The sequence below is a fragment of the Streptomyces sp. NPDC046379 genome (genome assembly GCF_055587785.1).
Genome location: NZ_JBVJFP010000008.1, coordinates 1 through 110,588 on the forward strand (window position 1 = coordinate 1; position 110,588 = coordinate 110,588).

Here is a 110,588-nt window from a genome sequence, read left to right on the forward strand (position 1 = left end):
CGGGGCGGTGGTGGAACCACTCCGGATGCTTGTCCACCCACGGATGGTCCGGCGAGCACTGCAGCGCGAAGTCCAGCGCCACCTCCAGCCCCAGCTCCCCGGCCCGCTCCACGAACCGGTCGAAGTCCTCCAGGGTGCCCAGGTCGGGATGGACGGCGTCGTGCCCGCCCTCCGGCGACCCGATCGCCCACGGCACGCCCACGTCCTGCGGGCCGGCCGACAGGGAGTTGTTGGGCCCCTTGCGGAAGGTCGTGCCGATGGGGTGGATGGGCGGCAGGTAGACCACGTCGAAGCCCATCCCCGCGATCGCGGGCAGCCGCCGCGCGGCCGTGCGGAACGTGCCGTGCGGACGCTCGGGCGTGCCCTCGGAACGGGGGAAGAACTCGTACCACGACCCGAACAGCGCCCGCTCCCGCTCCACCAGCAGCGGCAACGGCTCCGACGCGGTCACCAACTCCCGCACCGGATACCGCGCGAGCACCGCCTGCACCTGCGGCGTCAGCGCCGCCGCGAGGCGGGTCGACACCGGCAGCGAGTCGTCCCGCAGGGTGCGCGCCGCGGTGAGCACGGCTTCACGGGCCGCCCCCCGGGGCACCCCCGCCGCCGCCCGCTCGTACAGGTCGGCGCCCTCCTCCAGGACCAGGCCGGTGTCGATGCCGGCCGGAACCTTGATGCGGGCCGTGCGGCGCCAGGTGGTCAGCGGGTCGCTCCACGCCTCCACGGTGAACGTCCAGCGCCCTTCCGCGTCCGGGGTGACCTCGGCGCCCCAGCGGTCGCTGCCGGGCGCCAGTTCGCGCATCGGCGTCCACGGGCCGGGGCGCCCCCGCGGATCGCGGAGCACGACGTTGGCGGCGACCGCGTCGTGTCCCTCGCGGAACACCGTGGCGGTGACCTGAAACGTTTCTCCAGGGACGGCCTTCGCCGGGCGCCGGCCGCCGTCCACCGCCGGACGGACATCCCGGACCGGGATGCGGCCGATGGTCTCGGTACTCCTCACGGGTCTCACCTCCGCCGTACTCGAAGCCGGGCCCTGCGGCCCGGCCGGGATCCATGCTCCGGAAGGGGGATCACCGCCCTGCCCGGGAGGGCCGTCGGCCCGCCGGAGCGCCGCGCCGTGCGACGCGCCCGCGGCAGGGGCGGCCGTTCTGCTCCTGCAGGTAGGTGGCCAGGCTGGTGCGCAGATAGCGGTCGGCCGCGTCGGCGGCCTCGCGTGCGCACCGCTTTCCCATCAGCACGCACAGGGTGTAGCCCGAGTCCTCGAAGGCGGCCCGCACCGTGCCATCGGCGGGGGCCGCGAGCATCGCGCGTTCCCAGGCCCGGTACCGCCGCAGCTGCCGGGCGACTTCGGCTCTGGCGGGTAGCAGCATGGCGCCGTTTCACCTTCCGGGCTCCCGATGGGCACGTCCCGACGGTCGGGCCGGCGCCGTGCGCACGAGCGGCACGGATCCGTTACGGCGATCGAAGCCTTCACTCATGGTGCACGTATAGCGACTCAGCGTCTTGTTAGAGCTTCAACAGTCCCGGTGATGCGCTCGTGTTGCACGAATGGGCTAGCACCCGCACTGTTGAGGTGACTCAGAAGCGATCGGTGCTCACGCTCCGTGCTCGGGAGGTCGGGTCGCCAGGCCCGGCGGAGCGGGAGCCTCGCGGTGAGGAGCCAACGACGATGAAGACCGCAGTGCCCTGCTACTACCACCTCGACGTGGAAGTCGGCCCGGAACGCGTCGGACAGGTCAGCCGCATCCTGGCGGCCCACCTCCGGTACTGGGACCTCGAACCGCTCGTCAAGCCCGTCTGCGGCAGCGCCGAACTGCTGCTGCGCACCATCGACGAGCACGCCCGGGACAAGCGCACCTCGATCGAGATGTGGTGGAACGGCCAGCACCTGATCACCGCCGTCGGGGACGACAACTGGGACCTGCGTCCCGACCAGGACCTGCGCGGCTGCCTCCAGCACATCGCCGCCATGAGCGACGGCTGGGGCTGCTGCACCACCGACACCGGCAGCAAGGTCATCTGGTTCTCGCAGCGCGCCCGCGCCGGCCGCCTGGTCCCGCTGGTGCCCAAGGCGCCCACGCCGGGCCTGCGCGAGGGGCTCCAGGTGCCCCGCGAGATCCCCGTCGCCGCCCTGGCCGCACCGCCGATCACGCCCGACGGCGCCCTGGAGGACGCACGGTGACGAAACAGCCGTACCGGAACGCAGGGGTGCCCGCCTGGAGCGGGCACCCCTACCCCTTGGGGGCCTCCTACGACGGCAGGGGCACCAACTTCGCCCTGTTCAGCGAGGTCGCCCAGCGTGTCGAACTCGTCCTCGTGGACGACGACGGGCACCACCGCACCGTGCCGCTCACCGAGGTCGACGGCTTCGTCTGGCACTGCTACCTGCCCGACGTCGGACCGGGGCAGCGCTACGGCTACCGGGTGCACGGACCCTGGCACCCGGCCGTCGGCCAGCGCTGCAACCCGGCCAAGCTGCTCCTCGACCCGTACGCCACCGCCGTGGACGGCCAGATCGACAACCACCCCTCGCTCTACGAGCGCTCGGCCGCCGGCCCCGACCCGGCCGACAGCGCCGGGCACACCATGCTCGGCGTGGTGACCGACCCGGCGTTCGACTGGGGCGACGACCGTCCGCTGCGACGGCCGTACGCGGACACCGTGATCTACGAGGCCCATGTGCGCGGGCTCACCCGCACCCACCCCGACGTGCCGCCCGAGCTGCGCGGCACCTACGCGGGGCTCGCCCACCCGGCCGTCGTCGAGCATCTGGCCCGGCTCGGGGTGACGGCGGTGGAGCTGATGCCGGTGCACCAGTTCGTGCAGGACGGCCACCTCCAGGACCGCGGGCTGTCCAACTACTGGGGCTACAACACCATCGGCTTCTTCGCGCCGCACAACGCCTACGCGGCCCGCGGCACCCGCGGGGAGCAGGTCGCCGAGTTCAAGTCGATGGTCAGGGCGCTGCACGCGGCCGGCCTCGAGGTGATCCTCGACGTCGTCTACAACCACACCGCCGAGGGCAACGAGCGGGGTCCCACCCTCTCCTTCCGCGGCATCGACAACGCCTCCTACTACCGGCTGGTCGACGGCGACTGGCGGCACTACTACGACACCACCGGCACCGGCAACAGCCTGCTCATGCGGCACCCCTACGTCCTCCAGCTGATCATGGACTCGCTGCGGTACTGGGTCACCGAGATGCACGTCGACGGCTTCCGCTTCGACCTCGCGGCGACCCTGGCCCGGCAGTTCCACGAGGTGGACCGGCTCTCGGCGTTCTTCGACCTCATCCAGCAGGACCCGGTGATCAGCCGGGTCAAGCTGATCGCCGAGCCCTGGGACGTGGGGGAGGGCGGCTACCAGGTGGGCAACTTCCCGCCGCTGTGGTCGGAGTGGAACGGCATGTACCGGGACGCCGTACGGGACTTCTGGCGCGGTGAGGAGCACACGCTCGGCGAGTTCGCGTCCCGGCTGACCGGCTCCTCCGACCTGTACCAGCACAGCAGGCGCCGGCCGCGCGCCAGCGTCAACTTCGTCACCGCGCACGACGGGTTCACGCTGCGCGACCTGGTGTCGTACAACGACAAGCACAACGAGGCCAACGGCGAGGACAACCAGGACGGGGAGAGCGACAACCGGTCCTGGAACTGCGGCGCCGAGGGCGAGACGGACGACCCCGGGGTGCTGGAGCTGCGCGGCCGCCAGCAACGCAACTTCCTCGCCACGCTGCTGCTGTCGCAGGGCATCCCGATGCTCTGCCACGGCGACGAACTCGGGCGCACCCAGCGCGGCAACAACAACGCCTACTGCCAGGACAACGAGATCTCCTGGATCGACTGGCGGCTGACCGAGGAGCAGGAAGCGCTGCGCGAGTTCACCCGCCGCCTCATCGCCCTGCGCGCCGAGCACCCGGTGCTGCGCCGCCGGCGCTTCTTCCGGGGCGAGACGCCGAGGAACGCCGAGCAGCCGCTGCCCGACCTGGTGTGGCTGCTGCCCAACGCGAGCGAGATGGGGGAACAGGACTGGCAGCGCTCCGACGCGCACACCGTCGGCGTCTTCCTCAACGGCGACGCCATCGCCGAGCGCGACGCCTACGGCCGGCCGGTCGTGGACGACTCGTTCCTGCTGCTGCTCAACGGCTACTGGGAGCCGGTCGACTTCCGCCTCCCGGACGCCGCCTACGGGGAGCGCTGGACGGCCCTGATCGACACCGCCGACCCGCAGGGCGTCCCCGACGAGCGCGAGCACAAGGCCGGCACGGTGGTGCGCGTGGAGGGGCGCGGCCTGGTCCTGCTGTCCCGGCCGTCCCGCCTGCCGGGCGGCGCACGCCGCAAGGGGGACTGAGCCGGCTCCCTGGGAGACCGGCCCGACGGGGGCCCGCGTGCGGTGCGGGCCCCCGTCGCCATGCGGGCGCGGGGCGCGGGGCGCGGGTCGCTCGCTCCGCGTCAGCGCGCGCGGCGCGCCGTCACCGTGAACCGGGCGCCGTCCGCGTCGCGGAGCACCGCCTCGTCGGCGGTCTCCCGCAGGACGCTGCCCCCGTGCGCCTCGGCGGCGCGTGCGCAGGCCGCGACGTCCGGGACGGCGAAGTGGACCTGCCAGTGCGGGCGCACGCTCGGGTCGGGGGCCTCTCCCAGGGCGCCGGACACGATGCGGGCCACCACGTCGCCCCCGCTGCGCAGGACCACTTCGTCGCCCTCGTAGCCCACCTCGCAGCAGCCCGGCTTGGACGAGGCCCAGTCGAGGACCTCGCCGTAGAAGATCGCGGCGTCGAAGGCGTCCCGCGTGTGCAGCCGGACGAAGGCCGGGGCCGCGTGCCGCCAGGTGTCCCAGTCGGTGACCAGCTCGCCCTCCCAGATGCCGAACGTGGCGCCGTCCCGGTCGGCCAGGAGAGCCGCCCGCCCCGGCGGGAAGGAGATCGGTCCGACCGCCGTGGTGCCGCCCCGCTCCTGCACCCGCGAGACCGCCTCGTCGGCGCTGGACACCGCGAAGTACGGCGTCCAGGCGACCGCCGTCTGCAGCATTCCGGCGACCGCGGCGATCCCCGCGACCGGCGATCCCTCCGACAGGGCCACCCGGAAGCGGTCGCCGAGCTTGGCGCGCCGCCACTCCCAGCCCAGCACGGCGCTGTAGAACTCCTCGGTGGCCTGGACGTCGCGGCTGGTCAGGCTCACCCAGCAGGGTGCCCCGAAGACGGCATGGGTGGACAGGACGCCGCTCGCGCGGCCGGCGGGTGTCGTGTCGTTGCTCATGGGAGTAGATCCTGGGTCGCGGCGACCGGCAGCCACCGGTTCGACACCAGTGTCCCTCCGGATCCGGTGTCGGCGCCTGCCGAGTGCCCCGGTGGCCGATGCCGGTCCCCGTGGGCAGGATGTATCCGTGGCATCAGTACCCAGCGGGCCCGACGACGGGGCCGACCGGCTGCGGGAGCTGGAGGAGCAGGTCGCCCAGCTCAAGGAGGCCGTGGCCTCGCACGCGGTGGTCGACCAGGCGATCGGGATGATGGTCGCCCTGGGCCGGCTGACGCCGGACCAGGGCTGGGCCGTGCTGAAGGACGTCTCCCAGCACACCAACGTCAAGCTGCGCCACATCGCCGAGCTGGTCCTGATCTGGGGCCGCAACGGCGAGCTGCCCCCCAGGATCCGCGCCGAGCTGGAGGACGCCCTGGACCGGCACGGGCCGGCGCAGATCCCCGGGACCCCGTCCGAGTGACACCGGACGGGCAGGGCCGTTGGGCGGCCCACCGGGGCCGGGTGGGCCGCCCAACGGGGCTCGCTCACCGTGGTCCGGCGAGCAGTTCCTCCCGCAGCCGGGCGAAGCAGGCGCTGAGCAGCCGCGAGACGTGCATCTGGGAGATGCCCAGCTGCTCGGCGATGCAGCTCTGCGTCATGCCCTGGAAGAACCGCAGGTACAGAATGGTGCGCTCGCGCTCCGGCAGGGCCTGCAGACAGGGCGCCACGGCGACCCGGTCCACCACCACGTCGTAGCGCGGATCGGGCCCGCCGATCGCGTCCGCGAGGGCGTACCCCTCGGTGCCCGGCATCTCGGCCTCCAGGGAGAGCGCCGTGAAGCACTCCAGTGCCTCCATGCCGGTGCGCACCTCGTCCTCGGTCAGTTGCGCGTGCGCGGCGATCTCGGCCACGGACGGCGGCCGCCCCGGCGTGGTCTGCGCCAGCTCCTTGGCCGCGCGGCGCACCCGGTTGCGCAGGTCCTGGACGCGGCGCGGGACGTGCAGCGTCCACATGTGGTCGCGGAAGTGCCGCTTGATCTCGCCGGTCACGGTCGGCACGGCGTACGCCTCGAAGGCGCGCCCGCGCGCGGGGTCGTAGTGGTCGACGGCCTTGACCAGGCCGAGCGCGGCCACTTGGTACAGGTCCTCCAGGGACTCGCCGCGCCCGCGGAAACGGACCGCGATCCGCTCCGCCATCGGCAGCCAGACCCGGACCAGTTCGTCCCTGAGCGCCTTGCGTTCGGGACCGTCGGACAGTTCCCGCAGCCGCTCGAAGTCCGCGGCGGTGTCGGGTGCGTCGTCGTGGGGATGTTGCTTCGTTCTGCTGGCGGTACGCATGCGCGCGCGCCTCCCTCAGCAGGTGCCGGGTGGACAGACACCGTGGGCGCGCGCTTCGACCGCTCGGACGACACCGGGATCGGCGAACCGGCTCCCACGGACGTGCCTCCTGTCCGAAGCACTGTCATGCCCTTTCCCGGAACAAAACGGGACGAAACACCCCTGGTGAAAGTGTCGACGCGCCGCGACCGGGCGACTGCGCCGCGTCGCTCCCGGCCCCGGCACGGCCGGCCGCGGACGTGATGTGCGGCACGCCCGCCGAGCGCTCCCGCGCGGGTCCGGCGGGTTCTTCCTGCGCACGGCTTGATCAGCGATCAAGGCCGGGAAACGGCCCGCCACGGCTCATTCCGCCCATTTGACAGTGCGCTGAGCCCACGGATAGGAAGCAGCGTCGAGAGGTCGAGAGGTGCACCGTGTACGAGCCGAACGTGGTCGGGGACTGGCAGGAGTACGACGAGCATGCCGGTCTGCGTCTGCGCGTCCACCGACTGGAGCGGGCGGAGCCGCCGCGGGGGCGTGACGACGCCGCCGAGGGGCTGACGTACTTCAGCGTCCGGGTGACGGTCGAGAACCGCGGTGAGCGGCGGCTCGGCATCCACCTGGAGGACGGCCAGATCGACGTGCGCGTCGGTGCCGACGGCGAGAGCGCGTTCCTGGACTGGCGCAACTCGCAGTTCGTCGAGGGCTACGATCTGTACCCGCTGCGCCGGGTCACGGCGGTGCTGTTCGCCGCGGGGCCCGAGGAGGCGCTGTCGCAGGTGGACGTCCAGATCCAGCTGAGGGTCGACGACGACTGGACCGAGCGTAGGCTGTGGGCGGGCGGCGTCGGTCTGCCCGAGGGCGCGGCCTGCGCGCACGCCGCGTCCGGCCGGGACGGTCTGGCGCACCAGGTGAGCAACTTCCTGCGCGACCAGGCCGAGGAGGGCACCGCCTGACCCGCCGCACCGCGCCCGGCCGGCGCGGGACGCCGGTCAGTGCGGGATGCCGTCGATGATCTCGCGCGCACCCTGGCGCAGCAGCGCCACGGCGACCGAGGTGCCCAGCGTGGCCGGGTCGAGCCGGCCCGCCCACTCGTGGGCGTTGAGCCGGGTCTTGCCGTCCGGGGTGAACACACAGGCCCGCAGGGACAGCTCGCCGCCGCGGTCGACGCGCGCGTAGCCGGCGATGGGGCTGTTGCAGTGCCCCTGGAGCACATGCAGGAACATCCGCTCCGCCGTCGCCTCCCGGTGCGTGTCCGGATCGCCGAGGGCGCTGACGGCGTCGATGACGTCGGTGTCGTCCTCGCGGCACTGCAGGGCGAGGATGCCCGCGCCGATGGGCGGCATCATCGTCTCGGTGGAGAGGACCTCGCTGATCACGTCGGTCCGGCCGATCCGCTCCAGGCCGGAGACGGCGAGCAGCAGCGCGTCCGCCTCGCCGGCGGCGAGCTTGTCCAGCCGCCGGTTGGCGTTGCCGCGGAACGGCACGCAGCGAAGGTGCGGATGGGTGGCCGCCAGCTGGGCGACGCGGCGCACCGACGAGGTGCCGACGCGGGTGCCGGCCGGGAGTTCGTCCAGCGTGAGGCCGCCCGGGTGCACCAGGGCGTCGCGGATGTCGTCGCGCTCGAGGAACGCCGCGAAGACCGTGCCGGCCGGGAGCGGACGGTCGGCGGGCACGTCCTTGACGCAGTGCACCGCCAGATCGGCGTCGCCGGCCAGCAGGGCGGCGTCGACCTCCTTGGTGAACGCGCCCTTGCCCTCGACCTGGGACAGATCGCCCATCCACTTGTCGCCGGTCGTCCTCACCGGCACCACCTCGGTACGCAGACCGGGCAGCAGGGCGGCCAACTCCGCTCGTACGCGCTCCACTTGGGCGAGCGCCATGGGGGAGTCACGGGAGACGACGCGGATCACTTCGGGAACCGGCATGCGGAACACGATAAACCCTCCCGCGGCGCTCGCCCGCATTCCGGGCGCGGCCGCGGCGGGCCGCCGTCCCCGCGCGAGCGCCCCGCCCGGTGGGACGACCGGGCGGGGCGGACGCGGTCAGGCGTTCGGGTCGAAGGTGATGCCCGACGGTTTGGCCGAGGCCAGGTGGCTGTTGAAGCTGCCGTCCTTCAGGCCGAAGTTGGCGCTGCCGAAGTTGTGGGCCACCAGCTTGTCGCGCACGCCCGCCGGGTAGCCGTTCCAGCCGACCAGCGGCGGGTACTGCCAGGTCCCCTTGTGGTTCTCCGGCGGCTCGTCCCCCGCGGTGGCGGCGCGGAAGCAGTGGGTGCCGATGCCGTCCTTGTGGTACACGATCTTGGCGTGGGTGCCGTCGAAGCGGATCTGCGAGGCGGCGTGCACGGTGAAGGAGCCGTGGTTGGACGTCGAGACGTACTTCACCTGGCTGTTCTGCACCCACACCACGACGTGCTCCCAGTCGTGGCGGTGACCGCCGATGCTGGTGCCGGCGAGCGCCTGGTCCTTCTCGAAGTAGAGACCGTACAGGTAGGCGCACCAGCCGTTGTTGCACTTGTAGCGCGAGTAGCTGTTGGTGTTGTCGAGGTCCGAGGCGTCCCGGCAGTTGCCGTTGAGCGCGCCGGTCGGGCTGAGGCCGCCGTTGACCGTGCCGTCCGCGCTGATCGCGGGGGTGGAGTAGCAGCCGTCCGTGTCGTAGTCGAAGGCCGGCTGGTACGTCCGCTCCGCGGCCTCCGCGTTGGCGGGCAGGGCCGGCGGCGGGGCGGCGAAGGCGGTGGCGGGGAAGGCGATGACGAGAGCGACGGCGCCGGCCAGACCGGTGCCCCATCTCCTGCGGCGAATGGACTTCTTGGACGACACTGCGTCCTCCTCCTGAACTCGGGCGCAGCCGAACGGCTGTGGGGGGAAAGGCAGTTCAGGATCCTCGAATTCCGCTTGCGCGCCAAGGCCGCCCAGGCGTCCCGCCGGTGAATCACCGCCCAATATTTGTCATGCCCCAGCGGTACGTCACACGAGGTCGTCCGGCAGGTCGGCGGCGGACTCCTCCGGCGTGAGGTCCGGCCGCAGCCGCAGCCAGGACGGCTGGCGCAGCAGCCCGGCGCGGGTACGGGTGCTGTAGCGGACCTCGCCGACCAGCCGGGGCGCCACCCAGTGCGCGCCCGGCGCCGGCGGCACGGGGTCGAAGGGACACACGTCGGTCGCGTCCGCCCGCAACAGCGCGGCCAGTTCCCGGCGTTCGGCCTCGCTCCAGCCGGTGCCGACGCTGCCGACGTAGCGCAGCCGGCCCGCGGCGCGCTGGCCGACCAGGACCGCGCCGGGCAGGCCGGCCAGCCGTCCCTTGCCGGGCAGCCAGCCGCCCACGACGACGTCCTCGCCGCGCATGTTGCGGATCTTGATCCAGGCCCGCGAGCGGACGCCCGGCTCGTACGGCGAGTCCAGCCGCTTGCAGACCAGCCCTTCCAGACCGTGCTCCAGCGTGGCGCGCAGGGCCTCGCGGCCGTGGCCGACCAGGGCGGCGGGCGTCGACCAAAACGGGCCGCTCAACCCGAGGGCGTCGAGCCGCTCGCGCCGCCGCAGGTACGGCTCCCGCAGCAGGGACGCGCCGTCCAGGTGCATGACGTCGAACAGGACCAGGTGCACGGGGACCCGGGCGGCCCGGAGCGCGGCCCGGCCGGGGGCGTGGGCGAGGCCCATCCGGGACTGGAGCAACTGGAAGTCGGCGCGCCCGTGTTCGTCCAGGGCCAGCACCTCCCCGTCCAGCACCGCGGGGGTGGAACCGAGAGCGCCGCCGAGAGGGCGCAGCTCCGGGTAGGCGGCGGTGATGTCCTCGCCGGATCGGGCGCGCAGCAGCAGGCTTCCGTCGCCGGGGAGGTACACCACCGCGCGCTGGCCGTCCTGCTTGGTCTCGTACGCCCAGCGCGCGTCCTGTGCCGGGGGCGGCAGGGCGCCGGGGGTGGCGAGCATGGGGGCGATCAGCGGCAGGGTCACGGCTCGAGACTGCCGCGGCACGGCGACGGCGGGACCCCGGCACCCCCTGAGGGGCACCGGGGTCCCGCCGTTCGGCTCAGTGAGCTGGGTCGATGCGGGTGATCAGGCCCCCCGGGCCGCCGCCGGAGTCGTCGACCGCGGGAGGCGGCGTCGTGGCCGTTGGCGGGGCCGGTCGCGGGGGCCGTGCGCGTGCTGCTCGCCATGGCCGCCCCCGGGCCGCCTCGCCGCGTCACCCTGGCTGCCCGGCCCCCACGCGCTGCCGGACGCGGATGGGCGCGTTGCCGGTCGCCCCGCCGACCTGGTCTCCGCCTTCGGCCCGGCTGCTGCGGCCCGCCGGCCCGGTCACCCAGCACGTCACGGGCCCGGCCCCGCTCCCGGCCGGCGTGACGACCGGTTCGGCCGGCGGAGCGCGCCTGGCGTGGCTGCCGCGGCCGGAGCGCGGGGGACCGGGTGCGAGCGAACGCCCGGGGCACAGGCGGCGTCCGGTCGCGCGGTGGTCGGGCCGGCAGCGGTCGAGTGGTGGCCGGGCGGGCGGCCAAGGGGCGCCGGCCGGCCGGAACTTACCCTCGCGTAGCATCGGTCGGCAGGCCACCCGAGGAGGAACCATGGCGACCCCGCGCGTCGGTGACAAGGTCGAGGACTTCGAGCTGCCGGACGAGACCGGCACGCCCCGCCGTTTGTCCGCGCTCCTCGCCGACGGACCGGTGGTGCTGTTCTTCTACCCCGCGGCCCTCACCCCCGGCTGCACCGCCGAGGCCTGCCACTTCCGGGACCTGGCCGCGGAGTTCGCCGCCGTCGGCGCCCGTCCCGTGGGCGTGAGCGGCGATCCCGTGGAACGGCAGAAGGAGTTCGCCGGACAGCACGCGCTCGGCATGCCGCTGCTGTCCGACGCCGACGGCGCCGTCCGGGAACTCTTCGGTGTGCGGCGGGGCTTCCAGCTCGCCCCGACCAAGCGCGTCACCTTCGTCGTCGCACCCGACCGCACGGTGCTGGAGGTCGTCCGCAGCGAACTGCGCATGAACGCCCACGCCGACCGGGCCCTGGCGGCCCTGCGCGCCCACCGCGGCTGAACCCGCGCCGGGCTCAGAACTCCTCGTGCGTGCGCGGATCGCCGCCGAGCCTGCGGTGGGCCCGGTCGGCGACGGCCGACATCTGCGCGGCATCCAGCGTGAAGCCGAAGACGTCCAGGTTCTGCCGCTGCCGCTCGGGGTCCGACGACTTGGGGATGGGCAGCGCGCCCAGCTGGACGTGCCAGCGCAGCACCGCCTGACCGGGCGTCACGCCGTGCGCCCGAGCGACCTCCCGCACGGCCGGGTCGTCCAGCAGGTCCGAGCCGCGGCCCAGCGGGCTCCAGCTCTCGGTCACGATGCCCTTGTCGGCGTGCAGCGCCCGCAACTCCTGCTGCGGCAACAGCGGGTGCAGCTCGATCTGGTTCACGGAGGGCAGGACGCCGGTCTCCTTCTCCAGGCGTCCGAGGTGCTCCGCGGTGAAGTTGGAGACGCCGATCGACCGGACCAGGCCCTCCTCACGGAGCTTGATCATGGCCCGCCAGGAGTCGGCGTACTTGTCGACGCGGGGCAGCGGCCAGTGGATCAGGTACAGGTCGACGTAGTCGAGGCCGAGCCGGCTGCGGGACTCCTCGAAGGAGGCGAGGGTCTCGTCGTAGCCGTGGTGCCGGCCCGGGAGCTTCGTCGTCACGAAGATCTCCTCGCGGGGCACGTCCGTGCGGGCGACGGCCCGGCCGACGCCGGTCTCGTTGCGGTAGTTGGCCGCCGTGTCGATCAGGCGGTACCCGGCGTCCAGGGCGGTCAGCACCGCCCGCTCCGCCTCCGCGTCGTCCATCGGCCAGGTGCCCAGGCCGATGCCGGGGATCGTCGTGCCGTCGTTGAGCGTGTGCGTCGGGATGCCGGCCACGGACATCACATACCTTCCCTCGACTGTGGGGTACGGCCAGTATGGGGCCGGCGATCTTCCCGCCGGCCGACGCATACGACCATCGGAGTGCTGATGACGACGGACAGGGCCGGCGCGGGGGAACGGGACGCGGGCATCGGGGTGCACCCGGTCGCCGGGCACATCGGGGCCGAGATCACCGGGGTGGATCTCGCCGCCGGGCTCGACGACGCGCAGGTCGCCGCGATCCGGGCGGCAATGCTGCGCTGGAAGGTGGTGTTCTTCCGGGGCCAGCGCCTCGACCACGCGGGCCACGTGGCCTTCGCCCGGCGGTTCGGCGAGCCCGTCGTGCTGCGGCGGCGCGGCAAGGCGTCGCCGCCCGGCGTCCCGGAGATCGAGACGACCGCCGACCGGCTGGAACTGGGCGGCCGGTTCGGCATGGAGCACGACGAATGGCTGCGGCGCCGCCGGCACACCCTGCTGCGGGGCTGGCACTGCGACCACGGGGCGCGCGTCGACCCGCCGGCCGCGACGATCCTGCGCGCCGAGACCGTCCCGCCCTACGGCGGCGACACCACCTGGTCCAACCTCGCGGCGGCGTACGCCGGACTCTCCGAGCCGGTACGGCGGTTCGTGGACGGGCTGCGGGCCGAGCACCGGCTCGGCGTCGGCTACCAGCCCCGGCCCGGCGACGACGCCTACGTCCGGCACCTGCTGGACCACCAGATCGCGACGGTGCACCCGCTCGTGCGCGTCCACCCGGAGACGGGGGAGCGGGTGCTGTACGTCAACGGCTACTACGTCGAGCAGATCGCCGGCCTCTCCCGCCAGGAGAGCGCCGCCCTGCTGGAGATGCTGCTGGAGCAGGCCGTCCGGCCGGAGTACACCGTCCGCTTCCGCTGGGAGCCCGGCAGCGTGGCCTTCTGGGACAATCGGGCCACCATCCACCTCGCCCCGAGCGACAACGCCCATCTGGACTTCCCGCGGACCATGCACCGGGTGATGCTCGCCGGGGACGTGCCGGTCGGCGTGGACGGCAGGCCGTCCGAGCCGATCACCGGCAGCGAGCCGGGACGCTGGTGAGGCGCCCCGGCTCCGTGCCGGTCAGCTGAACGGGTCGAGCGTGAGGTACGCCTGGGCCGGGTTGCCGTCGTGGACCAGGGACTCGTGGTGGCCGACGTCGTCGAAGGCGAACGCGTACGCCTTGCCGTCGGCCATCTGCGCGTGCACGGCCCTGGCGTAGTGGTTGGTCACCGCGTCCTGGTAGAAGCCCGCGGACGAGGCGTCCGGCTGGTTGGGGTTGCTGAGCAGCGTCGAGCGGTTGAAGCCCGCGCACAGCGTCCGCGAGATCGGGCCGCGCACCGCGTCGTTGGGGGCGTCCAGCAGCCGGTGGCAGCCGAAGACGCTGGAGGCGTCCGGTTTCTGGAAGCTGGTGACGACAGCGCCCGCGCTGTTGGTGAAGTGCATGACGCCGCCGGACACCCGGCCGTAGTACTTGGTCCCCGGCTGGTTCGCGAACGGGGTGACCGTGAGGGTGGACGTCGTGTACTTCTGCCAGACGCGGTTGATGTAGTCGTCCATGACGGAGGCGGGCAGCGCCCCGGTCTCCACGCCGTACAGCGGCGCCAGCGCCCGCAGCACCGTGCCGTCGGACCGGGTCTGGATCAGGCGGCCCCAATTGGGCTGCGCGCGCAGCGTGTTGAAGACCGCGTTGTAGCCGCCCGGCTTGAGCCGCCCGGTGCTCGCGACGCTGCCGTCGGCGCGCTGCACGCCGACCGAGTAGGGCGCGGAGAACATGTCGACCTGGGTGCTGTTCAGCCAGAGCCCGGCGTCGTTGAGCGTGTACTCGGACCAGTTGAAGAGGATGTCGCGGTTCGGGTCGCTCGGGTTCTGCACGGCCGGCTGCACCAGCCCGCCCGTCGTCAGCCGGAAGTCGAGCTTGCGGCCGTAGGAGAAGTAGATGCGCCCGGACAGCTTGGGGATCCGGATCGTCTTGGACTGCCCGGCGGCAGGTCCCGGGATGGACGCGTCCGGCGCCGGCGTGGGGGGATTGCCGCCGGCCGGCCACGCGTGGAAGGTGCCGGCCGCGTCGGCCCAGCCCTGCTGTCCCGTGGTCAGCGAGGTGCCGAGGGTGTAGATGTACACCGGCTCGCCGCGGCCGGAGCTGTTGGTGATCTTCAGGGGGATGGTGGCGGGCACCGCGGCGTCGGCGGGCGGTGCGGCGCCGAACGTGAGCAGGGCGCCGACCAGGCCGATCGCGGTGGCCGCGGTGAGCAGACGGTCTCTGAATCGTGCGAGCACGCTCCACCTCCGTGCGGGGTGTGGGGAATTGGTCCGTACCGGTGAGAGCGCTCTCAGATTGTCGCTTGGGCGGGTTCATGTCAATGGTGGGAGTGAGGACCGGGCCACAGGGGTGGCGGGGCGGGGCCGCGCCCCGCCACCCGTACCGGTTGGTCCGTTCCTGTGCCCGGCCGGTCCTTCCCGTACCCGGCGGTGCGGGCCACGCCCTCGTCTCGTACCCGGCCGGTGCGGTTCGTGGGCTACTCGAACCGCGAGGTGTCGCCCGCCCCGCGCCGTACGATCTCCGCCTCGCCGCCGGAGAAGTCGATCACCGTGGTCGGCTCGGTCCCGCAGTCGCCGGAGTCGACCACGCCGTCGAGCGCGTGGTCGAGCCGGTCCTTGATCTCCCAGCCCTGCGTCATCGGCTCGTCCTCGTCGGGCAGCAGCAGCGTGCTGGACAGCAGCGGCTCGCCCAGTTCGGCGAGGAGGGCCTGGGTGACGACGTGGTCGGGGATGCGCACGCCGACCGTCTTCTTCTTCGGGTGCTGGAGCATGCGCGGCACCTCCTTCGTCGCGGGCAGGATGAACGTGTAGCTGCCCGGCGTCGACGCCTTGACCGCGCGGAACACGTCGTTGTCGACGCGAACGAACTGCCCCAGCTGGGCGAAGTCCTGGCACACCAGGGTGAAGTGGTGCCGGTCGTCCAGGCGGCGGATGGAACGGATCCGCTCGATGCCGTCGCGGCTGCCCAGCCGGCAGCCGAGCGCGTAGCAGGAGTCGGTGGGGTACGCGATCAGGGCGCCGGAGCGGACGCTGTCGGCGATCTGGCCGATGGTGCGCGGCTGGGGGTTGTCGGGGTGCACGTCGTAGTACTTCGCCATCCGCCGAGCTTATGCCGTGGGCGGGGGTGCGGCGCGGAGGGTCCTGAGCCGGGTGCTCCGGTGGGCATTCTCCTGCGGTCACAGTCGTCCCGCGGTCACGGTTGTCCGGCCGCGCACTCCCCGGTCGGGGCGCCTCGGTCGCGGATTGCCGGCGGGAGCGCCCCGGCCGGCGGATCCTGAAGTGCCTCGCTTGACATACCTATGTTTCCATACTTTATTCTGGGCGCATGTCCTCCGCCCGTGGGCCCCGTAGCGACGCCGACCGCGCGGCCTTTGAACTCGCGGCGCTGCTGCCCGCGCTGCACCGGGCCCTGGACCGGCGGATCGCGCAGGACTTCCCGCACCCCAAGCCGCCGGAGGCGCAGCTCGCGCTGCTCCGGTTCGTCGGCCGGCGGGAGGGCGCGACCGTGCGCGAGGCCGCCGAGGCACTGCTGATGAAGCCCAACAACGTCAGCGCCCTGGTCACCCAGCTCACCGAGCGCGGACTGCTCGAACGCCGGCAGGACAGTGCCGACAAGCGGGTCGCCCACCTCTACCCGACCGCGACTGCCCGCGCGCACCTCGCCGAGGTGCGGCGCCTGCAGGAGAGCCACCTGCGCGGGGCCCTGGTCGCGCTCACCGACGGGGAGCTGGACGCCCTCGGCTCCGCGCTCGGCGCCCTGCAGTCCCTGACGCGCGCGCTGCACCCCGCGGCCCACTGACCGCGCTCACGCCACCCGCCCCGACGCGGTCGGCGTGAGCGTCGCCGGTGCGCGCCCGCGGGCCCACCGCCGCTCCTCTCCCGCGACGGACCGCGCGCCCGCCACCCGCCGTCCCCTCCCGGGTTCTCCCGCGTTCTCCAACGACGGACGCCGCGCCCCTGTGTCCGCCCGCGCGCCCGTCGTCGTCACCTCACACGAGACAAGGCCTTCCCTCCATGCCGTCCACCCCCGTGGATCAGCCGTCCCCCGCCACCCCCGCACCCACACCCGTCCCCGCCCCGGAGTCCGGTCGCCGGGCCAACGCCTGGCTCAGCCTGGTCGCGGTCGCCTTCGGCCTGTTCATGGTGCAGCTCGACGGTTCCGTCGTCGCCATCGCCAACCCCGAGATCGGCCGCGACCTCGACGCCTCCTCCGCCGACCTGCAGTGGGTGACCAACTCCTACCTGCTCGCCCTCGCCGCCAGCCTCATCCTGGGCGGCAAGCTCGGCGACCGCTTCGGCCGGCGCACCCTCTACCTCGCCGGCGTCGCCGGATTCGTCGTCACCTCCGTCGCCATCGGCCTGTCCGGCTCCATCGAGGGCGTCATCCTCTTCCGCGCCCTCCAGGGACTGTTCGGCGGACTGCTGGTGCCCAACACCCTCGGCATCCTGCGCACCGTCTTCCCGCCCCGGAAGTTCGGCATGGCCGTCGGCATCTGGGGCATGGTCTCCGCCGTCGCCACCGCCCTCGGCCCCATCGTCGGCGGACTGCTGGTCGAGCACGTCAACTGGGAGACCGTCTTCTACATCAATGCCCCCATCGGCGTCGCCGCCCTCGCCTTCAGCGCCTACGTGCTGCCGGCCGCCCGCAGCGCCGGGAAGCCTCAGCGGTTCGACATCCCCGGCGTCGTCCTGCTCGCCGCCGGACTGCTCGCCGTGGTCTTCGGCGTGGTCAAGGGCGAGACCTGGGGCTGGACGTCGCCGGGCACCTGGGGCGCGATCGGCGCCGGTCTGGTGATCATGGGTGTGTTCGGCCGGCACGAGACGCGGGTCGCCCATCCGCTGCTGCCGATGCGGCTGTTCCGCAGTCCCGCGCTGACCTTCGGCACGATCGTCACCGCCCTGAACTTCTTCGTGCTGCTCGGCGTGATCTTCTTCGTCATGCTCTACCTCCAGAACGTGCGCGGCTTCACCCCCGTGGAGGCGGGCGTGCGCACCCTGCCCTTGAGCCTGGCCTCCCTGGTCGCCTCCCCGCTGGGCGCGGCCGTCACCGCGCGCTTCGGCGCCCGGGTCGCCATGCCCGTCGGGTTGCTGCTCCAGGCCGCCGCCTGCTTCGGCATGCTCTCCTGGCAGACCGACTCCTCCTACGCCACCATGTGGCCGCCGTTCATCGCCCTCGGCCTCGGCGTCGGCATGGTGCTGTCGGCCGCATCGGACGCGATCGTCGGCAACGCCCCCGTGCGTGACGGCGGCGTCGCCGGCGGGCTGCAGGCCACCGCCCTCCAGGTCGGCGGCGCCCTCGGCACCTCCGTACTGATCTCCGTGATCAGCGGCAACGCCGGCTCGTCGCTGACCCGGGAACTCACCGGCGCCGGAGTACCCCCGGCCGTGGCGCAGGGTCTCGCCGAGGCCAAGGACGCCGTCGCCATGGGCATTGCGCCCGTCTCCGCCGACATGCCCGCCGCGCTGCGCGCCGCCGTCGTCGAGGGCAGCGGCCAGGCCTTCGTGAACGGCATGCACGCGGCCGCCGTGCTCACCGGCGTCCTGTGTCTGCTGGGCGCGGTGCTCGCCGCCGTCGGCGTACGGCGGACGGCCGACGCGCACGACTGAGGCGCCGGCGTGCGGGGGAGGGGCGGCGCGGACGCCTGAGTGGCCGATATGCGGGGGAGGCCCGGCGAGCGCGACCGAGCCGCCCGCGTACGGCGTACGGCGAAGTTCGGCATGCGCCACCGCGCCGCCGCCACACCGTGCCGGGTCCGCCCGCCGGCCTCTCCTCGGGGCGGCGGGCGGCGCCCGTCCCGCCGCCCGGGTCCGGGATGCCGTACGACGTCCAGGCTGCCGGAAGCCACCGGGGGCATCCCGCACGATTGGGGTAACGTCCCCGAACCGGCGCGCCCGCGACGGCGGGCGCCGCGAGACGAGGGAGGCTGGGCCGACGTGGCCGGCACACAGGACGAGGGCCGTCGCGCGGACGAGGCGGACGGCGCGGACCCGGCGTGGGCACGGGAACTGCTCGACCATCTCAGGCCGTCCGGGCGGGACGTCGGCAGACTCGTCGACTGGCTCGCCTCCGCCGCCGGCGCCGAGGTGTCGCTGCGGGACGGCGCCGGCGCCGTCCTCGCCGGCGGCGCGCTGCCCCTCGACGACGATCTGGTCGCCGACCTGCGCACCGGCCGGATCGCCTCCGCCGCGCTCCAGGACGGCGGACGCCATGTGCGGCTGGTCCGCGTCGACGTGCCCCGGTCCACGTCGGCCGGCGTGCTGGCCGTCGCCCGCCCCGCACCCTTCGACCGGCGCACGTCCGACATGGTCGCCCACACCGCCGCAGTCGCAGAACTGCTGCTGCGCGCCCGTGAGTCCACCGCGGCCGGACACCGGCTGCGCCGGGCGACGGCCGACCTGCGCCTGGCGATCCTGCAACTGCTCATGGTCGAGGACACCGTCGCCGCCCGCCGCGTCGCCGCCGGACTGTGGCCAGGACTGCTCGACACCGACACCGCCTGCGTCTACGTCGCCGAGAGCAGCCCCGAGGAACGCGACCGGCTCGCCGAGGAGTGCCTGACCGCCACCGCAGAGCAGGCCCTGGTCGTGCGCTGCCCGGCCGTCGACGGCCACGTCATCGTGGTCGCCCCCGGCGAGGCCGCCGCCTCCCGGCTGCGGACCCTGGTCGGAGGACGCCCCGGCGTCTTCCTCGGCGGCAGCGCCCCGCACAGCCTTGCCCGCACCGCCACCGCCTACGGGCAGGCCGTCAGCGCCCTGGCCGTGGCCCACTTCCGCCCCGACAAGGCCGCGGTCTACGCCGAACGCACCCACCCCGAACTGCTCATCGACCCGGCCGCACTGCACGCCTGGACCCTCGGCGTGCTGCGGCCCCTCGACACCCTGCCGCACCACACCCGTGCCGAACTCCTCGCCACCACCCGGCTCGGCCTGGAGTTCACCGCCGTCAACGCGGCCAAGATCCTCGGCGTCAGCCGCAACACCGTCCGCGCCCGGACGGAACGCGTCGAGACCCTGCTGGGCGCCGACCTGACCGACCTCACCGCCCGGGCCGCCGTTCACCTGGCCCTCAACACCCAGGCCGCCCTCGCCGAACTCCCCGCCCGCCACGCCGCCGCGCCCCCGCTCACCGACCTGCTCGCCGGACCCGCCCTGCGCGCCTGGGCCGGCGAACTGCTCGGCCGCCTCGACACCGACGGCCGCGACCTGCGGCGCACCCTGCGCACCTGGATCGCCGCCGGCGCCAATGCCGAACGCGCCGCCCAGCTCCTCGGCGTCCACGCCCAGACCGTACGGGAGCACGTACGCAGCGCCGAACCCGTCCTCGAACACCAGCTCCTGGCCGGCGGCAGCGACCTGTACGAGATCGTCCTCGCCCACCTCGCCCTCGGCGACCTCGACCCACCCGCCCTGCACGGGGCGAATCCGGACCATCCGGACTCACCTGTGCACGGATGAGTCCCCAGTCCGCCGCGACGGGCACGGACGCGATTCACAACCGATCCGGCCTGCACGTAGGTTCGAGCCAGCCGCGAGGGCGCGACCGGCACGGGGGACCGGTCGGCGCCTCGCGGCTTTCCCGTTTCCGCACGTCAGCGCGTACGTCACGGTGTACGTGTGCCGTACGGGCGGACGGGTACCCGTGCGCCAGGACATATCGGAACGAGGCCGACGCACGGAGGAGGCCCGCATGACCAGCAGCACGGAGACCGGCGGCGTTACCGGCACCCAGGACAAGGACTACAACCTCATCTGGTACGTCGAGGCGTGCCTGAGCAACGCGCTCCGCCTGGAGAGCTACATCCAGGACGCCGAACGCCAGAAGGACACCGAGGTGGCGGACCTGTTCCGCAAGGCCCAGGCGGACAGCCGCAAGGGCGCCGAACTGGGCAAGGAACTGCTGCGCTCCCGGCTCAGCGGCGGCTGACCAGGCCTTGTCGAAGGCGCGGCCCGGATTCGGCGTGACGACGCCGAATCCGGGCCGTTGCCCGTCCCGCCCGGGTCCGTCGGCCGTCCCTTCCCTGTCCGCGGCACGTCGCGGCGGCGGGTGCTGCTGTCCGTGGTCCGTCACGGCAGGGGCTGCTCCGCCCAGATGACCTTGCCGCCCGGCAGATAGCGCGTCCCCCAGCGTTCGGCCAACTGGGCGACGAGGAACAGGCCCCGCCCGCCCTCGTCGGTCATCGCCGCGTACCGCAGATGCGGCGCGGTGCTGCTGCTGTCGAACACCTCGCAGATCAGGCTCCGGCCGCGCAGCAGCCGCACCCGGATCGGCGCGCCCCCGTACCGGATCGCGTTGGTGACCAGCTCGCTCAGGATCAGCTCCGTCCCGAACGTCTGCTCCTGCAGGCCCCACTCGGTCAGCCGCCGTGTGACCGACGCCCGCACCCGGGCCACGGCCGCCGGGTCGGACGGTACGTCCCAGTCGGCGACCCGCTCGGGGCCCAGCGTCCGGGTGCGCGCGACGATCAGCGCCACGTCGTCGCTCGGCCGGGCCGGCAGCCGGGAGTCGAGCACCGCCCGGCAGGTCTCCTCCGGTGAGGGCCCCGCATGCTCCAGCGCGGCCCGCAGCAGCTCGAGACCCTCGTCGATGTCCCGTGCCCGGTCCTCGACCAGCCCGTCGGTGTACAGCACGATCCGGCTGCCCTCCGGCACCTCCACGTCGGCCGTCTCGAACGGCAGCCCGCCCAGCCCCAGCGGGGGACCGGCGGGCACGTCCAAGAACTCCACACTGCCGTCCGGCCGCACCAGCGCCGGCGGCGGATGCCCCGCGCGGGCCAGCGTGCAGCGCCCGGTCACCGGGTCGTACACGGCGAACAGACAGGTCGCGCCCGTCACCGGCGCCCGGGCGCCCTCCGCCGCCTCGTCCTGGTCGATGCGCGCGACCAGTTCGTCCAGGAGCCCGAGCAGTTCGTCGGGCGCCGGGTCCAGGCCGGAGAAGTTGTGCACCGCAGTGCGCAGCCGGCCCATCGTGGCCGCCGCGTGCAGCCCGTGCCCGACCACGTCGCCCACCACCAGCGCCACCCGGGCCCCGGACAGCGGCAGTACGTCGAACCAGTCGCCGCCCACCCCGGCCTGCGCGGGCAGATACCGGTAGGCGATCTCCAGCGCATCCTGCTCGGGCAGCCGCCGCGGCAGCAGACTGCGCTGGAGGGTGACGGCCATGGTGTGCTCGCGGGTGTAGCGGCGGGCGTTGTCGATGGACACCGCCGCGCGGGTGACCAGCTCCTCCGCCAGGGTCAGGTCGTCCGCGTCGAAGGGGTCCGGGTTGTCGGAGCGCCAGAAGTTGACCAGGCCGAGGATGAGCGAGCCGGCCCGCAGCGGGGCGGTGATCAGTGAGTGGATGCCGTACTCCAGCACCGCCGCCGTCCGCTCCAGGTCCTGCGCCTGCCAGCCCGGCGCGTCCGCGAGCCGGGTCTCCACCGTCGCCCGGCCGTCCTCCAGGCTGCGGGCCTGCGGCGACGACGCCACGAAGTCGATCCGCCGGCCCAGCGGGTACAGCGGCGGATCGTCCCGCACCCCCGCGAAGGCCGTCCGGCGCAGCTCCGTCCCCGCCTGCGGCTGCTCACCGCCGAGCACCGCGTCGAACAGGTCCACGGTCACGAAGTCCGCGAGCCGGGGCACGGCCAGCTCCGCCAGCTCCTGCGCCGTCCGGGTCACGTCCAGGCTGGTGCCGATACCGATCCCGGCGGCGTACAGCATGTCCAGCCGCTCCCGCGCCACCTCGGCCCGCCCGGACAGCGCCCGCAGCTCGGTGGAGTCGCGCAGGGTGGCGACGCTGCCGCGCGGGCCGCCGCGCAGATGCGTCGGCCGCTGATTGACCGCCAGCAGGCGGTCCTTGACCCGGTGCACCTCGTCCGTGGCCACCCGGCCCGACGCCAGCAGCTCCGCCGTGCCCGGCTCCAGGCCCAGGTCGCGCACATGGCGGCCCTCGGCGTCGCCGGGCAGCCCGAGCAGCCGGCGCGCCTCGTCGTTGGCGAGCAACAGAACGCCGTCGCCGTCGAGGATCAGCACGCCTTCCCGGACGGCGTGCAGCACCGCGTCGTGGTGCTCGTACATCCGGGTCATCTCGCGCGGACCGAGGCCGCGGGTCTGCCGCAGGAGCCGTCGGCTCACCAGGGCGGTGCCCCCGGTGGCCAGGGCCAGTGCGCCGGCCGCGGTGATCAGCACCAGCGGCAGCTGCCGGTTCGCCGCCCCGCCGACGTGCTCGGTGGTGATGCCGGCCGAGACCAGGCCCACCACCGACCCGTTGGTGGCCCTGATCGGCACCGTCGCCTGCACCAGCGGTCCGATGGTCCCGGTGATCTGCTCGACGACCGGACGGCCGGCCAGCGGGTCCTCCAGGGTGCCGACGAAGCGTTTGCCGATGCGGTCGGTGATCGGATGTGTGTAGCGGATGCCGTCGGTGTTCATCACGACGATGAAGTCCACCTTCGCCGCCTTGCGTGCGGCCTCCGCCCGGGGCTGGAGCAGGGCCGTCGGATCCGGCTCCCGCAACGCCTCCCGGATGCCGGGCCCGTTGGCGAAGGTCTCGGCGACGGCGAGGGAGCGGTTGCGGGCCTCCCGCTCGCTGTCGCTGCGGCCCTGGAGCACGAGCGCGGCGACGGCCACGACGACCAGCAGGAGCACGATGACGACCTGGAGGACGAAGACCTGCCCGGCGATGTTCCGCCCGCTGAGGACCGACCGCACCGACTCGGCGGGACTCCACCGCCCGCCGTCCCCGGCCTGCCGTTCGCGCGCACCGAGCGGACGGGCCGGCGCCCGTTCGGCGCGCGCTGCCTCGTCGGGACGGAGGGACCGAGTCCGGGATCGAGCCCATTGCCGGACCATGTGCCCTGTTTACACTCCCCGGGCCCGACGGGCGAGGCGAGGCGAGCCGCCGCCCTCGGCGAGGGGCGGACGGGCGGTCGGAGCACCGCTCTCCACCTGGCACAAGGCTCTCTGCCCGGAGCATCGCTCTCCGTCTGGAGCGTGGCTCTCCGTGGAGCACCGCTCTGCTCCGTGAACGCCGCTCTGCTCCATGAACGCCGCTCTGCTCCATGAACGCCGCTCTGCGCCGTGAACGCCGCTCTGCGCGGCGAGTACCGCTCTGCGCCGCGAACATCGCTCTGCCCCAGAGCCCCGCTCCGCGCGCCCGTCACCGCCACGACGGCCGAACTGGCCGAGCCCCGCGGCAGGACCACGCGCGTCCGTCAGAGGGCCCGCAGCGTGCGCTTGGCCAGTTCGAAGGCCGGGAGCATCGCCTCGTGCTCCTCGTCGTCCATCCCGCCGAGGTGCAGGACCACCGGGCCGTCCGGGGTCGTCACCGCGAGGGCTCTTTCCTTCTTGGGCTCGTCCGAGAACTCGTGCGCGTAGAGGTACGACACCTCCGCGCCGACGAGGCCGTCCGCATCGAGGGCGCGGTACTTCTCCCGGCTCGCGCCCTTCCCGGCCTCGACGAACGCCTCCAGCACCGCGCGGGCGTCGTCGTCACCCGGCTTGCCGGTCCACACGCGCAGGAAGCCGATGTGCCCGGCGGGCTTGGCGTTCACCTCACAGGCGGCCGTGACGGGTCCCTGCCGCAGGACGGCGTCCACGACCTCCGGGTCGGCCTCCTCCCACGCCGAGGTGTCGACGGGCGACGCCTCCCACTTGGCGGCGATGTCGAAGGTGACCGGCAGCTCGCAGGCAGAACCCGCCACCCCGATCGCGCCGCCGCTCTCGGCGGCCCCGTCCGGGCCGTTCCCGGCCGCCGAATCACTGGCCGAGGCACTCGCCGAAGCACTCGGCGACGCGCTCGCCGCGGCCCCGGCGCCCTCGCCCGCCCCCTCGGCGCAGCCCGTCAGCAGCCCCGCGGCCAATGCCGCGCCGGCCAGCCCTCGCCCCGTCTTCCCCGCCCCGACCAGCACTTCGGTGTCTCCTCCCGGTTGTGGCCGGAACTGTATCCGACGCCGTCGGCGGCGCTCACAGCGCCAGGCAGGCCCGGGCCGCCGCCACGGCCTGCACCGCGTACGAACGCCCGAACAGCGCCGCGTGCACCAGCAGCGGGAAGAGCTGATGCAGTGGGATGCGGTCCCGCCGGCCGGGCGCGAGCGGGGCCGTGTCCTCGTAGCCGTCGAGCACCGCGTCGAGGTGGGGGCAGCCGAAGAGGGCGAGCATCGCCAGGTCGGTCTCCCGGTGTCCGCCGTGCGCCGCCGGGTCGATGACCCGGACGTGCCCGTCGGAGCCCCAGAGCACGTTGCCGTTCCACAGGTCACCGTGCAGCCGTGCGGGCGGCTCGGCGGGACCGGCCAGACCGGGCAGCCGTACGCACACATCCTCGACGAGCCGTGCCTCGGCCGGGCTCAGGGTGCCCGCGTCGACGGCGTCGCGCACGTACGGGAGCACCCGGTGCTCGGCGTACCACGCGGGCCATTCCGTGCCGGCGGCGTTGCGCATCGGGGCCACTCCTATGAAGGCTTCCCGGGGGCCGCCCGGCGGTGGTGCGCCGAACGCCGGCGCCCCGGCGGCGTGCAGGGCGGCCAGGTCCCGCCCGAACCGGAACGCGGCTCCCGCGTCGGGCGGGCCCACCGGGACCAGGCCGGTCACCAGCCACCGTTCGTCGTGCCCGTGCACCCGGGGCACCCGCACCGCCCCCGCCTCGCCCAGCCAGCGCAGCCCCGCGGCCTCCGCGCGCACCGCCTCCGGGGCGTCGTGCTCCTTCACCATCACCGCCGGCCCGCCGTCGAGGACGACTTCGGCGAGCGCCCCGGACCGCGGCCGCACCTCGCGCGCCGCCCGTCCGGTGATCCGGGCCGCCACCGCCCCGGGCCCCTGGTCATTCGTCCGCACGGCGTTCACCGTACGGCAGCCGGGACGGGCGTGGCACGGGCGCACGGGAGCACCGCTTGCCGTATCGGCAAAGACGGTTGTCGTCCGGGCGGCTTCCGGCGGAGGCTCGGACGCAGAGCGGCGAACGACGCAGCCACGACACCGCAGCCACGACACCACAGCCCATGAACGACGCAGCCAACGACACCGCACCGCCCGTCACCCGAGGAGCCGTCATGCCCGCACACCCCCTGCCCACCCCGCCCGCCGACTTCTGGGAGGCCCGCTACCGCGACTCCGACCGCGTCTGGAGCGGACGCCCCAACGAACTCCTCGTGCGCGAGGTGGCCCACCTCGCCCCGGGCGCCGCCCTCGACCTGGGCTGCGGAGAGGGCGCCGACGCGGTCTGGCTGGCGTCCCGCGGCTGGCGCGTCACCGGTGTCGACATCTCGCCCACCGCCCTCGAACGCGCCGCCCGGCACGCCGCCGAGGCCGGTGTCGCCGACCGCACCGCCTGGGAACGGCACGAACTGGGCGAGTCCTTCCCCGAGGGCGTCTTCGACCTGGTGAACGTCCAGTACCTGCAGTCCCCGGTGCCCCTGGACCAGCGGGCCGTCCTGCGCAGCGCCGCCGGCGCCGTCGCCGAGCACGGCACCCTGCTCGTCGTCATGCACGCCGGCTGGCCGTCCTGGCAGACCGAGCCGCCCTTCGACGCCGACTTCCCGACCCTGGACTCGCTCCTGGCGGAGCTGGCGCTGCCCGAGGACGCCTGGATCGTGGAGACCCGGGAGACGGTGCGCCGCCCGAGCCTGTCCCCGGACGGCGAGCAGGGACACCGGGACGACCACGTCTGGCGCGTTCGCCGCGCCTGACGCGTGTCCACGGCGGCCCTGCCCGGGTCGGTGCGTGCCTGATCCGCGTTCCGCTCTGTCACGTCCCTCACCGTCCAGCGCCGGTTGGCCCCCGAGTGGGCGGCCAGGTGGTGTCGTTCACCGTGACCAGCCGGTCGCCGGCTTGACGAACTCCCGGGTGACGAAGTTGCCGATGGAGGCCGGCACGAGGTCGGGGGAGAGGGAGCTGGGCAGCGACAGACCGGGCCTCTCGTCGAGGTCGCCGACGAGGCCGAAGCGGGTGCTGTGCATGAAGCCCCACATCAGGCTGGCGACGACGGCGGGCACCGCATGGGGCAGGAGGATCGAGATGAGGGAGAAGCGCGTGCCGTGGAGGCGGCAGCTGTCCAGGGCGGGCGCCACCGGCAGGGCGATGCCCAGCATTGATCGGCACCCGGACGCACAGGAACAGGGAAGGCCGGCCGAGCGCCGCCCAGAAGTTCTCGTCAGTTCTCGTCCTCCAGCGCCTGCCGGTGGTTGTCGGGCAAGATGCGCCAGGAGGGCGCCGAACGCGGCACGACCCTCGTGCCGACGCGCCTGGTGGAGCGGGCGAGCACCGCCCCGCCGCCCCGCTCGCGGCCGGGCAGCGGCTGACCGAGAGGCGCCCGGGGCCGCCCCGGCCGGCTCGCCCACCCGGGCGTCCCCCGGTGTGATCCCCGCCGGCCGCGGGAACTCGGCGGCCATGAAAGAGCAGGCAGACACCCACGGGTCGTACTGGCTCGACACCGTTCCGCCCGGCGACCCGGCCCCCGCGCCGGACGGCGACGTCGAGGCCGACGTCGCCGTCGTCGGCGCCGGCATCGCCGGGCTGAGCACCGCCTGGGAGCTGACCCGGCGCGGGCACGGCGTCGTCGTGCTGGAGGCCGACCGGATCGCCGCCGGGGTCACCGGCCACACCACCGCCAAGCTCAGCGCACAGCACACCCTGATCTACGACCGGCTGCGCCGCACCCGGGGACCCGAGGGGGCACGGCTGTACGCCCGCTCCCAGACGGAGGCCGTCCGGCACGTCGCCCGTACCGCCGAGGAACTCGGCATCGACTGCGACTGGGAGGACGCGGCGTCCTACACCTACGCGCAGGGCCGCCGCCGGATCCCGGAGCTGATGGCCGAGGCGGAGGCGGCGCGGGAGGCGGGGCTGCCCGCCGAGTTCGTCACCGAGACCGACCTGCCCTTCCCGGTGGCCGGCGCGGTCCGGGTGGCCGACCAGGCGCAGTTCCACCCGCGCAAGTACCTCATGGGCCTGGCCGACGCGATCCGGCAGGCGGGCGGGCGGTTCCACGAGGGCACCCGCGTCGTGGGGCTCAGCGAGGGCGAGCCGTGCGTGCTGACCACCGAGAGCGGCGTACGGGTGCGCGCCCGGAAGGTCGTGGTGGCGACGCACTACCCGGTCTTCGACCGCGCGCTGCTCTTCGCCCGGCTCTCGCCCCGCCGCGAACTGGTCGTCGCCGCCCCCGTCGAGGCGGCCCGGGCGCCGGAGGGCATGTACATCACGCCCGAGCACCGCACCCGCTCGGTGCGCACCGCGCCGTACGGCGACGGCCGGCGGCTGCTCATCGTCACCGGCGAGCACCTCACGCCCGGTGCCGGCGAGGACGTCGAGGAGCGGTTCGCCACCCTCACCGGCTGGGCCCGGCGCAACTTCGGCGAGCTGGACGTCACCCACCGGTGGGCCACCCAGGACAACGACTCCACCGACACCGTCCCGCTGGTGGGCCCGATGCCGCCGACGAGCCGGCACGTGTACGTCGCCACCGGGTTCGGCGGCTGGGGCATGAGCGGCGGCGTCATGGCGGGTCTGCTGCTCGGCGAGCTGATCGACGGCGGGAAGCCGCCGTGGAGCGACCTGTACGACCCGCGCCGGATCACACCCGTCCTGCGCCAGGGCGGGCAGTTCCTCCAGCACCAGGCGAAGGTCGCCCGGCACTTCGTCGGCGACCGGCTGCCCGCGCTGCACAAGCCGTCCCTCGACGACATCGCCCCGGGCGACGGAGCGGTCCTGCAGGTCAACGGCCGGCGCTGCGCGGTCCACCGGGACGAGGACGGGACGCTGCGGGCGCTGTCCGCGCGCTGCACGCACATGGGCTGCATCGTGTCGTTCAACCGGGCGGAGCAGGCGTGGGAGTGCCCGTGCCACGGGTCCCGCTTCGCCCCGGACGGCAGCGTCGTCCAGGGCCCGGCGGTGCGGCCGCTGGAGCAGCGCGACCTGTGAGCGCGCCGACGGCGAGCGGGTGTCCCGCTCGCCGTCGCCGTCGTGCGGTGGATCAGATGCCGCAGCTGGGAGCCGACCAGTACTGGCTGCTGCGGTGGTCGACGTGGGTGTGGTCGTTGTGGCCGGGGTAGCCCGGGCCGAGGATGCCCCGGAAGCCGTGGTTGCGCGCCTGCTTGGCCAGGGTGCACAGGGAGTGCGGGCCGGCCCCGAGGTCGACGCCGTCGCCGTAGAGGTGACGGCTGTCGCTCGCGCCGCCGACCGCGCTGTTGCAGGAGTAGGACCGGAAGCCGCTGGTGACGGTGATCGGCTGGTCGCCCAGCGCGTGCCGCAGGGCCTCCAGCTTCCACATGGCGCGCAGCGCGTTCGCCTTGGCGGCCGAGGCGCTGACCGCTCCGCCCGACCAGGTCGAGTTGCAGCGGTTCAGCTCGCTGTAGGAGAAGTGGATCGGGGTGCAGTCGTCGTCCTGCAGCGCGTACAGCTTGTTGTAGGTGTTGGTGCCGGCGACGCCGTCGGCGACCAGCCCGTACGCCGACTGGAAGCGCTTGAGGGCCGCCGCGGTGGCCGGCCCGAACTCGCCGTCGACGGCGAGGACGGACCCGTAGCCCGGGTAGCCGCCGAGCCGGATCTGGAGCTGGGTGACGTCGGCGCCCGAGGAACCCTGCGACAGGGTGCGGGTCCAGGTGTAGCAGCCGTCCGCGTACGCGGAGCCCGCGGTGGCGAGACCGCCCAGCCACAAACCGGACGTGAGCATGACAATAGAGAGAATGAGGCGGACCGTGCGTTTCAACATAGGACCTCCATGCTGGGGGAGACGGCGCGGTGCTGCCGAGCGCGAAGGGTGTGTGACGCGCGTCAACCATGGGCTATGCGCCCGCGGGGGCGCAAGGGCGCGTGCTCCGGGACGGGTCGAACTTCCGGTGAACGGACGTGTCCCCCGTCCCGGGGCCGGGACGGGGGACCGCCTGACTGACCGGCCGCACGGGCCGGTCAGTCCCGCGCGACCAGCGACGGCGTGTCCGGCGTCAGCACCTCGCCGCGGAAGAAGGCGGGGCTGCGCCGCCGCATCACCAGCATGATCACCAGGCCGAGCGCCAGCAGGCCCACACCGATGACGAACACCGAGCCCACGCCGAGCACGGACGAACCGCTGCCGTAGGCCGGGTCCCACATGTCGACCAGCGTCTTGGCGAAGACGGCCGTCAGCAGCGCCCCGCCGAGGAGCGGGAAGACCCCCTTGAACAGCAGGTCCCGTCCCGAGCGCAGCAGCTCGCGGCGGAAGTACCAGGCGCAGGCGAAGGCCGTCAGGGCGTAGTAGAAGCAGATCATCAGGCCGAGCGCGTAGATCGTGTCGACCAGGACGTGCTCGCTGACCAGCGTCATCACCGTGTAGAACACGCCGGTCGCGACGCCCGCCACGACCGTCGCCCGGCCCGGCGTGCGAAAGCGCGGGTGCACGCGGGCGTACGACGCGGGCAGCGCCTCGTACGCCGACATCGCCAGGACGGTGCGGGCGACCGGGATAAACGTGGTCTGGAGGCTGGCCGCGGCCGACGCGAGGACGGCGACGAACAGCAGGATGCCGAGGCCGGGGCCCATCACCGGGCCGGCCAGCGCGGCGAAGACGTTGTCGGAGGTCTCCGGGTTGGCGAGGCCGAGCCCTTGGTCGCCGGCGCCCACGACCATCTGCGCGGCGACGCCGGTGGCCAGGTAGGAGCCGACCAGCACGACCATGGCGACCAGCGCGGCCCGGCCGGGGGTGCGGGTGCTGCCGCTGGTCTCCTCGTTGGCGGTCAGACAGGCGTCCCAGCCCCAGTACATGAAGATCGACAGCGACAGCCCCGCGGTGAACGCGGCGAACGACTGCACGGCGAACGGATTCAGCCACGACCAGGAGAACTCCGCCGACGTCGGGAAGTCCGCGCTTCCCGCCTTGCCGAACGCCATCGCCACGAAGACGGCCAGCACCAGCAGCTGCAGGCCCACCAGCGCGTACTGCACGCCCTTCGTCGCGGTCATGCCTCGATAGCTGATCACCGTGGCGATCGCGATCAGCGCGAGACAGGTGACGATGTGGACGGCCTTGTTCCCGTCCAGCGCGGCGACCGACGCGCTGCCGGTGATCTCACCGGCCAGAAGCCAGAAGTAGGACGTCGCGACCCCCGCCAGATTCGACAGCACGATGATCGTGGCGATCACCAGACCCCAGCCGCACATCCAGCCGAGCCGCGGGCCGAACGCCTTGACGGTCCAGGTGAAGGAGGTGCCGCAGTCCGGCATCACCCGGTTCAGCTCGCGGTAGGCGAAGGCGACCAGCAGCATCGGCAGGAAGCCCGCCAGGAACACGGCGGGCATCCGCACGCCGACCTCGCCCGCCGTGGAGCCCAGCGTGGAGGTGAGGCAGTACACCGGGGCCACGGTGGAGACGCCGATGACCGCGCTGCCCAGCAGGCCCACGGAGTTCCCGCTCAGGCCCTTGGCGCGCATGCCATCGGAGGGTGCGGCGTCACCTGCTTCTTCGGCCCCGGGCCGTGCGTCGAGCTGAGTCATGAACAGGACGTTAAGTCCTGCGGTTTCCGTGCCGACGAGGCTTCACCTTCACGCCCTCTGGAAGCCGCCGGTCGGTCATTCCATGGTTGGTCGACGATTCGGCCCTGCGATTCGAAGGGCATTGGGCGGTCGTGTGGGTGCCTTCCATGACTCATCGTGCGGCGTCCGATATTCGGTAATCGCAGCAGGGGTCGTTTTCGGCCAGTGGGAATCTGTCCTGTGATCCCCGTCACATTATCCGGTGCACCAGCTGCGTGGTCAGCTCGTAGCGGGCGCCGACGATCGCCAGCGCGCCCGTGGAGACGCGCGCGGCCAGATCCGGCTCCGCCGCCAACCGGGCCCGGATCGAACGGACGTTGGCGTCGATGGTGGCGTCGATCCGGGCGTCGCCCTCCACGGTGCGGTCGATGGCCGGGGCGATCTGCTCGGCCAGGTACTCGATGTGCGCCGGCAGCGACGCGCCGGTCTCGTCCGCCTCGACCGCGGCGCGCACCGCGCCGCACGACTGGTGTCCGAGCACGACGATCAGCGGTATCGCCAGCTCGAGGACTCCGTAGGCGACGCTGCCGAGCACGGCCTCGTCCAGCACCTCGCCGGCGGTGCGCACGGTGAGCAGATCGCCGAGCCCCTGGTCGAAGACCAGCTCGGGCGGGACCCGCGAGTCGACGCAGCCGAGCACGACGGCGAACGGATGCTGGCCGGAGGTGAGCGCCTGCCGCACGGCCGGCGTCTCGTCGGGGTGCTTCTCGTGGAAGGTGCGCCAGCGCAGATTGCCCCGCGCCAGCTCGCGCAGCGCCTCCTCGGGGGTGCCGGGCCGCGGGCGGGCGGCCGGGCCTGCGGAGGCGGGGGAGACGTCGAGGGACAGGGCGGCGCCGAGGGCCGCCGTGCCGGTGAGCGCGGCGCGCAGCAGAGTGCGGCGGGCGGCGGGGGCGGGGACGCGCGAGATGTGGTCGGGGGTCACGCGGTCGAAGGTATGACCGTGATCGTGCTCATGTGTTCGAGCTACCGAATCATGGTGCGGCATGGCCCTTTCATGGACCCCCGTTGAACCGCCCTTGACGCCCCCCAGCCCATTTCTTGGCCCGCCCCCGATCGCGGAGGTGACGGCCCGCGCACATGCGGAGGTGACGGCCCGCGCACACGCGGAGGTGACGGCACGCGCACATGCGGAGGTGACGGCCCGCGCACACGCGGAGGTGACGGCACGCGCATATGTGGCACCTGGCCGCAATGCGATGGATACGAGGACCACTGGAGGCGGCGCGCCGGGCGTGGGCCGTGCCGGGCCGGGAGCGGGACCTGGCCGTGCAGGCGCTGAAGGCCGCGTTCGCCGCCTGGCTGGCCTGGGCGGTGGCGGGCTGGTGGCTGGAGGCGCCGATGGCGTTCGTGGCGCCCTGGGTCGCGATCGTCCTGGTGGAGTCGACGGTGTACCGCTCCGTCGCGCACGGGCTCCAGCAGCTGGCCGCCATCGCCTTCGGCACCGCCGCGGCCACCGCGGGCGCGCTCGTCCTGGGCGGCGCCATGGCCGCCATGGCCCTGGTGCTCCCGGCGACCGTGCTGCTGGGCAACTGGCGGCAGCTGGGCAGCCAGGGCATCTACGCGGCCACGGGGGCGCTGTTCGTCCTCACCGGCGGCACCGTGAGCGTGATGACCTCGGCCGCCCGGATCGCCGAGGCCGCGTTCGGGGCGGCCGTCGGCATCGCGGTCAACGCGCTGATCCGGCCGCCGGTGTATCTGCGCAGCGCCGACGCCGCTCTCCAGGACGTGGCCGGCGAGGCCCACGGCATCCTGGAGTGCGTCGCTGACGGGCTGCGTGCGGGCGCCTGGGACGCCGAGCGGGCCAACCAGTGGCACGACCGGGCGCTCAGGCTCGGCCGGCTCGTCGACCAGGCCCGCTCCGCGATCGGCTGGAGTCGCGAGAGCCTGCGCGCCAACCCCCTGCGCCGCCGTTCCGCCCGCCCGCCCGGCCCGGGGTACGACGATGCCGTGCTCGTCCTCGACCACGTGGCCGTGCACACCGCCGGGGTCACCCGCACCGTCCGTGACGCCGCGGCCGAGGACCGGCCCGCCGCCCGGCCCGAGCCGGGCACCGTCGACCGGTACGCGGACTTCCTGCACCGGACCGCCGAGGCCATCCGCTGCTACGGCAGGACCCGCTTCGAGGCGGCGCCGGAGGCGGAGCTGAAGGACGCGGTCGCCGGGCTGGAGGACACGCTGGACGCTCTGCGCGCGCATCTGCCGGGCGCGGTCGGCGACGACCCCGAGGCCCTGGCCACCCACGGCGCGCTGCTGGCCCAGGCGCGCCGACTGGCCGAACAGTTCGTCAGAAGCGTGTGAATTAAATTGAATGGTTGATGGATTCGATTGAAGTGTTGATATTACGCAAATCAATCAAAGGAATTTCGGGTGTTTTGTAATTGATTGGAGGGATGTGGCTACGCGGTTGGCTGGAAGTGATGACACACATCAAAGGAGATGGTGACATGTCAGCCACCGAGAGGATCACGGACGACGTGATCCGCGTCCAGGACACGGACGTGGAGGCGATCCTCGACCCGGCAGAGGCCGACGGCGTCTTCCGCGACAGCCGCGAGTGCCTCGCGCTCGCCGTGGCGGGCGGCAAGGGCTTCGTCCTGGCGTCCCCGCCGACCCCCCGCCCGAAGAAGGGCTGACCGGATCGACAGGAGCAGCAAGATGGAGCAGTCAGGCGCCTCCGCCCTCATCGAGGGCGCGGTGCAGGACCTCGCTTCCGGTGTGGTCTCCGCCCTTCGGGGCGGAGACCCTCCACGAGTGTCCGGCACCATCGCTGCGGACGGCCCCGAGCGCGGCCTCGCGCTCGCCGCGGTCCGCGTTCTCGGAGCGGACGCGCTCCTCGCCCCCGTACTGCGGCGCATCCCGCCGGACCCCGGCGAACTCGCCCTCTTCCGCGAGGCGGTGACGGCCTTCCCGCCGCGGGCAGGCGCCGCCCCGACCGTCGTATGGAGCCACTGGGCCATGACCCGGACGCTCCGGCGGCTGGAGCCCTCCGGGGCCCCCTCCGCCCCCGCACCGGCGGAACCCGAAGTCCGCTGGCTCGACGTGGCGAGCTGGCAGCTGCTCACCCATCAGCTTGCCGTGCTGGCCCCGCTGGCCCGCCGCGGTGAGGACACCGCCGTCCTGCGCGCCGCCCGGCGCCGGCCGGTGGACGTCGCCCGCGGATTCGTCCGCGCGGTGCGCCGCAGGGACTGGCGGCAGGCGGCCGGCGCCGGACGCTGGCTCACGCTGCTGGACGGCGTGCCCGGCACCCTCGGCCTGGAGACCGGCCTCGACTTCGTGGACCTGATGGGCGGCGCCGACCCGCGCGTCGCACTCCAGGTGGAGGCGGCCCGGCTGATGCGCACCGGAACGCTCGTATGACCGGGCCGGACATCGAAGCCGTGCGGGACGTGCGGCGGACGGCGTTCGACTGGGTCCTCGCCCACCGGGACGGGTTCACCCTCGGCGACGAGGCGCTGGCGCCCGACGGACAGGTCGACGACACCTGGAAGCGGCTCGGCGAGCTGGCGCAGGTCTGCGCCACCACCGTCCGGCACACCGCCCCCGGCGACCCCGTGCACGCCGACGCCCGCGACCTGCTCGACTTCGCCTGGGAACAGACCGGCCGCGGCGCGCTGTTCCTGGAGATGCAGCGGCTGGAACCCTTCGCCACCTACCCGCTCGAGGTCTACGGGGCCCTGGCGTCGGCCGGTCTGCGGCACCCGGGCTACGAGGAGGCGGCGGCCGTCGTGGCCCGCACCCGCGGCTGGCGGCTCACCGAACAGACCCCGACCCGGCGCCTCGGAGTCCGCTGCGCCGAACGGCTCACCGGCATGGGCGCGTACGCACCGGGGTCACCGGCCTGGGACCACACCTGGCTCGGCGGACGCCCCGAGCCGTGGACCTTCGAGCGCGACTCCGGCTACGCCCTCACCCACGTCGTCTTCCACCTCACCGACTGGGGGCGCGCCGGAGCCGGCCCGCCCCCCGCGCTCGCGACCTACCTCGCACACTGGCTGCCGGCCTGGCTCGACACCTGCCTGGAGGCCGGAATGTGGGACTTGAGCTGCGAGTTGCTGGCCGTCGCCGCCACCGTGTCACCGCCGGCCGGCCTCCCCGACGCACAGGACGCGTGGGGACGGATCACGGCGGCGCGGCACGACACGGGCGCCCTCCCCGAGGAACGCCACCTGCCGCGGACGCACGACGCCGCGGCGGACTTCGCCCGCTGCTACCACTCCACCCTGATGGCCGCCTTCGCCGCGGCCCTGACCCTGCGGCACACGCGAGACCCCGGGGCCGTCCCCCACCGGCACGCCCGACAAGGAGTGCTCCGATGACCGAGACCCGTCTGATGCACCAGGTCGGAGTCGGCGCCCTCGAATGGCTGTGGGCCCACCGCGACGGCTTCCGGCTCGAGCCCGACGTCGATCCGGAAGTGGGCTTCCTGGAGCGGTTCAAACCGATCGGCGAACTCGCCGTGATCTGCGGGGTGCTGTTCCGCGAGGGCGTGGCCGGATCCCAGCAGGCCCGCCTGGCCCGCCAGTTGCTCGACCATGTCTGGCGGGAGACCCTCGACGGCGGCCGCATGCTGGTGCGCGGGCAGCGCATCGAGCCGATCTCGCCCATCCCGTCCGAGGTCTACCTGCCCTTCCGGGAACTGGGCCACAGCGTGCCCGAGGTGGAGCGGGCGGCCGCCCTCAACCACCGCCTCGAAAGCTGGTCGGCGCTGGAGACGAACCCCACGCGGCGGCTCGGCCTGTCTGCGTTCCAGCGCCGCTTCGGATGCGCTCCCCGGCCGCCCGAGGCCGAGGCGCTGCGCGCCACCTGGCTGGCCCGCACGCCGGAGCCGTGGACGGTGGAGGGCCACATCGCCTACGGCATCACCCACGCCGTCTTCCACCTCACCGACTGGGGCGGGCGACCGGAAGGGCTGCCGCCTCGCCTCGCCGACTACCTCGCCACCTGGCTGCCCGCCTGGCTCGACGACTGGACGGACCTGCAGAACTGGGACCTGCTCGGCGAACTGCTCGTCGTCGACGCCTGTCTGCCCGAGCCGACCCTCGACGCCCAGGCGTGGCGGGCCTTCGCCGCCGCCCAGCAGCCCGACGGCGCCATGCCCCCGGCGCGGACGATGCCGGAGGGCAGCACGCAGGACGTGTTCGACGTCGTCTACCACTCCACGCTGGTCGCCGCGTTCGCCTCCGCGCTCGCCACCTCGCGGGCCCTGACCGAACTGGCCCACGCCTCATGAGCCGCCCGACGACCGCCGGCGCCACCCCGGCCCGCACGGCGTCCTCGTCCGAGGAGGACCTGCGGCGGCGGCTCGATGACGCGGTCGCCGCCGCCGACGCGCCCGACGCCGTCTTCGCCCTCTCCCGCCACGGCCTGCGCACCGTCCGCACCGGCGGCACCGGCCCGCCCCCGCCCGTGCCCCGGCAGGAGTTGCGCTACGAGATCGGGTCCGCCACCAAGACCTTCACCGGACTGCTGCTCGCGCACCTCGTCCACGACGGCCCGCTGACCGGCGGCGAACCGGCCGCCGCGCTCCTCGCTCCCGGGCGGCAGACCCGCGTGACCGACGTGACGCTCACCCACCTGATGACCCACACCTCCGGGCTGCCGACCCTGCCCGCCGACTTCTACGTCCGCGCCCTGCCGGTCTGGCGCACCAACCCGTACGCCCCCTATTCACGCGAGCGCGTGATCGACGCCTTCCTGCGGGCCCGGCCGCGGCACCGGCCGGGCGCCCGCTGGCACTACTCCAACTTCGCCGTCTCCGTGCTCGGCCACGCCCTCGCCGCGGCCTTCGGCGAGCCCTGGGAGGACCTGCTCGCCCGGCGCGTGCTCGCACCGCTGGGCCTGTACGGCATCGCCTCCCGCCCGCGCGGCCCCGCCGTCGACGCCACCGGACACGGCAAGGACGGCCGCACGCCCGTGCCGCCCTTCGACCCCGGCGGCTTTACGGCGGCAGCCGCCCTCCGTGCCGCCCCGCACGACCTGCTGACGTACCTGGAGGCCCACCTCGACCCGCCGCCGGGCGTCCCCCTGGCCGGCGCGCTCGACGCCGTACGGACCCCCGTGCTGCGGCGCGGGCTCGACCACCGGCACGTCCACACCCTCGCCTGGTTCCGCCACCCCCTCGGCGAGGGCCGGGCGATGTACTTCCACGGCGGCGCCACCTTCGGCCAGCAGGCGTTCCTCGGCTTCCGGCCGGACACCGGCACCGCCCTGGCCGCGCTGTGCACCCGGCGCTTCCGCCTGCGGGACCCGTTCGTCGCCACCGCGTACGCCCTGCTGGCCGAGGACTGATGTCGCCATGGTGCGTCAGGCCGTCTCCCACAGCGCCGGAGTGGCCGCCGGCGGCCAGGCGGTCTGGGCCTGGTGCGTGCCCAGGCACCGGTAGCGGATGCCGTCGTGGGTGACCGTGGCCCCGGCCGCGTAGACCCGGCCGGCGGACCAGACGTCGGCGGTGCCGTCCTGCGGCGGCGGCACCGGATCGGGGTTCGGCGCGGGCGCCGGGGCCGTGGCCGCCGCGGTCGTCCGCAAGGTCAGGCCGTACTCGGCGAGGATGACGTTGACCGGTTGATAGAACGTCGTGCCGCCCGACTCGCAGTCGCCCGAGCCGCCCGAGGTGACGCCCTGCGCCTGCGCGCCCGCGACGAACGGGCCGCCGGAGTCGCCCGGCTCGGCGCACGCCGTCGTACGGGTCAGGCCGTCGACCGCGCCCCGCGCGTACCGCACACTGGCGTCGTGCTGCTGGATGATCCCGCAGCGCCAGCCGGTGGTGGCGCCCGACCGGCACACCGACGCCCCCACCAGGGCCTCGACCGATCCGGCCACCCCCATCCTGCGCCCGCCCTCCGCCCGGACGTCGGCGGTCGTGGTCCAGTCGTCGTTGACGCCCACCCAGGCCATGTCCCGGCCGGGGAACGTCGACGCCCGGAAGACGCCCTGGGCCGTCCTGTCGTGGCCGGTCGTCGTCTCTCCCGCCTCGCCGCAGTGCCCGGCGGTGACGAAGCCCGGCTCCCGTTCCCTGGTGACCGAGAACCCGACCGAGCACAGAGCCCTGTCCTCGATGTGGAAGGCGTCGCCGCCGACGACGTCCGCCAGCGGGCTGGGCCGGCCCGCCGACACCCGGACGGCCACGCCCGAGACGCCGGCGGCCTCGATGAACGCCCGGGCGTCGGAGCGGGCCGGCGCCTCCACCACGACCCGGTTCGCCGGCACGTCCACGTACCAGACCGGCGCCTTCAGGGCCTCGGCCCCGGCGGCGGCAGCGTCCAGCCGGTGCTTCACGGCCGTCAGATCGGCCAGCGACCTCTTCACCACCGCGGCCATCGCACCCTGCGCCCGGATGGCGGAGACGTCGTCGGCGGCCGTCGTCGCCACGGTCAGCACCGCCGACGTCGCCCCGGACACCCACGCGCCGGCGAATCGCTCGCCCAGCGCGTTGCGCAGCCGACCGGCCCGGGCGCCCGCCTCCGCCTCGTTGACCAGCCGGGCCGCCGCCTGCTCCGGGGTGAGGCCGAGATCGCGGCCCAGCGCGGCGACGAGCTGCGCCGGCGGCCGGTCCGCGCCGAGGGTGTGCGCCGCGCCGGGCAGCGACCCGCCCGCGGGCGGCGGATCGGCCGCCGCCACCGGGCACAGGCCCGTGAGCATCAGGGCGCCCGCCGCGATCAGGGCCGTGCGGCCTTTCGCCGGGACAACTCCGTGGACCATGCGCAGTTCTCCTTCCAGCCCGGCGTCGGGGAGTCGCCGGGAAGCCATAGGGCTTGCCTGGAAGAAGAGCGGAAATGCCGCGCGCGGCATGGTTTCGCACGATGGAGACGCGTGGCCGCGCCAAGTGCAGTAGGGCGCCGGCTCAGCCCGCGGTCACCCGGTCGGGCGCCTGGAGGTGGTAGACGTGGAAGGCGCGGCCGATGACCGGCTGGGCGACGTTGCGCACCCGCACCCCGCCGCTCGTCAGGCCGTGCTCGGTGCCGGCGTGCGCGTGCCCGTGCACCGCGAGGTCGGCGCCCGCGGTGTCGATCGCCTCGGCCAGCAGATAGCTGCCGAGGAACGGGTAGATCTCCAGCGGCTCGCCGGCCAGCGTGTCGGCCACGGGGGAGAAGTGGGTGAGGGCGATCCGCGCGTCGCAGTCGCGGATCTCCTCCAGCGCGGCACGCAGACCGTCGGCGCAGTCCCGCGAGTGCCGGACGAACTCCTTCATCACCGGCTCCCCGAACTCCCCGGCGCTGCGCCCGACGAACCCCCCGCCGAACCCCTTGGTGCCGGCCACGCCGATGCGCCTGTCCCCGGCGGCGATCACCGTGGAGCTTCCTTCCAGCACCCGGACGTCCGCGTCCTCCAGCACGGCGGTGACCTCCTCGGGCCGGTCGTCGTGATGGTCGTGGTTGCCGAGCACGGCGACCACCGGCACCGGGAGGCCGGTCACCTCGCGGGCCACGACCCGGGCCTCCTCGGGGGTGCCGTGCCGGGTGAGGTCACCGGCCAGCAGCAGGACGTCCGCGCACTCGGACAGGGTGTCGAACGCGGGACGCAGCAGGCCCTGGCTGTCGGGACCCATGTGGATGTCGCCGACGGCTGCGATCCGGATCATGCGAGTTCCTCCGCGTGGTCGGGTGAGGCGGCCGAGGTGACGGCGATGTCGCAGTGCACCGAGAACCCGGCCAGTTCCTCCTCGACGAGGCGCCGGACGTCGTCACGGCACTCGGCGGTCGGCACCGTGCCGGTGACCAGCACGGACGCGCCGTGCACCTCCACGCGCACGCCCAGCTCGCCCAGGTCGCCCGCGGCCAGGCGGTCGCGCACACGGGCGATGCGGTAGTCGGCGTTCTCCTGGTTCTCCTGTGCGCCGGGCACGGGCCCGGCACCGGTGTCGGTCATGTCTGCTCCTCGTCCGCGGTGATCACGCCGAGCCGCTCCAGCAGGAACAGGAAGGCGGCGGCCATCGGTTCGTCCGCCCGGTCGCGCCGGATGCGCGCCCAGTCGACCTTCTCGCGCAGTGCGCGGGCGATCGGCAGCACCGCGCCGAAGTCGCAGTGGTGCTCCGAGAAGGCGGCGAGCAGGCTGGACACCAGATCGGTCGGCGCCAGCACCGGCATGCGCACCGAGTCCACCGGGATCTCCACGGCGCGGTCCAGCATGTCCGTGGTGACGGGCCGGTGCGCCAGCTCGAAGATGATGTCGATGTCCTGCCCGAAGCAGGTCGCCTTGATCAGCCAGTCCTCCGGCGGCGTGTACACCTCCAGCCCCGCGTCCCGCAGGGTGGCCGCCACCGGCTCGGCGTCCTCGGGCCGCACGCAGAAGTCGGCGTCGTGCTGCAGATTGCCCGCGTGCCCGTGGGCGTACGCGGCCACGCTGCCCGCCAGGGCGAAGCGGTGACCGCCTCGCTTCAGCAGGGCGCCCACCTGCTTGGCGGCCTCCAGGATCGCCTGATTGCGATCGAGCGGCAGCTCCGGCTCGGCGTCCTCGCCCGGCCGCTCCGGGGCCTGCGTCGCCCCCCGGAGATCCGGGACCGCGGTCTGCGGGCCGAGCGTCGCCTCGTCACCGTTCCACGTCATGACCACTCCTTCACCGGGCCCTCCCGGCATCGCGGTTGCGCCAGTCCTGGGTACCCGGTGTGCGCCGTTCGACACGGGCCGCATCCCGCCCGGAGTTGCTCCCGCGCGGCCCGTCCGGGGCGCTCGTGTCCCGCCCGCGCCTCGTCGCGTTGCTCAAGGCGTGGACTACGACATGGATCCCCACGCCTACGGCTACGACCTCGGCGCCCACCGCAGACCCGTGACCACCGTCTCCCCGGCCGCGCAGCTGTGGTTCGACCGCGGGCTGGTCTGGACGTACGCCTTCCACCACGAGGAGGCCGTCGCCTGCTTCGAGGCGGCCGCCGCCGCGGACCCCGGCTGCGCCATGGCCCACTGGGGCGTCGCCTACGCGCTCGGCCCCAACTACAACAAACCCTGGGAGGCCTTCGACCCCGCCGAACTGGACCGCACCGTCGACCGCACGCACGCCGCCGTGGAACGCGCCCACCGGGCCTCCGCCGGCGCCACCCCCGTCGAACGCGCCCTGATCGAGGCGCTGCGCGCCCGCTACCCGCAGCCGCGGGCCGCCGAGGACTGCTCGGTGTGGAACGAGCCCTACGCCGACCGCATGCGCGCCGTGTACGAGCTGGCCCCCGACGACCTCGACGTCGCCGCCCTGTACGCCGACGCGCTGATGAACCTCACCCCCTGGCAGCTGTGGGACATCCGCACCGGCGAACCCGCGCCGGGCGCCCGCACCACGCAGGCCAGGGCGGTCCTCGACCGCGCCGTCGCCACCGACGCCGGGGCCCGGCACCCCGGCGTCCTGCACCTGTACATCCACCTGATGGAGATGTCCCCGGTCCCCGAGACGGCGCTGCCACTCGCCGACCGGCTGCGGGGCCTGGTGCCCGACGCCGGGCACCTGGAGCACATGCCCACGCACCTGGACGTGCTGTGCGGCGACTACCGGCGCGTGGTGTCCGGCAACAGCGCCGCGATCGCCGCCGACGAGAAGTACCGCGCGCGGGCCGGGGCGATGAACTTCTACACCCTGTACCGGGCGCACAACCATCACTTCAAGATCTACGGCGCGATGTTCCTCGGCCAGTACCGGACCGCGCTGGAGACCGCCGCCGAACTGGAGGCGTCGATCTCCGAGGAACTGCTGCGCGTGCAGAGCCCGCCCATGGCGGACTGGCTGGAGGGCTTCCTCGCGATGCGGGTCCACGTGCTGATCCGCTTCGGCCGCTGGGCGGAGATCCTTGACCTGCCGAAGCCCGCGGACCCGGTGCTGTACTGCGTGACGACGGCGATGCTGCACTACGCCCGCGGCGTGGCCCTCGCCGCGACCGGCCGGATCGCCGACGCCGAGACCGAGCGCCTGCTGTTCCGCGACGCGCTCACCCGGGTCCCGGCGTCGCGCACGCTGTTCAACAACACCTGCGCCGACATCCTCGCCGTCGCCTCGGCGATGCTCGACGGCGAACTGGAGTACCGCAAGGGCGCCCACGACACCGCCTTCGCCGCGCTGGAGCGGGCCGTCGACCTCGCCGACGGCCTGCCCTACGACGAGCCCTGGGGCTGGATGCAGCCGGTCCGCCACGCCTACGGCGCGCTGCTCCTGGAGCAGGGCCGCGTCGCCGAGGCCGAGGCGGTCTACCGCGCCGACCTGGGCCTCGACGACGCCCTGCCCCGTCCCCTCCAGCATCCCGGCAACGTCTGGGCGCTGCACGGCTTCCACGAGTGCCTGGTCCGCCGCGGCCGGACGGGCGAGGCCCGGATCGTCGCCCAGCAGCTGAAGCTGGCCGCCGCGCTGGCGGACGTACCGGTGGAGGCGTCCTGCTACTGCCGCCTCACGACGGCGGGCTGCTGCGCCGGCTGAGCGGCGCAGCCTCCCGTCAGCGGGCGCCGGTCCAGTTGTGGGCGACGTCCACCACGACCCGGTCGGCCAGGACGGTCACCCGGAAGGGCAGCCGCGCCCGCAGGCCGAGGCCGAACTGGGTCTCGCCCTCGAAGCTGCCGCCGAACCGGGCGTCCCGGAAGGTGCGGTAACCGGTGAGGTCGACGCCGGGCAGCCGGGCGCCCGGCCGTGCCGGGTAGGTGGGCGCGCCGGTGTCGACGTCGTAGGCGGGGGCGGCCACCCGGATCTCCAGGACGGCGCCGCCGCCGACGGTGATCGGGTCACCGGAGCCGTCCTGGTGGAGGCGGCTCACGTACCGCACCGAGTAGCCGAGGCCCTTGGTCCCCGCGCCCGGCACGTCGACGACGAACCGGTCGAAGCAGGCCTGCCGGCCGGTCCGGGCGTTGGTCACCGACTGCGTCGTGGCGGCGAGCCGGGTCTCCTGCCCACTGCCCCAGCCCGTCGGACACGCGGTGACCCGTGCGGCGGCCGCCGGAGCGGCCTGGACCTGGGCCGGGGCGAGTGCCACGGCCGATGTGACGCCCACCAGTGCGAGCGTCATCCACGTTTTCCTCATGCGTGCCATTGCGTCCCCCAAGGAGTGCATGTTGCTGATTACTGACTAGGACAGCGTGGATGGCCGAAAGGTTGCACTTTTTCATAAGATTCCAGCCATGCCCGGCCTGTCGGGCGATACGTCTCGGACGGCAGGTGCCGCCTCCACCGCGAGGTCGTTGTCGACCGTGTAGTAGGGGCGTACCACGACGTCCCCGGCGGGCGCCGAGGGGAGGACGAAGACGTTCTTGCGGTCCGCGACGTCGTCCAGCAGCCGGCCGACCCGGACGGGCGGCGTCCCGGCGGCGGGCTCGACGAACACGTCCCACACGCAGCCGCCGTCCGACGCCCCGGCCGTCGGCCCCGTGAAGGCGGCGGTGAAGGAGAAGCCGCGCCGGTCCTCCTCGATCCGCGGCTCCACCACCCGGTCCGGTCCGCCGCCGCGCCGCCGCAGCCGTACGGCCGCGCCCTGGCCGAACACCGCCCCGTGCAGCCGGGCCGTGACGGTCATCGCCCCGTCGCCCATGTGAACGCCGGCGGCTTCCGCGTGAGCCTCGCGCGCCCAGGCCCGGATCGCCAGGAACCCGTCCAGGGTGACGTACGGGATCCGGACCCGCACCGGCGACCGGCGGTCCCGCGTCTGCCCGTCGACCAGGGCCCGCAGGTCCCGCAGTCCGGGGCGCAGCCGCTGCCGGGAGCCGTCGGCGTCCCGCACGAGGTACACGTCCCATCGGCCCTCGTCGAGCGCCGGGCGGTCGCCGAGGACGGCCGCGAGGCGGTCGCCCCCGGCCGGTTCCAGGGGGAGACGGTGCAGGGTCTTCTCCGGTTGGCCCTTCCTGGGCCGCAGACGCAGCAGCAGGTGCGCGGGCCCGTCCGCCGGCGGCGGGCGCAGTCCGAAGGAGATCTCGCCGTCCGCGTCCACCGTGCAGTCGACGCGGGGCCGCGTGCCGTGGTCGGTGCTCATCGCCGTCCCATCCGTACGAGGCGCAGCGCACTGCTGCCGGTGGCGTGGACGGCGTCACGGGCGGCGAAGCCGTGGCCGGTGAGGACCCGGCGCAGCGGTTCGCGGTCGGGGACCAGGGGCCGCCCGGCCCTCCGCGCGGCGATCGCGTCCTCGAAGAGCCGCTCCGCCTGGTTGACGACGGGAGCCGGCGCGAACCGCTCGGCGTTGCGCGCGGCGGTCCTGCCCATCCGGCGCCGGCGGTCGTCGTCGCGGACCAGCTCCAGCAGGGCGGCGGCCAGCGCCTCCCGGTCGCCCACCGGGACCAGCCGGCCGTCGACCCCGTCCTGGATGATCTCGCCCGGGCCGTAGGGGCAGTCGGTGCTCACCACCGGAAGTCCGCACCGCATCGCCTCGACGATGGTCATGCCGAACGGCTCGAAACTGGACGCGGCGGCGCCGATCGAGCCCTTGACCCACTCCGCCTCCATGGGGGCCGCCGCGCCCATGAGGAAGACGTTCCCGTGCAGCCCCAGGCCGTCGATCAGCCGGCGCAGCCGGTCGTGCTCCTCGCCCTTGCCGTAGATCCGCAGCTGCCAGTCGGGACGCTCGGCCGCGACCGCGGCGAACGCCTCGACGAGCAGGTCGTAACGTTTCACCGGGACGAGCCTGCCCGCCGCGACGACCACCTTCGACCTGCCGTCGGCAAGGGGCAGAACCGGATCGGGAACGCTGTTGGGCAGTGCCTCCACCCGCACCCCGGGCAGCACCATCTTGCGCCGGTAGGCCGCGGCATCGGCCTGTGTGACCGTCGTGAGCGCGTCCAGTCCCCGATAGGCGGAGCGCAGCGCGCGGCGCAGCCGGGCCGGATGGTTGTCCAGCGTGAGGTGTTCCTGGCCGACGCGCGCGACCAGCGGCGGCGCCTGGAGCGCGAGATGCACGTTCAGACCGGGGCGCGTGCCGACGACCACGTCCGCGTCGATCGACTCCAGGCACGCGCCGATGCGCTCGTCGGTGAGCGCGCTGTACTGCCCGTGGCGGTACTCGGCGGAGGGGAACACCCGCGCCGGTCTGCGGTGCTTCGGGTGGTCCTTCTCGTGTCTCAGGTCCACCAGCGGGCGCAGCGAAACCCTGGGGTCCAGGGCGAGGTCGGGCTGCTCCCGGTGCCGCAGCACGGACACGATCTCCACGGTGTGCCGCTCCGCCAGCGCCTGGGCGAGGTTGAAGGTCGTGGTGATCGTCCCTCCGATGCCGTAGGCGTTGTGGATAAGGAATGAGATCTTCACAGGAGACTAGACAGCCGCAAGTCTCCCAAGGTTGTGCTCCGTTATCGGTTCGTTCACCGCAAAGCCGCCGCCCGGTCCGCCAGGCGTGCGTAGAGGCGCGGCAGCTCCTCCTGTGCCGCGCGGGCCCGCTCGCGCTCCTGGCCGTGCAGCAGCCCCCAGGTGAAGCCGGGCTCTCCCGAGACCTGCGCCGCCACCGCCAGGTCCCGCAGGGCGTCGCGGGCCACCACGCCGTCCTGGTGCGCGCCGAGCCGCTTCTGCAGGGCCTTCGCCCCCTTGCCGAGCCGCCCCGCCGGCCTGCCGAGCGCGGGGCCGGCGACGTCGGCGGCGTACCGGACCTTCTTGGCGGACTTGCGCGCCTGGTGCAGGGCGGCGTCGCGGTCGCGGCCCGGCGGCAGCTCCAGCGCCCGCTCGACGCGGCCGGCCAGACGGTCGTACTCCTTCAGGACCGCCCGGCCCAGCACCTTCCGGGTCCCGCGGCCGGCCTTGCGGCGCAGCGGCGGATTCTCGGTGAGGTCGGCCAGCGCGTCCAGCAGCCGCAGGTACCGGGGCGAGGACAGCGCCTCCAGGGTCCTCGCCCGCGTCCCGGCGCCGCGCGCCACCTCCCACGCCTTCAGTCGCGCGGCCACCGGCCCGAGGACGAGTTCGTCGGGCAGCGCGGCCAGATCGGCGCGGATCCGCTCGCCCAGCACCTCCTGGTCGCGCTGCGCGCCCAGCTCGCCAGCCAGCCACCGCAGTTCGGCGCGGACCGGGTCGGTGACGCGGCGGTCGAGCACGGAGCGGTAGGAGCGCAGACAGCTGCGCAGCCGCCGGCAGGCGACGCGCAGTGAGTGCACCGAGTCGGGCAGATCGCGCCGGACGGCCGGGTCGGCGGCCACCAGGGCGGTCGTGTGCTCCCTCAGATAGGCGACGACGTGCCCGCCGGGGGAGTCGCCGGCCGCCGGGTGCTTTCCGGACGCCCGGTCCGCGACGCGCAGGGCCCGGGCGAGCTTGGACGGTCCGGCCGCGCGGGCGACGCCGCTCTTGCGCAGCTTCTTGTCCACGGCGTCCAGCAACGCCGGGTCCGCCCCCTCGGCCAGCTCCACCTCCAGCTCGGCCCACTCCATGGGCTCGTCCTCGCCCGGCAGGGCGTGCGCCCGCACCCGGTCCAGGCTCAGCTCGGCCAGCGGGCCGCCGTCCCGGTCCAGGAGCCGCCGCACCGCGCGGGACGAGCGGATCCGCGCCACCGGCCGCAGCCCGGCCCCCCGGGTGCGGGACAGGACCAGCTCGCGCAGCGCGTCCGGAACCGCGTCCGAGAGGGGCGCGCCGACCTCCTCACGGCTGTCGCCGCCGAGCGGCAGCTTGAGGTGCCAGCCGGCGTCGGACCCGCCCGTCCGGCGGCGCAGGGTGACCGAGGCGCGCGCCAGCCGCAGGTCGTCGGTGTCGTAGTAGACGGCGTCCAGTTCCTCGGTGCGGGGGTCGGACACCGAGTGGACCGGCCCGGCTCCGGCCAGGTCGGGCAGCCAGGCGGCGCCGTCCGGTGCGGGGATGTCGTACTTTCGCTCTGTCTCGCGTTTCGACGTCATGACAAGCCCCTGATCCCGATGGGCCGGATCAAACCCCGAACGCCGGGAACAGCCCGTTTCGTCACATGGTGGAGTACGGCGGCAGCTCGCGGCGCGCCGGAGCGAGCGCCCAGCGGATGCCCGCGGTGAGGGCGCTGCCGAGCGGGCGTACGCACAGGCCCTCGGCCGGCGGTATCCGGGGCAGCCGCAGCTCCCGCGACGCCCATACGGGCAGCAGCGACACCGCGTTGGCGGCGATCACCCCGTACGGGAGCCGGGCGGCCAGCGGAACCGGCGGGTTCAGCAGCAGGAAGCGTGCGGCGCTCAGCGCCTGGCCGGTGGCGCGCAGCTCGGGGCGGTAGGCGGCCAGCCGCTCCCGGAGACCCGCGAGGTCCCTCGGCGGGTCCTCGACGCCCAACTCCTCGGCCACGCGCGCCATGTCGGCCACGTAACCGTCGCAGCCCTCCGCGTCCAGCGGGCGCTCGCCGTAGCGCTGGTGGGCGCGCAGAAAGCTGTCGACCTCCGCGATGTGCACCCAGCACAGCAGGTGCGGGTCCGCCGCGCGGTACTCCTGCCCGTCGGGCGTCGTGCCGCGCACCTTCTCGTGCACCGCCCGCACCCGCGCGCAGATCTCCTCGGCGCTCTCGGCCGTTCCGTAGGTGGTGGTCGCCAGGAAGGTGCTGGTCCGCTGGAGCCGGCCCCACGGGTCGCCGCGGAAGCCGGAGTGCGCGCTCACGGCCGCCATGGCCAGCGGGTGCAGCGACTGCAGCAGCAGGGCCGACAGGCCGCCGATGAACATCGAGGCGTCGCCGTGCACCCGGCGCACGGGCCGCTCGGGGCCGAACCAGCGCGGTCCCGGCGTGCCGTGGATGCGGGCCCGATTCGCCGGGCCGTCGGGACCGGCGACGCGGGTGAAGATCCCCGCGCCGAGCCGCTCCCGCAGGGCGAGCGTGGACAGCTGTGCCATGGGAGGTTCCTCCCGCGTCGAGGGCCTGAAGGCGACAGTACGCCGTCGGACGCGCCCGGCCAATGGGCCCCGGCGGACCGTCCCGCGCCTGCCTGGCCGCGGGCCCAGGGGGTACACGCGCCGTACGCGCGTCGTACCCGAGGGGCGCCGGGAAGGGAGCATCGTGGAGGACTCGTCGCTGCGCGCAGTGGGCTGGGCGCGCTCGCTGCCGCTGAACAGCGAGGTGAAGGCCGCCCGTGACTGGGCGCGCCGTCACCTGGACCAGCTGGGCTGGACCACCCGGGCCCCGGAGACGGCGGACGCGGTGCTGCTGACCGTCTCCGAGCTGGTCACCAACGCCCACGCCCACGCCCACAGCACCGCTCAGCTGGTGATGACCTGGGACAACCCCTGTCTGCACATCTCGGTGCACGACAGGTCCAAGGAGATCCCGGCACCCCGTCCGCCGAGCACCGAGGGGCTGGGCGGACGGGGCATGTTCCTCGTCGACGCGCTGGCCGACAGCTGGGAGGCGCGCCCCTGCCCGCACGGCAAGACGGTCACGGCCTGCTTCCGGCTGCCCGACGGGAGTTGACACCCTGTCGGGACACGGCACAGGGCGGTGAACCGAGGTCCCACTCGGTTCACCGCCCTGTGCCGTACCGGGTCTCCGCCGGAGCGGAAACCATGCCCGGCGGCGCGGAAGTGACCAATCGTCAGATCCGGCCGCCGGTGAGGCGGGTCAGGGGGCCGTGGCTGTGCCGTCCCGCCCGGCGGCCCACCGCGTACGACGCCGCGCTCAGCGCCGTCAGTCCCGCGCCGACGCCGGCCGCGACCAGTCGGCGGTTGGCGATGACCGTCCAGGCCGTCCTCGCCGTCGCGGCGACCTGTCCGGACGCCGTGACCACCGCCTTGCGCCCGGCCTCGACGCCCTTCGCCGCCGTCTGCACGGCGGCCGAGGCGGTGTCGGCGGAGCGCTCCGCGCCGGACTTCGCCGCCGACGCGGCGTCGTCCGCCTTGGCGGTGGCGGTCTTCGCCGCCTTCGCGGCGGGTGCGGTCGCCTTCTCCGCGGTGCGTCGGGCGCCGGAACCGCCTGCCGGCTTGGCCCCGGCCTTCTGATGCGTACCTTCGTTCGGTTCACTCATGGACAACGCCTTGCCGCGCGCCGCGACGCCAAACGCGTCGCGGCGGGCGGCTTCCGTCGGCCGTCCGGCTCCCGGGGCACGGGAACGGGACGAGTTTCTGCGAACGTTCGGAAGGGGGCCGTTCGCGGTCTGGCGGACGCGCGTAGATTTCGGGCACCATGCTTCCTGCACCATCTCTGACATGTACCTGACGCAGGAAGGGTCACTATGCACACCCTCAACGCGCTCAAGAACTCCAAGCGATTGCGGATCCGGTCGATCCTCACCGCTCTCGCCCTCGTCGTCGCCCCCGGGGCCATGGTCGTCGGTGGCGCCGGCGAGGCGTTCGCCGTCACCAAGATCAGCCACGCCACCGCCACCTCGATGTTCCGTGAGGTCGGCATCACCTGGTCGTCCTCGGGCGGATGCTCCGACCGCAACAACCCCACCTGCACGTCGTTCGAGCAGCTCAACCTCGCCAGCGCCCAGGGCGCCCAGACCCTCAAGCGGGCCAGCGGCTGCGCGCTGAACATCACCGGCGGCACCGAGACGGGGCACGCCTCCGGCACGTACTCGCACTGGAACGGCTACAAGCTCGACTACAGCAAGTACACCTGCATCGGGAACTACATCAAGAACACCTTCACCTACATCGGCGTGCGCGGCGACGGCGCCCCGCAGTGGCGCTCCGGCTCCGGCAACATCTACGCGGACGAGGGCAACCACTGGGACGTCCTGTACTACAACTGCGGCGGCTGCTGAGGTCGCCCCGGCCCGTGGACGCCGGCCGCCCCGGTGTCCACGGGCGCGTGCGCCGACGGGACTGCTCAGGTGCGTGTTCCCGTCCGGTCCCGGCGGGACAGCAGGCGCTGTGCCGCCGACAGGCCGGGCGGCCGATGGCGGCGCAGGGCGGCGCGGGCCGCGTTGGCGCCGGGGGCGCCGTGCACGCCGCCGCCCGGATGCGCCCCGGCGGAGGCGAGGAACAGGCCGCGCACCGGGGTCTCGGGGCGGCCGGTGCCGGGGACCGGGCGGAAGAACAGCTGCTGGTGCATCGCGGTGGTGCCGCCGTTGATCGCGCCGCCCTTGAGGTTGCGGTCGAGGGCCTCCAGGGCCGGCGGGGCGAGGATGCGGCGGGCCCGGACGCGGGAACGGAAGCCGGGGGCGAAGCGCTCGACCTGGCGCTCCACGCGGTCGGCCATCCGCTCCTGCTCGGCGGCGTCCCACGCCCCGGTCAGCCCCTCCTCCCCGGCGTCCCCGGTGACCTCGTGCGGGACATGGGTGTAGGCCCACGCGGACTCGGTGCCCTGCGGTGAACGGGTGGCGTCCGCGGTCGTCATCTGGCCGAACAGGGCGAACGGCCGGTCGGGCACCTCACCCGTCGCGAGCTGGGCCGCGAACCGGGTCAACTCGGCGACTCCGTCCGCGAGGTGGACCGTCCCGGCGCCCGCCGCCCGCTCGGCGCGCCACGGCACCGGCCCGTCCAGCGCCCAGTCGACCTTGAACGTGGCGAAGTCCCACTGGAAGCGCCGCAGGTCGTCCGGCAACTGGGGCGGAAGTTCCGACGGCGCGAGGAGTTCGCCGTACAGTGCGGGCACCGCCACGTCGGCGAGCACGGCGCGCCGGGCGGCGACCGTCTCCCCGCCGGCCGTGCGCACACCCACCGCCCGGCCCTGGCGCACGACGATCCGGTCGACGCGCTCCCCGCAGCGCAGGGAGCCGCCACGGGAGCGCAGCCGGCGCACGAGCGCCTCGGTGAGCGCACCGGCGCCCCCGGCCGGGGCGGGGAAGCCGTAGGTCTGTCCCAGCATCGACATCAGCCAGCCGTAGCCGCCGCTGCCCGCGGCCTCCGGGGCGAGATCCGCGTGCAGGGCGTTTCCCGCGAGCAGGAGCCTCCCGCCCTCGCCCCGGAACTCCTCCTCCCCGAGCCTGCGCACCGGCAGCACCATGGTGCGGGCCATCCGCAGCCCGCCCGCGCCGCGCAGCCGGGCCGCCAGCCGGAGCCCCGAGCGCACCGGCGGGAACGGGGTGAACAGGGCCTCCAGCAGATCCGGCCGCAGCCGTTCCCACACCGCGTGCAGCCGGCGCCAGGCGTCCCCGTCGCCGGGCGCGAAGGCGTCCAGCGAGGCGGCGGTGACGTCCAGCGTCCGGTCGAGCACCGCGCAACTACCGTCGGTCAGCGGGTGGGCCAGCACGTGCGGGGCGTGGCTCCACCGCAGGCCGTGCTCCTCCAGGCGCAGGCCCGCCACGACCGGCGAAGCGGCGGCGAGGGGGTAGAAGGCGCTGCACAGGTCGCTGACGAAGGCGGGGTCGACGCCCCGGTCGTGCCGGACCGCGCCGCCGGGTTCGGGCTGTTCCTCCAGGACCTCCACGCTCCAGCCGGCGTCGACCAGCAGGTTCGCGGCGACCAGCCCGTTGGGCCCGGCGCCGACGACGACGGCGTCAGGCATGCGCGCCCCCCGGCTGCCCGGAGACCGCCGCGTCCTCCTCCCGTTCCTCCTCCTCGCACACCGCGGCGAGCCGGGCGAGCATGGCGCGGTGCCGCAGCTGGATCAGCGCCTCGACTCCCACGTTGTGCAGGGTGCCGCCCACTCCCTGGAGGGGATGCTCGTCCACCACGACCAGGCAGTGCCGGCCCCAGGGCCGCAGTTCGATGGCGATCCGCGCGGTCCCCAGGATCCCGGCCCGTGCCTCCAGCTCCAGCACGGACCCGGGCTCGCAGTGCCGCACCACGGTCTCGTTGGCGACCTGGACGGGACCGAGCCGCACCGTGTAGCCGATGGCGGAGTCCACCTCCGGCCACCGGCCGCGCCGCGGCCGGGTCTCCGACGTGCCGACCACCCATTCCGCGTAACGGTCGCCGTCCGCGAGGACGTTCCACACCGTCCGCGGGTCGGCCTTGATGAGTCGATGACGAACAGCCACCCGGTCCTCCCGAAGCACACCCGAGGTCTCGTGCCACGCCGAGTGCCCCCCGCACGGCGATGCCAACCGGAGCACGCCGCACGGGCCGGCGTCACCGTCGGTGCGAGACCGCCAGTTCGACCAGGTGACGCCGGGTCACCCGGCCGCCGTGTCGCCCGTCGATCAGGCCCGCGACACAGGCGAGCAGCCCTTCGCGGGCGGCGTGGGGAAGGGCCCGGTGGCCGGAGTAGGTGCGCAGCAGGTCCAGATAGGCGGAGGTGCCGTAGGTGAGGTCCTGCTCGTAGCGGCGCAGGACCGTCGGCCCGAACCTGCCGCTGCGGGCCACCTCCGCCGTGTGGTCCGAGGCGTCGACGTCGGCGGCGTCCGGCGGCCTGAGCCCGGGCGGTGTGGCGGGGTCGAAGCGCTCGTAGCAGCGCTGGACCTCCACGAAGAACGCCTCGGTTCCGCCCCGCACATGCTGGGTCCGCACCACGGCGAGCGCCCCGCCGGGACGCAGCGCGTCGGCGGCCCTGGCCACCCGCACCGCCGGGTCGATCCAGTGGAACGCGGTCGCCGAGACGACCGCGTCGAACGGCTCCCGGGGCAGCGGCCAGCTCTCGAACCGAGCGGTCACCACCTCCGCCGTCCCCGCCCCGGCCCCGGCCAGATTGCGCCGGGCGACCGCGGCGAGGTTCGCGCCCGCCTCGACGGCCGTGATCCGGTACCCCCGCTCGGCCAGCGGCACCGTCGCCTGCCCGGTCCCGCACCCGATCTCCAGCACCCGGCTGCCGGGGCGGACGCCCGCGAGTTCGGCGAGGTCGTCGTACAGCTGCGGCGGGTATCCGGGCCGCGCCCGGTCGTACAGCTCCGCGTCCTGGTCGAAGGTCCGGCCGAGCAGCGCCCGCCGGTCCTCGGCGGGCCGGTCGTCACGTCGCGGGCGGGGGGTACCGTCGGCCATACGGGGGAGCCTACCGACGGCCCTCGCCGTCCGCCCGCCCTCCGGCGCCGAGCCGCCCCGTCGGCCGCAGGGCCCCGCGCTCCTCGACGCGTGGCAGCTCATGGCGCGCGACCCGCAGCACCACCGGCGGCAGCGCGCCCCGAGCCGTCTGGGCCAGACGCAGCCACGAGGGCACGTAGACGGCGGTACGGCGGCGTTCGACGGCGCGCGCCAGCCGGGCGGCGACCGGCTCCACGGGGAGCACCCGGCGCAGCGGCGGCGGCATGTGGCCCCGCAGCTCCCGCATCACCGGCCGGCGGTCGGCGTCGCGGATCATGTCGGTGTCGGTCCAGTTGAGGTAGGCGATCCCGACGGCCACCCCTTGGTGCGCCACTTCGGCCCGCAAGGCGTGCGCGAAGGCCTCGACGCCCGCCTTCGAGGCGCAGTACGCACTCATCATGGGGACCGCGCCGATCGACGCGAGGCTCGCGACCTGGAGGAAGTAGCCGGAGCCGGCCACCAGGTCCGGCAGGAACGCGTGGGCGGTGAACGCGCTCCCGGTCAGGTTCACGTCGATCACCCGCCGCCAGGCGGCCGGGTCGCTCTGCCCGAACGGTCCGCCCTGCGCGATCCCGGCGTTGGCCACGACGGCCGACGGCGGCCCCAGCAGCTCCCGCACCTCGCCCGCCGCCCGCTCCAGGGCCGCCACGTCGGTGACGTCGACGGCCACGCACACCGAGGCCGTGGGCAACGAGGCCGCCACCGCCTCCAGCCCCCGCCGCTCAGGTCCGAGCAACGCCACCCGGGCCCCTCGCCCCGCCACCTCCCGCGCCAGCGCGGCCCCGATTCCCCGGGCCGCCCCCGTCACCACGACGGTGCGGTCCCGCAGGGGACTGTTCGGCTGGTTGGCCACGAAGTTCCCGGTAGCCACGGATCGGGAGGTCAAACGGCGGCGCGGGTGCGTACCTCCGACCGGAGTACGCCCCGACGTCACTACGTGCAACGGTTCGTGACGTCGTGTAACAGTCTGCGTATGATCACATGGCGAAACGACAAGCGGTCATGGCGACATGACAGGCAGACGGTGCGCGACAAGCAGGCCGTGCGCGCCGCGGTGGTGACGCTCGCGGCGGCGGCCGTGCTCGGCGTGCCGCTGAGCGCGCAGGCCGCGCCGGCCGGGGCCGACTGGGACGCCATCGCGCGGTGCGAGTCCAGCGGGAACTGGCGGGCCAACACCGGCAACGGGTACTACGGCGGGCTGCAGTTCGCGCAGTCCAGCTGGATCGCGGCCGGCGGGCTGCGGTACGCGCCCCGTGCGGATCTCGCCACGCGCGCCGAGCAGATCGCCGTGGCGGAGCGGCTGGCCAGGCTGCAGGGGATGTCGGCCTGGGGATGCGCCTGAGCGCGTCGCAGGGGTGAGCGAGCGGCCGGGGGCCCGGGTCGGGGCGGTCCCGGCCGCTCGCTCGTTCCAGGGGTGGCGAGAGGCGCTTGCGGCCGTGCGTCCGGTCCCGTGCGGCACGGGCCGCGGCCGCCGTCGGCGAAGCGTGGCCGGGCGAGGGCCGGCGAGCCGGGGTGAACGCCGGCGAACGTGCGTGAACGACGGTGAACGGGCGGATGCCGCCCCGGCGTCGAACGGAACGCAATAGTCCACACACGGCACGGCATAGTCCACGCCCGGCGTCCTACGCTCACAGCGAGCCTCAGCAAGAGCCGACCGCGCGGCCCCGGTGGTGCACCCCCCCCACAGCACGTCACCTCTCCGGAAACCCCACGGATGGAGATCCACATGCGCAGGACGAGCGCACGGTTCACCCTGGCCGGAACCGCCCTGGCGACCGCCGTCGCCATGAGCGTCATCGGTTCCGGCACCGCCACCGGTGTCACCCCCGCGGAACCGGTGACGGCCGCTGCCGCCGGTCCCATCGGCTTCGGAGCCGCCACCACCGGTGGCGCCGGCGGCAGCACGGTCACCGTCTCCACCGCCTCCGCCTTCACGGCCGCGGTGCAGAGCAGCACCAAGCAGATCGTCCAGGTCAACGGCACGATCTCGCTGTCGTCGATGACGAAGGTCGCCTCCAACAAGACCATCGTCGGCGTCGGCACCGCCGGCCGGATCACCGGGAGCGGGCTCAACCTGTCCCGGGTCAACAACGTGATCATCCAGAACCTGACGTTCACGGGGTCCAACGACGACGCCATCAACGTCGAGTACTCGACCAACGTCTGGATCGACCACAACACCATCTCGGGCGCCTACGACGGGGCCGTCGACATCAAGCGCGCCTCCAACAACATCACCGTGTCCTGGAACCGCACACACAACCAGAACAAGAACATGCTGCTCGGCCACTCCGACAGCAACGGCTCCGAGGACACCGGCAAGCTGAAGGTGACCTACGTCAACAACTGGTTCGACGGCACCAACCAGCGCAACCCGCGCGTCCGTTTCGGCAACCCGGTGCACGTCCTGAACAACTACTTCAGCGACATCGGCGACTACGGCGTGGCGTCCACCGAGAACGCGGGCGTCCTGGTGGAGGGCAACTACTTCGAGAACACCGACGACCCGTACCACCTCGGCGAGGGCGACTCCGGCCCGGGCTCTCTCGTGGCGCGGAACAACCACTTCGTCAACTCCGGGTCCGGGCAGGCCGGCGGCAGCGTCGCCGCCATCCCGTACAGCTACACCGCCCAGTCGGCGTCCACCGTCAAGGCCACGGTGACCGCCGGGGCCGGCGCCGGCAAGATCTGAGCCGCTCCAAAGGCGGGACCGGCGGCGCGACGGCCGCCGGTCCCGCCGTATGCCTTGCCGCATCCGACCGCCTCGTCTAGGTTTCCCCACCCGGCCCGCCGGCGCCGTCGCCGGCGACTGCCTGGCCGAGGCCGACCGAGGGAGCGCCGATGCCTGCCGAACCGCACGGGGCGGCCGGCGGACCACGGCGGTCGCTGACGATCGGGCTGCTCACCGCGAACATCCACCTCGGCGTCGGCGCCACCTTGTGGTCCGGCGTCCGCGCCGCGGCCGAACGCGGCGACGTCAACCTCGTCTGCTTCCCCGGCGGCGACCTGCGCCGGGGCGACCTGCCGCGCAGCGCCCTGTACGACCTCGTCGGCCCCGCCCGTCTCGACGGCGTGGTCTGTTGGAGCTCGACCATCGGTCTGCCGTCCTCGGGGGCGCGGGCGCGCGCACTGATGCGGCGGCTCGCGCACATGCCGGTGATCAGCCTCAACCAGCCGCTGAGCGAACAGGCGGACGTGCTGTCCATCGACTCGCACGCCGGGATGCGCAAACTGGTCGGCCATCTCGTCGCCCGCCACGGATGCCGCCGCCCCGCCTGCATCCGCGGCCCGCTCGCCAACCCGGTCTCCGAGGAGCGCTACCGCGCCTACGCCGACGCCCTGCGCCACCACGGCATCGAGCGGGAGGCCACGCACGTCGTCGCCGCCGTCGACTTCGCCGCGCCGGGCGGCGCCTCGGCGATGCGGGTGCTGCTGGACGCCCGAGGGCTCAAGCCCGGGGTGGACTTCGACGCGGTGGTCGCGTGCAGCGACGTCCTCGCCGCCGACGCGCTGCGGCTGCTGACCGAACGCGGGGTGCGGGTGCCCGAGGACGTGGCGGTCGTCGGATTCAACGACTCGCCCGAGGCCCGGCTCTGCGACCCTCCGCTCACCTCGGTGGCGCTGCCGTTCGCCGAACTGGGCGCCCTGGCCGTCGACACCCTGGTGGCCCGGCTGCGCGGCACCCGACCGCCGGACCGCACGACCATCCCGGCCACCCTCGTGCCGCGCCGGTCCTGCGGCTGCCGCTACCCGCCCGGCCCACACGTCGCCGCACCGCTCGACCGGTCCGACCGCAACGACCGGCCCGACCGCAACGACCTGACCGCCCGTCCGGCGCTCGGCTGGGCCGCGCTGGACGCCGTACTGCCCTCGGCCGGGTCCCGGCTCGCCGCGGCCTTCCACGCCGACCTCGCACCGGTCCCCGGTCCCGGCGCCGGCGGGGGAGCGGCGGCCGAACCGGACGACTCCACGGGCGACTTCCTGCCCCTGATCGAACGGTTGCTGCGCGGCCGGGCCCGCACCCAGGCCGAGGTCGACCGCTGGCACCAGGCGCTGGAACGCGCCCGCCTCGGCGTCGTCGACGCCCTGCCCACCGGGCAACGCCGCGACGCAGAGGCCCTGTTCGGGCGAGCGCGGCTCATCGCCGCCGAGCGCTCGCGCGCCCTGCTCGAGTACGAGCGCTGGACACAGGCCCAGCGCGCCCGCCGATTAAGGGAGTTCGGCACGGCCCTGACGACGGTGGTGGACCTCGACCAGCTCTCCGGCGTCCTGGAGCGGCACCTCGCCCAGCCGGGCGTCCCGCACTGCCGGATCGTCCTGCACGAGCAGGCCGCGCCCGGCTCGGCGCCGCCGGTGCGCGGCATGGCCCGGCCCCTGCTGACCCGCGCCGAAGGGCAGGTGCTCGGACACTCCGGGGTGCTCGACAGCCCGCCCTTCTCCGCCGCCCTGCTCCTGCCCGACGATCTGCTGCCGACCGGCCGGCGGTTCCGGCTGGTCCTCGAACCCCTCCACATCGGCGAGGAACAGCTCGGCCTCGCCGTCTTCGACGCCACCTCCAGCGAGGCCGCCGACCACGACGGCGCCCTGTACCGGGAGCTGGGCGACCAGATCAGCGCGGCGCTCAAGGGCATCGGCCTGTTCGACGAGGTGCGCCGGGCCCGTGACGCGGCCGAGCAGGCCAGCCGGTTCCAGACCCGGCTCCTCGCCCATGTCACCGGGGAACTGCGGGAGCCGGTGGAGGCCATGCTCGCGCGCGACGGCGACGACCCGCGGACCGTCCTCGCGGCCGTACGCCGGGACGCCGCCCGGCTGCTGCACCTCACCGACAACCTTCTCGACCTCGCCCGCTCGGAGGCCGGCGACCTCGTGCTGGCCCGCCGGCTCCTGGACCCGCTGCCGGTGCTGGAGCGGGCCTGCGCCGAGGCGGCCGGCTCCCTGCCGCCTTCCGCCGCGTGGTCGGCCGCTTTGCCCGCCCGGCTGCCGTCGGTCCCGGCCGACCCGGTGCGGCTGCGGCAGATCCTCGTGAACATGCTGACGGCCGCGGCGGACCGCGCGTCCCCGGCGGGCGTGGAGGTGTCGGCCGACTGGTCGCCGTCCGGCGTACGGGTCACGGTCGCCGTACCGGGCGCGGGGGCCGCGCCGGGCGCCGGACACCGGTTCGACGTCGGCCTGGGCGCCGCCCGCCGGCTGGCGATGCTGCACGGCGGCTCCCTGACCGGCGCCGGCTCGCCGGACCGCGCCGAGTACGTGCTGGAACTGCCCCTGCCCTCGCCGGACGGGCACGCCCACCCGTCCGCCACGGGGGACGGGCCCCTGCTGGTCGTCTCCCCGGACGAACCCGCCCCCGGCGACGGCGAGCGGGCCGCGGCGGAGCGGCTGGAGGACGCCCGCGATCCCGTGTCCCTGGTGGAGCACCGGCCGCCCGCCGCCGTCGTGTGGCAGGCGCGGCCCGGCCGGCCGCGGGAGTGGCGCACCGTGCAGCGCCTGCACGACCATCCGGCGCTGCGGCACACGCCGTTCGCGCTGTTCGGCGCGGCCGGCGCGGATCTGCGGGACGCCCTGCGGGCGCTGCGGCCCGACGGTCTGGCCGAGCCGGTCGTGGTCGCCGGCCGGTCGCGGGAGTCCCGGGAGGCGCTGCGCCGGCTCGCCGAGGCCGCGCTGCCCGGTCACCCGGCCCGCGTGGTGGCCGACGCGGCGACCGTGCTGGCGCTGGTCGCCGAGGAAACGCCCCGACTGGTGCTGCTGGAGCCCTCGCTGCCCGACATGCACGCGCTGGACGTGGTGGACCGGCTGCACGACGGCGCGGGGCGGGCGCTGTGTCCCGCGGTCGTCGCCGGCCACGAGGGGATCACGGCCGCCGACGCGCGACGGGCCCGGCCCCATCCGGCGCTGCTCCTGCTGGACCTGGACGTGTTCGCGCCGCACGAGGCGGCGGCCCTGGTACGGAATCTGGCGGGCCGGGACGGCAGCCGGCCGGCGCGGGTGCGGGCGGTCGTGGACGACGCCCTGGTGTATCTGTACGAGCACTACCGCCGGCGGATCTCCCGCTGGCAGGTGGCCCAGGCCGCCGGTGTCAGCCCCGATCATCTGGGCCGGCTGTTCCACCAGCGCTACGGCCTGACGGTGTGGGAGTACCTCACCCGGCTGCGGGTCCGCCGCGCGGCGGAGCGGCTGCGCTCCAGCGAGGACAGCGTGCAGAGCGTGGCCCGCTCGGTGGGCTTCGGCGACCGCGCCTATTTCAGCCGGGTGTTCCGCCGGATAACCGGGGTCGCCCCGCACTTCTACCGCGAGGACCGCGCCTCGGGGCCGACGGCGGCGGGCCGCTGAACCGGGACGTCCCGGCTCAGCGGCCCGCGCGGACCGGCGGATCTCAGCCGTGGTAGTTGATGTACCCGTTGCGGTCCGGGTCGTCGGCGGTCCGGGTGTAGGAGTGCACGTCGGCGCGTGCCCCGGACGGCTTGTAAAAGTAGATGGTGTCCTTGTCGTTGTTCCACATGAAGTTGCAGTTCTGGCGGTAGACGACGTTGTCCGCGTCGGAGTTGGTGCCGCGTCCGCCGCGCAGCTTGACGTAGTCGCCGGGCTGGAGCTTGTGGCTCGAGGAGAACGTGTACCGGTTGCCTGCGGCGTCCTTGACGACGTAGCCCTTGAGGTCGACGGTCGTCCTCGACGAGTAGTTCTTGATCGTCAGGTACTCGGCCCTGGTGTTGCCGGTGGTGCAGCTGTTGGAGTCCGAGCCCGGGGCGTCGTACTGGATGCCCTTGATCTTCAGGGACGACGAGTACTCGGCGGCCTGCGCCGGGGCGGCGGTGACGCCCGCGACGGCGCAGGCCGCGGCGGCGACGGCCAGGGCATGACGTATGCGCATGAGGAAATCCCCCTCAGTGGTGCGGATGAAGCGCCTGGAGCATACCGAAAATGTGATCGGCCGATGACGGTGTGGTGTGAAAATCGTGAAGATCATGCTCCGGAGGTTTGGCCGGACTCGTGCCCCCTGTCTGCTGTCCGACCTCTGCCGACCCGCCCGGCCGGCCGCCGCCCCGGTCGCGGCGGTGGAGAACGGCGCGACCGTCCTGGGAAGGATCGGATGCGCCGGACCGTACCGGAAGTAACCCGGGGGCGGGACGCGGGCCGGCGGTACACGCCGCCGGCCCGTAAACATGCCCGCATTGTCAGTGCCGTGGGGAAGAATGACCGATAGTCAGATCAACATCGGCTGGGACCGGGTAGGCGGTCTCTCACCCGCTTCTCGGAAAGGCCACCGCTGATGCCGCCCACCGCACTGTCCAGGACCGGTTCCCAGGCACCGGTGAGCCGGGCCGGCGCCGACGTCCTGCGCATCGTCTCCGACCCGGCCACCCCCGTGTTCGTCACCGTGCACGTCGGCGGACGCCGCAGATACAGCTACTGGCAGCCGCTCGACCCCGCCACGGGGCGGGGGAGCTGCTACGTGGCGCTGCCCACCGCCGTCTGCGACGAGCTGCACGCCGCCGGCCGGATCACGCTCGGGGAGCCCGTCGTCGATCCGACCAGGACCGTCTACCGGGTCCGCGCCGTGCGGGTCCCGGCCGCGCCGTCCGTGCGCGCCGTGGCGCCGCCGCGGCGCCGCGCGGCCTGACCGGGGGCCGGCCCCGCGGCGTCAGTTCTGGTAGGGCTGCTGCTGCGGCTGCCCGTAGGACTGGCCGGGGCCGCCCGCGGCCTGTGTCTGGAGCTGCTCCGCCTGCTCCTGGGTGATCCGCTGCTCCGCGCCGCAGAACGTGCACTGCGTCGCGTACTTCGTGGAGAACGGGAACAGCGGCACGAAGAACAGGGTGAACTTCGAGACGTGCTTCCTGAGCGCGTGGGCGGAGGGATTGCCGCACCGCCCGCAGACCAGGGTCACCATGGCGAGCTGGTAGAGGTACCCCTTGGTGCCAAATATGATCATGCTGTCGGTCCTTTCCGGGACAGGGCGAGCGGGCTCATGGCAACAGTCTCACGCCTGCCCTCCGGGGCGTCGCGTCACCCGCGCTCCGGGACGCGGCGGAACGCCCAGTCCATCCGCGGTTCCATCGCGAAACGGAAGACCCGGCGGACCGGCGCGGTGCACAGGGCGGTCACGAGCACGGCGGCCACGACGCTGACGGCGATCGAACCGAGCGGGCTGTGCGGCCAGGCCCGGTCGGACCAGTGCCAGTGGTTGGCGGCCTGGAGGAAGAAGCCGTGCAGCAGATAGCCGTACAGGGTGCCCGCGCCCAGCGCGGTGAACCAGGTGTGCCGGCCGGGGACCAGGGCGAGGAAGCAGGCGGCCAGGACCGCCGAGCAGGCGAAGAGGGCCAGGGTCATCAGCGGCCCGTACCAGGACGGCACGCCGAAGGCCTCGGCGCTGGAGCGGTGGAAGAACCAGGCGTAGTCCATGCGCGGGACCGCCCAGTAGGCCACGACGAGCCCGCACAGCAGGACCGGCGCGGCGGCCAGCCGCACTTCGCGGCGGCGCAGCAGCCGAAAGTGCTCGGGCTTCAGGCACAGGCCCAGTACGAAGTAGGGCAGGAACTGCAGGGCGCGCTGCAGATCGAGGTCCTTGCCGATGGACGGCGACAGCGTCGCCAGCGCCGCGACGGCCAGCGCGACCGGCAGCGGATACCGGATCGCCTTCCACACGGGGGTGGTCAGCCGCCAGATGAACAGCGCCGCCAGGAACCACGTCAGATACAGCGGGTCCAGCAGCGTGACGGAGCGGTCCGGCTCGCCGTCGGCCCACCTGGTGAACAGGGTGTACGCCGTCTCGAAGACGACGTAGGGCACGACGAGCCCGGTGACCAGGCGCTTGATCCTGCCCGGGCTCGCGTCGAAGCCGCGCGAGAAGTAGCCGGATATGACGATGAACGCCGGCATGTGGAAGGCGTACACGAACATGTAGACGGCGGTGACGGTACGGCTCTCGGACCGCAGCGGCTCCCAGGCGTGCCCCATCGCCACCAGCACGATCGCCAGGTACTTCGCGTTGTCGAAGAACGCGTCGCGCTGCCGCCCGGGCCGGTCGCCCCGCGCGGGCGCGGCCTTGTCCCCGGTCGTGCCGTCGGCCGTGCTGGCCATGGTCCTGTCGCCCTCGGGCGTGGCGCCGCGGGGCGTCGGTACCGCCGCGAGTTCGTCGTTCGCGGCCTTCGTTGTGTCGCTCATCACTTCCCCTGCCCAACACCGGTGGAACTCGCGCAGAACAATACGCGTCTTGCAGAGGTCCAAAACGAGGCGTGGAAGTGAGGCATCCCAGGCTCCTGACCACTTCGCGTCGGCTCAAACCAGGTATTCACCGAGTCGTACTTGACCGATCGTTCCAGATCGTCCTAGGGTCACGGCATGGCAAGGACCAAGGAGTTCGACCCCGACGCCGTGCTGCAGTCCGCCCTGGAGCTGTTCTGGCGGCGCGGCTACGAGGCGACGTCCATGGCGGACCTCGTCGAGCACCTCGGCATCGGCCGCGCCAGCATCTACGCGACCTACGGCAACAAGCGGGAGCTGTATCTCAAGGCGCTCGACCGGTACGCCGAGTCGCGCGACCCCGACCTGCTGGACCTGTTGTCCCAGCCGGGGCCGGCGCTGCCCGCCGTGCGCGCGGTGGTGCGGCGGTTCGCCGCCGAGGCCGCCGACGACGCCCGGCGCCGCGCGGGCTGCTTCGTCACCAACACGGCCGCCGAACTCGCCCCGCACGACCCGGCGGCGGCCCGCCGGGTGGCGCTGAGCTGGGAGCACCTCGAAACCCTGCTGCACTCGGCCCTCGTGCGCGCCCGGGCCCGGGGCGAACTCCCCGGCGACCGCGATCCCCGGGCGCTGGCCCGCATGCTGCTGGTCCTCATGCAGGGACTGCGCGTGGTCGGCAAGGCCTCCGACGACCCCGCCCGCGTCCGCGACGCCGCCGAGCAGGCGCTCGTGCTGCTGGACTGAGCCCGGCCGCCCGGCCGGCCTCCGAAACGCTCCACAGGGCCTCCGCTTTTCACCCATGTCCTTATTCTGAACCGAACGGTCAAAAATTGGGGGAGATGTGACCGCGACCCGCCCGGCCGAGGAACCGCCGCTCGCCCGTCCCGGGCGGGCGACGCGCCTGCCGTTCGCCCTCCTGGGCGCGATCCAGGTCACGCTCGTGTTCACGCTCGCCTCGATCGCCGTGCCGCTGCCCGCGATCGGCCGCCGGTTCGGGCTCGACCGCGAGGAACTGGTACTGCTCAGCGCCGCCTACGGGCTCGCCTTCGCCGGACTGCTGCTGCTCGGGGGACGCCTCGCCGACCGCTACGGCGGCCGGCGCGCGCTGATCGCCGGGCTCGCCCTCTTCGGCGCCGCCTCCGCCCTGGCGCCGTTCGCCCCGGGGCACGGCCCGCTGCTCGCGGCCCGGTTCGCCCAGGGCGCGGGTGCGGCCGTCGTGGCGCCCGCCGCGATGGCGGTGCTCCGGGTCCTCTTCGCCGAGCGGTCCGCGTACCGGCGTGCGACGGCCACCTGGGGCGGCCTGTCGATGCTCGGCGCCACGGCGGGCAACCTGCTGGCGGGGATCGTCTCGGCGCTGCTGTCCTGGCGCTGGGCGCTCGCCGCACCGCTGCCCGTGACCGCCGCCGCCCTCGCCCTCGCGCCCCGCGTCCTGCCGCCCGCGCCCGCCGGGACCGGCCGGCCCGCCGGTCTGGACGTGCCGGGCGCCGTGCTCGCCACCGCGGGCATCGCGGCCACCAGCTACGGCCTGGTCCTGACCGACGCCCGGCCATGGGCCTCGGCCCCGGTCCTCGTCCCGACGGCCGCCGGCGCCGTACTGCTCGTCCTCTTCGTCCGGGCCGAACGCCGGGCGCGCGACCCTCTGCTGCCGCCCGGGTTCCTGCGTGACGGACGGCGGGCGCTCGGGCTGACCGCCACCGGGCTGACCGCGGCCGGGACCAGCACCGTGTTCGTGCTGTTCTCACTGCACCTGCAGAACGGGCGCGGCTGGTCGGCACTGGAGACCTCGGCGGCCTTCCTGCCGTTCGCCGCCGCGCTGCTCGTCGGCGCGAGCGGCGCCGGGCGGCTCGTCGCACGCCACGGCCCGGCGGCCGTCACCGCCGCCGGACTGGCCGCCGGCGCCGCGGGGCTCGCGCTGCTCGCAAGCCGGGGCCTCGATCCGGACGTCCCCTACGCCCACGGCATCCTGCCCGGCTTCCTCCTGCTGCCCGCCGGGGCCGCCGCCTCCTTCGCGGGAGCCGCCGTCCTCGCCACCGACCGCGTGCCCGCCGCACGCACGGGGCTCGCCGGGGGACTGCACAACACCGCGATGGAGGCCGGACCCACCGTCGGCTTCGCCGTACTGCTCGCCGTGGGCTCGGACGCGGCGAGCCTCGCCGCGGCGGCCCTGCTGTTCGCGGCGACGGCCCCGGCGGTGCGCCGCGCCGGCCGCTGACCCGACCCCACCGGCGTACCGCGCGCCGGACCCCGATCCGCTCGCTCGCACACTCCGGAACCGGACCGCCCACACCAACCCGCCCACACCATGAGGAGCCCCATGTCCCACAACCGCTTCACCGACCGCACCGTCCTCGTCACCGGCGCCGGATCCGGCATCGGCCGGGCCGTCGCCCTCGCCTTCGCGGCCGAGGGAGCCCGCGTCGTGGCGGCCGGACGGACCGGGGCCGCGCTCGACGAGACCGTCTCCCTGGCGCAGCGGGCCGGCGGCACCGCGCTCGCCCGCCGGGCCGACGTGACGCGCGCCGCAGACCTGGAGGCGCTGGTGCGCGAGACCGCCGAACACTTCGGTTCGCTGGACGTCGCCGTGAACAACGCGGGCGTCTTCCGCGGCGGGCCGCTCGCGGACCTCGGCGAGGACGACTGGCAGGCCCTGCTCGACACCAACGTCACCGGCGTCTTCCACGCGATGCGCGCCGAGATCCGGCAGATGCGCACCCAGCCCCGCGGCGGAGCGATCGTCAACGTCGCCTCCAACCTGGGGGCGCACAAGCTGGTGCCCGGCACCACCGCCTACGCCGCGTCCAAGGCGGCCGTCGCCGCGCTGGCGCGCGGGGCGGCCCTGGAGTGCGTCGGCGACGGGGTGCGGATCAACGCCGTCAGCCCCGGCGCCACCGACACCGCCATGTCGCTGCACCCCGGCGAGACCGAGGCCGAGCGCGCCGTCCGTATGAAGGCCCAGTCACCGCTGGGCCGGGTCTCCACCACCGACGAGGTGGCCGCGGCCGTGCTCTACCTGGCCTCGGACGCGGCGGCCTCGGTGGTGGGCGCCGACCTGGTGATCGACGGGGGCGCCGGGCTGTGACCCCGTAAAACGGTATGGCCGCGTGCGGTCGGCGCACTACGATCCGAGCCGCCGACCGATCAAGTGGGGGACCGTGGAACACGACTGGCAGCTCCGTGTCGACCGAGCCATCGACTGGGCGCGGGGGTGGCTCGGCTCGACCGAATACACCACGCGCTGCCTGGCCTTCGTGGAGGACGCCTACGAACGCTCGGGCGACGTCGAGGTCTTCGGCGGCGACTTCGCGCACGAGTCCGCCGAACTGTACGGGGCCCGGCACCGCACCGGCACGCCGCCGGCCGGCGCGTTCGTCTTCTACGACACGACCGGCGAACTGGCGGGCATCCGGCAGAACTGGGGCCATGTGGGGCTGTGCGTCGGCGACGGCCGGGTCGTCCACGCCTGGGACCGGGTCAGGATCGACCACCACCTGGAGATCCCCGGACTGTCGTCGCCTCCGGGGTGGGACGCCCCGGCCCGCGCCGGATGGGCCCCGGTCGAGCGGGTCTTCCAGGGGGCTCGGGCCAAGGACTGGACGGCGGAGGGCGAGCCGGCCGAGGCCGCACGGCGCATGATGGCCGCCCGATGGTCTTGCAAGCCGCCATCAGGCGCGTGAACTGCAGTTTTTCGTTGACGGGCAAACGATGTCTGAAAATACCTTCATCAGTTTGCGCAAGAGTCGTCACCGGCGCAGGATGACGCCGCCACAACACGTCGCGCCGCAACGGAGCGGACCCGGCGACAGCCGACACTTCCGTCCGACTTCGGAGAACCGCCATGCCCAGCCTTCAGCTCCGCGCCGCACTCGCCACCACCGCCGTGGCCGGCCTCCTGACCGCCCTGTCCGCCGGCCACGCCATGGCCGACGGCGACTCCACGGTCCCGGAGTGCGTCCACCACCACAGCGACTGGCGCTACACCTCCGTCGTCAACGACTGCGCCGTCACCGTCGACGTCACGGTCGAGTACACCGACGGCCAGACGGTGCCCTGCCGCACCGTCGCCCCCGGCGCCTGGGCGACCTTCCCCGGCTACGGCACCACGTCCAACTACGTCACCGGGTTGCGCGCCTGCACCCCGGCCTCCTGAACGGCCGTACTCGTCATCGGCGAACCGGCCCCCGCACGCTGCGGGGGCCGGTTCGCCCGTTGTCGCCCTGTCCCGCCGGCCCGTTCAGCGCGGCAGCCGGCGCAGGGCGGCCAGGAGCCGGTCCACGTCCTCGTCCGAGGTGTACGGCGCCATCCCCACCCGTACGCCGCCCGCGTCCCCGAGCCCCAGGTGGCGTGAGGCCTCCAGGGCGTAGAAGTGGCCCGCCGGGGCGGCGACGCCGTGCTCCGCGAGATGCCGGGAGACCTCCGCCGGCGCCAGGCCCGCCACGGTGAACAGCAGGGTCGGGGTGCGGCGCGCCGCCCGCGAGTACACCGTGACGCCGTCCAGTTCCCGCAGCCCCTGCTCGACCCGCTCGCGCAGCCGTACCTCGTGCGCCTCCAGCGCCTCGAACGACGACAGCAGACGGGAACGGCGGTCCCCGTCCGCGCCCGGCGCCAGGCCGGCGAGGAAGTCGACCGCCGCCCGAGCCCCGGCCAGCAGTTCGTACGGCAGCGTGCCCAGCTCGAACCGCTCGGGGACCGCGTCCGTGGACGGCAGCAGCTTGTCCGGCCGCAGCGTCTCCAGGAACTCGGGGCGGGCCGCCAGCACGCCCAGATGCGGGCCGAGGAACTTGTACGGCGAGCAGACCAGCGTGTCCGCGCCCAGCGCGGCCAGGTCGACGGGCAGGTGCGCGGCGAAGTGGACGGCGTCGACGTGGAACAGGGCCCCGGCCCGGTGCGCCACGTCCGCGACGGCGCGCACGTCCGGGCATGTGCCGGTCAGGTTGGACGCCGCGGTGACCGCGACCAGCCGGGTCCGCGACGACAGGGCGTCCTCCACGTGGTGGGGACGCAGCTCGCCCGTCGACGGGTCGAAGTCCGCCCGGCGGACGGAGGCGCCGACCGCCTCCGCCGCCTGGACCCAGGGCCGGATGTTCGCGTCGTGGTCGAGCCGCGACACCACCACCTCGTCCCCGGGCCCCCACTCCTTGGCGAGCGTGCGCGCCAGGTCGTACCCGAGCTGGGTGGCGCTGCGCCCGAAGACGATGCCCCGAACCTGCGCGCCCAGCAGATCGGCCAGGGCGCCGCGGGCCTCCTGGACGATGGCCTCCGCGTTGCGCTCGCCGTCGGTGCCCTGCCCGCGGTTGGCCAGCGGGCGGGTCAGCGCCTCCGTGATGGCGTCGACCACCGGCTGCGGGGTCTGTGTCCCGCCCGGTCCGTCGAACCGGGCCGTGCCGGACTTCAGGGCGGGGATCCGCGCACGGATCGCGTCGACGTCGAGGACCATGGGAACTCCAGTGCCGGAGGAACGCGCTGCCCGCCCATGATCGCAGGCGGAGGCGGAAAGGGGGTTGTGGGAACGATTCCAACTCTGCACGATGCTGGCGTGACCTCCTCTGCCTTCATCCGCCCGTATGCGCCCGGGGACCGGCCGGCCCTCGACGACATCTGCGTGCGCACCGCCCACAACGGCCAGGACAGCCGGCCCTTCTACACGGACCCGAGCGTCTTCTCCGCCACTTTCGCCCTGCCCTATGCCGAGTTGGAGCCCGAACTGACGTTCGTGGTGGACGACGGGCGGGGGCAGGCGGTCGGCTACATCGTCGGCACCGCGGACACCGCCCGCTTCGTCGAGGCATTCCGCGACCGGTGGCTGCCCCTGGTGGCGGACCGCTATCCGGAACCCAGCGGCCCGCCCGCGACGCCCGACGAGCGGATCGTCGTCCTCCTGCATCACCCCGAGCGGATGATCGTGCCCGAACTCGCCCGTCATCCCGCCCACTTGCACATCGACCTGCTGCCCGACTGGCAGGGCCGCGGCCTGGGCCGGAAGCTGATGCGGACGTTGCTGAAGGCCCTGCACGACCGGGACGTACCGGCCGTCCACCTGGGCATGTCGCCGGCCAACACCGGCGCCCGTGCCTTCTACGACCGGCTCGGCTTCGAGGAGATAGCCGTCGCGGACGCCGTGGACGTCACGTACCTCGGTCGCCCGACGAGCGGCTTCGACCGGCTGTGACGAGCGGCTTCGACCGGCTGCGACCGGGGTGAACCCGGCGCGGGGTCCCCCTGCGCGGGGTCCCCTGCGCCGGACGCCGCCGTGCCCTGTGACCGGCCTGGACGCGCCGGAGGAGGGTTCCCCCGTGTCCACGGCGGAACCCTCCCGGCCCGGCAGCCCGGTCAGGCGGTGTGCAGCCTCAGCCCGTACCGGTTGAGGATCTCGTTGACCGGCTGGAACCAGGTCTCACCGCCGCCGGAGCAGTTGCCCCAGCCACCGGAGGTGACGCCCTGAGCCTGGTCGCCGCTGATGAACGAGCCGCCCGAGTCGCCGGGTTCGGCGCAGACGCTGGTCTTGGTCATCTGGTGCACCGCGCCCTGGCTGTAGTTGACCGTCTCGTTCTTGGCCAGGACCCTGCCGCAGTGCCAGCGCGTCGTGGAGCCGGAGCGGCAGATCGAGGCGCCGATCGGGGCCTCGGCCGAGCCGCGCACGAGTTGGTCGGGGACCGTGCCCCAGCCGAGCACCACCGGCACCGTCCACCAGCCGCTGCCCACGCTGACCCACGCGTAGTCGTTGTCGGGGAACGAAGAGCCCTGGAAGGTGCCGATGTACGAGCGGTCCCAGCCGCTCACCCCGGCGCCGACCCCGCCGCAGTGCCCGGCGGTGACGAAGCCGCCGTGCACCGAGAAGCCGATCGAGCAGCGGGCGTTGCCGGTGTAGTACGGGTCGCCGCCGACCGTTCCGGCCGCGAAGGTCCGCGGGGCCGCCGGAACCGTCCGCACGGTGACGGGTCCGGCCTCGCGGGCGCGGGCGACGAAGCGCTCGACGTCGTCGGCGGTGCGCTCGCCCTCGACCACGTTCACCACGACCGAGTTGGCGGCCGGGTCGACGTGCCAGCTGCTGACGCCCTCGGGCGCGGACAGGCGGTCGATGCGGGACTTCGCCGCATCCAGCCGGCGTTCGCTGTGCTCGACGGTGCGCACGGTGGCGCCGGTCGAGCGGACGGCCCGCACGGCCGACGCGCCGGCGTCCGCCGTGACGGCGACGGTGAGCCTGCCGCTGTCTGCGTCGAACCACGCGCCGCCGTAGGCGGCCCCGGCGGCCTTGCGGGCCTTGGGGACGAGGCCGGTGGCGGCGCGCTCGGCGGCGAGCCGGTCCTCGGCCTCGGCGCGCGACAGGCCGAGGTCCCGCTGCATGGCCGTCAGCAGCCCGGCCGAGGCCGGCGCCGAGGCGGTCTCCGCCGCGGCGGGGGAGTCGTCGGCCGAGGCGGGAAGAGTGCCCGCGGCGGCCCAGCCGCCGACCATGAGGAGGGCGGCGAGGCAGGCCTGCGTGACTCTGGTGCGTCTCATGGGGGAGTTGCCCTTCGTCGTTCCGGCAAAGGTGGGGGAGGAACAACCGTGTCTGAGAGCGCTCTCAACGGAGTGGAGCAGAGCATAGCGGCCTGTATCTGTCAGGTCTATGCCAATGCGGGAATGCGGGGGATGCACGGAAGGGCGGAGGCGATCGGAGGGAAGCACGCGGGGATGCCGCCGGCGGTGGTGCGACCGGGGAGAGAGCGACCCGGAAGCGACAGGGGGACAGCGGGCGCCCGCCCCGCGTCAGGCCCGCGCGGCCCCGCGCAGCCCGGCCCGCACGCGGTCCGGCGTCAACGGCAGCTCCCGGAAGCGGACACCCGTGGCGTGGTGGACCGCGTTGGCCACGGCCGCCGCCGAGCCCACGATGCCGATCTCGCCGATGCCCTTGCTGCCCATCGGATTGACGTGCGGATCGTCCTCGTCGATCCAGTGCGCCTCGATCGCCGGCACGTCGGCGTGGGCGGGCACGTGGTAGGCGGCCAGGTCGCACTCCGCGAAGTCACCGAACGCCGGGTCCACCGTGCTGCCCTCGGTCAGCGCCATGCCCAGCCCCATCGTCATGCCGCCGATGAACTGCGACCGTGCCGTGCGGGAGTTGAGGATCCGCCCGGCGGCGTACACGCCCAGCATCCTGCGCAGCCGCGTCTCCCCGCTCACGGCGTCCACGGCGACCTCGGCGAAGTGCGCCCCGAACGTGTGCCGCGCGTAAGGGCTTTCGGCGTCGGCCCGGCCGGCGGTGTCGGCGCGCTCGCTCAGGCCCTCGGCGGGCAGCGGCCCCGCGTGCCCGGCCAGCCGCTCGGCCAGCCGCGTGCACGCCTCGTGCACCGCCCACCCCCAGGAGGAACTGCCCGACGAGCCGCCGGCCAGCGGCGCGGCGGGCAGTTCGGTGCTGCCGACCTCGGTCCGCACCCGGTCCAGCGGCACGCCGAGGGCGTCGGCGGCGATCTGGGCGAGGACGGTGCGGGCGCCCGTGCCGATGTCCGTCGCGTTGATCCGCACGACGAAACCGCCGCCGGGCAGGGCGTGCGCGCTCGCCGTGGACGGCACGAGCAGGACGGGATAAGTGGCGGCGGCCACCCCCGTGCCGACCAGCAACGGCCCCTCGGCGCGGGAGCGGGCGCGCGGGTCGCGCCCGGACCAGCCGAAGCGGCGGGCGCCCTCGCGCAGGCACTCCACCAGGTGCCGGCTGCTGAAGGGCTTGCCGCTGTCGGGCTCGGCGTCCGGCTCGTTGAGGATCCGCAGCTCGACCGGGTCCATGCCCAGGGCGCACGCCAGTTCGTCCATGGCGGACTCCAGCGCGTACATGCCGGGCGCCTCGCCGGGGGCTCGCATCCACGACGGGGTGGGCACGTCCAGCCGTACCACCCGGTGCGCGGTGAGGCTGTTCGGCGCGGCGTACATCACGCGGGCGGGCACGGCGGCCTGCTCCACGAACTCCTTGATCCGCGACGAGTGCGTGGTCGCCTCGTGCAGGACTGCGGTCAGCCGGCCGCCGGCGTCGGCTCCGAGGCGGACGCGGTGCAGCGTGGGCGCCCGGTGGCCGACCGCCGACGGCAGCGTCCGGCGGTGCAGGGCGAGGGTGACGGCGCGTCCGGTGCGGCGGGCGGCCATCGCCGCGAGGACGACGTCGGGGCGGGGCGTGCCCTTGGATCCGAAGCCGCCGCCCACGTGCTCGGCGGTGACGGTGACATGGTCCTCGGGCAGCCCGAACAGCGCGGCGAGCGTGGCCCGTACGGCGCCGGTGCCCTGGCTGGAAGTGTGCGCCAGCAGCCGGTCGCCGTCCCAGCGTGCCGTGGAGGCGTGCGGCTCCATCGGGTGGTTGTGCAGCGGCGGCACCCGGTAGGCGCAGTCGATGCGGACGGGGGACGCGGTGAACGCCCCTGCCGCGTCGCCCCGTTCGCGGCGGGCGGGGTGGCCGCCGTTGGCCTCCTCGGGCTCGTAGCCGCCGGGGTGCCCGGCGGTGAGCGTGACGTCGTGCTCCTCGGCCGCGTACGTCACCCGGACCGCGGCGGCGCCGGCCCGGGCCGCCTCCGGGGTGTCGCCGACGACGAGGGCGACGAACCAGCCGTGGTGCGGCACGCGGTCGTCCTGGAGCACGCGCAGGACGGGATCGCCGGACTCGTCCAGCCGGGGCGCGTTCTCATGGGTGAGGACGGCGATCACCCCGGGCAGGGCGAGCGCCGCGGAGGCGTCGAGGGCACGGATTCGGCCACGGGCGACGGACGCGGTCACGGGCCAGGCGTGGGCGCGGTCCGGGAAGGCGTGCTCGGCGGCGTAACGGGCCCGGCCGGTGACCTTCGCCGGGCCGTCCCGGCGCTCGGCGGGAGCGCCCACGGCCGCTCCGGGGGGCGCGGTGACGGTGGCGGTGGGCGTGGATGCCATGCGGGAGCCTCCTGCGTCAGACCCGGGCCGGGGTGCGCGGCGCCAGACGGGTCAGGACGTCCACGGCGATGTCGCGGGTGAGGGAGATCTTGTAGGCGTTGTCGCGCAGCGGTTCGGCGGCGTCCAGTTCCAGTCCGACGGCGTGCTCGAAGGCGGCGCGGGTCGGCGCGGCTCCCAGCAGGGCCTCCTCGGCCCGCAGCGCCCGCCACGGCCGGTGCGCCACCCCGCCGAACGCGATCCCCGCATGGCGGACCACGCCGTGCGACACGTCCAGCACGGCCGCCACCGAGGCGAGTGCGAAGGCGTACGACGCCCGGTCGCGGACCTTGCGGTAGGCCGAGGGCAGCCCGCCCGTGGCCGCCGGCAGGACCACGGCGGTGACCAGTTCGCCGGGCAGGATCTCGGTGTCCCGCTCCGGACGGTCGCCGGGCAGGCGGTGGAATCCGGCCACGGGCAGGCTCCGGGGGCCGTCCGGTCCGTACAGCTCGACCCGGGCGTCCAGCGCGGCGAGGGCGACCGCCATGTCCGAGGGATGCGTGGCGATGCAGTGCGTGGAGTGCCCGAGGACGGCGTGGTCGCGGTGGACGCCGTCGCGGGCGCCGCACCCGCTGCCCGGCGCCCGCTTGTTGCACGGCTTGGAGACGTCCTGGAAGTAGGAGCAGCGGGTGCGCTGCAGCAGGTTGCCACCGGTCGTGGCGGCGTTGCGCAGCTGACCGGACGCCCCCGACAGCAGCGCCTGCGACAGCGCCGGGAATCGGTCGCGGACGACGGGATGCGCCGCGAGGTCGCTGTTGCGGACGGTGGCGCCGATCCGCAGCGAACCGTCGGGGAGTTCCTCCACGGCGTCCAGCGGCAGCCGCCGGACGTCCACCAGGGCGTCGGGCCGCTCCACGCCGAGCTTCATCAGGTCGACCAGGTTGGTGCCGCCGGCGAGGTAGCGGGCGCCGGGCCGGGCGGCGCAGGCCCGCGCCGCCTCCTCGACGCCGGCGGCGCGGACGTAGACGAAGGGCTTCACGACGCGACGTCCTCCACGGCCTCGACGATGTGCGGGTAGGCGCCGCACCGGCACAGGTTGCCGCTGAGCCGTTCCCGGATCTCCTCCCGCGTCAGCGGCACCGGCCGCCCCGGCGGTGCGCCGGGGCCGGTGACGTGCGAGGGGTGGCCCGCGGCGGCCTCGGCGATCGCGCCGACGGCGGAGCACAGCTGGCCCGGAGTGCAGTACCCGCACTGGAAGGCGTCCCGGTCGAGGAAGGCCCGCTGGAGCGGATGGAGGCGGTCGCCGTCGGCGAGCCCCTCGACGGTGGTGACCGAGCAGCCGTCCAGGGCGACCGCGGGCAGCAGACAGCTGTTGACCCGCCGCCCGTCGACGAGCACCGTGCAGGCGCCGCACTGCCCCTGGTCGCAGCCCTTCTTCGAGCCGGTCAGGCCGAGGTCCTCGCGCAGCAGGTCCAGCAGGACGCGGCGGTTGTCGACCGTGAGGGTGTGCGGGGCGCCGTTGACCTCGAGGGTCGTGACGGACCGGTGGACGTCGTCGCGGTGGTCTGCGTCGTGGTGCGGGCCGTCCATGGCGTCCTGGCCTTTCGTGCGCGAACGGGCGGGGCGGGCGCCGCGCCCGCCGGAAGTCGCGTCCCCAGGCTGCGCCGTCCCACACCCTCCGGCACGCCGAAGCGGGCCGCCCGGGTGTTCCTACGCCCCGCTCCAGTACGGACCCTCGGTCGCCTTCCGCCGCTGCATGGCCGTCAGCCGGATCGCGAAGAACGCGGCGGCGCCCGCCGCGGCCACGTACAGCAGGTCGAGCGCCGCGTACTGCAGCACGGCGTCGCGAATCTGCCCGGGACCCTCCGCCGCGTCGAGCCGTGCCGCGGTGACCCGTCCGAGGAGCGTCGTCGCGACGAACAGCGCCCACCACAGGTTCACCGGCCACATCGGCGTACGGCGCCGGTCGTCCCCGTCGGGCAGCGGGGCGCAGGCTCCCCACATGCCGACGGCGACGCGGTACGGGATCCAGAGGTTGGCCACCGGGATGAGCCAGCCCCATATGGCCCAGCCGGGCCCCCTTCGGAACGCGTCCGGCGCCAGCAGTCCGGTGCTGCGGCGCATCAGGAAGAACCAGACCACGAAGACGATCGCGCACGGCAGCACCGCCATGACCTGCAGCCGCCCGGCGTTCTCGTACAGCGCGTACGCGTCGTGGAACTCCCGCTCGGAGGCGAAGGCGAAGCCGGCGTCCCCGTCGACGAGCGCGTAGACGCGGCTCCCGGCGAACACGGCGAACAGGTCCGTGGTGGCGCTCACGACGAGCAGGGCCAGCACGGCGGCGAGCAGCGCCCGCGACGCCAGGGGGACCGTGCCGGGCAACGGCGGACGCGGATGCAGCTCACTGGATGCGGACATGGACGACCCCCCACGGGCGAGGAAAAGGAAACGGCCCCGCGAAGTTTCAAGATCGCGGCTCCCGCACGATAGGCGGTGCGTCCGCGCCGCGTCCACGGCGTTCCGGCCGAGGCGGGACGGGCCCGGCCGAGCCGCGTCCGGATCCGCGCGCGTGCGGTTCCTGATCGGGCGGGCCGCAGCGCGAGCGGCGGCAGCCGCCCCGGCGGGGTCCGCGGAAATCCGGTTGGCCGCGGGCTGTGCGGTTACTCCGTCCCTCATGGACGACAAGCGGCCGCTGGCCCTGGTGACCGGGGCCTCCAGCGGAATCGGACGGGAACTGGCCAGGGAGTTCGCTGAGCACGGGTACGACCTGCTGATCAACGCCGAGGACGACCGGCTCGAACACGCGGCCCGGCAGTTGCGCGAGACCGGCGCCGACGTGCGGGCCGTACGGGCAGACCTGCGGGACCCGGCGGGCGTGGACGAACTGATCGCGGCCACCACCGGGCTCACGGTGGACGTGGCCGTCCTCAACGCCGGCGTCGGACAGGGCGGCGCGTTCGTCGACGGAGACCCGGAGGACGACCGGTCCGTGATCGACCTGAACGTCGCCTCCACGGTGCGGCTCGCGAAGCCGCTGCTGCGCCGGATGGTGGAGCGCGACGCGGGCCGCCTGGTCTTCACCTCGTCGGTCGCCGCCATGATGCCGGGCTCCTACCAGGCGGTCTACAACGCCTCCAAGTCCTTCGTCCAGTCCTTCGCCGAGGCACTGCGGGAGGAGCTGAAGGACACCGGCGTCACGGTCGTCTCCTTCATGCCCGGCCCCACCGACACGGACTTCTTCCGCCGGGCCGGAATGGCCGACGACACCCGGGTCGGAACCATGGAGAAGGACGATCCGGCCGAGGTGGCCCGGCAGGCGTACGAGGCGGTGGCGAAGGGCCGCGAGAAGGTCGTCACCGGTTCCCTGAGAACGAAGGCGCAGGGCGTGGCCGGCCGGGTGCTGCCCGACGCGGTCAAGGCCAGGATGCACCGCGGGCTCGCCGAGCCGGGGACGGCGGAGCGCGGCGGGAACGGCGGCGGCTGACCCGTCCGCCGCTCGCCGCATGCGCCGCGCGCCCGGCCGTTGGAGGGTGTGGAGAGCTGTGTCCGTGCGGACGGCTCGATCACACGACGCCCGTGCGCGGGCCCGCCGGTGGCGGCCCGCACGGGATGGAGGCAGTTGACGCAGACCTGTCCGCGGCCCGGCCGACGGGGCGCGGAGGAAGGACATCCATGAGCGAGACCAATCCCGTCAAGCGGGTGGTCCAGAAGATCAGCGACACCGTCGAGAGCGCCCTCGGCGGCCCGGAGGAGGGCATCCCGGGCAAGCCCGGGTCCCGGTCCCCGTCCGTCGCCGAGCCCACCGAGCCACGCGAGCCGCTGCCCCCGAAGCCCGACCAGAGCGGCCCGGCCACCGTGTCGCCGACCGGGCAGCCGACCGGCGCCGACCAGGCCCGGATGGCCCAGTCGGGCGCTTACCTGACCACCGCGCAGGGCGCGCGGCTGTACGACACCGACCACTCGCTCAAGGCGGGGCCCCGGGGTCCCGTCCTCCTCCAGGACCACCAGCTGCGCGAGAAGGTCATGCACTTCGACCACGAGCGCATCCCGGAGCGGGTGGTGCACGCCCGGGGCGCGGCGGCCCACGGCGTGTTCCGGAGCTACGGCACGGCCGCGTCGGTGACCAGGGCCGCGTTCCTCGCCGCCGACGTGGAGACGCCGGTGTTCGTGCGCTTCTCCACCGTGCTGGGCTCGCGGGGCTCCGCCGACACGGTGCGCGACACCCGCGGTTTCGCCACGAAGTTCTACACCAGCGAGGGCGTCTTCGACCTGGTGGGCAACAACATCCCCGTCTTCTTCATCCAGGACGCGATCAAGTTCCCCGACGTCATCCACGCGGGCAAGCCCCACCCCGACCGGGAGATCCCGCAGGCGCAGAGCGCCCACGACACGTTCTGGGACTTCGTCACCCTGCACACCGAGGCCACCCACCACACCCTGTGGAACATGTCCGACCGGGGCATCCCGCGCTCCTACCGGATGATGGAGGGCTTCGGCGTCCACACCTTCCGGCTGGTCGCCGAGGACGGTTCCACCACCCTGGTCAAGTTCCACTGGAAGCCGAAGCTGGGCGTGCACTCCCTGGTGTGGGAGGAGGCGCAGATCGCGGGCGGCGTCGACCCCGACTTCCACCGGCGGGACCTCGCCGACGCCATCGAGGCGGGCGCGTACCCGCAGTGGGAACTCGGCATCCAGACCTTCCCCGACACCCCCGAGCAGACCTTCGAGGGCATCGACCTGCTGGACCCGACGAACATCGTCCCCGAGGAACTCGCCCCCGTGCAGCCGGTCGGGCTGCTCACGCTCGACCGGAACCCGTCGAACTTCTTCGCCGAGACCGAGCAGGTCGCCTTCCACGTCGGCCACCTCGTCCCGGGCATCGACATCACCGACGACCCGCTGCTCGCCGGACGGCTGTTCTCCTACCTGGACACCCAGATCACCCGCCTCGGCGGTCCCAACTTCCCCCAGCTGCCCGTCAACCGGCCCCAGACCCCGGTCAACGACATGCTGCGCGACGGCATGCACCAGACGGCCGTCCACCGCGGCGTCGCCCCCTACCGGCCCAACTCCCTCGACGGAGGCTGCCCGTTCACCGCCACGGCGGACACCGGGGCCTACGTCGAGACCCCGGTACGCGTGCCGGAGGCGGCCAAGGTGCGCGAGGCGCCCGAGTCGTTCGCCGACCACTTCAGCCAGCCCCGGCGGTTCTGGCTCAGCATGAGCCCGGTGGAGCGCGAGCACATCATCGGCGCCTACACCTTCGAACTCGGCAAGTGCTACGAACAAGCCGTCAAGGAAAGGGCGTTGCAGGTCCTCGCCAACATCGACCCGGAGCTGTGCGCGGGCGTCGCCGAGGGTCTCGGCCTGCCGGCGCCCGGCCCCACCGTGCCGCTCGCCGACGTCGCACCGAGCCCGGCGCTGTCCCAGGTCGGGCGGGCCTGGCCGACGGACGGCCGGATCGTCGGCATCGTGGCCGGCGCGAACGGCGACCCGGGTGACCTGCGCGGCGTGCGCGAGGCGGTCCTCGCCGCCGGCATGGTGCCCCTCGTCGTCGCCCCGACCGGCGGCGTCCTGGGCGGCGAGGCGGGCGTGACCGTGCAGCGCACCTACGCCACCGCCCGGTCCGTCGAGTTCGACGCGGTGCTGGTGGCGGGGGCGCCGGGTGCGGGCAGCGACGCGTACGGCGCCCGTGACGCCAAGGGCCTGCCCTCGCCCGCGCGGCCCGCTCCCGTCGACCCCCGGATCGCCCTGCTGCTGTCCGAGGCCTATCGGCACGGCAAGGCCCTCGGCGCCTGGGCCGGCGGCGCCTCGGCGCTGGAGGCGGCCGGGGTGCCCGTCGACGCTCCCGGAGTGGTCGCCGGGGACAGCGGGACCGGCACGCTGGAGGAGGTCGCCCGGCTGCTGGGCGGCCACCGCTGCTGGGAGCGGTTCACGGCCGTCGGCTGACCGGCGCGCCCACCGGTCGCATCCCGCTCCGCCCGGCCCGCGGCCCGCTTCGGGTGAACGACGGGTGTACTGCGTACAACCATCCTGTTGCGTCGGGGGTCTTCGTGGGGGTGCGGGCCGTACGTCGGCCCGCACCCGAACGCAGACTCTGAGCAGGAGGAACCGGGTGCCCCAGCGCGCACTTCGTTTGTCGGTCGCCGTCGCGGTGGCCATGGCCGCCACCGCCGTGGCCGTGCCCGCCGCACAGGCCGCGCCGGCCGCCCCCGTCGCCGCGGGGGACGACTTCAACGGCGACGGCGTCGCCGACGTGGCCGTGGCCGCGCCCCGGGCGACGGTGAGCGGGAAGCGGGAGGCCGGGTACGTCTCAGTGAACTACGGCATCCGCGGCGTCGACCCGCAGACGGCGGTGCACGGCAAGGTCTACCACCAGAACACCCCCGGCATCCCCGGCAGCGCGGAGGCGGGCGACCTGTTCGGCTCCGCCCTGACGTCCGGCGACCTCGACGGCGACGGCTACGACGACCTCGTCGTCGGCTCGTCGAACGAGGCCTCCGGAACGCTGTGGGGCAACGGCAGCCTCACGGTGCTGTGGGGCGGGCCCCACGGCCTCTCCGGCGCCACCGTCGTCAAGGGCGCCCGGTCCGGTCAGCGGCTCGGTGAGGCCCTGACCGCGGGCGACTTCGACGGCGACGGACGGCCGGACCTGGCCACCGGCACGACGGTCGCCCACGGTCCCTTCGACCGGACCTCCGGCGCGGCCCGCACCGAGGCCATGGACGTGGAGGTCGGCGGCTCGGCGGAGGAGCTGTGGAACCCTCCCGCGCTCGCCTCCGGCGACATCGACGGCGACGGCATCGACGACGTGGTGGCCGTCGTCTCGCACGGCTCCGGCGAGCTGCCGTACCACGGTCCCCGGCTCGTGCAGTACCTGGCGGGCGGCGAGGAGGGGCTCACGCCGGCCCGGACGCTGACCGACGCCGGCACGGGCGAGGCCCTGGACGGCGGGCGCTCGGTGGCCGTGGGCGACCTCGACCGCGACGGGTACGCCGACATCGTCCTCGGGCGCGCGAGCGAGGCGGACATGGACGGCACCGAGGAGGTCAACGCCCTCGGCGGCGCGATCGAGGTCGTGCCGGGCGGCGCCGGGGGACCGGACACCGCGGGCCCGCGGCCGTTCCTGCACCAGGACAGCCCCGGGGTGCCGGGCAGCGCCGAGTCCATGGACGGCTTCGGCGAGAGCGTCTCCCTGGGCGACGTCAACCGCGACGGCCACCTCGACCTCGCCGTCGGCGCCGGCGGCGAGGACGTCGGCACGCGCGCCGACGCGGGCTCGGTGACGGTGCTGCTGGGCACCGCCTCGGGCCTCACCGGCACGGGCGCGAAGTCGTTCACCCAGAACACCGCGTCGGTGCCCGGCACCGCAGAGCGCGGCGACCGGTTCGGCCACGCGGTCCGGCTCGCCGACACCGACGGCGACGGCCGGGCCGACCTGTTCGCCGGCGCCCCCGGCGAGAACGAGTACGCCGGCTGCGTCTGGGTGCTGCAGGCAGGCGTCACGCAGATCCAGGGCGCGGGCTCGATCTCGTTCGGCGCCCGCTCGCTGGGCACCGTCGCCGCGCAGGCCCAGCTGGGCAGCGGTTTCGACGACTGACGCGGACGCTCCGGGTCGGCGAAGGCGAGGGCCACCTTCCCCCGGGGCCGGTCTCCTTCCCCGGAGACCGGCCCCGGGGCCGACTGTCAGTGGCCGCTTCTAGGGTTCTCTCACTGGAATCCGCGGCACCGGCCGCGGGATCACGGCCCGGGGGAGAGGTCTGTCATGTCGACGACGTATCTGGAGCTGTCGCAGGACGGTGGCGGCGCCCACAAGTTCTATGAAGTGACGGTCCAGGGACGGCAGGTGTCGGTGCGGTACGGACGCATCGGCGCCGCCGGGCAGTCCCAGACGTCGACGTTCCCCACCCTGGAGAAGGCCGAGGCCGCCGCCGCGCGGAAGATAGCCGAGAAGGTGCGCAAGGGATACGCGCCCGCCGTGCAGGGCGGGCGCGCGCCCCGCGCGGTGACCCGTCGTCAGGTCGCCTCCGCGCCGTCCACGGCCCGCGCGGTCGCCCCGGTGCTGTGGCGCTTTGGCACCGGCTCCTCGGCCTTCGGCATCCACATCGACGACGAGCGCTGCTGGGTCGGCAACCAGGCCGGCGACGTCTACACCCTGGCCCACGGCGGCGAGGTCCTCGCCCGCTACCAGCTGCCGGACGGCGTCAAGTGCCTGGTCGCCGACGACTTCTGGATCTACGCCGGCTGCGACGACGGCCGGGTCTACGACCTGTCGTCCAAGCTGCCCTTCGCGGCCTACGACATCGCCGCCGAGGTCGACATCTTCTGGCTCGACATCCACGAGGGCGTGCTCAACGTCGCCGACCGCGCCGGCCGGCTCACCGTCATCGACCACGAGGACGAGCACCAGTGGGCGCGCGGCGGGCGCGGCGAGCACGCCTGGATGGTCCGCGCCGACGACCGGGGCGTCTACCACGGCCACACCCGCGGAGTGACGGCCCACACCCCCGACGGCGGCGCCGAACTGTGGCACACGCGCACCCGGGGCAGCGTGCTCTTCGGCTGGCAGGAGGCCGACGCGGTGTACGCGGGGACGGCCCACCGGGTCGTGCAGCGGCTGTCGAAGGCGACCGGCGCGATCGAGGCGACGTACCACTGCGACAGCCCGGTGTACTCGTGCGCCACCTCGCCCGGCGGCCGGTTCGTCTTCGCCGGGGACTCCGCCTCCTCCGTGTACTGCTTCGACCGCGACGGCGCCCTGCTGTGGAAGCTCGCCACCGGCGGCGGCTCCGCCCTGTCGATGCAGTACCGCGACGAGCGGCTCTACCTGGTCACCACGGACGGCTCCCTGGTGTGCGTGGACGCGAGCGAGGCCGCGATCACGGCCGCCCGGCGCGGCTCGGTGCCGGTCCCCCGCGACGTCAAACTCGCCGCCGCGACGCCCACGTACGCGGCGGCCACCGCGGCCGAGTCCGTCGCGACCGTCACCGCGGCGCCCGCGGGATCGGTGGTGGTGCAGTGCGTGCAGGAGGCCGGCCGGACCCGGATCCACGTGGTGTCGGAGGGATACGACCGGTCCTGGAACGTGCAGTTCCCGCGCGCGATGCGGGAACCGGGCGCACGGTACGTCGTCGACGCGGTGCACGCCGCGTCGGGCGGCTTCTACCGGGTCCGCGGCGACATCAGGAGGCTGGTGTGACCGAGGCGGCCCGCCGAGGGGAACCGGCCGCCGGGGAACCGGCGGTCAGGCGATGGACGCGGAGACGATGGCCGACACGGCGAGATTGCAGGACGCCGTCACCCACACCGCGGGGTGCGGCTCCGGGTCGACCAGCGTCGCGCCCAGGCGGCCCGGCGTGATCAGGTCCACGATCCAGAACGCCACGGCCATCATCACCAGCCCCAGCACGCCGAACGCCGCGGTCGACACCAGGCCCTTGCCGAAGTCGTCGTAGGTGGTCCAGATGGAGGTGAACACGATGCCGCCGATGCCGAGCAGCGCCGAGCTGAGCAGCAGGGCGGCGTTGCGGTTGCGGTGCTCCCAGATCTGCCGGCCGAGCTTTCCCGGCGTCAGCACGTCGACCAGGACGATGCCGAGGACGAGCAGGACCAGCCCAAGCCCGCCGTAGGCGGTGGCCCGACCGAGTCCGTTGACGATGTCGCTCATGTGTGTGCCGGCTCCGTAGCGTGAGGGATCTGAATGATCGCGTTCGAGGAGAGGCAAAATCTAGCGCACCAGTTCGGCCTGGGACGGGCAGGTCCGGCAACCCCGGGCCTCTCGCGTGGCCCCGCCGGGAACGGGTACGCGGACTCGGCAGGTGCCGACCATCCCGACCACCGAGGTGCAGTGATGTCCGAGCAGCAGGACCAGCCGGAGACGCTCGACGCCGGGGCCGCCGACGGCGGCGAACGCGATCTGCTGGAGGGCCTGACCGTCGACGAGCGCAGACCCGAGCGTCCGCTGCTGCTCGACGCCGACGGCAGCCCCGTCGACACCTGGCGGGAGAACTACCCCTACGACCACAAGGTGCGGCGCTCCGAGTACGAGCGCACCAAGCGCATCCTCCAGATCGAACTGCTGAAGCTGCAGCGCTGGGTGAAGGACACCGGGCAGCGGCTCGTCGTCATCTGCGAGGGCCGGGACGCGGCCGGCAAGGGCGGCACCATCCAGCGCTTCACCGAGCGCCTCAACCCGCGCGGCGCGCGCGTCGTCGCCCTGGAGAAGCCGACCGAGCGGGAGGCGGGGCAGTGGTACTTCCAGCGCTACGTCCCGCATCTGCCGGCCCGCGGGGAGATCGTCTTCTTCGACCGCTCCTGGTACAACCGGGCCGGCGTCGAACGCGTCATGGGCTTCTGCACCGAGGACCAGTGCCGCTCCTTCCTGGAACAGACGCCCCTGTTCGAACGGCTGCTGACCGACGACGGCGTCCTGCTGGTGAAGTTCTGGTTCTCCGTCTCCCGCTCGGAGCAGCGCACCCGCTTCGCCATCCGCCAGGTCGACCCGGTGCGCCGCTGGAAGCTCTCTCCCACGGACCTCGCCTCGCTGGACCGCTGGGACGACTACACGGCCGCCAAGGTGGACATGTTCCGCGCCACCGACACCCCCCACGCCCCGTGGACGGTGGTCAAGAGCAACGACAAGCGCCGCGGCCGGCTGGAGGCGATGCGCAGCCTGCTGAACCGCTGGGAATACACGGCGAAGGACCACGAGGCCGTCGGCAAGCCCGACCCGCTGATCGTGGGCCCCGCCGACACCCTGCTGGAGCCGGGCGAGGAGTACGCCGACCTGTCGCCCACCCCGCTCGCGGGCCCCGGTCACGGTCCGGGCCTGCACCCGGACCGGGAGGACGAGCAGAACGAATAACCGGTTGCGCGCGACGACGGTCACGGCATGCACTGTCCGGATGATCACGCAGCCGCGTCCGCAGATCGGCGTCCTCGTTCCCCTGTCCCGGCCCGGCTGGACCGAGGCGGGCCGCCATCTGCTCGCCGGGCTGGAACTGGCGGCCGACGAGGTCAACGACGCCGGCGGGATCGGCGGCGCGCCCCTCGAACTGATCGTCCGGGACACCGCCGCCGATCCGCTGCGGGCCGCTGCGGCCGTGGACGAACTGGCCGGCCTCGGGGTGGCCGCCCTCGCGGGGGAGTACCACAGCGTCGGCGCGCGCGCCGCGGCCGCCCGCGCCGACGCCCTCGGCGTACCGTTCCTGTGCTCGTCGGCGGTGCTCGACGCCCTCACCGAACAGCCGACCCAGTGGGTCGCGCGTCTCGCCCCGCCCCAGTCCCGCGGCTGGCGGGTCTACGCGGACTTCCTCCTCGCCGCGGGCCACAGCCGTATCGCCGTGGCGGCCCAGCCGAGCCTCTACTGGGCGTCGGGGACCCGCATCCTGCGGGAGCGCCTCGCGCTCCGCGGCGGCACGGTCGCCGAACTCGACGTGGACGCGCTCACCCCCGAGGGCGTGTGCGACGACCTCGTCCGCCTGGGCGTCACGGCCCTGCTGCTCCTGGCCGGTCACCCGGAGCCGGCCGTGTCCGTCGTCAGGTCCGTCCGCGGCGACCGGCGCCTGGCCGGGCTCCTGATCGGCGCTCCGGCCGGGCAGCCCGAGTTCGGGGCATGGGCGGACCTCCTCGGCGCCGACGGCGCCGGGGTCCCGTTCCTGCGCTACCTGCCCGAGCGGCTCGGCGCCCTCGGCTCCCGCGTCGGGGCGGCCCTGCGCGAACGGCTGGGCGAGCCGCCCTCCTTCGTCGCCTTCGAGGGCCACGACACGATCGCCGTCCTCGCCGACGTCCTGCGCTCCCACGGCACGGACCGGGCCGGCATCGCCGAGGCCTGGCCGCACGTCGCCGTCGAGGGCACCCGCGGCACCGTCCGGTTCTCCCGCACGCCGGGCACCGGCGTTTGGCAGTGGGCCCGGCCGCCCGTCCAGGTCGCCGACCACGATCCGGCCGACCCGGGCCGCTTCCGGATCCTCCACACCGGCTGAGCCGAGGGAACCCGCGCCCGGCGCCGCGCGCCTCACCGCGCCCCGGCGGCGGCCGGCGCACGCACCCCCGAGACGACGAACCCGCTGCGCGGCCGGGTCGGGATACGGCGCAACGGGATCGTCAGATCCTGCTCGGGAACCTCGTACTCCAGCCGGGCCAGCCGCACGGCCAGCGCCTCCAGCAGGCCGATGGTCAGGTGCTCGCCCGGGCACCGGTGGCCCGCGTCCGGGGTTCCGCCGCCCTGGGGGATCAGCATGTCCCGTTCCACCGGCCGGTCCAGGAACCGCCGCGGCCGGAACGCGTACGGGTCACCCCACAGCCGCTCGTCGTGGTGCTGCCCGTACACGTCCAGCAGGACCGTGCAGCCGGCCGGAATGTGCTCCCCGCGCCAGGTCAGGTCCGTGACGGCCCGGCCGCCGAGGAACGGCGCGAACGGGTAGAACCGCCGCACCTCGTGCGCGAACGCGGCGGCGTGGGCGATGTCGCCGGACGCCAGCGGCTCCCGGTTGCCGGGCCACCGGTGCAGGGCGTGCGCGGAGAAGGCGACGAACCAGGCGACGGCGGCCGTGGGACGGACGACGTTCAGCAGTTCCACCGCGGCCGTCCTCGCGTCCAGCGGCTCGCCCGAGGCGTCCGTGTGCCGCGCCACCCGCCCCAGAACGCTGTCGTCGGACGCCGGCACGTTCCCGGCGCGCACCTCCCGCACCAGCCGGGCCATCCGCTCCTCCTGGCGTCCGCGGGCGCGCCGGGCGCGCACATGGCGGGGCCCGAGGCCGGCGAAACCGTCGACCATGGCCAGCAGGTCGCGGGCGAGCGGCGCGGCCTCGTCACGGCGCAGCGGAACCCCGGCCCAGTCGCAGACTCCGCGGGTCAGCACCGTGCCGGCCTCCTCGAACAGCACCACTCGGGACCGCCCGGACCAGGTCGCCACGGCCTCGTCCCACGCCCGGCCGACCTCCTCCACCAGCCCCGCCACGCTGTCGACGTGCAGCAGCGGCAGGAACAGCGACTTGCGCGCGCGGTGCGCCGGACCGTCGAGCGTGTGCACCGCCCCGTGCCCGAAGAGCGTGCCCAGCACCGGCTCCGGAACGGCCCCGTGCCGGCAGACGTGCCGTTCGTCGTAGAAGAACCGCACGGCGTCCGGCCCGCGCAGCGCCACCGCGGGCCGCCCCAGCAGGCGCGACCGCACCACGTCCGAGGAACTTTCGCGCACACGGTTCGGCAGCCAGGCGTAACCCTCGGCGGCGACGGACAGGGTGCGGTCGATCAGGGGGTGGCGGAAGGTGCTCATGGGGCACGAGTGCCCCCGTCGACGGGCCGATCACGCGGCAGGCGGGTGAGGAGCGGGGAACGGCCGGTCAGTGCGGTTCCTCGACGAGCCGGCCCAGCCGGTCCAGGCTGTCGTGCAGCGCGCCCTCCACGTACTCGCGCGGCGGAGCCTCCTCGGGCGAGAAGAACGACAGATGCACGATGACCTGGCTCGGTCCCTCGTCCGTGCCCTCCACCTGCAGCCAGCCGCTGTACTTGCCGGACTCGCGGGTCCCCCACTCGATCCGCATCTGCTCCTCGTCGACCCGCACGAGCGCCTGCTCGCCGCGGTGCTCCGGCGGCTCCTCCACGACCGTGGCCGGCGGATCCTCGGTGCGGAAGCGGAACGAGGGCGACATCCACTCCTCGCTGCTGTCCAGGTCTCCCGCCTGCGCGAAGACCGACTCGGGCGGCGCGGCCACCGTCTTCGACATCTCGTACTCGGTCACTGACGACTCCCGGGATCGGGCAGGCCCGCTCCCGACGCGGGCTCGCCGGGACCGCCGAGTTCCCCGCCGGGCGCACCCCGACACACCCGGGGCCGCGCCGGCCGGTGTGCCCGGGTGCGCCGTGGCTCAGACGTCGTGCCCCTGGCTCGCCAGCCACCGGTGCACGGCGTCCTTGTCGGCCGGCGTGATCCGGACGGGCCCCCGCACATCGGGTCCCTCGTCCTCGTTGAAGCCGGTGTCCGTGACCCGGGCGGTGACCCAGGTCGCGAGGTCCTGGCCCACGTCCGGTGGCAGCGTGCCCCGCTCCCAGGCCTCCCGCGCCCGGCGTCCGGCCGCGTCGTCGTCGTGTTCCGTCTCCGCCAGCCAGGCCGGCGCCAGCCGCTCGACGACCCGCCGGTCGTCGGGGGAGGCCGGCGCGGGCCGGCGGTCGTGTCCGTACGTGCTCATGCGGCCCGGGTTTCCCCCTGTGCGCCGCTGATGCGCCCGCACGGCTCCGGCATGCCGCACCGCCCGCCCCGGGTATGCCTTGCATGTGCACGCCGAACAGGCGCACAGGGGGGAGCCGGTCGCGGTGACGGACGGTCGGCGTCATGGGGCCCGGCGGCGGGAGTCCGGGCGGGCCCGGCGCAGGCGAACGGTGCGCCTGCTGCGCGCCCAGGGACGGTACGGCCCCCGCTTCCGCGAGGTCCTGCCCGCACTCACCGGCCTCGCCCTCGCCGTCTGCGGTACGGTCGCCGCCGTCACGGTGGCCCACCGCACCCTCGGCCCCGCCGCTCTCGCGGTCCCGGCGCTGTTGTGCGCCCTCGCCGTGCCGTTGCTGCTCCAACGGCGCCGCCCGGCCGCCCGCCGACGCCGGGGTCGTTACACGGAGCGGGAGATCGCCGACCTCGACACGAAGGGCCTCGCGCTCGCCGTCGCCCGCATGCTCCGCCGCGACGGCTGGACCGTGCGATTACCGCCCGGCGACCACGTCCGGCCGCGCGTCCGGGCCCGCCACCCCCGAGGACACCGACTGGAGGTGGCGTTCCGTCCCGTCGCCGAGCCGCTGCCCGACGAGGAGCCCCGCCCCGTGCCGCGCACCGGGGCACGGGCGCCCGTCCGGCTGATCGTCCACCGCGGCGACTTCGGTCCCCGGGACCGGCGCTGGGCGAGCGGCAGGGCGAACATCCGCCTGCTGGACGGCACACTGCTGCGGCGCTGGGCGGACGGAGCACCGCTCGACGAACTGATCGACCTCGACGCCGCCGGCGAAGCGGACTGACCGTCAGAAGAGCTCGCCCTGCCGTCCTGCTTCGGCCCGGCGCCGGGTGCGGCGGCCGGCGGGACGGGCCGGGGCCTGCTCACCGAACAGCGGGACCGTGCCGTACTCGTCCGGCTCGGCCGGAACGGCCATCGGCCCGGTGCCCACGTTCAGCCGCAGCGGGGCGTCACGGTCGAAGTCCCCCGGCGTCATCTCCGCCCAGTCGCAGCCCTCGTGCTCACTCACGCCCAAGCCCCCGTACGCCGCCTCCGTCCGCCACATGTCCGCGGTACCCGGGGCGGGCACGCCTCACTCGCCCTTCGGCCCCGCCTGCTGCACGACCTCGAAGGACCACAGCGTGGACTGGCTCGCCGCCGGCTTCGGGCGCTCGCCGTCCCCCGGGCCGCCCTGCTGGTGCGCCGCCTTCATGGGGCCCTCCATCCACGCCTGGAAGGACGCCTCGTCGCGCCAGCGGGTGTACACGAGGTAGGTGTCGGTGCCCTCGACGGGACGGAGCAGCTCGAACCACTCGAAGCCGTCGGAACTCTCCACGGCGTGGGCCCGGGAGGCGAAGCGCTTCTCCAGCGTCTCCCGCTGCTCGGCGGGCACGGTCAGCACGTTGATCTTGACTACGCTCATGCCCTCATCCTGCCGCACGGGGCGACCGCGCGCCGATCCGCCCCCGATCGTCCGCGCCCGCTTCGCCGAGGTCTCGACCACGCGTCCGTACCGGCGCCTTGACGATTCGCCGCCGGTACTCGCCCGACGGCGAGGCTCCGACCCGGCGGGGTCCCCGGCCGACGGGCGCGGGCGGCCGGAAGCGCCGGGCAGCCCGAACCGCCGGACGGGCGCGCCGTCGGGGAAGGCGGTGCCCGCCCGGCCGCGCGCACCGCCGACCACCGACCGCCGGCTGCCGACCGCCGTGCGCGGGGCGCGCGGCGCGGACGCCACCGGTGCCTGCGTGACCCCTTCGCGGGCCGGTCTCAGCCCGCCGCCAGATGTGCCAGCACCGACTCCAGCGTGCGCCGCACCGCCTCGCGGGACTCCTCGGTGTGGTCGAGGGTCTCGAAGCCGTGCTGTCCGTTCGGTACGTCGACCACCTCCACGTTCGCGCCGCACTCCTCGGCCGCCGTCAGGAACTCCTCGACGGTGGCGGCGATCTCGGGCATCTCGCGGCCCACCCGGACCAGGACGAGAGGCAGTTCGCCGGCGTCGGCCACCGCGCGGGCCGGAGCGAACCTGCTGCCGGTCAGACCCCAGCTCGGCAGTGGAGCGAGGACCGGGTAGACGGCCGCCACACAGCGCAGCCACTCCGGGGGTGCGGCCAGCCAGTCCGCGCTGAGGGGGCCGCCGCCGGAGAAGAACCACAGCGCGATCCGGTCCGCGTCCACCCGCGCGTCGGCGCGCACCAGGTCCACGGCCGCCCGCACGTCGGCCGCGGCGCGCTCGTAGTCCGTCACGGCGTGCAGCCGGTGGTCGAGGGTCACGCCCACCACGCCGCCGAGGGCCGCGCACCGGGCGTATCCCGTCAGTGTCGGCCAGTCCCGCGGTGTCGGACGGGCCTCGGCCGGGACCGGGCCGCCGTGCACGAACACGACCGCCGGCCGCGGGCCCCCGGTGCCGGGCGGCAGATGCAGGTCCACGTTTCCGGTGCGCTCGCGGGGGAGTTCGGGCACGTCCAGCAGGAACGGCCGCAGGTGCGGCGGCGGTTCGGCGGCGCCGGTCGGCTTCAGCCGGCGCCCCTCGCCCGCCGCCGCCCTCAGCAGGGCGTCCGCCAGTTCGGCGGGGCGGGAGAGCATCGGCCAGTGCCCGGTGCCCAGTTCGAAGAAGGACACCCGGGGATCGGTGAGCGCCTGCAGGGCGGGGTCGCCGAAGCCCACCAGGGTCTGGAGCATGTCGATGCTCGTGCCGCTCCCGGTGCACAGCACCCCCGTCGTGGGCACCGCCGCCACCGCGCCCGTCAGCCGGAGCGGCTGGAGCAGGGTGCCGAGCGGCTGCGGTGCGGCGAGGGGTCCAGCGCCGCGTCGGACAGACCCGCGGTACTGCCCCACCGCTGCCACTCGTCCCGTCCGGGCGGCGGCACATCCGCGCCGCCCCCGTCTTCGGCCAGCCGTTCCCGCAGCGACTGGTCCGGCACCGCGGCCAGCGCCGGGACGCCGTTCTGGGGCATCCCCGCGTCCAGGTACACGATCCGGGCGACGCGCTCCGCCCGCTGGTCGGCCGCGCCGAGCACCGGATGGATGCCGTAGTCGTGGCCGACGAGGACGACCTCCCGTCCGTCCGCCGCGTCGATCGCCGCGACCACGTCCGCGATGTGCGTCTCCAGATCCACCGGCTCCCCGCCGGGCCCCGTCCCGCCGCCGGATCCGTCGAGGCCCGAGAGCGCCACCGGAAGCGCCCCCGCACCCGCCGCGGTCAGTCCCCGAGCGGTCTCCGCCCACACCCACGAACCCGTGAAAACGCCCCCCACCAGGACGAACACCGTCATGACGCGCTCCTTCGCACACCGTCGTCGGCGAACCGGGACGATCACCCGGCCGCGCTCGCCGGTACGGTAGAAACTCCCCCAGAGGGAGGTTCAAGTGTTCACGTCGCCCGACGGGCTGTGCGGCATCGGGGAACTCGCCGAGCGCGCCGGCGTCACCGTCAAGACCGTTCGCTTCTACTCCGACCGCGGCCTGCTGCCCGAAGCCTCCCGCACCACCGGCGGGCACCGCCGTTACGGCCCCGACGCGCTGGACCGGCTGCGTCTGATCCGCTCCCTGCGCGCCCTCGACCTGCCCCTGCCCGAGGTGCGCCGCATCCTCGACGAGGAGGACGCGGCGCAGGCGGCGGGCAGTGCGCTGGAGGACGCCGTCGCCGGTCAGTTGCGCTCCCTCGGATCCCGGCTCACGGCGCTGCGCTGGCGCGAGGCGGCCCTGCGCCTGGTCCAGGAGAGCCCGCCCGCGCAGCGCGCCGAACGCCTGCGGCTGCTCGGCGCCCTGACCACCCCGCCGAGCACCGCCCCCCTCGCCCGCTTCTGGCGCGCCTGGCTTCCGGCCCGTATGCCTGCCCGGTCCACCGCCGCCTTCCTCGACGTCGCCGTCCCGCACCCGCCCGACGACCCCCGTCCCGCCCAGGTCCTCGCCTTCGCCCGGCTGACCGCCGTCACGTCGGCCCCCTGCCAGGGCGCCCGGCAGCCCCAGCCCGAGGCCCACCGCGCCGTGGGCGCGCGCGGGGCGGCCGTACTGTACGAGGGGCTCGCCGAGGCGTACGAACTGGCGGCCGTGCAGATGCGCCGGGACCGCGCGCCGTACGCCGGTGACGCGCTGGACGGGTTCGTCGCCGCGTACGCCCGCGCGTACGGCGTGCGCGACGGCCCGGACTTCCGCCGCGGGCTCGCCGTCCGACTCGCCGGCGATCCGCGGCTGGACGGCTACTGGGAGCTGGTGTCCGAGGTGACCACCCCACCGGGCCGCCGCCCCGAGCCGACCCCCGGCTCGGCGCACGACTGGCTGCTCGCCGCGCTCGACGCGCAGACGGCGCGGGACCCGGCGTGAACCCCGCACGAGGCGCACCCGTCGACGACGAGGAGGGGGCCTGCGCGGCCCCGACCGCCCGCCCCTGCCCGAGCGCCGCCGGCCGCGAGGTCCTGCGCGAACGCCGACCCGGTCCTGCGGGCGGCCGAGGACACCGACGGCCGGTCCCGGTACGCCGCCGCGTGTCAGTCGCCCGCCGCCCGAGCGAGGTCACCGTCCCGCCGGTGTGACGGCAGGCGGCCACGACGTGCCCGACGCGCGGACGCAACGGACACGCCCCACGAGGGCCGCGCCCTCCGCGTCGAACCGCCCGCCCACGGCGTGGCCCTGACCGCCACGCCCCGTGAACCGCCCCCGTGATCCGTCAGCCGCCCGGGGCCTCGCCCGAGCCGTCCACGGCCTCGCCCGCGTCCGGGTAGCAGGGGACCAGCGTGTCCACGCCCACCAGCCGCATCACCCGCAGCACCGACTCCTGCGCCCCTGCCACGCGCAGCCACCCGCCCGCGTCCCGGGCGGCGTGGTGGGCGGCGATGAGCACGTTGATCCCGCTGGAGTCCATGAACGTCACGCCGCCGAAGTCGGCCACGGTCCGCGGCCCAGCCGTGCCCGGCGGCGGAAGCAGCGCATGCCGGAAGCGGTCGCGCACGGTGTGGTCGATCTCGCCGCGCAGGACGACGACCCGCACCCCGTCGACGGCCCGGGTGTCGACCGACAACCGGTCGGGCCGCGCTGCCCCCTGAATCTCTCTCACAGCATCCTCGACTGTTCGCCGTAGCGGACTCGAATCGGAACGTGCGTAGCCAGCCTGCCCCGATCGTACGGCGGGATGCCTCCCGCAGGTCCTCAACCGCGGCGCGGGCGGATTGTGAGGCGGGGTACCGGGTATACGCAGGCCCGTGAACGGGGGAACGAAGATGGAACCGGCGGAAACAGGACCTGACGACGACGGCGCCCCGCGAGGGGCCGCACCGATGGAGGACGTCGTCGCCCTCGACGGCGACAGCAGCTGCATCGCCCGTGCCAGACGGTGCGCCACGGCCTTCCTCGCCCGCATCCGGGCGACCCACGGCCTTCCGGTCTCCGACCGGGCGATGGACCTGACCCAGCTGGTGGTCAGCGAACTGGTCACCAACGCCCGCAAGTACGCGCCGGGTCCCGTGCTCATGGAGCTGCGCGTCAACGGCGCCGTCGTGGAGATCACCGTCTGGGACAGCGATCCCGCCCTGCCGGTGGCCCGCGCCGCCGATCCCGGCCGGGTGGGCCAGCACGGCCTGGAGATCGTGATGGCGGTCGCCCAGGGCTTCGAGGCCCAGCGCGAGCCGGTCGGCAAACGCATCACGGCCCGCATCGCCCTCCAGGACGGGACGGAGGCCGAGCGCGTCGGTGGGTAGGACCCCGTTCGCCGACGTCGTGGGCCCGGGTGCACGGGCCCACGACGTCGGCGAACGGCGGAGCCGGCCGCACGCGCGGCCCGGTAACCGCCGCGCGGCGGCTTTCCGCGGGCGTTCGGGTGCGGGGTCCGCCGGGCCCGCGCGGGCCGTGCGCCGCGGCCGTCAAGGCTTGCCCACCGCCCGGCGTCACGCCCCCGTGCGCTCCCTCTGCCCGGTCCGCCCCGCCCGCACCACACCGGCGAAGTTGGCCGCCAGCCGGCGTGCCGCCCGCTCCGCCGCCGGTTCCGCCGTCGCCGCGGCGGCGTGCAGCGACCGCGTCTCCCGCTGCCCGGCGCCGGCCAGTGCCGCCTCGTCCCACCCCGTGAGGCGGTCCGCGTCGGCCTCGGGGTGGAACTGGACGCCCCAGGCCCGCTCGCCCACCCGGAAGGCCTGCACCGGACAGGCCGGATTCTCCGCCAGATGGACGGCGCCGGGCGGCAGGGCGGTGACCTGGTCGCGGTGGTTCTGGAGCGCGGGGAACGCCTGGGGGAGCCCGGTGAAGAGCGGGTCGCCCGCTGCTTCTCGGCGCAGCCGGATCGTGCACGCGCCACGCTCGGGCGGGCCGTGGTCGGCCCGCACCGCGCCGCCCGACGCCAGGGCCAGGACCTGCGCGCCCAGACAGATCCCGAGCAGTGGCACGCCGCCGGCCACACACCGCCGTACGAGGGCCCGTTGAGCGGGCAGCCAGGGGGCGACGTCGTCGGCGTCCGGCATGAAGCCGCCGCCGAGCAGCACCACGGCGTCGAAGCCGGCCGGTGCCAAGGGCGCCGAGGCTCCCGGCGTCTCGTGCACGTCCAGCCCTTCGGCCGCCAGCCAGGGCACCAGCCGGCCCGGACCGCTGCCCGCCGAGTTCCGCACCATCAGCACGCGGCCCCGCGCCCCGTCGCCCGTGGGACCCCGCGCCGTACTGCCTGTGGGACCCCGCGTCGTATCGCCCATGGGGCCACCCCACCAAAAGGGCCGGACGAGGGCAACCTCCGCGAGCGTTCCCGAGCGCTTGCTTAAGCGCGGTTTAAAAGGCCCTTAAGCAACCGTGGGCCCACCGTGCGACAGGAAATCGCCGCAGGTCAGGGGCGCTTGAGGGCGCAAGTCGGACAGTTGGCCCGGTCGTGCTTCGTGCGTAGCATCGGGGCCCTTCGGCGGGTGCCGCCGCAGGCGAGAGAGCGCTCTCAGAAGAGCCTCGGGGGGAGTCGTCTGCTGGTCCCGTCGAGGTGATGCCCCAGAACTCCCCACAGACAAGGTGTGTTCAGCCCATGGCTGCTCATCGCGCACGCCGGTGGCCGATCGGCGGACTGGTCTTCCTGGTCGCCGCCGCCCTCGTCACCGCCGTACTGCTCACCACCTCCGGACCGGGCGCCTCCCGCGCGGACGCCGCCCAGACCGTCCAGACCTGGTCGGACGAGTTCTACGGACCCGCGGGCAGCGCTCCCGACCCCGCCAAGTGGACCGTGGAAACCGGCGGTTCGGGCAACGGCAACCATGAACTGCAGTACTACACGGACCGCGCCGACAACGTTGCCCACGACGGTGACGGACATTTGGTGATCACCGCCCGCGAGAACGCCGACCCGGCGCTCAAGTGCTGGTACGGCGACTGCCGGTACACCTCGGCCCGCCTCAACACCGCCCGCGCCTTCACCCAGGCGTACGGCCACTTCGAGGCCCGTATCAAGGTGCCGCGCGGACAGGGCGTGTGGCCCGCGTTCTGGATGCTCGGCGACGATCTCGGCACCGTCGGATGGCCCGACAGCGGCGAGATCGACATCATGGAGAACGTCGGCAAGGAACCCGGCACGGTGCACGGCACCCTGCACGGCCCCGGCCACTCCGGCGCCGGCGGCATCGGTTCGCCCCACACCCTTCCCGACGGCAGGGCGTTCGCCGACGACTTCCACGTCTTCGCGGTCGACTGGAGCCCTTCCGAGATCACGTGGTCGGTCGACGGCACGGCCTACCAGACCCGGACCCCCGCGGACCTCCAGGGCCACGAGTGGGTCTACGACCATCCCTTCTTCCTGATCCTCAACCTCGCGGTCGGCGGCGACTGGCCCGGCAGCCCCGACGGCTCCACGGCCTTCCCCCAGACGATGACCGTCGACTACGTCCGCGTCTCGGCGTCCGACACCGCCGGAGGCGCCGCCGGCGAAACGGGCGGCAAGCCGGCGACGACCGCCGCCGTCAGGGGCGTCGGCGGCATGTGCGTGGACGTGGCGAACGCCTCGACGGCCGACGGCACCCCCATCCAGTTGCACGACTGCACCGGCGTGGACGCCCAGAAGTGGACGTTCCGCGAGGACGGCACCGTACGGGCGCTCGGCAAGTGCCTGGACGTCACGGACGGTTCGACGCGGGACGGCGCGCCCGTCGTGCTCAGGACGTGCGACGGCGCCGCCTCCCAGCGCTGGACGCGCACCGAGGCCCGTGACCTGACCAACGTCAGGGCGGACAAGTGCCTGGACGCCAAGGACGGCTCCTCGGCCGACGGCACCCGGCTGCAGATCCGGACCTGCACCGGCGCCGCCCACCAGAAGTGGACCGCCGGCTGACCCCCACCGGCAGGCGGCCCCGCAGCCCCATCGACAGCAACGAGTTCGAAGCAGCATCCGGCAACTCCCCGAGGAGAACCCCCACATGAGCCCCCGTCACCAGCGCGACCTCACCCGCCGCAAGGTCCTCACCGCCCTCGGCGGCGCCGCCGTGGCCGTCCCCGCCATCGCCGTCGTCGCCCCGCACGCCCTGGCCGGATCCGAGCAGGGCGGCGACTCGTCCGGGGCCCGGGCCGCCGCGGGCACGCTCCCGCTGACCGTCGTCAACAGGACGGGCTCGTTCGGCAACGACTCGATCCACGTCTACATCGTCGGCAACCAGGACGGAAAGCAGGTCCGCGTCACGCCCGACGGCTCCCTGGCCCCGATCTCCCTCTCCGACAACGGCGCCGACGGATTCACCGACTACGCGATCCCGCTGACCGGTACCGAGACCACGCTGACCCTGCCCCACATGTCGGGCCGCATCTACGTGGCGCTCGGCGGCAAGCTGAAGTTCAAGGCGGTCGCGGACGGCAACGGCAACGCCGCCCTCCAGTACCCGGCCGGCTGGGTCACCTCCGACCCCAACTACCGGGTTCTGCACGACTGCGCCGAGTTCACCTTCAACTCCTCGGGCATGTTCTGCAACACGACCATGGTCGACATGTTCAGCGTGCCCATGAACATCCGGCTGACCGGCGCCAGGGACCAGACCACCGGCACCCTGCGCGAGGGCGGCCGGGCCGCCGCGTTCGCCGCCGTCAAGACCGTCGAGGAGTTCGCGCCCCTGGTCGTCGACGATCTGCGCATCATCGCCCCCGGCCACGGGCTGGACGCCGGCATCTTCGCCAAGGACTACTTCGCCCCGTACATCGACGAGGTGTGGAGCACCTACACCGGCCGGGACCTCACCGTCGCCACCAACGCCGGCGCCTTCACCGGCCGGGTCCGCGGCGACCGGCTCACCTTCGACGGCCCGGCCCCCGTCTCCTTCGCCAGGCCGACCACCCGGGACGTCCTCTTCTGCGACGGCAACCTCGCCGCCCCCAACGACGGCACCACCGGGCCCGTCGCCGCCGTCCTCGGCGCCGGCTTCAACCGCTCCACGCTGATCGGCCACCCGGCCCAGCCGACCACGAACCCGGCCGACTTCTACCGGACCGATCTGACCAACCACTACTCCAAGGCCATCCACGCGGCCACGGAGGACGGCAAGGCGTACGGCTTCGCCTTCGACGACGTCGCCGACTTCGCCTCGTACATCCAGGACACCGCCCCCACCGGCATCACGTTGACACTGTCGGCCTTCTAGCGCGTGCGATCGCAAGGCGCCGGAGCGCCCTCGTAGCGGAGCTACCAGGGCGGTTCGGCAAAGCGGCTGGGGGTGCCCCCTCCGGGGGAGCGCGTGCCAGGAGCCGCCACGCCGCGGGCATTCGTCAGACACCCCCTGGCGGCACGGGGCGCCGCGGGCCCGCCCGCGGCGCCCGGCCGTCGGGCGGTGACCGCCCGGTCGACGGTTCGGCCGCGCCCGGCCGGTCCGAGCACGGCCGGGTCACCCCATCGGCCGTCGTCGCCATGCGCCGCGGTCGCCCCGTGGGTAACGTCGTTCTCGACGGAGCCGCCGCGATCGCGGGCGTCCGTGCCGTGCGTTGGTGGTCCAAGGCAAGACGCCCCGCTTCCCGCGGGGGAGATGCAGGTGCGAGGCCTGTCCAACGCTCGAACGAAGGTCCCGGCCCCTGCACGGACGCAGGGACCGGGACCTCGCGTGTGCGACAGGGGAGCGTCGTCACCCTTCCCCGGCGCCCCCGGACTCCCAGCGCAGGAGATCGCCGGGCTGGCACTCCAGCACCTCGCACAGCGCCGCGAGAGTGGTGAAGCGCACCGCCTTGGCGCGGCCGTTCTTCAGGACCGCCAGGTTGGCGGGCGTGATCCCGACCCGCTCCGCCAGCTCGCCCACGGACATCTTCCGCTTGGCCAGCAGGACGTCGATGTCGACGGCGATCGGCATCAGATCACCTCGGCCAGTTCGGCCTGCAGCTGTGCCGCCTCGACGTCGCGCGCGACGGCCTGCGCGAGCAGCATCCGCAGCACGAGCACGATCAGCGCGACGCCCAGGACCGCCATGACGCCCCCGCCGATCAGCAGCACGATTCCCGGTGCGACGGCCTCGCCGGGCGCCAGCAGCACCCCGAGTGCGAACAGCAGCAGCGCGGCGGCGACGAACGCGCCGATCACGATGTCGACGTACCGGAAGGCGGCGTGCGAGAACACGGTCCCGCGCCGCACCATCGTCACCAGCCGCCACACGCAGACGGCGACGACCTGCGCCGACGCGATGCCCAGCACGAGAGTCGTGATGAACGCGGCCGGGGGATAGGCCAGTTCCGTGTCCACCCCCTCCAGGTCCTTGGCGAGCAGCGGCATCAGCACCACCTGCACGCCCACCGAACCCGCGAGCAGCACCCCCAGCACCATCCTCAGCGCGAGCACCGTCAGCTTCCCCATCGCCTCTCCCTCCCTCGGACCCGTGCGAGCCCCTGCGAGCCCGTGCGAGCGAGCACAGGCGGACCCCCAACGGGTCCAATCGATCCACGATGGAAATCTATCGAGAAACGATAGGTGTGGCAAGTGGCGAGTCCGGCCTCACCGCCGCAGCGCCCCCGAGACCTCCGCGCGCGTGCGGACGTCGAGCTTGGCGAGGATGCGCTCGACGTGGGTGTCCACCGTCCGCTTGGAGATGAACAGGAGCTCGGCGATCTCCCGGTTGGACAGCCCTTCCGCGACGAGTCGGGCGACTTCCCGCTCCCGCGAGGTGAGGTCTCCGGCCGCCGCCCGGCCGCTTCGCGCCGGCGGGACGCCCCCGCCCGGCACGTCGGCGTCCGCGCGGACGGCCTCCAGCACCTCGGCGCCCGACATCCGCGCGCCCAGCCCGTGCCAGCCCTCGTACGCCCCGTCGCCGAGCTCCGCCCGCACCGCGGCCTTGACCGCGTCCTGCTCCTGGAGCAGCGAGGGCAGCATGGCGACGGGATCCCCGCTGAGCCGGCGCGCGCTCTCGGCGTACCCGAGCAGCCAGGCCGCCCTGGGGAACCGTTTCTGCCTGGCGGCGTCCCAGGCCAGCCCCAGACAGCACAGGGCCGCGACCAGTACGTCGCCGATCTCGCTCGCGGCCTCCAGTGCCCTGCGCAGCAGCGGTGCGCTGCGCGCGCCGCGGTCGGCGAGCCACAGGATGATGCCGTGCGCCATCAGGGTGGAGGCGTACAGCTGGCGCTCCCCGGTGCCCTCCAGGGCGGCGAGGCCGGCCTCGCACCATTCCAGGGCGCCGTCGGTGTCGCCGAGCACGGCCCGCAGCAGCGCGCCCTCGTAGTGGACGACGGCGAGGCCGCTACGGGATCATCGTGGGATGCGCCTCGGCGGACAGCGCCCGCAGGAGTCCGGTGAGCGGCATCGGCTGCGGCGGGCGCGGCCGGTCCCCGATGCCGGTCTCGATGCCGTCGGCCAGGGCGCGCAGCGCCTGCGCCGCGCCGGGCTCGGGGAGCGTGGGGTCGAGCCCCGCCAGCGCGCGCCGGGCGCGGCGCCAGGCACGGCCGCTGTGACCGCTGTGGTGGTCAGCCAGCGCCTGGGCGTAGCGGGCGGCCAGCATGGCCCAGTCGTCGTCGGTGATGCTCCGCTGGGCCAGCGCACGCCGGGCGGTGCGGCGCGCGGCGGCGGGCGCGAAGGCGGCCTCGGCCACGGCCTGTGCCGCCAGGGACACGGCCGGCGGGGGACCGGACAGCGGCCGGTCCGGGACGGTGCGGGCCGCCTCCCGGAAGTGCTCCGCCGCGGCCCGCGGTTCGCCCTCGTGGAGCGAGATGAGGCCTTGCACGTGGGCGAGTTGGCCGACCGTGACGTCGTCCCCGCTCAGGACCGCCTCCGGCCAGGCCCGGCCCGCCAGTGTCCGGGCGGCCCGCGGATCGCGGCTCGCGCTGAGCCAGGCCGCCAGCCACCGCCCGCGCCTCCCCGCCGGACTGTCCGCGGGGCACCGCGGCAGCAGCCGCAGCAGATGACCGCGCCCCTCGTCGGCCCTGTCGTACACGGCCCACCAGAACCACAGGCCGAGAACCGTCTCCAGCGCGGCCTCGGCATGGTCGGGACGGTTCACGGCCTGCCGGAGTATGGCGGACAGTTCCTCCCGCTCCTCGTGCACCAGCCCCACGGCCTGCGCCTGGCAGCCCGCCGCCCACAGCCCCTCCGCGACCGAGGCGACCTGCCGGCAGTGTGCCGCCCGGCGCTCCAGCGCCACCTCCGTCTCGCCCGCCTCGCGCAGCCGTTCGGCGCCGAACTCCCGCGCGGCCCGCGTCATCCGGTACCGCGGCTGCCGCAACCCGCCCGGGGGCCGTACGGTCTCCAGCGCGCCGACCGCCGCCAGCCGCACCAGCAGCGACGGCACGCGCTCCGACGCCACCGCGCCCCCGGTGCACAGGAACACGGCCGCGGACTCGTTGAACGCCCCCGCGAACGCGCTCGCCCGGCCCCACACGATCCGCGCCTCGCGGTCGCACAGCGCGTAGCACGCCCCGATGGCGTCCCGCAGCGAGCGGTGCCGCCGCAGCGCGGGCCGTTCGCTGTGCAGCCGGCACTGACCGCGCTCGACCGACTCCACCAGGTCGTGGAGCGACTGGCGCCCCAATGCCAGCTGGTCGGCGGCCAGTTCGATCGCCAGCGGCACTCCTTCCAGTCGCCGGCAGACGCCCTCCACCGCCCGCAGGTCGGCGGCGTCGAACCCGCGCGCGGCGCCCCGCGCCCGGTCGAGGAACAGCTCCACCGCGGGGGCGGGTCCCCGGCCGCCGGCCCCCTCGGTGTCCAACGGCGTCAGCGGCAGCACCGCCTCCTCGCCCAGGCCCAGGGCCTGGCGGGCCGTCACCAGCACGCGCAGCCCGGGCACGGCGACGAGCAGGCGCTGTACCAGGCCCACGCACTCCTCGTGGACGGGGTCGACGTCGTCGAGGAACAGCAGGACGCCGGCGGCGGGCAGATGCGCTGCGAGGTCCGGGACGCCCGCGTCCCCGCGCCGGGGCCGGCGGCCGGTGAGCGCCCGGTACACGTCGGCGGCCAGTGCCCCCGGTTCGCCGGGCGCGTTGCCCCGCCGGCGGACGCGCACCGTGCGCCGCCACGGTCCCCGGGTTCCGGGGGCGATGCCGTGGACCGTCTCGGCGGCCAGCCGGCTCTTGCCGACTCCGGTCCGGCCGGTCACCGACACCAGGTGGTGCTCCGCCAGCAGTCCCCGCAGGGTCGCCGACTCCCGTTCCCGGCCGATCAGGGCGCCGGCCTCCTCGGGATCGTCCGCCGGGGGCGCCGCAGGGTTGCCGACACACTTCCACACGTTCATGGCCTTCCGCACTCTCAGGGTTCCAGCAGGCGGTGACACCGCGGCCGGGGGTCGGCCGCCCCGGCGCAGAACCGTCACTTCTGCGGCGCCACGGCAACCCCAACGCGCCCGTCGGGCCCAAGGTGGCGTCGAGCGGCGGGGGATCACACGGACGGCGACGGCGCGAACGCCCGTGCGGTGCCGGCATCCGGCCCCGACGGGCGTGATGATCACCACACGGCCGGGGCCGGGGGTGAGCATCCGTACTGGTGTGCGGCATGGTTCGGGTGGGCAGGCATGCGCCTGCGGGGATGGAAGTCGTCGGTCCGGTGAGGGGTATCCGTGCGTGTGTGTGTGATCGGTGCAGGCCTGTCCGGGCTGGCGGCGGCCCGGGCCCTGCGCAAACGGGGCGTCGACGTGGTCTGCCTGGAGGCGACCGCGGGGGTGGGCGGCATCTGGCGGCGGCCCCAGGCCGGTGAGCCGGGGCCGGGCTATCTGTCCCTGCACCTGAACACGGCCAAGGACCTGACGGCGTACTCCGACTTCCCGATGCCGGCGTCCTACCCGCTCTACCCTCGCCACAGCGACGTCGCCGTCTACCTGAACTCCTTCGCCGCCTGGGCGGGGGTGCTGGACTGCGTCGAGCTGGAGACCGAGGCGGTCTCGGTGCGCCAGGACGCGGACGGCGCCTGGACGGTCGTCAGCCGCGACGCCGAAGGCGCCTCGCGCACGCGCCGCTTCGAGCACGTGGTCGTCGCCTCGGGCCACAACTCGCAGCCCAACTGGCCCGATCCGCTGCCGCCGGGCGCCGACGCGTTCTCCGGCCGGCTGCTGCACTCCCTCGACTACCGGGACGGCAGCGACTTCGCGGGCCGGCGGGTCGTCGTGGTGGGGCTCGGGGCGTCGGCGGTGGACATCGCCGCCGACCTGTCCCGGCACGCCGCCCGCACCGTGCTCTCCGTGCGGCGGGGCCTGCACATCCTGCCCAAGCAGTTGTTCGGGATGTCGCTGGACGAGATCGCCGAGGCCGCCTGGTGGAAGAGCATGACCTTCGACGCGCAGCGGCGCTTCGTGGAGCAGGCCCTGCACGTCGCCCGGGGCCGGCTCGGGGACTACGGCCTGCCCGAGCCGGACCATCCGATCTTCTCCTCGGCGGTGACCATCTCCGACGAGATCCTCAGCCGCATCCGGCACGGCGCGGTGGAACCCCGGCCCGCGATCGAGTCCTTCGACGGCAGCCGGGTGGTGTTCGCCGACGGGACGTCCACCGAGGCCGACGCCGTCGTGTACTGCACCGGCTTCCGGATGTCCTTCCCGTTCCTGCCCGAGGGCTGCCCCGCGGGGCCGGACGGCGCGGTGGAACTGTACAAGCGGGTCGTCGCCCCCGGCCTGCCCGGCCTGTACTTCGTCGGCCTGGTCCGCCCGCTGGGCGCGATCACCCGGCTGGTGGAGGCCCAGTCCGACTGGATCGCCCGGCTCGTCGCCGGCGAGGCGAAGCTGCCCGAGGCCGCGGTGATGCGGGAGGAGATCGCCGGCTACCTCGACGGCATCGCCAAGCGCTACGGGCGGATGGAGGGTTCCTCCATCCAGGTCGACGTCGGCCCCTACCTCGCGGACCTGCGGGAGTCGCTGTACGCGTGACGCGCGTAGTCGCAGGCAGGACGGCTCCCGGAACGAGTGCCGCAGGGAGCCGTCCGCGTCCGCTCAGATCAGCGCTTCTCGCCGATGCAGCGCCCGGGGCGGCCGGATCGCGTAGGCCTCGCAGGAGATGTACGCCGTCACCCGCGGCGGCCGCCCGTGCTGGTGGGCCAGCGCCAGGTAGGCGATCAGCCCCAGGCCCTCCTCGGGCCGGCGCCGGGTGACCGCGGCCAGGGCGGCCGTCAGCGGGGCGGGGTCCATGCCGCGAGCGCGCAGCACGTCCTCCGCGCGCGTCAGCGCCTCCCCGTCGTCGCGGGCGTAGTCCCGCACCGGGATGTGCAGCGTGAACCCGGTCGGCCGCGGCTCGCCGGCGTCGGTGAACGCATGACAGGTCAGGCCGGGCCGTCCGGCGAGGACGGTGTCCCCGCCGTCGTCGGCGGCGCCGGCGACGGTGTGGAAGAACTCCTCGATGCCCGCCGGGGCGGGGCCGGGAACCATGCGCGACAGCCGTCCGGCGCGGGCGGCCGTGAGGTTGTCGTGGCGCAGGTACACCTTCGCCCGGGGCGCGTCCCAGTCGCCCATGTCCAGGGCGAAGAACGGGTGCCCGTCGGCCTCCGGCAGCGCGTCGAAGCCGTCCCCGTGGCCGAGCCGGCGCAACGCCTCGCGCACCGTCCCGGCGGAACGTTTCACCCCGGAAGCCGCCGGATTGAGATACACCTTCAGCCCGGGCACGCCGCCCGGCCTGAGCTCCAGGGCGCACCACAGGGCGAGCGGCCCCTTGGGGGCGTCCGGCAGGAAGAGGTCGCCCAGCGCGTCGAAGGCCTCCGTGGAGAAGTTCCACCGCTCGGCCAGGGTACGGACGAAGGCCGCGCCCGCACGGCCGTTGCGAGCCAGGCTGCCTGCGCCGCAGCCCGGTTCCACCAGCACGCGCAGGGCGGGGCCGGCACCCGGGCGGAAGGAGAGGGAGAACTCCACCGGGGTGTGGTCGTCGGACAGGAACGTCCGGGTGGGAGGCGGGAGATCCAGTGGCCGCTCGGCTGCCTGTCCCAACGAGAAGGTCAGCAGGTTCGCATATGCCTCCACCTCGGAACCCGACAGGCCGGCGACCACGCCGAGTCTTCGCAGCTGACCGCTCGTGAACTCGCCGAGCGTCGGTATTCGGGGGCTCGTGCGCCCACCGGCCGGCGAACGGGTCACCGGGCGCCTCCGGCCGGGCCGGGACGGACAAGAAGATACCCGCCCGGCGGGGCGGGTATCCGCAGTGGATGCGGCAGACAAGCGGCGTCCATGGAAGGGAGATCCATGACACCTCCTTCACCTCGTGAACAACTCCAATACCGCGTTGCTCACTACCCCTGCCGCTGATCGATCATGCGGACGCCGAAGGCGTGATGGTGTTGCCTCCATCACGCCTTCCTCACCATTGCGTCACTTGGTGAGCCAGGTGAGGAACTGGCTCCACATTCCCCCGCGTTCGGGCTTGCGCGCCGCTGCCGGGGCGCCCCCGGAAGCGGCCGTGGCGGCGGGACCGGCGGCGGTCTCGGACCGCCTGGCCGGCTGGACGGGGGTGAAGCGGGCCGGAAGGGTGGCCAGCGCCCGGTTGAACGGGCCCGGCCGCCAGGTCAGGCTGTCCTCGGGGACGGCCAGCTCCACGTCCGGCAGCCGGTTGAGCAGGCTCTCGATGGCCGTCACCGTGATTTGCCGGGCGGGCTCCTTGGACGGGCAGGCGTGCGGGCCCGCGCTCCACGCCAGGTGGGCCCGGTTGCTGCCGGCCTGCCGCGAGGCCTTCAGCGCGGGGCCGGTGTTGGCGGCGGCGAAGCTGACCAGCATCAGGTCGCCCGCGCGCACCTGCCGGCCCGCGAACTCCATGTCGGTGGCCGGGTAGTGCGGCGCGTAGTTCGACATCGGCGGGTTGTCCCACAGCGTGTCGTCGATGGCCTCGTCGATCAGACCGCCCTCGTGGGCGTACCGGTCGTCGGTGAGCAGACGGTGCAGGGTGTTGCCGATGAGGTTGCGCAGCGGCTCGGCGCCCGCGCCCAGCAGCAGGGCCAGCTGGTGAACCATCTCCTCGTCGGTCAGCTTGGCCTGATGCTGCATCAGCCAGCTGGTGACGTCGTCGCCGGGCTTCCTGCGCTTGAGCGCGACCAGCTCGCCCGCCGCGTCGAAGAGCACCTCGGTGGCCTTCTCGGCATTGACGCCGTCGAACATCCCGGAGATGCCGAACAGCACCCGGTCGCCGATGTCGGCGGGGCAGCCGAACAGCTCGTTGAAGACGAACAGCGGCAGCTGCTTGGCGTAGTCGCCGAGCAGATCGGCCGAACCCCGGGCGCCGAACTGGGAGACGAGGTAGTCGGACACCTGGCCCGTGCTGCGGCTGAGCCGGCGGTCGTCGACGCGCGCCATGCTGTCGGTCACCGCCTGCCGCAGCCGCAGATGCTCGGCGCCGTCGGCGAACATGCAGTTCGGCCGGTACGCCAGCAGCGGCGCGACCGGGTTGTCCGGGGCGATCCTGCCCTCGTTGAATTCCCGCCAGCGACGGGCGTCCTTGCGGAACGAGGCGGAGTCCTGCAGCAGCTGGAGCGCCGCCGTGTAGTCCGTGACGAGGGTGGCCTCCACGCCCGGGGCGAGTTCGACGGGCGCGGTCGGCCCGAAGTGGCGCAGGTACGCGTAGTAGGCCTGCGGGTCGGCCGCGAACTCCGGCCCGTGCAGCGGCACCGCGCCGCCGGCGGTGTGGGCCGGGCACCCCGGCGGGGGGACCGGGGTGGTGTCGTGAGCGTTCATGTCTTGCTCTCAGTTTCTAGTGGGCACGGGCCAGCAAGTAGCGGACGAGGGTGGTCAGCGCGGCGGCCGAGGAGCTTTCGTCCCGGGCGTCGCAGGTGACGACGGGGGTGTCGTCGAGCAGGTCCAGGGCGTCCCGCAGGGCGCCCTCGTCGCGCAGCGGCGCGCCGTCGAAGTGGTTGACGGCGATCGCGTAGTCCAGGCCGTACTGCTCGATCAGGTCGATCACGGGGAAGGAGTCCGCGAGCCGCTCCGGATCGACCAGGACCAGGGCGCCCAGGGCGCCGCGGGCCATGTCCTCCCACATCTGCACGAACCGCTGCTGGCCGGGTGTTCCGAACAGATACAGCACGACGCGGTCGCTGATGGTCAGACGGCCGAAGTCCATGGCGACCGTGGTGGTGGTCTTGCCGTGGACGCCCTTGAGGTCGTCGACCGACTCCGCGGCCCGCGTCATCGTCTCCTCGGTCGACAGGGGCTCGATCTCGGAGATGGCGTTGATGAAGGTGGTCTTGCCCACCGCGAAGTGCCCGACGACCAGGATCTTGACGGCCGTCTGCGTTGCCCCGCCACGGACGTAGGCGCTTTCACCCAAACTTGGCGCGGAGACCATCGAGCACCTCCTGGAGGATCTCTCTGTCGGCCAGGGCGGCACGGGCCACCGGAGGCCGGGTGATGAGGTAGCCGCCCTCGGTGAGGGAGGCCAGCAGGATCCTCACGACGCCGAGGGGCAGACGCGTGTGGCCCGCGATCTCGGCGACCGAGAGGTAACCGGCCGAGCACAGGTCCAGCAGACCCTGCTCCTCGGGAGACAGCCGGGTCGGCCGCTGCCGGTGTTCGGGCGACGCCGTGACGAGGGTGATGAGCGAGAGCTGCTCCTCGTCGGGCAGGTCCCGCCCCTTGGTGATGACGTACGGACGCACTAACGGGGCGGCGTCCGGCTCCCAGGCGTCGTGGTCGGTCATGACCGGGCGCCGAGGTTCTCGCGCGGCGGCGTCGTCAGCTCCTTGCCGAGCTGGGCGACGAGCTGCTGCATACGGAAGGTGATGTCCGCCATGTCGACGTCGGGCGAGGCGGACACGCCGAGGTAGGCGCCCTCGCCGGCGGAGATCAGGAAGACCCAGCCGCCCTCGAACTCGACCAGGGTCTGCCGCCACTGCCGGGTGGCGTCCTCACAGAAGAACGCGAGGGAGCGGCTGAGGGACTGCACGCCGCTCATCGCGGCGGCCACGCGGTCCGCGTTGTCCTTGTCGAAGTCCTTCGTCCGGGCCATCAGCAGACCGTCGGCGGAGATCAGGACCGCGTGCAGGGCCCCGGGGATCTCCAGCGCGCTGTCCAGCATCCATGACAAATCGTTCACGAGACCTCATGTCCTCCGGTGCTTGCACCACGTGTGCTGCTCGTCTGGTCCGCGGTGTCGGGCCGCGCCTCGCGACCGGACTGCGTGCCGCGCTGGAAGGCGCCCATGATGGCCGCCGTCTCGGCGTCGGAACGAGCGGCCGGGCGTGCGGCCTGGGCGCTGCCGGGCACGATGGCCATGGGCCGCTTGCGCCGCCGCTTGGGCAGGCCGTCGGCCGTCGCGGACACCGCGGACGCGGGCTCGGGACCGCCCTCGAGGACCGGACCGGTGGCCGCGGCCGCGGCGGGGGCGGGGGCTTTCTTCTCCGGCATGGGAGTGAGCAGATCGTGCGGCAGCAGGACGACCGCGCGCACGCCTCCGTAGGGGGAGCTGGAGTCCACCGACACCTCGAATCCGAACCGTTCGCAGAGCACGCCGATGACCGCGAAGCCGAACTGCGGCGGGTTGCCGAGCCCCGAGACGCCGGAGACCCGCTCGTTGGAGAGCAGCTTCTCGGCGCGGGCGCGCTCCTCGTCGCTCATGCCGACACCCGCGTCGTCCACGACGATGCAGATGCCCTTGGGCACGGTCCGGATGTTGATCTCGACGATCGTGTCGGGGCTGGAGTAGCTGGTGGCGTTGTCCAGCAGCTCGGCCAGGGCCAGGGCGACCGGCTCGACCGCGCGGGCGGTGAGACCGAAGTCGACCTGGGAGAGGATCTCCACCCGGTGGTAGTGCCGGATCCGGCCCTGCGCGGAGCGGACCACGTCGTACACCGAGGCGATGTCCCGCTGGCGCCCCAGCCAGCCGTCGCACAGCACGGCGATGGACTGGGCGCGCCGGCCGAACTGCGAGTTGGTGTGGTCGATCTCGAGCAGGTCCTGAAGAATGACCGAATCGCCGTGCTTGTTCTGCAGCCGGGACACGACCAGCTGCTGCTCGGCGGCGAGACCCTGAAGCGTCCGCATGGCGGACTTCAGCACGGTCTTCGTCGCCTCCTCGGCCTGTTCCTGGGCCGCCTTCACGGACTGGGCGTAATCGTTCTCCAGCTGGGTGTAGTGGGTCTTCAACCCCTGGATCTCCTGCCGGAGAGCCCGGGCCGCCCTGCGTTGGTGGACAACGAGGGCGACCGCGGCGACCAGGGCGATGAGAAGAACCCAGACGAGCGGGTTCTCTATGTATTCCGTCATAAGACTCTCTTCAAGCGACTGACGGCGGGCTGCTGAAACTCCGTCAATGCGGTTGGACCGGCGGACCGCCCGCGGCGAGTTCCGCCCGGGCCGTCCCTGGAGTCGGAGATGCCGTTCACGCCTATCCGCCCGCTCCGCAGATCGCGGTGATCGTATCACCGGCCGAACAGGTGACCGGACGCCAAACCTCCGCACCCGCACGGCAGTTGCCGAGGCCCGGGGAGGGGCGAAAATCGGCCATCCCCGGTGCGGGCGGCGGTCGCCGGGGATTCTCCCGGACTTCACCCGCGCGTCAGCGCGGTGCGGGCGTGCGCAGGGCGAGGATGGCCACGTCGTCGCCGTTGCCGGACGGCCGGGTCCGCGTCAGCAGTTCGTCGACGTACGCCTCCAGCGGCCGCTCGATCAGGGCGGCGGCGTAGCGTCGCAGCCGTTCCAGCCCCACGTCGATGGACTGACCCGGCTGCTCCACGAGGCCGTCGGTGTAGAGCACCAGGGTCGCGCCCGGCGGCAGCAACCGGGTGGCGTCGGGGCGCGGGGCCGGGACACCGGTGCCGAGCAGCATGCCGTGCCCGTCCGTCAGGTACTGGGCCCGGCCGCCCGCGGTGACGAGCAGGGGCGGGGGGTGGCCCGCGTTGGTCCAGGACAGCTCCCAGCCCATCGTCCCGATGTCCGTCATCCGCCCGAGGACGAGGGTGGCCATGTCGGTGTCGGCCAGCCGCATGGCTGCGTGGTCCAGCCACTCGACGATCTTGCTCGGGGGCTCCTGCTGGGAGTGCGCGTAGGCGCGCAGCATGTTCCGCAGCTGCGCCATGTCCGCCGCGGCCTCCAGATCGTGCCCGACGACGTCCCCGACGACCAGCACCAGGGCGCCGTCCGGCAGCACGAACGCGTCGTACCAGTCGCCGCCGACCTGGGAGGCGTCGGGCGCGGGCAGGTAGCGGGCGGTCATCTCGACGTGCGGCAGCCGGGGCAGCTGGGGCAGCAGATGCCGCTGCATGGTCTCCGAGACCTTGCGCTGACGCTGGTAGAGGCGCGCGTTGTCCAGCGCGAGACCGGCCCGGCGGGTGATGTCCTCCAGCAGCGGCAGGTCGGCGGCGGTGAACGGGGCCGGCCGTTCGGAGCGGCCCAGGGTCAGGGCCCCGAGCACGGTGCGCAGGCCCCGGATCGGGGCGATGACCGCGGAGTGCATCCCGGTCGTGGCGAACAGCCGGGCCTGCTCGACCGCGATGCCCGAGTCCGGCTCGCCCTGGTAGGTCTCCGGGCCCGCCAGCGTGGAGGCCGCCCCGCGCAGCGCCCGTGACAGGGGCATTGGCGACTCGCCGGGGATCGGCGGCATGGGCCCGACCAGGTCGTCCCGGTAGCGCACGGTCCCGCCCTCGAAGTGGGCGACCGCGGAGCGCCACACCTCGTGCTGCTCGCTGATCAGGTCGATGACCGCCCAGTCCGCGAGGCGCGGCACCACCAGGGCGACCAGCCGGTGCAGGGCCTGCCCGGTGTCCAGGGTGGAGGTGAGCTGCGTCGTCAGCTCGGCGAGCAGCGCCAGCCGCTCCAGCTCGCCGATCTCGTCCTCGGCGGCCTCGCCGCCCGGGCCCGACTCGTCCTCCTCGGCCTGATGGAACAGCACCACGGCGCCCACCAGGCCGTCGGAGACGTACGGCGTCACCAGCCACCGCATGGGCACGAGCACGCCGTCGCCGCGCTCCACCCACAGGCCCGTGCGCTGGGTCGTGTGCCCGGCGAGGGTGGCCTGCCGTACCTCGCACCGGGTGCGGGCCACGGTCTCCCCGTAGCGGGTGCGGTGCAGCAGGTCGTGCGCGTCCTTGCCGACCAGCCGGTCGGCGGGCCGACCCAGGAGCCGCTCCGCCTCCGCGTTCACGGCCAGGATCAGGCCGTGGTCGTCCGAGACGTAGGCGGCGGCGCCGAGCGCGTCGAGGACGCGCGCGAGCCCGGCCAGCGCCTCTTCCCGCAGGCGCCGGTCGCCGTCGTCCGCGGTCCTGGAACCAGCCACGACACCACCTTCCCAGCAGCGCGGCGCATCCGCACGACAGTCACGGTGACCCTGCGTGACCGGCCTGCGGCGCGGATTCAGCGCTCGCCGGCGGCCTCGTCGCCCGAGACCAGGGCCGACCTCGGCGGGCCGTCGCCCTCCACGACCTTGGGCGTCAGCGTGACCCTGACCGTCTGGGTCTGCGCGTGGGAGTACTTCCCGTCGGCCCCCGCGTCCACGACCCACAGCCGCACCCTGGCGTTCGCCCCCGCCTCCCGGCCGACCGCGACCGTCGCCTCGATCTCCACGGGCCCCACCTCGAACCTGACGGCCTCCCCGGCGCCGTCCGCCAGCGAGGCGGCCAGCTGGCTGCGCAACTCACGGATCATGTCGGACAGTTCGATCATTCGTCCCCCTCGTCCCCCTCGTCCCCCTCGTCCCGCTCGTCCCCCTCGCGCCCTTACGCGCGCGTCGTTCCGTGACGCCGGGATGCTACCCGCGCGGGGCGGCCCGGAACGCGTCAGTCGCCATGGCCGCCGCGCCGCAGGTGCAGGGCGCGCAGGGCCGCCTCGATGGCGAAGCGGTGGTCAGGGTCGGCGAGGCGGGGGCCCAGGTGGGCGTCCAGGCCGCGCAGCCGGTAGCGGACGGTCTGGGCGTGCACGCCCAGGATCTCCCCGACCTGCTCGGCGGGCGCGCGGGTGGAGACGTGCACGCGCAGGGTCTCCAGCAGGCGGTCGCGGCGGCCGGCGGGCAGGCCGTCCAGCGGGGCCAGCTCGCGGGCGGCGAGGCGGGAGACGAGGGGCGGGTCGGACAGCAGCCAGAGGGTGACCAGATGGTCCTCGCAGCGCACCAGGGGCGCGTCGGGCACCACGCCCTCGTCGACGAGCCGGAGCACGCGGCGCGCCCAGCGCAGGGAGTCGGCCGCCTGCGAGGGCGGCACGGTCAGGCCCACCACGGCGTGCGTGCCGGCCAGGGCCGCGTCGAGCATGGTCAGCCGCTCCGCGGTGAGTTCCCCGGGGATCAGCAGATGCGGCTGAGGGCCGTCCAGATCGGCGAGGACGTCGTCCGGGAGTCCCGCCGCCAGGTGCTCGGGCAGGGACGGGCGCAGGGCGACCAGGGTGACGTCGTCGGGCAGGGGCCAGGCCGCCGCCTCGCACAGGCCGGGCAGGGCCTGGGGCAGCGGAGGGGCGGCGAGGATCAGGTGCAGCAGTCTCCTTCGCTGGGCCGGCACCTCGGAGGAGGCCCGCGCCTGCACCTCGACGTAGCCCTCGCGGGAGATCGCCTCCAACTCCTCGACGTAGGCGAACAGGGCGTCCGCGAAGGCGAGGATGACGGTGGGGGAGAGCCGGTACTGCCGGCCCACGGCCTTGGCGCGGCGCAGCGCGATGCGGGCGCCGAGGCGGTAGGCCCCCTGGAGGGTGTCCAGTTCGCGGCCCTCGTAGGCCTCGACCCGACCGAACCTGCGCAGCAGTTCGTCACGGAGCGCCGCGTTCTTGCCGGGATCGTCGACACGGTCCACGAAGGCGGACAGCGCCTGCTCGACGCCCTGGCGGATGGCGTCCGCGTTGGGGCCGTTGAGGAGACGGCCGTAGACGGGATAGGCGCGGGTGACCTCGATGCGGATCTCCTTCAGGAGACCGGGTAACTCCGGTCGCATGAAGGCCGCGAATTCCTTGGGGAGGGGTTCGAGCGGTTCACCGACCTCCGGCGGCTGCGTGGTGGAAGGCATGCGTAGTCGTCCCCTTGCTCTCCGATGCGCCCGGTGGGGGGTGCGGCCGGGTGCCGTCCACCCCGCGGGGGACGGGCGGCGCCCGGCCGGACGTCGGGTGCTGTCGCTGTCCGGTGCTTACGTCGTCCGGATGCTGAAGCTAAATCAAGTTCCTTGTGACGTACACCACTTGGACGGACTCCGGTGCGGCCGGACGCCGCGGGGCGGCAGGGACGGCCGAGAATCGTCGCTGAGCGGCCATTACCCGACGGTCGGGTAACGTCTAGTCGACCGCGGAGTGCCAGTTCCGCGCGAGGACCTGGCCCGCGTCGGGCGCGACGGTGCCCGGCGCCGTCAGGCCGGCCAGGTGGGTCTGGGCGTTGTTGAGGGTGAGGCTGTTGTTGCCGGCGGGCGAGGGCAGGCCGGTCTTGAGGTTGACCGCCGCGTCGATCAGGCCGAGCAGCCCGAGGCCGCAGCCGCTCGCCCCCGGAACCGCG

At 74.1% G+C, this 110,588-nt stretch carries 104 protein-coding genes, 1 tRNA gene and 2 pseudogenes (1 of these 107 running past the window's edge); 44 read left to right on the plus strand and 63 right to left on the minus strand.

Annotation, left to right across the window (positions count from 1 at the left end):
• A partial coding sequence (locus tag ACZ6KF_RS15715; RefSeq protein ID WP_469238745.1) for a maltotransferase domain-containing protein occupies positions 1-997 on the minus strand: 997 nt, incomplete at its 3' end.
• 70 nt (positions 998-1,067) lie between these two features.
• Positions 1,068-1,367 (minus strand): DUF5133 domain-containing protein, encoded by a 300-nt coding sequence (locus ACZ6KF_RS15720; RefSeq protein WP_469159332.1) that lies wholly within the window; start codon positions 1,365-1,367, stop codon positions 1,068-1,070.
• 299 nt (positions 1,368-1,666) lie between these two features.
• Between ACZ6KF_RS15720 and ACZ6KF_RS15725 the strand changes: the two genes are divergently transcribed.
• Both ACZ6KF_RS15725 and glgX read left to right on the plus strand, forming a co-directional pair.
• Entirely contained in the window at positions 1,667-2,179 is a 513-nt protein-coding gene (locus ACZ6KF_RS15725) for a pep a2 (RefSeq protein ID WP_356633990.1), read from the plus strand.
• A 26-nt stretch (positions 2,180-2,205) separates the two neighbouring features.
• The gene (glgX, locus tag ACZ6KF_RS15730; RefSeq protein ID WP_469239070.1) at positions 2,206-4,344 is read left to right on the plus strand and encodes a glycogen debranching protein GlgX; all 2,139 of its coding nucleotides are present in this window, start codon (positions 2,206-2,208) and stop codon (positions 4,342-4,344) included.
• Between the two features lie 101 nt (positions 4,345-4,445).
• Here glgX and ACZ6KF_RS15735 read toward each other — a convergent pair whose 3' ends face one another.
• Entirely contained in the window at positions 4,446-5,249 is an 804-nt protein-coding gene (locus tag ACZ6KF_RS15735; protein ID WP_469159331.1) for a VOC family protein, read from the minus strand.
• 127 nt (positions 5,250-5,376) lie between these two features.
• Here ACZ6KF_RS15735 and ACZ6KF_RS15740 point away from each other — a divergent pair, with 127 nt between their 5' ends.
• Positions 5,377-5,709, plus strand: coding sequence for an ANTAR domain-containing protein (locus tag ACZ6KF_RS15740; RefSeq protein ID WP_356633984.1), 333 nt, complete (start codon positions 5,377-5,379; stop codon positions 5,707-5,709).
• 64 nt (positions 5,710-5,773) lie between these two features.
• Here the strand turns inward: ACZ6KF_RS15740 and ACZ6KF_RS15745 are convergent, their stop codons facing one another.
• Positions 5,774-6,565 (minus strand): SigB/SigF/SigG family RNA polymerase sigma factor, encoded by a 792-nt coding sequence (locus ACZ6KF_RS15745; RefSeq protein WP_356633982.1) that lies wholly within the window; start codon positions 6,563-6,565, stop codon positions 5,774-5,776.
• A 413-nt stretch (positions 6,566-6,978) separates the two neighbouring features.
• Here ACZ6KF_RS15745 and ACZ6KF_RS15750 point away from each other — a divergent pair, with 413 nt between their 5' ends.
• Positions 6,979-7,500 carry a hypothetical protein gene (locus ACZ6KF_RS15750; protein WP_356633980.1) on the plus strand — a complete coding sequence of 174 codons (522 nt, stop codon included), beginning with the start codon at positions 6,979-6,981 and terminating at the stop codon, positions 7,498-7,500.
• A gap of 36 nt (positions 7,501-7,536) precedes the next feature.
• Here the strand turns inward: ACZ6KF_RS15750 and hemC are convergent, their stop codons facing one another.
• From hemC to ACZ6KF_RS15765, 3 genes are all read right to left on the minus strand, one after another.
• The gene (gene hemC, locus ACZ6KF_RS15755) at positions 7,537-8,472 is read right to left on the minus strand and encodes a hydroxymethylbilane synthase (protein ID WP_356633978.1); all 936 of its coding nucleotides are present in this window, start codon (positions 8,470-8,472) and stop codon (positions 7,537-7,539) included.
• A gap of 117 nt (positions 8,473-8,589) precedes the next feature.
• Positions 8,590-9,363 carry an NPP1 family protein gene (locus tag ACZ6KF_RS15760; protein ID WP_356633976.1) on the minus strand — a complete coding sequence of 258 codons (774 nt, stop codon included), beginning with the start codon at positions 9,361-9,363 and terminating at the stop codon, positions 8,590-8,592.
• Positions 9,364-9,510: 147 nt separating this feature from the next.
• Positions 9,511-10,491, minus strand: coding sequence for an ATP-dependent DNA ligase (locus ACZ6KF_RS15765; protein WP_469238747.1), 981 nt, complete (start codon positions 10,489-10,491; stop codon positions 9,511-9,513).
• A 605-nt stretch (positions 10,492-11,096) separates the two neighbouring features.
• On the opposite strand from ACZ6KF_RS15765, the gene ACZ6KF_RS15770 reads away from it, so the two are divergent.
• Positions 11,097-11,561 (plus strand): peroxiredoxin, encoded by a 465-nt coding sequence (locus ACZ6KF_RS15770; RefSeq protein WP_469159328.1) that lies wholly within the window; start codon positions 11,097-11,099, stop codon positions 11,559-11,561.
• A 13-nt stretch (positions 11,562-11,574) separates the two neighbouring features.
• Here ACZ6KF_RS15770 and ACZ6KF_RS15775 read toward each other — a convergent pair whose 3' ends face one another.
• Positions 11,575-12,405, minus strand: coding sequence for an aldo/keto reductase (locus ACZ6KF_RS15775; RefSeq protein WP_469159341.1), 831 nt, complete (start codon positions 12,403-12,405; stop codon positions 11,575-11,577).
• 93 nt (positions 12,406-12,498) lie between these two features.
• On the opposite strand from ACZ6KF_RS15775, the gene ACZ6KF_RS15780 reads away from it, so the two are divergent.
• On the plus strand, positions 12,499-13,467 hold the full coding sequence (locus ACZ6KF_RS15780) for a TauD/TfdA dioxygenase family protein (protein ID WP_356633970.1): 969 nt from the start codon (positions 12,499-12,501) through the stop codon (positions 13,465-13,467).
• 21 nt (positions 13,468-13,488) lie between these two features.
• Here the strand turns inward: ACZ6KF_RS15780 and ACZ6KF_RS15785 are convergent, their stop codons facing one another.
• Both ACZ6KF_RS15785 and ACZ6KF_RS15790 read right to left on the minus strand, forming a co-directional pair.
• Positions 13,489-14,685 (minus strand): glycoside hydrolase family 64 protein, encoded by a 1,197-nt coding sequence (locus ACZ6KF_RS15785; protein WP_356633968.1) that lies wholly within the window; start codon positions 14,683-14,685, stop codon positions 13,489-13,491.
• A gap of 239 nt (positions 14,686-14,924) precedes the next feature.
• The gene (locus ACZ6KF_RS15790; RefSeq protein WP_356633966.1) at positions 14,925-15,545 is read right to left on the minus strand and encodes an L-threonylcarbamoyladenylate synthase; all 621 of its coding nucleotides are present in this window, start codon (positions 15,543-15,545) and stop codon (positions 14,925-14,927) included.
• Positions 15,546-15,772: 227 nt separating this feature from the next.
• Between ACZ6KF_RS15790 and ACZ6KF_RS15795 the strand changes: the two genes are divergently transcribed.
• The 4 genes from ACZ6KF_RS15795 (at position 15,773) to ACZ6KF_RS15810 (ending at position 20,371) form a co-directional block, all read left to right on the plus strand.
• The gene (locus tag ACZ6KF_RS15795; protein WP_469238749.1) at positions 15,773-16,246 is read left to right on the plus strand and encodes a MarR family winged helix-turn-helix transcriptional regulator; all 474 of its coding nucleotides are present in this window, start codon (positions 15,773-15,775) and stop codon (positions 16,244-16,246) included.
• A 215-nt stretch (positions 16,247-16,461) separates the two neighbouring features.
• Complete coding sequence (locus tag ACZ6KF_RS15800) at positions 16,462-18,054, plus strand: DHA2 family efflux MFS transporter permease subunit (RefSeq protein ID WP_469159327.1); 1,593 nt, start codon at positions 16,462-16,464, stop codon at positions 18,052-18,054.
• Positions 18,055-18,381: 327 nt separating this feature from the next.
• Positions 18,382-19,902 carry a helix-turn-helix domain-containing protein gene (locus ACZ6KF_RS15805; RefSeq protein ID WP_356633960.1) on the plus strand — a complete coding sequence of 507 codons (1,521 nt, stop codon included), beginning with the start codon at positions 18,382-18,384 and terminating at the stop codon, positions 19,900-19,902.
• Between the two features lie 232 nt (positions 19,903-20,134).
• Positions 20,135-20,371, plus strand: coding sequence for a hypothetical protein (locus tag ACZ6KF_RS15810; RefSeq protein WP_356633958.1), 237 nt, complete (start codon positions 20,135-20,137; stop codon positions 20,369-20,371).
• Positions 20,372-20,511: 140 nt separating this feature from the next.
• On the opposite strand, the gene ACZ6KF_RS15815 is transcribed toward ACZ6KF_RS15810, so the two are convergent.
• The 3 genes from ACZ6KF_RS15815 to ACZ6KF_RS15825 form a co-directional block, all read right to left on the minus strand.
• Positions 20,512-23,274, minus strand: a complete 2,763-nt coding sequence (locus ACZ6KF_RS15815) for a SpoIIE family protein phosphatase (RefSeq protein WP_469238751.1) — start codon at positions 23,272-23,274, stop codon at positions 20,512-20,514.
• A gap of 362 nt (positions 23,275-23,636) precedes the next feature.
• A complete protein-coding gene (locus tag ACZ6KF_RS15820; RefSeq protein ID WP_469159325.1) occupies positions 23,637-24,332 on the minus strand; it encodes a lipoprotein in 696 nt (231 codons plus the stop codon).
• A gap of 55 nt (positions 24,333-24,387) precedes the next feature.
• Complete coding sequence (locus tag ACZ6KF_RS15825; protein WP_469238753.1) at positions 24,388-25,254, minus strand: fructosamine kinase family protein; 867 nt, start codon at positions 25,252-25,254, stop codon at positions 24,388-24,390.
• A 215-nt stretch (positions 25,255-25,469) separates the two neighbouring features.
• Here ACZ6KF_RS15825 and ACZ6KF_RS15830 point away from each other — a divergent pair, with 215 nt between their 5' ends.
• On the plus strand, positions 25,470-26,105 hold the full coding sequence (locus ACZ6KF_RS15830; RefSeq protein ID WP_356633950.1) for a class I SAM-dependent methyltransferase: 636 nt from the start codon (positions 25,470-25,472) through the stop codon (positions 26,103-26,105).
• Between the two features lie 144 nt (positions 26,106-26,249).
• On the opposite strand, the pseudogene ACZ6KF_RS15835 reads toward ACZ6KF_RS15830, so the two are convergent.
• Positions 26,250-26,571: pseudogene (locus ACZ6KF_RS15835) on the minus strand (sugar ABC transporter permease); the annotation flags it as partial.
• A 234-nt stretch (positions 26,572-26,805) separates the two neighbouring features.
• Between ACZ6KF_RS15835 and ACZ6KF_RS15840 the strand changes: the two are divergent.
• The gene (locus tag ACZ6KF_RS15840) at positions 26,806-28,335 is read left to right on the plus strand and encodes an FAD-dependent oxidoreductase (protein WP_469238755.1); all 1,530 of its coding nucleotides are present in this window, start codon (positions 26,806-26,808) and stop codon (positions 28,333-28,335) included.
• 52 nt (positions 28,336-28,387) lie between these two features.
• On the opposite strand, the gene ACZ6KF_RS15845 is transcribed toward ACZ6KF_RS15840, so the two are convergent.
• The 3 genes from ACZ6KF_RS15845 to ACZ6KF_RS15855 form a co-directional block, all read right to left on the minus strand.
• Positions 28,388-29,125, minus strand: coding sequence for a D-Ala-D-Ala carboxypeptidase family metallohydrolase (locus ACZ6KF_RS15845; RefSeq protein ID WP_469238757.1), 738 nt, complete (start codon positions 29,123-29,125; stop codon positions 28,388-28,390).
• 197 nt (positions 29,126-29,322) lie between these two features.
• The gene (locus ACZ6KF_RS15850; protein ID WP_469159321.1) at positions 29,323-30,882 is read right to left on the minus strand and encodes an APC family permease; all 1,560 of its coding nucleotides are present in this window, start codon (positions 30,880-30,882) and stop codon (positions 29,323-29,325) included.
• 229 nt (positions 30,883-31,111) lie between these two features.
• Positions 31,112-31,843, minus strand: a complete 732-nt coding sequence (locus ACZ6KF_RS15855; protein WP_356633942.1) for a carbonic anhydrase — start codon at positions 31,841-31,843, stop codon at positions 31,112-31,114.
• Positions 31,844-32,112: 269 nt separating this feature from the next.
• Between ACZ6KF_RS15855 and ACZ6KF_RS15860 the strand changes: the two genes are divergently transcribed.
• From ACZ6KF_RS15860 to ACZ6KF_RS15885, 6 genes are all read left to right on the plus strand, one after another.
• On the plus strand, positions 32,113-33,219 hold the full coding sequence (locus ACZ6KF_RS15860) for an FUSC family protein (protein WP_469238759.1): 1,107 nt from the start codon (positions 32,113-32,115) through the stop codon (positions 33,217-33,219).
• A 146-nt stretch (positions 33,220-33,365) separates the two neighbouring features.
• Positions 33,366-33,554, plus strand: coding sequence for a hypothetical protein (locus ACZ6KF_RS15865; RefSeq protein ID WP_356633938.1), 189 nt, complete (start codon positions 33,366-33,368; stop codon positions 33,552-33,554).
• A gap of 22 nt (positions 33,555-33,576) precedes the next feature.
• Entirely contained in the window at positions 33,577-34,278 is a 702-nt protein-coding gene (locus ACZ6KF_RS15870) for a hypothetical protein (RefSeq protein WP_469238760.1), read from the plus strand.
• Positions 34,275-35,237 (plus strand): DUF6895 family protein, encoded by a 963-nt coding sequence (locus tag ACZ6KF_RS15875; RefSeq protein ID WP_469238761.1) that lies wholly within the window; start codon positions 34,275-34,277, stop codon positions 35,235-35,237. The genes ACZ6KF_RS15870 and ACZ6KF_RS15875 overlap by 4 nt, the downstream gene beginning before the upstream one ends.
• Entirely contained in the window at positions 35,234-36,151 is a 918-nt protein-coding gene (locus tag ACZ6KF_RS15880; protein ID WP_469176837.1) for a DUF6895 family protein, read from the plus strand. Before ACZ6KF_RS15875 ends, ACZ6KF_RS15880 begins: the two co-directional genes overlap by 4 nt.
• Entirely contained in the window at positions 36,148-37,209 is a 1,062-nt protein-coding gene (locus tag ACZ6KF_RS15885) for a serine hydrolase domain-containing protein (RefSeq protein WP_469238762.1), read from the plus strand. The genes ACZ6KF_RS15880 and ACZ6KF_RS15885 overlap by 4 nt, the downstream gene beginning before the upstream one ends.
• 15 nt (positions 37,210-37,224) lie before the next feature.
• Here the strand turns inward: ACZ6KF_RS15885 and ACZ6KF_RS15890 are convergent, their stop codons facing one another.
• From ACZ6KF_RS15890 to ACZ6KF_RS15905, 4 genes are all read right to left on the minus strand, one after another.
• Positions 37,225-38,619 (minus strand): alpha-lytic protease prodomain-containing protein, encoded by a 1,395-nt coding sequence (locus tag ACZ6KF_RS15890; RefSeq protein ID WP_469159314.1) that lies wholly within the window; start codon positions 38,617-38,619, stop codon positions 37,225-37,227.
• Positions 38,620-38,761: 142 nt separating this feature from the next.
• Positions 38,762-39,499, minus strand: a complete 738-nt coding sequence (locus ACZ6KF_RS15895; RefSeq protein WP_469238764.1) for a metallophosphoesterase family protein — start codon at positions 39,497-39,499, stop codon at positions 38,762-38,764.
• Positions 39,496-39,786: a BON domain-containing protein gene (locus ACZ6KF_RS15900; protein ID WP_356633924.1), complete on the minus strand. Its 291-nt coding sequence runs from the start codon at positions 39,784-39,786 to the stop codon at positions 39,496-39,498. The genes ACZ6KF_RS15895 and ACZ6KF_RS15900 overlap by 4 nt, the downstream gene beginning before the upstream one ends.
• Entirely contained in the window at positions 39,783-40,463 is a 681-nt protein-coding gene (locus ACZ6KF_RS15905) for a nucleotidyltransferase family protein (RefSeq protein WP_356633922.1), read from the minus strand. The genes ACZ6KF_RS15900 and ACZ6KF_RS15905 overlap by 4 nt, the downstream gene beginning before the upstream one ends.
• 172 nt (positions 40,464-40,635) lie before the next feature.
• On the opposite strand from ACZ6KF_RS15905, the gene ACZ6KF_RS15910 reads away from it, so the two are divergent.
• On the plus strand, positions 40,636-42,309 hold the full coding sequence (locus tag ACZ6KF_RS15910; RefSeq protein ID WP_356634000.1) for a hypothetical protein: 1,674 nt from the start codon (positions 40,636-40,638) through the stop codon (positions 42,307-42,309).
• A 16-nt stretch (positions 42,310-42,325) separates the two neighbouring features.
• Here the strand turns inward: ACZ6KF_RS15910 and ACZ6KF_RS15915 are convergent, their stop codons facing one another.
• The 5 genes from ACZ6KF_RS15915 to ACZ6KF_RS15935 form a co-directional block, all read right to left on the minus strand.
• Positions 42,326-42,913: an AMIN-like domain-containing (lipo)protein gene (locus ACZ6KF_RS15915; RefSeq protein ID WP_469159313.1), complete on the minus strand. Its 588-nt coding sequence runs from the start codon at positions 42,911-42,913 to the stop codon at positions 42,326-42,328.
• 72 nt (positions 42,914-42,985) lie between these two features.
• Positions 42,986-43,846, minus strand: a complete 861-nt coding sequence (locus tag ACZ6KF_RS15920; protein WP_469238766.1) for a transferase — start codon at positions 43,844-43,846, stop codon at positions 42,986-42,988.
• Entirely contained in the window at positions 43,843-45,108 is a 1,266-nt protein-coding gene (locus ACZ6KF_RS15925; RefSeq protein WP_469238768.1) for a glycosyltransferase, read from the minus strand. Before ACZ6KF_RS15925 ends, ACZ6KF_RS15920 begins: the two co-directional genes overlap by 4 nt.
• Before the next feature lie 53 nt (positions 45,109-45,161).
• Entirely contained in the window at positions 45,162-46,670 is a 1,509-nt protein-coding gene (locus ACZ6KF_RS15930; protein WP_469238770.1) for a CYTH and CHAD domain-containing protein, read from the minus strand.
• A gap of 61 nt (positions 46,671-46,731) precedes the next feature.
• Entirely contained in the window at positions 46,732-47,616 is an 885-nt protein-coding gene (locus ACZ6KF_RS15935; RefSeq protein ID WP_356633912.1) for an oxygenase MpaB family protein, read from the minus strand.
• A gap of 163 nt (positions 47,617-47,779) precedes the next feature.
• Here ACZ6KF_RS15935 and ACZ6KF_RS15940 point away from each other — a divergent pair, with 163 nt between their 5' ends.
• Entirely contained in the window at positions 47,780-48,190 is a 411-nt protein-coding gene (locus ACZ6KF_RS15940) for an ATP-binding protein (RefSeq protein WP_356633910.1), read from the plus strand.
• Positions 48,191-48,311: 121 nt separating this feature from the next.
• Here the strand turns inward: ACZ6KF_RS15940 and ACZ6KF_RS15945 are convergent, their stop codons facing one another.
• Positions 48,312-48,740, minus strand: a complete 429-nt coding sequence (locus ACZ6KF_RS15945) for a hypothetical protein (protein WP_469238773.1) — start codon at positions 48,738-48,740, stop codon at positions 48,312-48,314.
• A 207-nt stretch (positions 48,741-48,947) separates the two neighbouring features.
• On the opposite strand from ACZ6KF_RS15945, the gene ACZ6KF_RS15950 reads away from it, so the two are divergent.
• Entirely contained in the window at positions 48,948-49,481 is a 534-nt protein-coding gene (locus ACZ6KF_RS15950; protein ID WP_469238775.1) for a hypothetical protein, read from the plus strand.
• A 65-nt stretch (positions 49,482-49,546) separates the two neighbouring features.
• On the opposite strand, the gene ACZ6KF_RS15955 is transcribed toward ACZ6KF_RS15950, so the two are convergent.
• From ACZ6KF_RS15955 to ACZ6KF_RS15970, 4 genes are all read right to left on the minus strand, one after another.
• A complete protein-coding gene (locus ACZ6KF_RS15955) occupies positions 49,547-51,166 on the minus strand; it encodes a phytoene desaturase family protein (RefSeq protein WP_469159309.1) in 1,620 nt (539 codons plus the stop codon).
• Positions 51,159-51,641, minus strand: coding sequence for an SRPBCC family protein (locus ACZ6KF_RS15960; protein WP_356633902.1), 483 nt, complete (start codon positions 51,639-51,641; stop codon positions 51,159-51,161). Before ACZ6KF_RS15960 ends, ACZ6KF_RS15955 begins: the two co-directional genes overlap by 8 nt.
• Positions 51,642-51,732: 91 nt before the next feature.
• Positions 51,733-52,578 (minus strand): class I SAM-dependent methyltransferase, encoded by an 846-nt coding sequence (locus ACZ6KF_RS15965; protein ID WP_469176853.1) that lies wholly within the window; start codon positions 52,576-52,578, stop codon positions 51,733-51,735.
• Between the two features lie 10 nt (positions 52,579-52,588).
• A complete protein-coding gene (locus ACZ6KF_RS15970; RefSeq protein WP_356633898.1) occupies positions 52,589-53,488 on the minus strand; it encodes an SDR family oxidoreductase in 900 nt (299 codons plus the stop codon).
• 102 nt (positions 53,489-53,590) lie between these two features.
• On the opposite strand from ACZ6KF_RS15970, the gene ACZ6KF_RS15975 reads away from it, so the two are divergent.
• From ACZ6KF_RS15975 to ACZ6KF_RS15985, 3 genes are all read left to right on the plus strand, one after another.
• The gene (locus ACZ6KF_RS15975) at positions 53,591-53,959 is read left to right on the plus strand and encodes a transglycosylase family protein (RefSeq protein WP_469238777.1); all 369 of its coding nucleotides are present in this window, start codon (positions 53,591-53,593) and stop codon (positions 53,957-53,959) included.
• A gap of 384 nt (positions 53,960-54,343) precedes the next feature.
• On the plus strand, positions 54,344-55,309 hold the full coding sequence (locus ACZ6KF_RS15980; protein ID WP_356633894.1) for a pectate lyase family protein: 966 nt from the start codon (positions 54,344-54,346) through the stop codon (positions 55,307-55,309).
• 149 nt (positions 55,310-55,458) lie between these two features.
• Positions 55,459-58,944, plus strand: coding sequence for a substrate-binding domain-containing protein (locus ACZ6KF_RS15985; protein WP_469238779.1), 3,486 nt, complete (start codon positions 55,459-55,461; stop codon positions 58,942-58,944).
• Between the two features lie 43 nt (positions 58,945-58,987).
• Here the strand turns inward: ACZ6KF_RS15985 and ACZ6KF_RS15990 are convergent, their stop codons facing one another.
• Positions 58,988-59,482, minus strand: coding sequence for a lamin tail domain-containing protein (locus ACZ6KF_RS15990; RefSeq protein WP_356633890.1), 495 nt, complete (start codon positions 59,480-59,482; stop codon positions 58,988-58,990).
• Between the two features lie 399 nt (positions 59,483-59,881).
• Between ACZ6KF_RS15990 and ACZ6KF_RS15995 the strand changes: the two genes are divergently transcribed.
• Positions 59,882-60,232, plus strand: coding sequence for a hypothetical protein (locus ACZ6KF_RS15995; protein ID WP_356633888.1), 351 nt, complete (start codon positions 59,882-59,884; stop codon positions 60,230-60,232).
• A gap of 21 nt (positions 60,233-60,253) precedes the next feature.
• On the opposite strand, the gene ACZ6KF_RS16000 is transcribed toward ACZ6KF_RS15995, so the two are convergent.
• Complete coding sequence (locus ACZ6KF_RS16000; RefSeq protein ID WP_356633886.1) at positions 60,254-60,541, minus strand: zinc-ribbon domain-containing protein; 288 nt, start codon at positions 60,539-60,541, stop codon at positions 60,254-60,256.
• A gap of 74 nt (positions 60,542-60,615) precedes the next feature.
• Entirely contained in the window at positions 60,616-61,773 is a 1,158-nt protein-coding gene (locus ACZ6KF_RS16005; protein ID WP_469238781.1) for an acyltransferase family protein, read from the minus strand.
• A 177-nt stretch (positions 61,774-61,950) separates the two neighbouring features.
• Here ACZ6KF_RS16005 and ACZ6KF_RS16010 point away from each other — a divergent pair, with 177 nt between their 5' ends.
• From ACZ6KF_RS16010 to ACZ6KF_RS16030, 5 genes are all read left to right on the plus strand, one after another.
• On the plus strand, positions 61,951-62,535 hold the full coding sequence (locus ACZ6KF_RS16010) for a TetR/AcrR family transcriptional regulator (protein WP_356633884.1): 585 nt from the start codon (positions 61,951-61,953) through the stop codon (positions 62,533-62,535).
• A 97-nt stretch (positions 62,536-62,632) separates the two neighbouring features.
• Positions 62,633-64,003 carry an MFS transporter gene (locus ACZ6KF_RS16015; protein ID WP_469159301.1) on the plus strand — a complete coding sequence of 457 codons (1,371 nt, stop codon included), beginning with the start codon at positions 62,633-62,635 and terminating at the stop codon, positions 64,001-64,003.
• 102 nt (positions 64,004-64,105) lie between these two features.
• The gene (locus tag ACZ6KF_RS16020; protein ID WP_469238783.1) at positions 64,106-64,870 is read left to right on the plus strand and encodes an SDR family NAD(P)-dependent oxidoreductase; all 765 of its coding nucleotides are present in this window, start codon (positions 64,106-64,108) and stop codon (positions 64,868-64,870) included.
• A 73-nt stretch (positions 64,871-64,943) separates the two neighbouring features.
• The gene (locus ACZ6KF_RS16025) at positions 64,944-65,465 is read left to right on the plus strand and encodes an NlpC/P60 family protein (RefSeq protein WP_356633878.1); all 522 of its coding nucleotides are present in this window, start codon (positions 64,944-64,946) and stop codon (positions 65,463-65,465) included.
• A gap of 161 nt (positions 65,466-65,626) precedes the next feature.
• A complete protein-coding gene (locus ACZ6KF_RS16030; RefSeq protein WP_469176867.1) occupies positions 65,627-65,938 on the plus strand; it encodes an alpha-amylase in 312 nt (103 codons plus the stop codon).
• Positions 65,939-66,022: 84 nt separating this feature from the next.
• On the opposite strand, the gene ACZ6KF_RS16035 is transcribed toward ACZ6KF_RS16030, so the two are convergent.
• Complete coding sequence (locus ACZ6KF_RS16035) at positions 66,023-67,225, minus strand: cysteine desulfurase-like protein (protein WP_356633874.1); 1,203 nt, start codon at positions 67,223-67,225, stop codon at positions 66,023-66,025.
• 99 nt (positions 67,226-67,324) lie between these two features.
• Here ACZ6KF_RS16035 and ACZ6KF_RS16040 point away from each other — a divergent pair, with 99 nt between their 5' ends.
• The gene (locus ACZ6KF_RS16040) at positions 67,325-67,957 is read left to right on the plus strand and encodes a GNAT family N-acetyltransferase (RefSeq protein WP_356633872.1); all 633 of its coding nucleotides are present in this window, start codon (positions 67,325-67,327) and stop codon (positions 67,955-67,957) included.
• 161 nt (positions 67,958-68,118) lie between these two features.
• On the opposite strand, the gene ACZ6KF_RS16045 is transcribed toward ACZ6KF_RS16040, so the two are convergent.
• From ACZ6KF_RS16045 to ACZ6KF_RS16065, 5 genes are all read right to left on the minus strand, one after another.
• Positions 68,119-69,285, minus strand: coding sequence for a S1 family peptidase (locus ACZ6KF_RS16045; RefSeq protein ID WP_469159295.1), 1,167 nt, complete (start codon positions 69,283-69,285; stop codon positions 68,119-68,121).
• 249 nt (positions 69,286-69,534) lie between these two features.
• Complete coding sequence (locus ACZ6KF_RS16050; RefSeq protein ID WP_469238785.1) at positions 69,535-71,673, minus strand: molybdopterin cofactor-binding domain-containing protein; 2,139 nt, start codon at positions 71,671-71,673, stop codon at positions 69,535-69,537.
• Between the two features lie 16 nt (positions 71,674-71,689).
• Entirely contained in the window at positions 71,690-72,688 is a 999-nt protein-coding gene (locus ACZ6KF_RS16055) for an FAD binding domain-containing protein (RefSeq protein WP_356633868.1), read from the minus strand.
• On the minus strand, positions 72,685-73,239 hold the full coding sequence (locus ACZ6KF_RS16060) for a (2Fe-2S)-binding protein (RefSeq protein ID WP_356633866.1): 555 nt from the start codon (positions 73,237-73,239) through the stop codon (positions 72,685-72,687). Before ACZ6KF_RS16060 ends, ACZ6KF_RS16055 begins: the two co-directional genes overlap by 4 nt.
• Positions 73,240-73,359: 120 nt before the next feature.
• Entirely contained in the window at positions 73,360-74,067 is a 708-nt protein-coding gene (locus ACZ6KF_RS16065) for a DUF4328 domain-containing protein (RefSeq protein WP_469238787.1), read from the minus strand.
• Positions 74,068-74,323: 256 nt separating this feature from the next.
• Here ACZ6KF_RS16065 and ACZ6KF_RS16070 point away from each other — a divergent pair, with 256 nt between their 5' ends.
• The 4 genes from ACZ6KF_RS16070 (at position 74,324) to ACZ6KF_RS16085 (ending at position 80,848) form a co-directional block, all read left to right on the plus strand.
• Complete coding sequence (locus tag ACZ6KF_RS16070) at positions 74,324-75,133, plus strand: SDR family NAD(P)-dependent oxidoreductase (protein WP_469159292.1); 810 nt, start codon at positions 74,324-74,326, stop codon at positions 75,131-75,133.
• 188 nt (positions 75,134-75,321) lie between these two features.
• The gene (locus ACZ6KF_RS16075) at positions 75,322-77,598 is read left to right on the plus strand and encodes a catalase (RefSeq protein WP_469238789.1); all 2,277 of its coding nucleotides are present in this window, start codon (positions 75,322-75,324) and stop codon (positions 77,596-77,598) included.
• 166 nt (positions 77,599-77,764) lie between these two features.
• Positions 77,765-79,249 carry an FG-GAP-like repeat-containing protein gene (locus tag ACZ6KF_RS16080; RefSeq protein WP_469238792.1) on the plus strand — a complete coding sequence of 495 codons (1,485 nt, stop codon included), beginning with the start codon at positions 77,765-77,767 and terminating at the stop codon, positions 79,247-79,249.
• A 165-nt stretch (positions 79,250-79,414) separates the two neighbouring features.
• Complete coding sequence (locus tag ACZ6KF_RS16085) at positions 79,415-80,848, plus strand: WGR domain-containing protein (protein ID WP_469238794.1); 1,434 nt, start codon at positions 79,415-79,417, stop codon at positions 80,846-80,848.
• Between the two features lie 45 nt (positions 80,849-80,893).
• Here the strand turns inward: ACZ6KF_RS16085 and ACZ6KF_RS16090 are convergent, their stop codons facing one another.
• Positions 80,894-81,316, minus strand: a complete 423-nt coding sequence (locus tag ACZ6KF_RS16090) for a DUF350 domain-containing protein (RefSeq protein WP_356633854.1) — start codon at positions 81,314-81,316, stop codon at positions 80,894-80,896.
• A gap of 183 nt (positions 81,317-81,499) precedes the next feature.
• Between ACZ6KF_RS16090 and ppk2 the strand changes: the two genes are divergently transcribed.
• Positions 81,500-82,513: a polyphosphate kinase 2 gene (ppk2, locus tag ACZ6KF_RS16095; protein WP_356633852.1), complete on the plus strand. Its 1,014-nt coding sequence runs from the start codon at positions 81,500-81,502 to the stop codon at positions 82,511-82,513.
• Positions 82,514-82,553: 40 nt separating this feature from the next.
• Positions 82,554-83,633, plus strand: coding sequence for an ABC transporter substrate-binding protein (locus ACZ6KF_RS16100; protein WP_469238796.1), 1,080 nt, complete (start codon positions 82,554-82,556; stop codon positions 83,631-83,633).
• A 32-nt stretch (positions 83,634-83,665) separates the two neighbouring features.
• On the opposite strand, the gene ACZ6KF_RS16105 is transcribed toward ACZ6KF_RS16100, so the two are convergent.
• The 3 genes from ACZ6KF_RS16105 to ACZ6KF_RS16115 all read right to left on the minus strand — a co-directional run bounded on the left by ACZ6KF_RS16105 (position 83,666) and on the right by ACZ6KF_RS16115 (position 85,838).
• Positions 83,666-84,925 carry a cytochrome P450 gene (locus tag ACZ6KF_RS16105; protein ID WP_469238798.1) on the minus strand — a complete coding sequence of 420 codons (1,260 nt, stop codon included), beginning with the start codon at positions 84,923-84,925 and terminating at the stop codon, positions 83,666-83,668.
• 67 nt (positions 84,926-84,992) lie between these two features.
• On the minus strand, positions 84,993-85,391 hold the full coding sequence (locus ACZ6KF_RS16110) for an SRPBCC family protein (protein WP_356633846.1): 399 nt from the start codon (positions 85,389-85,391) through the stop codon (positions 84,993-84,995).
• 126 nt (positions 85,392-85,517) lie between these two features.
• A complete protein-coding gene (locus tag ACZ6KF_RS16115; RefSeq protein WP_356633844.1) occupies positions 85,518-85,838 on the minus strand; it encodes a hypothetical protein in 321 nt (106 codons plus the stop codon).
• 190 nt (positions 85,839-86,028) lie between these two features.
• On the opposite strand from ACZ6KF_RS16115, the gene ACZ6KF_RS16120 reads away from it, so the two are divergent.
• The gene (locus ACZ6KF_RS16120; protein WP_469238800.1) at positions 86,029-86,652 is read left to right on the plus strand and encodes a hypothetical protein; all 624 of its coding nucleotides are present in this window, start codon (positions 86,029-86,031) and stop codon (positions 86,650-86,652) included.
• Positions 86,653-86,655: 3 nt separating this feature from the next.
• Here the strand turns inward: ACZ6KF_RS16120 and ACZ6KF_RS16125 are convergent, their stop codons facing one another.
• The 3 genes and pseudogenes from ACZ6KF_RS16125 to ACZ6KF_RS16135 form a co-directional block, all read right to left on the minus strand.
• A complete protein-coding gene (locus ACZ6KF_RS16125) occupies positions 86,656-86,877 on the minus strand; it encodes a hypothetical protein (protein ID WP_469159284.1) in 222 nt (73 codons plus the stop codon).
• 63 nt (positions 86,878-86,940) lie between these two features.
• Positions 86,941-87,270: an antibiotic biosynthesis monooxygenase family protein gene (locus tag ACZ6KF_RS16130; protein ID WP_356633840.1), complete on the minus strand. Its 330-nt coding sequence runs from the start codon at positions 87,268-87,270 to the stop codon at positions 86,941-86,943.
• A gap of 344 nt (positions 87,271-87,614) precedes the next feature.
• A pseudogene (locus ACZ6KF_RS16135) lies at positions 87,615-89,119 on the minus strand (alpha/beta hydrolase).
• A 94-nt stretch (positions 89,120-89,213) separates the two neighbouring features.
• Between ACZ6KF_RS16135 and ACZ6KF_RS16140 the strand changes: the two are divergent.
• Positions 89,214-90,170, plus strand: a complete 957-nt coding sequence (locus ACZ6KF_RS16140) for a helix-turn-helix domain-containing protein (protein WP_469238802.1) — start codon at positions 89,214-89,216, stop codon at positions 90,168-90,170.
• 343 nt (positions 90,171-90,513) lie between these two features.
• Here ACZ6KF_RS16140 and ACZ6KF_RS16145 read toward each other — a convergent pair whose 3' ends face one another.
• Positions 90,514-90,900 (minus strand): STAS domain-containing protein, encoded by a 387-nt coding sequence (locus tag ACZ6KF_RS16145; RefSeq protein ID WP_469238804.1) that lies wholly within the window; start codon positions 90,898-90,900, stop codon positions 90,514-90,516.
• 220 nt (positions 90,901-91,120) lie between these two features.
• Here ACZ6KF_RS16145 and ACZ6KF_RS16150 point away from each other — a divergent pair, with 220 nt between their 5' ends.
• Positions 91,121-91,540, plus strand: a complete 420-nt coding sequence (locus ACZ6KF_RS16150) for an ATP-binding protein (RefSeq protein ID WP_356633832.1) — start codon at positions 91,121-91,123, stop codon at positions 91,538-91,540.
• A gap of 186 nt (positions 91,541-91,726) precedes the next feature.
• Here ACZ6KF_RS16150 and ACZ6KF_RS16155 read toward each other — a convergent pair whose 3' ends face one another.
• Complete coding sequence (locus ACZ6KF_RS16155) at positions 91,727-92,440, minus strand: type 1 glutamine amidotransferase (RefSeq protein WP_469239072.1); 714 nt, start codon at positions 92,438-92,440, stop codon at positions 91,727-91,729.
• A 392-nt stretch (positions 92,441-92,832) separates the two neighbouring features.
• Here ACZ6KF_RS16155 and ACZ6KF_RS16160 point away from each other — a divergent pair, with 392 nt between their 5' ends.
• From ACZ6KF_RS16160 to ACZ6KF_RS16170, 3 genes are all read left to right on the plus strand, one after another.
• On the plus strand, positions 92,833-94,125 hold the full coding sequence (locus ACZ6KF_RS16160; protein ID WP_469238806.1) for a family 16 glycosylhydrolase: 1,293 nt from the start codon (positions 92,833-92,835) through the stop codon (positions 94,123-94,125).
• 85 nt (positions 94,126-94,210) lie between these two features.
• On the plus strand, positions 94,211-95,419 hold the full coding sequence (locus tag ACZ6KF_RS16165; protein WP_469238808.1) for a beta-1,3-glucanase family protein: 1,209 nt from the start codon (positions 94,211-94,213) through the stop codon (positions 95,417-95,419).
• A gap of 334 nt (positions 95,420-95,753) precedes the next feature.
• Positions 95,754-95,824, plus strand: a tRNA-Gly gene (locus tag ACZ6KF_RS16170).
• A 69-nt stretch (positions 95,825-95,893) separates the two neighbouring features.
• Here the strand turns inward: ACZ6KF_RS16170 and ACZ6KF_RS16175 are convergent.
• From ACZ6KF_RS16175 to ACZ6KF_RS16190, 4 genes are all read right to left on the minus strand, one after another.
• Positions 95,894-96,115, minus strand: coding sequence for a helix-turn-helix domain-containing protein (locus ACZ6KF_RS16175; RefSeq protein WP_469238811.1), 222 nt, complete (start codon positions 96,113-96,115; stop codon positions 95,894-95,896).
• Entirely contained in the window at positions 96,115-96,612 is a 498-nt protein-coding gene (locus ACZ6KF_RS16180; protein ID WP_469238812.1) for a DUF2975 domain-containing protein, read from the minus strand. Before ACZ6KF_RS16180 ends, ACZ6KF_RS16175 begins: the two co-directional genes overlap by 1 nt.
• 138 nt (positions 96,613-96,750) lie before the next feature.
• Positions 96,751-97,446, minus strand: coding sequence for a helix-turn-helix transcriptional regulator (locus ACZ6KF_RS16185; RefSeq protein WP_469238814.1), 696 nt, complete (start codon positions 97,444-97,446; stop codon positions 96,751-96,753).
• Positions 97,447-97,489: 43 nt separating this feature from the next.
• Complete coding sequence (locus tag ACZ6KF_RS16190) at positions 97,490-99,472, minus strand: ATP-binding protein (RefSeq protein ID WP_469238816.1); 1,983 nt, start codon at positions 99,470-99,472, stop codon at positions 97,490-97,492.
• A 321-nt stretch (positions 99,473-99,793) separates the two neighbouring features.
• Between ACZ6KF_RS16190 and ACZ6KF_RS16195 the strand changes: the two genes are divergently transcribed.
• Positions 99,794-101,092, plus strand: a complete 1,299-nt coding sequence (locus ACZ6KF_RS16195; RefSeq protein ID WP_469176895.1) for a flavin-containing monooxygenase — start codon at positions 99,794-99,796, stop codon at positions 101,090-101,092.
• A 63-nt stretch (positions 101,093-101,155) separates the two neighbouring features.
• Here the strand turns inward: ACZ6KF_RS16195 and ACZ6KF_RS16200 are convergent, their stop codons facing one another.
• The 10 genes from ACZ6KF_RS16200 to ACZ6KF_RS16245 all read right to left on the minus strand — a co-directional run.
• Positions 101,156-102,286, minus strand: coding sequence for a tryptophan dimethylallyltransferase family protein (locus ACZ6KF_RS16200; protein WP_356637138.1), 1,131 nt, complete (start codon positions 102,284-102,286; stop codon positions 101,156-101,158).
• A gap of 231 nt (positions 102,287-102,517) precedes the next feature.
• Entirely contained in the window at positions 102,518-103,870 is a 1,353-nt protein-coding gene (locus ACZ6KF_RS16205) for a cytochrome P450 (protein WP_356637136.1), read from the minus strand.
• Positions 103,871-103,886: 16 nt separating this feature from the next.
• Positions 103,887-104,480 (minus strand): GTP-binding protein, encoded by a 594-nt coding sequence (locus ACZ6KF_RS16210; RefSeq protein ID WP_356637134.1) that lies wholly within the window; start codon positions 104,478-104,480, stop codon positions 103,887-103,889.
• The gene (locus ACZ6KF_RS16215; RefSeq protein ID WP_356637132.1) at positions 104,455-104,832 is read right to left on the minus strand and encodes a DUF742 domain-containing protein; all 378 of its coding nucleotides are present in this window, start codon (positions 104,830-104,832) and stop codon (positions 104,455-104,457) included. Before ACZ6KF_RS16215 ends, ACZ6KF_RS16210 begins: the two co-directional genes overlap by 26 nt.
• The gene (locus ACZ6KF_RS16220) at positions 104,829-105,209 is read right to left on the minus strand and encodes a roadblock/LC7 domain-containing protein (RefSeq protein ID WP_356637154.1); all 381 of its coding nucleotides are present in this window, start codon (positions 105,207-105,209) and stop codon (positions 104,829-104,831) included. The genes ACZ6KF_RS16215 and ACZ6KF_RS16220 overlap by 4 nt, the downstream gene beginning before the upstream one ends.
• Before the next feature lie 14 nt (positions 105,210-105,223).
• Positions 105,224-106,396, minus strand: coding sequence for an ATP-binding protein (locus ACZ6KF_RS16225; protein WP_356637130.1), 1,173 nt, complete (start codon positions 106,394-106,396; stop codon positions 105,224-105,226).
• A 292-nt stretch (positions 106,397-106,688) separates the two neighbouring features.
• Positions 106,689-108,404, minus strand: coding sequence for a PP2C family protein-serine/threonine phosphatase (locus tag ACZ6KF_RS16230; protein WP_469238818.1), 1,716 nt, complete (start codon positions 108,402-108,404; stop codon positions 106,689-106,691).
• A 77-nt stretch (positions 108,405-108,481) separates the two neighbouring features.
• On the minus strand, positions 108,482-108,790 hold the full coding sequence (locus tag ACZ6KF_RS16235) for a trypco2 family protein (RefSeq protein WP_469159273.1): 309 nt from the start codon (positions 108,788-108,790) through the stop codon (positions 108,482-108,484).
• 113 nt (positions 108,791-108,903) lie between these two features.
• Positions 108,904-110,112: a PucR-like N-terminal domain-containing protein gene (locus ACZ6KF_RS16240; RefSeq protein WP_356637126.1), complete on the minus strand. Its 1,209-nt coding sequence runs from the start codon at positions 110,110-110,112 to the stop codon at positions 108,904-108,906.
• 262 nt (positions 110,113-110,374) lie between these two features.
• A protein-coding gene (locus ACZ6KF_RS16245; protein ID WP_469159271.1) for a hypothetical protein crosses the window boundary here: on the minus strand, positions 110,375-110,588 show its end. 737 nt of this gene lie beyond the right edge of the window; the window shows 214 of its 951 coding nt (coding positions 738-951); its start codon lies off the right edge, out of view; its stop codon occupies positions 110,375-110,377.

Coding starts and splice junctions, on each gene's coding strand:
- ACZ6KF_RS15720 (WP_469159332.1), bottom strand. CDS start 1,367: ATGCTGCTACCCGCCAGAGCCGAAGTCGCCCGGCAGCTGCGGCGGTAC.
- ACZ6KF_RS15725 (WP_356633990.1), top strand. CDS start 1,667: ATGAAGACCGCAGTGCCCTGCTACTACCACCTCGACGTGGAAGTCGGC.
- ACZ6KF_RS15735 (WP_469159331.1), bottom strand. CDS start 5,249: ATGAGCAACGACACGACACCCGCCGGCCGCGCGAGCGGCGTCCTGTCC.
- ACZ6KF_RS15745 (WP_356633982.1), bottom strand. CDS start 6,565: ATGCGTACCGCCAGCAGAACGAAGCAACATCCCCACGACGACGCACCC.
- hemC (WP_356633978.1), bottom strand. CDS start 8,472: ATGCCGGTTCCCGAAGTGATCCGCGTCGTCTCCCGTGACTCCCCCATG.
- ACZ6KF_RS15770 (WP_469159328.1), top strand. CDS start 11,097: ATGGCGACCCCGCGCGTCGGTGACAAGGTCGAGGACTTCGAGCTGCCG.
- ACZ6KF_RS15780 (WP_356633970.1), top strand. CDS start 12,499: ATGACGACGGACAGGGCCGGCGCGGGGGAACGGGACGCGGGCATCGGG.
- ACZ6KF_RS15790 (WP_356633966.1), bottom strand. CDS start 15,545: ATGGCGAAGTACTACGACGTGCACCCCGACAACCCCCAGCCGCGCACC.
- ACZ6KF_RS15795 (WP_469238749.1), top strand. CDS start 15,773: ATGTCCTCCGCCCGTGGGCCCCGTAGCGACGCCGACCGCGCGGCCTTT.
- ACZ6KF_RS15800 (WP_469159327.1), top strand. CDS start 16,462: ATGCCGTCCACCCCCGTGGATCAGCCGTCCCCCGCCACCCCCGCACCC.
- ACZ6KF_RS15810 (WP_356633958.1), top strand. CDS start 20,135: ATGACCAGCAGCACGGAGACCGGCGGCGTTACCGGCACCCAGGACAAG.
- ACZ6KF_RS15815 (WP_469238751.1), bottom strand. CDS start 23,274: ATGGTCCGGCAATGGGCTCGATCCCGGACTCGGTCCCTCCGTCCCGAC.
- ACZ6KF_RS15830 (WP_356633950.1), top strand. CDS start 25,470: ATGCCCGCACACCCCCTGCCCACCCCGCCCGCCGACTTCTGGGAGGCC.
- ACZ6KF_RS15840 (WP_469238755.1), top strand. CDS start 26,806: ATGAAAGAGCAGGCAGACACCCACGGGTCGTACTGGCTCGACACCGTT.
- ACZ6KF_RS15845 (WP_469238757.1), bottom strand. CDS start 29,125: ATGTTGAAACGCACGGTCCGCCTCATTCTCTCTATTGTCATGCTCACG.
- ACZ6KF_RS15850 (WP_469159321.1), bottom strand. CDS start 30,882: ATGACTCAGCTCGACGCACGGCCCGGGGCCGAAGAAGCAGGTGACGCC.
- ACZ6KF_RS15860 (WP_469238759.1), top strand. CDS start 32,113: ATGCGATGGATACGAGGACCACTGGAGGCGGCGCGCCGGGCGTGGGCC.
- ACZ6KF_RS15865 (WP_356633938.1), top strand. CDS start 33,366: ATGTCAGCCACCGAGAGGATCACGGACGACGTGATCCGCGTCCAGGAC.
- ACZ6KF_RS15870 (WP_469238760.1), top strand. CDS start 33,577: ATGGAGCAGTCAGGCGCCTCCGCCCTCATCGAGGGCGCGGTGCAGGAC.
- ACZ6KF_RS15875 (WP_469238761.1), top strand. CDS start 34,275: ATGACCGGGCCGGACATCGAAGCCGTGCGGGACGTGCGGCGGACGGCG.
- ACZ6KF_RS15880 (WP_469176837.1), top strand. CDS start 35,234: ATGACCGAGACCCGTCTGATGCACCAGGTCGGAGTCGGCGCCCTCGAA.
- ACZ6KF_RS15885 (WP_469238762.1), top strand. CDS start 36,148: ATGAGCCGCCCGACGACCGCCGGCGCCACCCCGGCCCGCACGGCGTCC.
- ACZ6KF_RS15890 (WP_469159314.1), bottom strand. CDS start 38,619: ATGGTCCACGGAGTTGTCCCGGCGAAAGGCCGCACGGCCCTGATCGCG.
- ACZ6KF_RS15895 (WP_469238764.1), bottom strand. CDS start 39,499: ATGATCCGGATCGCAGCCGTCGGCGACATCCACATGGGTCCCGACAGC.
- ACZ6KF_RS15900 (WP_356633924.1), bottom strand. CDS start 39,786: ATGACCGACACCGGTGCCGGGCCCGTGCCCGGCGCACAGGAGAACCAG.
- ACZ6KF_RS15905 (WP_356633922.1), bottom strand. CDS start 40,463: ATGACGTGGAACGGTGACGAGGCGACGCTCGGCCCGCAGACCGCGGTC.
- ACZ6KF_RS15910 (WP_356634000.1), top strand. CDS start 40,636: ATGGATCCCCACGCCTACGGCTACGACCTCGGCGCCCACCGCAGACCC.
- ACZ6KF_RS15915 (WP_469159313.1), bottom strand. CDS start 42,913: ATGGCACGCATGAGGAAAACGTGGATGACGCTCGCACTGGTGGGCGTC.
- ACZ6KF_RS15920 (WP_469238766.1), bottom strand. CDS start 43,846: ATGAGCACCGACCACGGCACGCGGCCCCGCGTCGACTGCACGGTGGAC.
- ACZ6KF_RS15930 (WP_469238770.1), bottom strand. CDS start 46,670: ATGACGTCGAAACGCGAGACAGAGCGAAAGTACGACATCCCCGCACCG.
- ACZ6KF_RS15935 (WP_356633912.1), bottom strand. CDS start 47,616: ATGGCACAGCTGTCCACGCTCGCCCTGCGGGAGCGGCTCGGCGCGGGG.
- ACZ6KF_RS15945 (WP_469238773.1), bottom strand. CDS start 48,740: ATGAGTGAACCGAACGAAGGTACGCATCAGAAGGCCGGGGCCAAGCCG.
- ACZ6KF_RS15950 (WP_469238775.1), top strand. CDS start 48,948: ATGCACACCCTCAACGCGCTCAAGAACTCCAAGCGATTGCGGATCCGG.
- ACZ6KF_RS15955 (WP_469159309.1), bottom strand. CDS start 51,166: ATGCCTGACGCCGTCGTCGTCGGCGCCGGGCCCAACGGGCTGGTCGCC.
- ACZ6KF_RS15965 (WP_469176853.1), bottom strand. CDS start 52,578: ATGGCCGACGGTACCCCCCGCCCGCGACGTGACGACCGGCCCGCCGAG.
- ACZ6KF_RS15975 (WP_469238777.1), top strand. CDS start 53,591: ATGATCACATGGCGAAACGACAAGCGGTCATGGCGACATGACAGGCAG.
- ACZ6KF_RS15980 (WP_356633894.1), top strand. CDS start 54,344: ATGCGCAGGACGAGCGCACGGTTCACCCTGGCCGGAACCGCCCTGGCG.
- ACZ6KF_RS15985 (WP_469238779.1), top strand. CDS start 55,459: ATGCCTGCCGAACCGCACGGGGCGGCCGGCGGACCACGGCGGTCGCTG.
- ACZ6KF_RS15990 (WP_356633890.1), bottom strand. CDS start 59,482: ATGCGCATACGTCATGCCCTGGCCGTCGCCGCCGCGGCCTGCGCCGTC.
- ACZ6KF_RS15995 (WP_356633888.1), top strand. CDS start 59,882: ATGCCGCCCACCGCACTGTCCAGGACCGGTTCCCAGGCACCGGTGAGC.
- ACZ6KF_RS16000 (WP_356633886.1), bottom strand. CDS start 60,541: ATGATCATATTTGGCACCAAGGGGTACCTCTACCAGCTCGCCATGGTG.
- ACZ6KF_RS16005 (WP_469238781.1), bottom strand. CDS start 61,773: ATGAGCGACACAACGAAGGCCGCGAACGACGAACTCGCGGCGGTACCG.
- ACZ6KF_RS16010 (WP_356633884.1), top strand. CDS start 61,951: ATGGCAAGGACCAAGGAGTTCGACCCCGACGCCGTGCTGCAGTCCGCC.
- ACZ6KF_RS16020 (WP_469238783.1), top strand. CDS start 64,106: ATGTCCCACAACCGCTTCACCGACCGCACCGTCCTCGTCACCGGCGCC.
- ACZ6KF_RS16030 (WP_469176867.1), top strand. CDS start 65,627: ATGCCCAGCCTTCAGCTCCGCGCCGCACTCGCCACCACCGCCGTGGCC.
- ACZ6KF_RS16035 (WP_356633874.1), bottom strand. CDS start 67,225: ATGGTCCTCGACGTCGACGCGATCCGTGCGCGGATCCCCGCCCTGAAG.
- ACZ6KF_RS16045 (WP_469159295.1), bottom strand. CDS start 69,285: ATGAGACGCACCAGAGTCACGCAGGCCTGCCTCGCCGCCCTCCTCATG.
- ACZ6KF_RS16050 (WP_469238785.1), bottom strand. CDS start 71,673: ATGGCATCCACGCCCACCGCCACCGTCACCGCGCCCCCCGGAGCGGCC.
- ACZ6KF_RS16060 (WP_356633866.1), bottom strand. CDS start 73,239: ATGGACGGCCCGCACCACGACGCAGACCACCGCGACGACGTCCACCGG.
- ACZ6KF_RS16065 (WP_469238787.1), bottom strand. CDS start 74,067: ATGTCCGCATCCAGTGAGCTGCATCCGCGTCCGCCGTTGCCCGGCACG.
- ACZ6KF_RS16070 (WP_469159292.1), top strand. CDS start 74,324: ATGGACGACAAGCGGCCGCTGGCCCTGGTGACCGGGGCCTCCAGCGGA.
- ACZ6KF_RS16075 (WP_469238789.1), top strand. CDS start 75,322: ATGAGCGAGACCAATCCCGTCAAGCGGGTGGTCCAGAAGATCAGCGAC.
- ACZ6KF_RS16085 (WP_469238794.1), top strand. CDS start 79,415: ATGTCGACGACGTATCTGGAGCTGTCGCAGGACGGTGGCGGCGCCCAC.
- ACZ6KF_RS16090 (WP_356633854.1), bottom strand. CDS start 81,316: ATGAGCGACATCGTCAACGGACTCGGTCGGGCCACCGCCTACGGCGGG.
- ppk2 (WP_356633852.1), top strand. CDS start 81,500: ATGTCCGAGCAGCAGGACCAGCCGGAGACGCTCGACGCCGGGGCCGCC.
- ACZ6KF_RS16100 (WP_469238796.1), top strand. CDS start 82,554: ATGATCACGCAGCCGCGTCCGCAGATCGGCGTCCTCGTTCCCCTGTCC.
- ACZ6KF_RS16105 (WP_469238798.1), bottom strand. CDS start 84,925: ATGAGCACCTTCCGCCACCCCCTGATCGACCGCACCCTGTCCGTCGCC.
- ACZ6KF_RS16115 (WP_356633844.1), bottom strand. CDS start 85,838: ATGAGCACGTACGGACACGACCGCCGGCCCGCGCCGGCCTCCCCCGAC.
- ACZ6KF_RS16130 (WP_356633840.1), bottom strand. CDS start 87,270: ATGAGCGTAGTCAAGATCAACGTGCTGACCGTGCCCGCCGAGCAGCGG.
- ACZ6KF_RS16150 (WP_356633832.1), top strand. CDS start 91,121: ATGGAGGACGTCGTCGCCCTCGACGGCGACAGCAGCTGCATCGCCCGT.
- ACZ6KF_RS16155 (WP_469239072.1), bottom strand. CDS start 92,440: ATGGTGCGGAACTCGGCGGGCAGCGGTCCGGGCCGGCTGGTGCCCTGG.
- ACZ6KF_RS16160 (WP_469238806.1), top strand. CDS start 92,833: ATGGCTGCTCATCGCGCACGCCGGTGGCCGATCGGCGGACTGGTCTTC.
- ACZ6KF_RS16165 (WP_469238808.1), top strand. CDS start 94,211: ATGAGCCCCCGTCACCAGCGCGACCTCACCCGCCGCAAGGTCCTCACC.
- ACZ6KF_RS16175 (WP_469238811.1), bottom strand. CDS start 96,115: ATGCCGATCGCCGTCGACATCGACGTCCTGCTGGCCAAGCGGAAGATG.
- ACZ6KF_RS16180 (WP_469238812.1), bottom strand. CDS start 96,612: ATGGGGAAGCTGACGGTGCTCGCGCTGAGGATGGTGCTGGGGGTGCTG.
- ACZ6KF_RS16190 (WP_469238816.1), bottom strand. CDS start 99,472: ATGAACGTGTGGAAGTGTGTCGGCAACCCTGCGGCGCCCCCGGCGGAC.
- ACZ6KF_RS16205 (WP_356637136.1), bottom strand. CDS start 103,870: ATGAACGCTCACGACACCACCCCGGTCCCCCCGCCGGGGTGCCCGGCC.
- ACZ6KF_RS16210 (WP_356637134.1), bottom strand. CDS start 104,480: ATGGTCTCCGCGCCAAGTTTGGGTGAAAGCGCCTACGTCCGTGGCGGG.
- ACZ6KF_RS16215 (WP_356637132.1), bottom strand. CDS start 104,832: ATGACCGACCACGACGCCTGGGAGCCGGACGCCGCCCCGTTAGTGCGT.
- ACZ6KF_RS16220 (WP_356637154.1), bottom strand. CDS start 105,209: ATGCTGGACAGCGCGCTGGAGATCCCCGGGGCCCTGCACGCGGTCCTG.
- ACZ6KF_RS16225 (WP_356637130.1), bottom strand. CDS start 106,396: ATGACGGAATACATAGAGAACCCGCTCGTCTGGGTTCTTCTCATCGCC.
- ACZ6KF_RS16235 (WP_469159273.1), bottom strand. CDS start 108,790: ATGATCGAACTGTCCGACATGATCCGTGAGTTGCGCAGCCAGCTGGCC.
- ACZ6KF_RS16240 (WP_356637126.1), bottom strand. CDS start 110,112: ATGCCTTCCACCACGCAGCCGCCGGAGGTCGGTGAACCGCTCGAACCC.